Below are 111,920 nucleotides of genomic sequence, written 5' to 3'. Positions count from 1 at the left end.
AGCTGCGGATCCTCGACGCGCTCAACCTCGACGTCGCACCGGGGGAGATCGTCGGCCTGTACGGCGTCGAAGGCAACGGCCAGGCCACCCTCGGTGATCTGCTGTCCGGGCTGGTGGTGCCCGACTCCGGCACCGTCGAGATCGGCGGCGAGCCGGTCGAGCTCGACCGGGCCGGCGCGCTGCACACCGCCGGACTCGGCATCGTGCCCGAGGACCGGCACCGCTCAGGCGTGGTGCTGGACATGACCATCGCCGAGAACCTGGTGATGAAGTCGCTGGCCGGGGTCTCCGGCACCGGCGGGGTGCTCAGTCGGCGGCGGATCCAGCAGATCGCCCGGCAGCGGATGACCGAGTTCAACATCATCGCCCCGTCCCCGGACACCCCGGTGCGCAGCCTCTCCGGCGGCAATCAGCAGCGGGTGGTGCTGGCCCGGGAGCTGTCCGCCGGACCCAAGGTGCTGATCGCCGCCCAGCCCACCCACGGGCTGGACGTCGGCGCGATCGAAGACATGTACGTGCGGCTGCGGCAGGCCGCCGCGGAAGGGGTGGCGGTTTTGCTGATCTCCACCGAACTCGAAGAGGTGATGGCCCTGTCCGACCGGGTGGCGGTGATCTCCTCGGGTCGGATCGTCGGGGTGCTCGACCCCGCCGAGGCCACCGCGGAACGCCTCGGGATGCTGGTCGGCGGGGTGAGCCACTGATGGCCACCTTGACCGGCCCGGACCCGGCCGGCCGGCGGCTGCTGGCCCGGCTCACCCCCGGCCCCGGCGGCTGGCAGGTCACCGCGGCGACGGTGGTCACGGTCGCCGTCGCCCTCGGCCTGTCCGCGTTGCTGATCGCGGTCACCGGCGGCTCACCGAGCGCCTCAGTGCAGGCGCTCTACCAGGGCAGCATGGCCAGCCCGCGAGCATGGAGCAACTCGCTGCTCTACGTCGCGCCGCTGCTGCTGGTCGCGGTCGGCGCCTGCGTCAGCGCCCGGTCCGGCTTCTTCAACATCGGCCAGGAGGGCCAGGTGCTGATCGGGGCGCTGGCCGGCGCCTGGGTCGGCCTGCGACTTGCCCTGCCCGGGCCGCTGCTGCTGGTCGTCGTGCTGCTGGCGGCCCTGCTCGCGGCCGGCGGCTGGGCCGGGCTGAGCGCGCTGATGTACCGCTTCCGAGGGGTCAACGTGGTGGTCAGCACGCTGCTGATGACCTTCCTGGCCCAGCAGTTGGTGGCGTTCGCGGTCAACACCCCGTGGCTGCTGCAGGAGTCGCGACTGGGCACCGGGGTGGTCTCGCCGCAGTCCAACCCGCTGCCGGAGAACGCCCGGCTCGCCTCCCTCGGCGAGTACCCGAACCTGCAGGTCAACGGTGGTTTGATCCTGGCCGTCCTGATCGCGGTGGCGATCAGCCTGGCGATGACCCGGACCCGGTGGGGGTTCCGGCTCAAGATGCTCGGACTCAACCCGGTCACCGCCCAGCACGCCGGGGTCCGGGTCGGCGCCCTCGGCGGGATGGCGCTGGCCATCTCGGGAGCCTTCGCCGGGCTGGCCGGCGCGCTGCTGCTGACCAGCCCGATCGGCAGCCACCGACTGCAGCCGGGGATGTCGTTGAACCTCGGATGGGACGGCCTGCTGGTCGCCCTGGTCGCCCGGAACAATCCGCTGCTGGCCATCCCGGTGGCGGTGCTGTTCGGCGTGCTGCGCGCCGGAGCCAGCTTCCTGGCCGCCACCGGGGTGCCGTCGTTCCTGGTCGACGTGGTCAAGGCGCTGCTGGTGCTGGCGTTCGTGGCGCCGCCGGCGGTGATCGCCCTGCTGCGCCGGCGGCGGGCCGGCGGTGAGCCGGCCGGCACCCCGCCGCCGACCGGTGGCCTGCCGACCCCGACCCCGTCGACGGGAGAGCCGGCGGCAGCCGGCACCGAGGTGCCGGCGATCGACGTCCCGGAGGCGTCCGGTAGCGACAAGACCGGTAGCGACAAGACCGGTAACGGGTCGACCGGTAGCGAGAAGACCACCATGGAAGGCAGGCCGGCATGAGCGCCGCCGACAACATCGCCACCATTCTGTCCAGTGGGGCGCGGCTGACCATCCCGTTGGCCTTCGCCGCCTGCGGCGAGTACGTGGCGCAGCGCGCCGGCACGCTGAACATCTCGGTCGAGGGCATGATGCTCGGCGCGGCGTTCGGCTCGATCGCGGTGGCCAGCGCCACCGGCAGCGCCACCATCGGGCTGGCCGCCGGCGCGCTCGTCGGCGTGCTGGTCGCCGTGCTGCACGCCAACCTGTCGCACCGGGCCCAGATCAACACGTTCGTCGTCGGTCTGGTGCTCAACGCGCTGGTGCTCGGCCTGACCAGCTACCTGATCACCATCAGCAGCTTCACCGGGCACCAGGTGTGGCGGGTGGACATCCCGGTGCTGCGCGACATCCCGATCATCGGACCGATGCTGTTCGTGCAGCGCTGGCCGGCGTACCTGCTGCTGATCGCGATACCGCTCACCTGGTGGCTGGTGGAACGCAGCCGGTGGGGCCTGGAGCTACGGGCGGTCGGGGAGAACCCGCAGGCCGCCGACGTCAGCGGGATCCGGGTCAACCACCGGCGCCGGCAGGCGCTGCTGTTCTGTGGTCTGCTCGCCGGGCTCGGCGGCGCCTACCTGGCGGTCGGCGAGGTCGGCTCGTTCAACCAGAACATGACCGCCGGCCGTGGCTACCTGGTGATCGCCGCGGTGATCTTCGGTGCCTGGCGGCTCGGTCGGACCATGGTCGGCTGCGCGGTGTTCGGCCTCGCCGACGCGATGCGGCTGGCGCTGCCGGCGCTCGGGGTGACCATCAACTCGCAGTTGCTCATCGCCGCGCCGTACCTGCTGGCGCTGCTGGCCATGCTGGTCTTCGCCACCCAGCACCGGGAACCGAGAGCGCTGGCCAAACCGTTCCAGCGCGGCACCACCTGACCCCGGCCCGGTACGGGCCGGAATCCGGGGCCCGGGTGCGGTGGCGGTCTGCGGCCCCGGGTCGGCGCGGTGGCGGCGGTTCGCCGTCACCGCGCCGGGGTAGAGGACCGGCATGATCCGACCGACCGCCGCCCCGCCGCAGGGCGAGCGCTCCGCCGCGCAGCGGCAGGGCGAGCGCCACTCAGCCCGACCGCGAGCCGATCGCCGGCACCGATGACCGGGTCGACCTGGCCGCTGGCACCGAGCATCGCGGCGCTCGCGGTCGCCCTGCTGGTCATCGTCTTCGCCGGCAAGTCCCTGGCGGCGACGGCCGACACCCTCGCCGACCGGACCGGGATGGGCGAGGCCGTCGCCGGAGCACTGCTGCTCGGCGCGGTCACCTCGCTGCCCGGCATCGCCACCACCGCGATCGGTGCCTGGCAGGGCGACGCCCAGTTCGCAATCGCCAACCCGATCGGCGGCATCGCCGTACAGACGGTCTGGCTGGCCATCGCCGATCTGCTCTACCGGCGGTCGAACATCGAACACGCGGCCGCCTCGCTGGAGAACATCATGCAGGCGCTGGTGCTGGTGGCGCTGCTCTGCCTGCCGATCGTCGCCTACGCCACGCCCGGCCTGACTCTCGGCTGGGTGCATCCGGCAAGCCTGCTGATTCCGGTCCTCTACCTGTACGGACTGCACCTGGTCCGCCGGCTGCGACAGAACCCGATGTGGCGGGCCGAGCAGACCTCGGACACCCGGCAGGACGTCCCGGACGACCCCGACGGCGACGCCGACGGCGACGCCGACGGTGCGCCCAGCACCCGCCGGCTGTGGTGGCGGCTGGCCGCGCTCGCCGCCGTCGTCGGCGGCACCGGCTACCTCATCGGGCAGGGCGGCCTGGGGGTGATCGCGGCGACCGGACTGCCCAGCGGCTTCGTCGGGTTCACCGTCACCACCGCGATCACGTCGTTGCCGGAACTGGTCACCCTGATCGCGGCGGTCCGGATCGGAGCGTTGACCCTGGGGATCGGCAACATTCTCGGCGGCAACGCGTTCGACTCACTGATGATCTTCCTCGCCGACGCGGCGTACCGGCCGGGGTCGGTCTACACCGACGCGGCCTCCGCCGGTCTGCTCCTCGCCGGGTCGACCACGCTGCTCACTGTGACTCTCGCCGCCGGCCTGATCATGCGCGAACGCCGGGGGGTCGGCTTCGAGGGCGTCGCCATCCCGGTGGTCTACCTGGTCACGGTGGTGCTGCTGCTGGTCCGCGCCGCCTGACCGTTGTCCTGGCGGGGTCAGTCCCGGCGGCGCAACGCCGGGTCGGTGAGTGCCGGCGGCCGGTAGCCGGCGTCGGCCGGGTTGACGTTGTGTCCTGGCGGCACCAGCTCGTCGATGCGGTCCAGCACTGCGGCGGGCAGCCCGGTCAGCTCCCCGGCACCGAGCTGACTGCGCAGCTGGGGCAGCGTGCGCGGGCCGATGATGGCGCTGGTCACCGCCGGGTGGCTCAGCACGAAACCGAGGGCCAGCTCGATCAGGCTCAGCCCGGCCTGCGCGGCCAGCTTCTCCAGCTCGCCGACGATGTCGAGTTTGTGCTGCCGGGCGGCCGCGTCGCGGAAGTCGAAGTGGTCGGCGTTGCGTCCGGCCCGTGAGTCGGCGGGGACCTCGGCGGAGCGGTACTTGCCGGTCAGCCAGCCGCCGTTGAGCGGGCTGAAGGCGAGCACCCCGAGCCGGTGCCGCCGGCAGGTCGGCAGCACCCCGGCCTCCACCCCCCGCGCCATGATCGAGTACGGCAGCTGTTCGGTGGTGAACCGTTCCCGCTGCCGTCGCTGGGCGACCCACTGCGCCTCGACGATCTCCTCGGCGGGGAACGCCGAGGAGCCGACCATCAGCACCTTGCCCTCGCGGATCAGATCGGACAGCGCACCGAGGGTCTCGTCGATGTCGGTGCCCGGGTCGGGCCGGTGCACCTGGTAGAGGTCGATCCGGTCGGTGCCGAGCCGGCGCAGACTCGCTTCGACCGCCTGCCGGATCCAACGCCGTGAGTTGCCGCGTCGGTTGCGGTCGTCCCCCATCGGCTCGTGGAACTTGGTGGCCAGCACGACGTCATCGCGCCGCCCACGCAGCGCCCGGCCGAGGATCCGCTCGGACTCGCCGTGCGCGTACACGTCGGCGGTGTCCACGACGTTGATCCCGGCGTCGAGCGCTTCCCCGACGATCCGCCGGCATTCCTGCTCATCGCTGTTGCCCCAGGCACCGAACATCATCGCGCCGAGGCAGAGCGTGCTCACCTCGACGCCGGTGCCGCCAAGTCTGCGGTACTGCATCAGGACCTCCCGCCGCCAGCCTGTCACCCGACCACCGACGGCGGCACCGTTGCCGCGGCTCGAAGGCCGATCGCCGGGTTTGTGTCCCCGGCACATGGATCCCGGCTAGCGTGCCGAATAGCCTGGTAGACGCGCTGCAACAGACATTTCGGCAATTGGAGGTTCCCGTGGCGACCGGCCTTACCCACGCCCGATGGACGCACGTGGCACTGCCCACCGGCGACCTCGACAAGGCCATCTCGTTCTACACCTCGCTCACCCCGCTGGTGGTGGTGGAGCGCTTCGCCGACGCCGACGGCGAGAGCGTCTGGCTCTCCAACGACAAGCAGGTCGAGACGCCGTTCGTGCTGGTGCTGGTCTCGTTCAACAAGGACAAGGGCGGCCAGCTCGGGCTGCTGCACCCGTTCGCGCACATCGGCATCGAGGTGCCGAACCGGTCCGACGTCGACGAGATCGCCGAACGCGCCCGTGAGCTGGGCTGCCTGCACTGGGAGCCGCGGCAGATGCCGCCGCCGGTCGGCTACATCTGCGCGTTGAAGGACCCGGACGGCAACGTCATCGAGATCTCCCACGACCAGCAGGTGTTCGACACCGTACGGCGGCTGTGGGGGAGCTGACCGGCGGACGCACCCGCGACGCGGTGCGGCGGTACCTGGCCGCGCTCAACGCGCGGGATGCCGACGCGGTCGCCGGCTGCGTCAGTCCCGGGTTCGTCAACGAGCACACCGCGGCGCTGGGCCGCACCGTCACCGGCCGGGCCGCGTACCGCGCCCGGCTGGACGGCTTTCTCGCCGAGTTCGCCGACCTGCACTACGAGGTCGAGGACCTGCTGGTCGAGGGCGACCGGGCGGCGGTGGCGTACCGGATGTCGTTCCGGCTGGTGTCGGCCGGCCGCGCGCCGGTCCGCATCCGGGGCATGTTCCGCTTCCAGGTGGACGCCGACGGGCTGATCGCCCGCCGGGTCGACTACTGGGACAGCGCCGAGGTGCACCGACAGATCGCCGCCGCTAGCTGATTCCTATCGGCTGGCTGATTCCTGCCGACTGGCTGGTCCCGTCGGCCGGCTTATCCCGCCGGTGGCGTAGGGCTCGGTAGAGTGGCGCCGTGGTGGTCACGGGTCGGGCGGCGGGTGAGGCGAGCGAGGTGACCGGCGACGGGCCGGCCATCCAGACGGTGCAGCGCGCCGCGACGATCCTGCGGGCGTTCACCGTGGAACGGCCCCGGCTCACTCTGGCCGAGTTGACCGCCGACCTGGCGATCAGCCGGGCCACCGCACACCGGTACGCGCGGGCGCTGCGCGCCGCCAATCTGCTGCGGTTCGACGTCGCCACCGCCACCTACACGTTGGGGCCGCAGATCCTGGCGATGGAGGCGGCGGCCCGCGCCGCGCTGCCGATCGTCACCGTCGCCGAGCCCTACCTCGACCGGCTGACCCGCGACACCAACCAGACCTCGGTGCTGAGCATCTGGAACGGCGAGGCGCCGACGGTGGTCCGGTGCATGGACAACACCAGCGGGGACGTGCGGCTCAGCGTGCGTACCGGCTCGCCGTTGGAGCTGACCCGTTCGGCCCAGGGCCGGGTGTTCTGCGCGTACCTGCCGCCCGCCGAGAACCCGGTGGTGGCCCGGCAGCTGCGGCTGTCCGCCGCGCTGCGGGAGGTGGTCGCGCAGGTCCGCCGCGACGGCGTCGCGGTCAACTCACCGGAGGATTTCGGGGTACGGGTGATCGCCGCCCCGGTGTTCGAACGTACCCAGGTGGTCGCCGCGCTCGCGGTGCTCGGCACCAGCGTGGCGTTGGCCGGTACGGCACAGGCCGAGGCGGCGGATCATCTGCGGCAGGTCGCGGGGGAGCTGTCCGAGACGTTGGGGGCGATCGCCGGTTAACGCCGGCTAATCCGCCCGTTGCCACCCTGCTGGTGGCTGGTCCGCCCGTTGCCACCCTGCTGGTGGCCGTTGCGCCCGGGATCGCCCGGCGGCTGGTGGCCGTTGCCGGCGACGCTGCCCAGTTCGGCGGTGACCACGGCGGCGGCGCGCTGCAGGGCGGCGGCCAGCGGACTGTCGGTGCCCTCCGGCACCGACGTGGTGGTGCCGACGATCGCCATCGCGGCGATCAGCGTCTGGCCCCGGAAGATCGGCGCGGCGATGCTGCGTACCCCGTTGACCGACGGGGTGTTGGCGGAGATGCCGGTGCGGCGGATCTTGTCGACCTCGTGGCGCAGCTCGGCCGAGGCCGCCAAATCGGCGGCCAGCCCGGGGACGTCCTCCGCCGGCAGGAACGCGCAGAACACCCGGCCCTGGGCGGACTCGGTGCGTGACAGTCGGGACCCGGTGCGGACGCTGACCCGGATCACCCGGTCGGTGTTGTCGTCGGCGCGTACCACCACCGCCGTGTCGCCGTCCCAGACGCTGAGCACCACGGTCTCGTCGACCTCGCGGACCAGCTGCTGCATGTGTGGCCCGGCGATGCTGATCACCGGCATGGCGGCGCGGGCGGCGGCGGACAGGGTGAGGATCTGCGGGCCGAGGGAGTAGAGGCCCTCGCGTTCGTCGTAGCGCAGCAGGTTGCTCTCCCGCAGCGCCTTGGTGTAGCGGTGCGCGGTGGCCTTGCTGGTGCCGAGGCTGGCGGTGAGCTCGTTGAGGCTCAGCCGGGGACGGGCGGCGGTGAACGCGTTGAGGATCACCGCGGCACGCTGCACGGTCTGGATCGCCGGGGTGCTCGGTTCGGCGAGCACCGGGGGGCTCACCTCGGCGGGAGAGCTGTCGTCCGCCATCTGGCTTCCTTATCTGGCTTCCTGGTCGGAAGCGGCGGGGCGTGCGCACCGGACGGGGGTAGGTGCGGGCGGCCGGAACGCGTACGGAAAGTGAGACAGCATCATGCCATACGGTACCCTGCGCTGTCGATGGTGCCGGTGTGCCGTACCGCGATGTCCGCATATATACCGGCGAACATCCGCAGATCGGCCAGCGCGTACCGGTCCCGTCGGGGATCGGCGGGATCGGCGCCGCGACCGGGCGGTCCCAGCCGTACCGTCGGCACGCCCCGACCGCGCAGCACCACCCCGTCGGTCGAACCGGTCCAGCCGAGGACCGGCGGTGGCTGTTCACCGTACGCCGCCGTCCATGCGTCGTACGCGTGCCGGGCGATCGGCGCGTCCGGTGCCGTCGCCGCAGCCGGGTGGACCAGTTGCCCGTCCACCGAGACCGGGCAGTCGGCCAGCGGGGTGCCGGCGGTCGCGGCGGTGACGACGGCCTGCACCTCGTCGCGGATCCGCGCCGGATCGTCACCGGGCACCGTCACCAGGTACAGGTGCAGGTCAAGCCGGCCCGGCAGCAGATCCGGCTTGGCCGGCTGGCCGGCGCGTACCGCGCCGATGCCGACCTCCGCGCCGACCGCAGCGGTCGGATCGGCCCGGGCAGCCAGGTGCCGCCGCCGGAAGGCCTCCAACGCCTCGATCACCACGCCGAGATGGGTGATCAGGCCGCCGGGCGGCACCGCGTGCTCGCGGGCCAGCACCGGATGGAACTGGCCGGTCAGCCGTACCCGCAGGTACAGGGCGCCCGGTTCGGCGGTCAGCACGCCCGGCGGACTGGTCTTGGCCAGCACCGCCGCCGCCGGTGGCGGGTACCGGTCCAGGTACCGGGCCACACCGCCGGGCTGCTGCCGGGTCACGGCGCCGGCATTCGCGTTCGGATGCAAGGCATCGGGATCCGCCGGCGGATGCGACAGGTGGTACCGGTGGGTCCCGGCGGCGGCCAGCAGCAGGGTCAGCCGGTGCGGCCGGTCGGCCGCCCGCAGCGCCTCGGCGGCGGCGACGAAACCGACCAGCGCGGTCGCGGCGGCGGCTCGGGCGACCCCGAGACCGAAGCCGTCTACCAGGGCATCGCCGTTCGGTCCGAGCGAGCGGCGCAGTCCACCCGCCGGACCGGACGAGCCGGTCACCGGCTCGTCGAACTCAGGGTCACCGGTAAGGGAGGTGTCGAGGTGGGAGCAGATCAGCAGCTCCGGTGCGTCGCCGTGGCCGGCGCTGACCACGAGGTTGGCGCTGCGCGGCAGCTCGGTGGTGGCCGGCAGCCGGTCGACCCGCCAGGCCAGCTCCGGCCAGCGGGCGCTGCCCCAGCCGGCCAGTCGTTCGGCGGTGGCCAACTCCTGCCCGTACGGGCTCGGCCCGGCGGCCAGCACCGTCAGGGCGTCGACGATCCGGTTCTCGCTCATCGCCTCATCCCATCACTCCCGTGACAGTTATCCAAGATGACGTCTCGCATGTTGACATAGCCAGGGTGGGGTCTCTAGCGTGACGTCACATCAACGACGCCGCTGTCCAACCAGATAACCGCAGGTCGCAGAGGCGCGAGACGCGAGCAGGACGGCGAAAGGCCCCACTGATGCGGGAGGACCGATGACCTACGTGGTCACCGACGAATGCGTGGACGTACAGGACCGCTCCTGCGTCGAGGAATGCCCCGTGGACTGCATCTACGAGGGCGACCGGATGATGTACATCAACCCCGACGAGTGCGTCGAGTGCGGCCGGTGCGAACCGGTCTGCCCGGTCACCTCGATCTTCCACCTGGAGGACCTGCCGGCCGACCAGGCACACTTCGGCCCGATCAACGCCGAGTTCTTCAGCGAGCTCGGTGCCCCCGGCGGCGCCCGCAAGATCGGCCGGGTCGGTCGCGACCACCCGGCCGTCGCCGGGAGCACCGGCTCATGACCGCCGAACACGACGTCGACCTGGCCATCATCGGCGCCGGCCCGGCCGGCCTGTACGCCGCCTACTACGCCGGCTTCCGTGGGATGACCGTGGCGATCATCGACTCGCTGCCCGAACCGGGCGGACAGATCGCTGCCCTCTACCCGGAAAAGGACATCTACGATATCGCCGGCCTGCCGGCGATCAAAGGTCAACAGCTCGTCGACGACCTACTCACCCAGGCCGCCACCGCCAAACCCACCTTCCTGCTGGGCGAGAGCGCCGTGGAGCTGACCAACGCCACCGACCACGTGCTGATCGGCACCGACACCGGCAGCCGGGTACGCGCCAAGGCGGTCCTGCTGACCGCCGGGATCGGCACCTTCACCCCGCGTGAGCTGCCGGTCGGCAGCGACTACCTCGGCCGTGGGCTGCGCTACTTCGTGCCCCGGCTGGAGGAACTCGCCGGACAGCAGGTCGTCGTGGTCGGCGGCGGCGACTCCGCCGTCGACTGGGCGCTCGCCCTGGAGCCGTACGCCGCCAGCGTCACCCTGGTGCACCGCCGGCCGCAGTTCCGCGCCCACGAACGCAGCGTCGAGCAACTGCACGCCTCAAGCGTGCGGGTGGTCACCCCGTACGAGGTCAGCGGCGTCGCCGGCGACCCACAGCTCACCTCGGTCACGATCAGCGAGGTACGCGGCGACGGCCGCGAGGAGCTGCCCGCCCAGGCGGTGGTGGCGGCCCTCGGCTTCATCGCCGACCTCGGCCCGATGCGGCAGTGGGGGCTGGAGATGACCAAACGGCACATCACCGTCGACCGGTCGATGCGGACCAACCTGCCCCGGGTCTACGCCGCCGGTGACGTCACCGACTACCCCGGCAAGGTCCGGCTGATCTCGGTCGGCTTCGGTGAGGCCGCCGCCGCCGTCAACAACCTGGCACCGCTGGTCAACCCGGCGCTGAGCACCGTACCCGGCCACTCCTCGGACGCCACGTGAGCGCCCCCGGCCTGCAACTGCTCGCCACCCGGCGCGGTCTGGCCCGGATCTGCGGCGACGGCACCGTCGAACTGCTCGACCTGCCGTACCGCGACGTCGCCGAGCTGCTGCGGGCCGGCGGAGGTCTGGCCCCGGCCGCCACCGCGCCGGCCCGCGACCGGCTGCCACTGGACAGCGTCACCGCCGAGCTGGTCGCCCCGCTGGGCAGCACCCGGGCGGTGTGGGGAGTCGGCCTCAACTACCACTGCAAGGCGCGGGCCGCCGGCCGGGCCGTCCCCACCGAACCGGTGCTCTACCTCAAGTCGGCCAGCGCCGGATCCGGCCCGGACGCCACCGTGGCGCTGCCCAGCTCGATCAGTACCCAGCCTGACTACGAAGGCGAGATCGCGCTGGTCATCGGGGCCCGGATGCACCGTACGCCGGCCGAGCATGCCTGGTCGCACGTCGCCGCGATCACCGCCGCAAACGACCTGACCGCCCGGGACGTGATGGCCGCCTCGGCCAACCCGACGCTGGCCAAGAGCTTCCCCGGCTTCGGCGCGCTGGGCACGTCGGTGCTGGACATCGCCGCCGTCGCCGACCGCGACGCCATCGAAGTGCGGACCACCGTCAACGGCGAGGTACGCCAGCAGGCCACCAGCGCCGACCTGATCTTCCCGGTGCCGCAGCTGCTCGCCTGGATCACCAAGTACGTGATCCTCGAACCGGGCGACGTGGTGCTCACCGGCACCCCGGCCGGCACCGGCCAGGACCGGGGCTGCTTCCTGCGCCCCGGCGACCTGGTCGAGGTCTCCGTCGGCGGGGTACTGCCGCTGCGTACCCGGTTCTGCGCCGAAACCCCCGACGGCGAAATCTCCGACGACGAGCCTGCCGCAACCTCCGACGGCGCCCCCGACGCGGTGGCCCCGTCTCTCCTTCGCACAGAAAGTCCGCTGACCGATGACTGAGAATGCTCCCCGGTACGACCTGGTGCTGGCCGGTGGTGAGGTCTTCGACTCCGCCACCGGCGCCAGCCAGGTCGTCGACGTCGCGGTGACCGGCGACCGGATCGCCCGGATCGCCCCCGGCCTGGCCGCCGACGCCCGCGAGGTGGTCGACTGCGCCGGCCGGTACGTGCTGCCCGGCCTGGTCGAGGGGCACACCCACATCTTCGCCGAGGTGTCCAAGGTCGGTGCCCCGCCGGACGAGGCGCACCTGCACCGGGGCGTCGTCGCCGCCTGCGACGCCGGCACCGTCGGTGCCTCCACCTTCGCCGCCTTCGAGCGGTACGTCGCAGCCCCGGCGAAGCTGCGGCTGGTCAACTTCCTCAACGTCAGCGTGCTCGGGCTGATCGATTTCCGGTTCGGCGAGCTGATGAACCCGGACACCCTGGTCCCCGAGGACGCCCTCGCGGTCGCCGCCGCCAACCCGCACCGGGTCCGCGGCTTCAAGATCCGGCTCTCCGAGGACGTCGTCGGGCACAACTGGCGACCGCTGCTCAAGCGTTCGCTGGAGCTGTCCGCCGACGCCGGCCTGCCGCTGATGATCCACATCGGGGAGACCCCGGAGCCGCTGCCGGCCGTGCTGGAGATGCTGCGCCCCGGCGACGTCGTCGCGCACTGCTACACCGGCAAGCCGTACGGCATCCTGGCCGACGGCACCGTGCTGCCCGAGGTGTACGCCGCCCGTGAGCGTGGCGTGCTGTTCGAGTCGGCGCACGGCAAGAGCAACCTCAGCTTCAAGGTGGCCGAACCGGCGATCGCGCAGGGCTTCTACCCGGACGTGATCACCTCGGACACCTCGGCCCGCAACTGGCGCGGCCCGGTGTTCGACCTGGTCACCAGCATGGCCAAGCTGCGCGCGCTGGGCATGAGCATGGAGCAGATCGTGCCCCGGGTGACCAGCGCCCCGGCCCGGCTGACCGGCCTGGACGCCGAAGGCTACGGCAGCCTCGTCGAAGGCGGCCCGGCGCACGTCACCGTGCTCGCCGACGCCGACGAGGCGGTGCTGCCCGACGCGGCCGGCAACCAGATCACCGCCCCCCGGCTGGAACCGGAAGTGGTGCTGCTCGCCGGCGAGCGGGTGCCGACCGTACCGTGGCGCGGCCTGCCCACCGACCAGGCCGGTGCCGCCGGCCGGGCCAGCTGAGGACCGACCCGATGCGCACCGGGGTGCACACCGGCCGGGCCGCGCTGCGCGAGCGGCTGCGGCGCGGCCGGCGGGTGGTCGGCACGTTTCTCAAACTGCCCGGCACCGACGCGGTCGAGCTGGCCGCCCAGGCCGGCCTCGACTTCGTCGTGGTCGACCTGGAGCACTCCGGGTTGGACGAGCGGACCGCCGCCGGGCAGTTGCGGCACGCCGCGCTGCTCGGCCTGCCGGCCCTGGTACGGCTGGCAGCGGTCGACCCGGCGCAGGTGAACCGGCTGCTGGAGGCCGGAGCTGCCGGGGTGCAGCTGTCCACCGTCCGCGCCCGCGCGCAGCTCGACGCACTGCAGGCCGCCGTCCGGTACGCGCCGACCGGCCGGCGCAGCATCAGCCTCGCCCACCCGGCCGCCGGCTACGGGTCCGCCGGCCTGGACGCCTACCTGGCCGCCGAGACAGCCGACCCGCCGCTGCTGGTCGCCCAGATCGAGACCGCCGACACCGACGACCCGCTGCCTGACCTGCTTGCCAGCCCGGACGGCAGCCCCAGCGTCGACGTGGCGTTCGCCGGCACCACCGACCTGGCGGTCAGCCTCGGCCTGGCCACCACCGACGACCAGGCACCGCTGCTGCGCCGGGTCGGTGAGATCGCCGACGCAGCCCGCGCCGCCGGGGTCACCCTGGGCGGGTGGGCGCCGGGCCGGTCCGACGAGATCCTGCGCCGGTACGGCCTCGCCAGTGCCAACTATCTGGTCGCCGGCTCCGACCTGCAGCTGCTCGGTGCCGGCCTGCGCCAACTCGCCACTGACAATTGAGCCAGCCCTCGAAGGGAGCCCGGACGTGCTGAACCCGCAGCTCTACCGCACCTCGGTCAACTGGGACGAGATCCCCGCCACCGACGTGCGCCCCGGCGTGCGACGCAAGGTGTACGCCACCGACGAGGTGGTCCTCGCCTGGCACGAACTCGCCGTCGGCATGGCGCTCAACCCGCACACCCACGACGACTTCGACCAGCTGGTGATGATCCTCGGCGGGCGGTGCAACTACTACGTCGACGGCGTACCGCACGACATGGGTCCCGGGTCGATGCTGCTGATTCCGCGCGGCGCCGAGCACTACATCGAGCCGACCGAGGGCCCGTGCATCAACCTGGACGTGTTCGCCCCGCCGCGCGCAGACTTCCTCGCGCACGCCTGGCGTCCCGCCGCCGCTCAGGGGTGAGCCGATGACTGACATCGTGGTGGTGGGCAGCCTCAACGTCGACGTGGTGGTGCCCCTCGACGAGCTGCCCGCCGCCGGGCAGACGGTGCTCAGCGCCGCCGACCATTCCCGGGCCGGCGGCGGCAAGGGCGCCAACCAGGCGGTGGCCGCCGCCCGACTGGGCCGGTCGGTGGCGATGGTCGGCGCGGTCGGCGACGACCCGGAAGGGCAGTGGCTGACCGGGCTGCTGGCCGCCGAAGGCGTCGACACCTCGGCGGTGCTGCGCGCACCCCGCCCCACCGGGCAGGCGATCGTGCTGGTCACCGCCGACGGCGACAGCACCATCGCGGTCAGCTCCGGGGCCAACATGTGGCTCGCCCCGGAGCACCTGCGGCCGTACGCCGACCTGATCGGTGACGCTGCGGCCGTACTGCTGCAGCAGGAGGTCGACGCGGCGGTGGTGGCCGCGGTGGTGGCCGCCGCCCGGGGTCTGGTGGTGGTCAACCCGGCACCGGCCCGGCCGATCGACGCGGAAACCCTGGCCCGGGTCGACGTGCTGGTGCCCAACCGGGGGGAGTTGGCCGCGCTGGCCGGCGCGACGGTGCCGGCCGGTACCGGGCCGTCGGAGGGCGTCGACTCGCTCGCCGCGATGGCCCGGTCGCTGGGCACCCGGGGACCGGTGGTGGTCACCCTCGGCGCCGACGGTGCCCTGGTGGTGACCGCCGACCGGGAGCATCTGGTGCCGGCCGAGCCGGTCGTCGCGGCGGACGCCACCGGTGCCGGGGACACGTTCTGCGCGGCGCTGGCCGACGCGCTGCTCGACGGCGCGGCGATCGACGACGCGGCCCGGTGGGCGAGCCGGGCGGCGGCGGTGACGGTGACCCGGCCCGGCGCGATGGCCAGTGCCCCGCGCCGGGCCGAGGTGCTCGCCGTCGGATAGGTGGCCAGCCCCGGTCGGTCGTCGGTAGCCGGCCGGCGCCGGTGACTGCCGTGGGGCGGACGACACAGCGCGACGATGGCCGCCGCGACGACGGTGACGAGGATCGTCGGGGCGAGGAGCAGGAGTCCTTCGTCGCCCGGGACCGTCCACGACCAGATCGGTCCCTCACTCAGAGTGAACCCCTGGTCGACGATGGTCAGATAGTCCTGCACGACGGAGTTGATTATCGGGGCGGAGGTGCCGGCGGCGATGATGGCCAGCAGCGCGAGGACGCCGCTGGCCTGCGGGTGCTGCTCGGTACGGCGACTCGCCCAACCGGTGAGGAACCACCCGAGGACCATGCCGGCCAGCCCGCCGGCGGCGAATCCGACCGGCATCCCGGCGGGCTCGATCCGGCGTACCGAGACCTCGAACCAACCGCCGCCTTCCGGCTCCAGTGCCTGGTAGACGTTGCCGAAGGTCAGCAGCCAGCCGTCCTTGGTCGCGGTCAGGAACTCGGCGGTACGCTGATCGGCGTGTCCCGAGTAGACGAGCGGGCCGAGCCGCCAACCGTCGGCGGCCAGCCGGTCGGCTACCTCGGCGTCGTACGCGCGCAGGTCAGGGACCGGGTCGGCGTGGTCGACCTGGTACCGGACCTGACCGAACTGGGCCTCGCCGTTGCCATTGACGAAGACCCGGTCGTGCCGTTGCAGCGGTGGATCCTCGACGTCGGGGGTGACCAGTTCGGCGATGGCGGTCATCTCCGCCGTGCTGGGCAGCGGCCGGTCGGTTTCGCCGAAGGCCCGGGCGGTCAGCGACGCGGCCACGAAGCCGCTGAGGATCGCGACGACGATGGCGACGGGGACCACGAGGCGGTTGCCCGGTCGGCCCAGCCGGGCCCGGGGGGCGTGCCGGAGCACATTGAGGACCTCGCGGGTGCTCGGTCGCCGACGGCCGGTGGCCTCGGCGATCATCAACATCGTGTCGAGCAGTTCGGCCCGGCGGGGCCCCGGCGGGTAGGCGCGGGCGAGTAGCCGGTAGCGCCGGTACCGCGCGGCCGTGGCCGGGCTCAACCGAACGTCACCGTGGCCGGCCCGGCCGGTGGGCGCAGCGCGTCCAGCAGCCGGTTCGCGGTCGCCACCTTGCGGCTCAGCCGCTGCGTCTCGGCGGCCAACGCGGCACCGCCGGAGTCGGTGAGTCGGTAGTAGCGGCGCAGCCGTCCGTCGACCGCCTCCTCCCGGTCGACCGCCACCAGGCCCTCGGCGGCCAGCCGGTCCAGCGCGGCGTAGAGGGTCGCCGCCAGCAGCCGTGTCTCACCCCCGGACAGCTTGGTGACCTGTTGAATCACTCCGTATCCGTGTCGCGGCTGGTCGACCAGCGCGGCCAGGATCCAGAACGTCGGCTCTCTCATCGGACGTGTCACGCGGTTGAATATACAAATGATTTGACTATCGTGCCAGTCGGTCGACCGGGACGAGCGCGTGCCGCCGGCCCACCACCCACAGGGTCAGGGCGAAACAGCTCAGCGCCACCCCGGCCAGCGACACCGCCGTCCAGCCGCCAGCCGACCAGAGCATCGCGGCAGCAGCCGAGCCGGCGGCACCACCGACGAAGTTGGCCGTCACGTACGCCGTGTTCAGCCGGCTGCGCGCCTCGTGTGAGACGGCCATGACCCGCAACTGGTTGAGGATTCCGGCCGCCTGCAACGCCGCGTCGAGCGCGACTACCACGACGATCACCAGCAGGACGCTGCGTCCGGCGAAGATCGCCGTGACGAACGAGGCGAGCACCGCGACCCAGGCCGCGCCGGTGGCGGGCAGCGACCAGCCCAGGTCGTGCAGCCGACCGCTGCGCTGTGCGGCGACCGCGCCGGCCAGACCGGCGAGGCCGAACAGCCCGATCACCGACACCGGATAGTCGAACGGCGGGCCACTGAGCAGGAACGTCAACGCCGTCCAGAACATGGTGAACGCGGCGAAGCCGGTCGCGGACAGCACCAACGTCCACCGGACGGAGCGGTCGCGGGCGACCACAGCGGCGACGGACGCGATCAGCGCCGGGTACGGCAGCCGGGTCTTCGGCGCCAGCGACGGAATCGCCCGGTACATCACCACGGCGAAGCCGACCGCCGCCACCGCCGCCAGCAGGAAAATCGCCCGCCAGCCGGCGATGCCGGCGACCAGCCCGCTGATGGTCCGCGAGGCGAGAATGCCGGTCAGGATTCCGGCGACAACCGTACCGACCGCGCTGCCGTGCCGGCTGTCGTCGGCGAGATCGCTGGCGAGCGGGGTGAGCAACTGCCCGGAGACCGTGGCCACCCCGAGCACGGTGATCGCCACGAGCAGTACGCCGAACGAGGGCGCGAGCGCACACGCCACCAGGGCGCCCGCCGCGCAGAGCATCAGCACCGGTACCAGCCGGCGTCGGTCGAGGATGTCGCCCAGCGGCACCAGGAACAGGATCCCGGCGGCGTAGCCGATCTGGGTGGCGGTGACCAGCAGACCGGCGGTCGCGGTGGTGACGTCGAGGTCGGCGGCGATGAGGTCGAGCAGCGGTTGCGCCCAGTAGAGGTTGGCGACGGCGGCACCGGCGGCCACCGCGAACAGGAAGGTCAGCCCTCGGCGCATGGCGCACCCCGGTCGGCGTCGGAACAGATCACGCCCGACGGTACGCCACGGCCAGCTCAGACCAGCGTCACCGGGTTGGTGAGGGCAGCCGGCCGCCCGTCGGGGTGGCGCACCTCGACTCGGACGAACGCCGACTCCGTGGCGTCGGTGCGCCACCGGAGGCTGCCGGCACCGTCGGCGGACAGCACGACGCGGTACGCCGTACCCCGGTCGGTGTGGGCGCTGACCGTGCCGGACGGCACGCCACGGACCTCGACCTCGACGGTGGCCGTGGCACCGCCGGTGTCGAGCCGCTCACCGATGTCGGCCCGGCGGTCGCCGGCCGACACGGTCACCGACAGGTCGACATTGGTCGATCCGGCGATCCAGCTGTGACCGGCGGCGATCCCGGCCAGTAGCGCGTCCACAGTGCGCCCGGCGGCGCGGACCACGGTGTGCGGGACGCCGATCTGACCGGCGAGGTGGGTGTCGCTGTTGCCGATCGCCGGCCGCCAACCGCCAGCGCCGACACCGGCGGCGGGTCTATGGGCCCAGTCGACCAGGCTGGCGGCCCAGTCGGCCAGCGCCGCCTCGTTGTCGGCGTTCCACGGCAGGTCCGACGCCCACTGTCCGTTCCAGACCTCGACGGCGTCGAACCCCTGGTACGGGTATTCGAACGTGCCCGACGGGTACGGCGCGTAGGGGTGCGCCACCACGCACAGTCCACCGGCCCGGTGCACGTCGTCGAGCTGTCGGCCGATCCGGTCGTCGCCGTCGCTGTTGTCGTTGCCGTACCGCCAGTCGACGAGGTGCCCGGGTGGCAGGCCGAGGGCCAGCCAGTGCCCGGTACGGGTGACGACCTCCTGGCCGCAGATCACCAGCAGGCCGTCGGCGCGGTCGACCCAGTCGGCGTACCCGTCGGTCGTGTTGTGCTCGGTGACGGCGACGAAGTCGAGCCCGGCCGCGCGGGCGGCGGCGGTCAGCTGGGCCGGGGCCAGCTCACCGCCGGTCGACCGCACCGAGTGCAGGTGGCAGTCGCCCCGGTACCACCTGGCTGACGCTCGCGGTGCTGACGCTCGACTCATCTCGGCGATCCTTCCAGGCAGCCGCATGACATCCACGGTAGTGTGGATGTCATGGCGGCGGTACATGAGGAAGTACCGTTCAGCGAGTTCCTGCATCGGCCCGGCGCCGCTGCGGAACGGCTGAACGAGGTCCGTACGTTGCGGCTGCGTCGTCGCGATGCGGACGACCTGGCCCTTGTCCGCGCTGACCAGGTTGAACGAGAGGCCGTCGTCGTCGACTTCACCGCCCGTCTGCTGGCGGGCCTGGTTCGTTCCGGGGCGGTGGAGGCGGTCCGGCGGGTCCTCGAGGAGGCGCTGCCCTGGGTGACGTTCCTCCCGGAGTCAGATGTCGACGAGCTGCTCTCGGAGCTGATCACCGTGGCGCAGGGAGCGGCTTCGCTGGAAAATCTGTCTCCGATCGCCACCCTGCTCGGGCAGTGGCGGCACACGGCGGAGATCTACAGCGACCCGGCGTTGCTGGAGATCATCAACCGGGAACCGGAAGGCGACCTGGGCGTGGTCGACCCACCCGAAGAGCGGCAATGAGCCCCAAACGGGGCGACCGGGCAGCGCCTCCAGCTGTCGGAACCGAGTACGAGTTGCGCTTCGGCACGTCGTCGGCTGCCGACGGCTGGGAGGCGTTGGCCCGGCAGGCTGCGGCGAACCTCCGGCGGGCGTACGACACCATCCGGGCGCAACCGCGTGCCCGGCAGCCAACCGAGCGCCACCACCGGCTGAAGGGCTCCCTGGCAACCGGCAGTTGGAAGGGACAGGTCTACGAGCGGTGGCAGTACGAGGTCACCGGCGGCGGCCGGATCTGGTACCTGGTGGACGATGACCGGCGTACTGCCTGGATAACCTACGCAGGCACCGGCCATCCGCGAGAAACGGACTGACCTTGACCCCGGTCTGGGAGCCCGGAGAGTGATGTCTCGTTCATCCTGTAGTGGTCAGATCTGGGCGGGGAAGTCGGCCTTGCGGATCATGCAGTGCACGCCCTTGACCGCGTCGACGACCTGGCTGACCTCGAAGTCGGCGGCGGCGCTCAGGTAGGCCAGGGCGGTGTCGCGGGGCATGCCCTGGGTGCGGGCCAGGAAGTCGACCGCGGCCCGGACCGCCCGGCGCATCGCCTCGTTGAGGTCGGCGTCCAGGCCTACCGGGATCCAGTGGGTGTCGGTCTCGGCCAGCGGGGCCTCCCCGGCACCGACCAGCGCGGTGGCCTGCGCCGCCGGGATGACGCTCAGCCGCAGAGCGGCCCGCAGCGGCGCCTCCAGGGCGGTCAAGGCAACCTCGCCGTCGCCCTGGGCGTAGTGCGGGTCACCGGCGTAGAAGCCGGCACCGGGCAGTTGCACCGGCAGGTAGAGGCTGGAGCCGACCTGCAGTTCGTTGATGTCCAGGTTGCCGCCGTGCCCGCCGGGCGGCACCGAGTGCACCATCTCGTCGGTGTCGACGGCGACGCCCATCAGGCCGAGGAACGGCGCCAGCGGGAACCGGGCGGCCCGGCCGGCACCGAACGGCAGTACGCCGTACAGCCGGCCGCCGCTGGAGACGACCTCGGTGAAGTGGCAGACGCTGCCGTACTCGCGGGGGTCGCTGTCCGGCCCGGTGTCGACCGGGGTGAGCGGGAACTCACCGGGCAGCGCGCCGTAGCCGTGCCGGCTGCTGACGAAGCCGTACGGGGCCCGGATCGCCAGGTCGAGCACGTCGACCCGGAGCAGGTCGCCGGGCTGTGCGCCGTCGACGGTGATCGGGCCGGTGACCACGTGCGGGCCGTCGTCGTCGTAGTCGTGGGCGACGTCCGAGGCGGCCAGGTCGCGGGCGTCGGTCAGGACGCCGTCGGCGGGTACGTCGTACTGCTTGAGGTAGCCGACCGGGTCGCGGCCCTGGTCTTCGAGGATGCCTTCGTGGCTGAGGGTGTCGATGGTCACGGTCTCACCGGAACGGACCCGCAGCACCGGGGCGTGGCTGCGGTTGGGCAGCCGGCCCCACAGGCAGGTCTCGGGCGTGGTCGGCAGGTAGTGGGCGCCGGCGATCGGTCCCTGGTGCGGCTGGAGCATCGGTTCCTCCGGAAGGGGTACCCGGCCGGCGGGCGCAGGGCGCGCGGCGGTGCGTGCCGCTGGTGGGCCGGGGTGACGGGTGGATGACCGGATCGTTTCCGGCGAACCCGCAGAAACGTGTTGCTGTCCTGTTAACAGTGAGTAACCCGATCACGGAAAATGCCCTGCTCTTGACAGGTGGAGGGCTCTGATAGCAGCATCGGAGTGCGAGACACTGTCTCGCATGACGTAGCACCGCCGAGGCGGGCGGACGGGACGAAAGAGGGCGGTGGGGTGATGACGCAGCAGACGCCGGTGCGACCGCTCGGCGGAGCCGACGGTGGCGCGCTGATCGACGAGGACTGGGAGGCGATGCGCTTCCGGGTGCACCGCTCGGCGTACCGCGACCCGGGTGTGTTCCGCGACGAGATCGCCAAGATCTGGGGCCACACCTGGCTGTACCTCGGCCACGAGACCGAGATCCCCAACGCCGGCGACTTCAAGACCCGTACCCTCGGCGGCCGTCCGCTGATCTTCTGCCGCGACTCCGCCGGCGAGGTCAAGGTCTTCCTCAACGCCTGCACCCACCGCGGCACCATCCTGTGCCGGCACAACGAGGGCAACACCAAGTTCTTCCAGTGCTTCTACCACGCCTGGGCGTTCAGCAACTCCGGTGACCTGGCCGCGCTGCCCGGCGACGAGAGCTACCCCGACGACCCGGGATTCCGCGAGTCGATGCGGCTGCGCCAAGTGCCCCGGCTGCAGATCCACGAGGGCTTCGTCTTCGTCGCGTTCGACCCCGACGTGCCTGACCTGCTCACCCACCTCGGCCCGGCCGCGCACTACATGTCGCTGACCGCCAAGATCGGCGCGCACGGCATGCAGACCCTGCCCGGCGTGCAGCTCTACAGCGTCAAGGGCAACTGGAAACTCGCCGTCGAGAACGCCATGGACGGCTACCACTTCGCGCCGACCCACAACACCTTCGTCGGCTACCTGCGGGAGACCGGCTTCGCGGTCACCGACGACGACCAGTACGCCTACGACCTCGGCGGCGGCCACGGGCTGCTGGTGCTCACCGGCCACAACGGCCGGATCGGCATGGTCTGGGAGCCACGCTTCGGCGATGAGGAGAAGGCCCGTACCGTCGCCAAGCGCAACGAGATGATCGCCCGACTCGGGCCGGAGCTGGCCGCCGAGATCGCCGACGCCAGCCGGATCCTCTTCGTCTTCCCCAACCTGCTGCTGTTCGACCTGGAGGCGTTGACCATCCGCCAGCTCGAACCGGTCGCCGCCGACCGTACCGACGTGCGGGCCTGGCAGTTCGTCGAGACCGGTGAGCCGGAATCGGTGCGCGCGCTGCGGATCAAGACCATGGTCAGCTTCGTCGGCCCCGGCGGCCTGGCCACCCCGGACGACATCGAGGCGTACGAGGCGGTGCAGCGCGGCATCGTCGCCACCGCCGACTCGGCCGACCCGGCCCACGACTGGTCCGACATGTCCCGGGGCATGGCCAACGAGAAGCAGGGCAACCAGGGCCGCTCCATCGACGAGGGCGCGATGCGCAGCTTCTGGCGGCACTGGGCCGACCGGGTCGGGGCGGCCACCGCCGTCGCCGGTGACCCGCCCGCTGACCCCGGCGCGCCCGGCCCCTCCACCGTCTTCGCCGCCGGATCCGCAGCCACCGCCGGATCCGCCGCGCCCACCACCAGCGGGAAGGAGTGACCCGATGTCCGCGACGACCAGTGGAGCAGTGCTCAACGTGGGGGCCCGTGAGGTGACCCGCGCCGACGTGGAGGACTTCCTCTACCGGGAGGCGCAGCTGCTCGACGAGTGGCGCCTCGACGAGTGGTTCACCATGTTCGAGCCGGACGGCCGGATGGAGGTGCCGACCACCGACTGGGCCGGCTGGGACGCCACCACCGCCGGGTTCTTCGTCTGCGACGACTACGACCTGATCCGGGCCCGGGTGAAGCGGCTCAAGAGCCGCAAGGCGCACGCCGAGAACCCGCACTCGCGTACCCACCGGATGGTCACCAACGTGATCCTGCTGGAGGCCGGCGCGGAGACTGTGTGGATCAGCGCCAACTTCCTCATCCACCGCTACCGCGACGGCGGCGCCTACACCTACGTGGGCCGTTACGAGCACGTGCTCAAGGTCGACGACGACGGCCTGCGCTTCCGGGTCCGCCGCTCCATCCCGGTGATGGAGTCGATGGACCCCGGCGCCCGGCTCAGCTTCATCCTGTAGAAGGGACCGCCGTCGTGATCACCCACATGCTGGCGTTCAAGTTCCGCGACGACCTGCCGCCCGGCGTCGCCGAGTCGGTCCTCGCCGAGCTGGACACCTTCCCGGCGAAGTACCCGGCGATGCGCAACTGGCGCAGCGGGGTCAACGTCAGCACCCGCGACACCACCATGACGCACGGCTTCGTCGTGGAGTTCGCCACCGAGCAGGACCTGCTCGACTACCTGCACAGCGAGTCGCACGAGCGGTTCGTCCGGGAACGCTGGCGCCCGGTCGTCGAACGCCAGGTCATCGTCAGCCTCCCCACCGCCGGGGACGCGTAACTCACCATGAAGGGGTCGCAGATGTCCACCGAGGCCGCCACCCGCCGTCGCGGGCCCTACGGCATGGAGTACGCCCGGATCGAGGTGCCGGATCTGGCCGCCTCCATCGAGTTCCTGCAGTACCACGTCGGCCTGCAGTTGGAGCAGCACGACGATGAGTACGCGTTCCTGCGCGCCGACATCGAACACCACAGCATCGAGCTGATCGCCGCGCCGCACCGTACCGAGTCGTGGACCACCGCGGTCGGGTTCAGCGTCGAGTCCGACGAGGTCCTCGACGACCTGCGGGAGCGGGTCGTCGCCGCCGGCCACGAGGTGCTCGAACTGCACGAGCGGATGAAGGGCCTGTGCCAGCGCGGATTCGCCGTACGCGACCCCAACGGGCTGATCGTCGAACTGTTCACCGAGTTCGTCGAGTACGCCGAACCGCCGTTGATCGAGCTGCGTCCGGTCGACCTGGTACACCCGTTCCTGGCCACCGACAAGTACGAGGAGTCGCTCGACTTCTACACCAAGGTGCTGGGCTTCCTGCCCAGTGACTACGTCGGCGACGTGACCGTCTTCCTGCGCTGCGAGGACCGCTACCACCACAGCCTGGCGCTGCAGCGCAACAAGGAGTTCTACGCCGCGCATCTGTGCTTCAAGATGAAGAGCTTCGACCACGTGATGCGCGGCCGGGCGCGGGCCCAGTACAAGAAGGTGCCGATCGCCTCCGATCTGGTCAACCACTCGGCGTCGACGTCCATCGCGTTCTACATGCACGACCCGAAGCACGGGCCGCGTTACGAGCTGTGCGACCGGCACCGGGTGTTCACCCCGGAGGAGCACGCCACGCACCGGGCCCGGCGGATGGCCGTCGACCCGCGAAACATCGACGTGTGGCGCCCGGCCGCCGACGACTGGGGTCGTTTCTGATCATCATCGTACGAAAAGGTGAACGACCCTCGGGAATCCTCCCCGGGGGTCGTTTTCTCGTGGTTCGACGGCATCTGGTTGTTGATCAATTCGACCGTTGGAATTTCTGCACAGCTAAGGAATCTGCACGAGTTTCTGCTCCATCCTGGACTATCTGTCCGGATCAGTGGAAGACGGCCCCGGTGGGATGAATCAGAGCCAGCTTGGCGCCGCGCTGCGGGTGTCCAAGTCGCTCATCGCGGGATTCGAGTCGGGGCGGCACATCCCGCAGGCCGACACCGCCACCAACCTGGACCGGGTGTTCGGCACCGATGACAAGTTCGCCAAGTTGTCGGCGGAGGCGCGGGAGGACCGGTACCCGTGGATGCGTCCGTGGGTCGAGCACGAGCGACGGGCGCTGCTGCTGCGCAGCTACGAGCCGCTGCTCATCCCCGGACTGCTTCAGACCGAGGGCTACATGCGGGCGGTGTTGGCGACCTCCACGATGAACGACGGGCGCGTCGACGAACTGGTGCGCACCCGGCTGGAGCGGCAGGCCGCGACGCTGGGCCGGGACAACCCGGTGGTGATCTCGGCGATCGTCAACGAGTTTGCCCTCAGCCGTGGCCCCCGCGAGGTGATGACGAAGCAACTGGGCCACCTGGTGGACCTCGGCCATCGGCCGGCGGTCAAAATCCGGGTGCTGCCGGACGACGCCGGGTTGCACCTCGGTCTCGGTGGCGCGTTCGTGATCGCCAGCCTGCCGGACGGTCGGCGCTGTGGCTACCTGGACAACCAGTTGAAGGGCACCGTGGTGTCCAGCCATGGCGATGTGACCGAGCTGGAACTAGTTTGGGAATCCGTGGACGGACTCGCGCTGCCGGTGGTGCAGTCCCGGGATCTGATGCTGAGGATGATCGATGAGCGCAAGTGAACCGCGCTGGCGGAAGTCCAGCCGATCGGCCAACGGCGGAAACAGCTGCGTCGAGGTGGCCGACAACCTTTCCGGTCGGGTCCTGGTGCGCGACACCAAGGACCGTGCCGGCGGTACGTTGACCTTCGGCCCGGCCGCCTGGTCGGCGTTCGTCGCGTCGATTAAGGACACCAGCGCCACCCCCTGACCCGCTTCCCTTCCCGTAACGCCCTCGGAACCCCGGCCACCCGTACGAGGTGACGCTGACGCACGTCAAGTTTGCGAGATGAGGTGTCTCAGCGTCACCTCGATGCGGCGTCGCCACTTTGGCGTCCGGACTTGAGGTGCTCCCGATGCCCCGCTCAGCCACTGCTCCGGACGAAGCCTGCCACCGAGGCCGGCAGTTGGTCCTGCGGCATGTTCTCGTAGCCGGGACGGGCGAAGTCGAACAGAAGCACGACACGGTCGCTGGTGCCGTAGTTCCACGCCTCGTGGGTGACGGTGTCGTCGAAGACGAAGGTCTCACCTTCGCGCCACTGCCGGGTTTCGTCGCCTACCCGGAGCGCGCAGCCCTCCGGCACGACCAGCCCGAGATGCGCGCGGTAGACGGTCGTCACCCATCCCTGATGCGGCTTGATGTGGGTATTAGGAGCCATCCGAGAGAACCCGGCGGTCGTCAGGTGAGGGACGTTCGCCAACGCTGAGGCGGTGTCCGGGCATGCTTCGAGCGCGTCCTCGATCCGTTCCCCGAAGGCGACAAGTCCGTAGACGCTCCAGCCCTCTCCGTACATCTCGCGTTGGACCCACGGCTGATAGGTATCGCTCGGGAGCGCAAGGCATTCGTCAGGCGTGTGGCATCGATTCGTCGAACAGCCGGACCAGTGGCCAGATGCTGTCCTCGCCGACGCCGAGCATGGCCAGCGTGATGCCGTCGCCCGCGCCGTGGCCGGGGTAGTGTCGCAGCAGCGCGCTGACGCCGAAGTTCACGCCCACCTTTCCGTAGTAGCGGACCCGGCCGTCGGCGTCGGCTCTGAACTCCAGCCCGTACCCGGTCGCCAGGTAGCCCTCCGCCTGCGCGTACGGGACGAGCATCGCGGCGGTCGACTCCGGCCCCAGTAGCCGGCCCTCGACCAGCGCCCGGTGGAACGCGGTCAGGTCGCCGACCGTCGTGTACGCGCCGCCGGCCGGGTCGCCGACCGGCGGGTGCGAGAAGATGTTGCGCCGCCAGCCGGTGATCGTGCCGTCGGCGTCGCGGATCGCCTCCACGCCTTCGGCGACGTCCGGTGCGACGACGTCCATGCGCAGGAACGCCGACCGGCTCATGCCGGCAGGCTCGAAGACGTTGGCGCGCACGTACTCGCGGTAGGAGCCGCCGGCGGCCCGCTCGACCATGAGGCCGAGCAGGATGTACCCGACGTTGCAGTACCGGCAGCCCTCGCCCGGCGCGAACCTCGGCGGTTTGTCGACGAAGTGCGGCAGGTGGTGGGCGGTCTCGGTGAACGCGTACGTCGGCTCGTCGACGAACAGGTCCTCGTACCGTTCACCGTCCGACTCGTCGGCGTCGTCGGCGATCCCGGACGTGTGGGTGAGCAGGTGGTACGGGGTGACGTCCGGCGAGATCGTGGTACCGGTGAGCCCGAGGTACTCGACCGCCGAGGTCTCCAGCGTGAACGCGCCGCGCTCGATCTGCTGGAGTACGGCGACGGCGGTGAACAGCTTCGTGACCGACGCGGTGTCGAACCTGGTGTCCAGGGTGCACGGTGTACGGCAGGCCCGGTTGGCGTAGCCGTACGCGCCGGCCAGCAGCCGTTGGTCTCCCAACGTCACCAGGACCGAGCCGGTGAACTCGTCATTCGCGGCGCGTTCGCCGAGTGCGGCGGAGAACAGTGCGAGGTCGGGCACGGTGGTGAGCATCGCAGTCGGGAGAACGGTGCCGCCACCGATTTGCCGGCGGGCGGGCGCCACGGCGTACGGCGGTCTGCTCAGCCGGTTTCGGTGGTGAGGGTGAGCAGGTTCCCGCGTACCTTTTCGAGCAGCTCGACCAGCGTCGCTCGCTGATCGTTCGCCATTCCGGCGGTCGCGGTTTCGGCGAGGGTGCGCCAGGCCGCTTCGATCTGCGAAACGCCGGTCCGGCCCTTGTCGGTCAGCACGATCCGGGTGAGGCGCCGGTCGCCCGGTACGGATTCCCGGACGAACCAGCCGCCGTGTTCGAGACGACTGAGGCTGCGGGTCACCGTCGGCTGCTCCACGCCGAGCCGGGCGGCGACCTCGGAGACCGTCAGGCCGTCGGGCTCCTGCCCGAGAATCCACAGTAGGACGTCCTGCCCCGGGTGCAGCGCGAGCCCGGCCAGTACGTCAGCCTGCGCGCTCCGGTACAGCTTGGCCACCTTGACCAGGGCTTTGTTGGTCGCCAGGACGTCCGAGAGTTCCACCTGGAGAGTGTACGAGTTGACGAACGACTCGATCCTGATTCATAGTCGGCTAACCTATAGTCGGCTATGGAGTGGTGATGGAAACCGGTCTGTTGAACAAGGTCGCCCTGGTCACCGGCGCTTCCGGCGCCATAGGCAGGGCCGCCGCCCGGCATCTGGCCGCCGAAGGCGCCGCCGTGGCGGTGTCCTGGCACACCAACCGCGCCGCCGCGATGGAGGTCGTCGACGCCATCGCGCAGGCAGGCGGCGACGCCTGCGCCGTACGCCTGGACCACGGCGACCTCGCCACCGTGCAGAGCGTCGTCGAGGAGGTCGCCATGCGTCTCGGGCCGATATCCGTGCTGATCGCCAACGCCGTACAGTGGCCCGCTTTCGACGCCGATGAAATCGGCGGCCTCACCACGTCATTGGCCGTCAACACGGTCGGCCCCGTGGCGCTGATCGACGCGGCCCTGCCGGCGATGCGCGCCGCCGGCTGGGGACGCATCGTCGCCGTGTCGACCGACATCGTCGAGCAACCCATGGCCGGACCGCTCGCCTACGCCACGGCGAAGGGAGCGCTCGAGACCGCCGCGCGTGTGCTCGCCGTCCGGGAAGCCCGGCACGGCATCCTGACGAACGTCGTCCGTCCCGGATTCACCCTCACCGAAAAGGCCTTGAACGCCCCCTTCCTGGGCCCGGAGGCGGTCGCGGCCGAGTCGGAGAAGACCCCGACCGGCCGCATCTGCACCCCCGACGACGTAGCCACGGCGATCACCTACCTGGCCTCGGCAGCCAACGGACACGTCAACGGTCAGATCCTGTCCCTGGCGGGCGGCCGCGAACTTGTGCGCTGACCCGCCCGTACGGATCCCAGGAGTCTTTCGCCGAGCTCGGGGGCCCGTTGACCTCGTCTCCGCCCTGTCCGATCTGGCCAACCGTGGATACAGGCGGTGTCATAGGGCTAACTTGTTGTCCATGACGGTGTTGCCGCTGGTGCTGATCTCCGCCGAGGATCTTGAATCGCTGGAGGCCACCATCGAACTGCTCTCCGACCCGACCGCCATGGCGCGGATAGCGGAGGCAGACGACGCTCTCGTCAGGGGAGAGAGCACCAGCGCCGAGGAGATGGCACTACTCATGGCGCAACGGCGGGCTCGTGAACAGGCCGAATGAGGAGACGGACCCCGACGACAAGCACCGCGAGGTACATGTCCTCGACGTAGATCACCGCCGGGACGCGTACCGTCGCTGAACTTCACAGCGGCGTGCTCGACCACCGTGCGGCAGGAATCAGGATGGCGTCACGCCGCGTCGGTGTCCAGGCTCGGTACGTCCAGCCCGGCGTCGCGGAGCGCGTCGGCCCGCTCGTCGCGGGTCGACTCCTCCCGGGCCAGCAGCGCCGCGTACTCGGCGATCACCGCCGGGTCGGGGACCGCGCCGACCCGGTCCAGGAACCGGGCGGTCTGGGTGGTCGCGTCGGCGTGGGCGTGCGCGGCCCGGGCCGCCCGCATCACCACCTGGTCATCGTCGGTCCTTGCCCCGTCGGCCACGTTGGCTCCCCTCCGGTCGGCGCCGACCGTGCCGGTACCCCGTCCGGCGGCGATCATGCCCCGGGTGACGCGATCCCACCTCCTGGGTGAGGCGAATCCGCAGGTGACCGCCGGGTTGCGGAAAGGGGAACGTCTCCTGCCGCCCGCCCCGCGCCCCGCCGGTGTCTCGGCAAATGTCGGACGGTGACGATACGGTAGCGAAGATCGATCGCTACCCGCGATCGATCGTTCACTGGAGGAGACGCGATGACCAAAGCTCCCCATCCACCAGTTCCCCATCCACCATCCGCCCATCCGCCCGACGTGCTGCCGGTGGCCGCCGAGTCTGCGGCGTCGGCCGGTCCGAGCGTCGTGGCCGACGCCCCGGCCGGGACCGCCATCGTCGATCCGACCGCCGCCGCCGGCTACATCACCCGGATCTGCTTCAAGACCGGCCCACCCCGACGGATCGGCGTCGAACTCGAATGGACCGTTCACTACCGAGACCACCCCACCAGACCGCTCGACCCCGCCGACCTCGCGACTGCCCTCGGTGACCACGCCCCGCGGACACTACGCCCCACCAGCCCGCACGACCCGCTTCCACAGGGCGGACTGGTGACGGTCGAACCCGGCGGGCAGGTGGAGATCTCCACCCCGCCGACAGAATCCCTCACCACATTGCACCGGGCCGCGTCGGCCGACGTCGTCGCGCTGACCCGCCGACTCGACCGGGCCGGCCTGCTGCTCGGCCGGACCGGATGCGATCCGTACCGGCCGCCCCGGCAGATCCTGCGCAACCGCCGCTACACGGCGATGGCGGCGGCTTTCGCCCGGCAGGGTCAGGCCGGTGCCGACATGATGTGCGGCACCGCTGGCCTGCAGGTCTGCCTGGACACCGGCAGCGAACGGCAGCTCTCCCTCCGTTGGTCGGCCGCGCACCTGCTCGGTCCGCCGCTGCTCGCCCTGTTCGCCAACTCGCCGTCGCGGGCCGGCCGGCGCACCGGCTGGGTGTCGAGCCGGATGGCGACCTGGCTGACCCTCGACCCGGTCCGCACCGCCGCACCGGCCGATCCGACCGCCAACATGCGGCCGTCCGATCCGGTCGCCGACTGGACCCGGCGGGTGCTGGACACGCCACCGCTGTTCGTCGACGAGCCCACCGGCTGGCGGCTGCCGGGGCCGGCGACCTTCGGCGAATGGATCCTCACCGGCACGCCCCGACCGCCGACCTACGCCGACCTCGACCTGCATCTGAGCACCATGTTCCCGCCGGTCCGCCCGCGTGGCTACCTGGAGCTGCGCTACCTCGACGCGCAGCCGGACGGCGAGTGGATCGTCCCGGCGGCGGTGCTGGCCGCGCTGTTCGCCCGCGACGAGACCCTGCGGACCGCGACGTCGACGGTGATGGACGCGGCCGACCGCTGGCTGCCCGCCGCCCGCGACGGGCTCGCCGATCCGGTTGTCGCGTCGGCCGCCCACTCGCTGGCCGAGCTGGCCTGCGAACGCCTGACCGACACCGGCCTGCCCGACGAGACGACCAGCACCGTGGTACGCGCCCTGCGCCGACGGCTGCACCAGCGAACCCACCCCTGGGGAGGAACCAGGTGACCGAGACAGCCCACGACCCCACCGCGTCCGACCTGCGTACCGCACTCGCCGCCGACCTCGACCGGGCCCGGCGGCGCAGCCGCGCCCTGACCGACCCGGTCGACGACGACGACCTCGTCCGCCAGCACTCCCGGCTGATGTCGCCGCTGGTCTGGGACCTGGCGCACATCGGCAACCAGGAGGAGCTCTGGCTGGTCCGCGACGTCGGCGGCCGGGAACCGGTCCGTGCCGACATCGACCACCTCTACGACGCGTTCAAACACGCCCGCGCCGACCGTCCGGCATTGCCGCTGCTGGACCCGGCCGAGGCGCGTGCGTACACCCGTACCGTCCGGGACAAGGTCCTCGACCTGCTCGACACGGTGACGTTCGACGGCCGCCGACTGGTCGAGCAGGGCTTCGCCTTCGGCATGATCGTGCAGCACGAGCAGCAGCACGACGAGACGATGCTCGCCACCCACCAGCTGCGGGCCGGCCCGCCGGTGCTCACCGGCGCACCGACGCCGTCGGCGACGGCCGAAGGCGTCGACGGTGAGGCGCTGATCCCCGGCGGACCGTTCACCATGGGCACCTCCACCGAGCCGTGGGCGCTGGACAACGAACGCCCGGCGCACACCGTCGACGTGCCGGCCTTCTTCATCGACCGCGCGCCGGTCAGCAACGCCCAGTACCAGCAGTTCATCGACGACGGCGGCTACCACGATGAGCGGTGGTGGAGCGCCGAGGGCTGGGCCCACCGGCTGCAGGCCCGGCTCAGCGGGCCGGCGCACTGGCACGGCGACGGCAGCTACACCCGGTTCGGCCGGCGGTCGGCGATCGTGCCCGACGAGCCGGTGGTGCACGTCGGCTGGTACGAGGCGCAGGCGTACGCCAGCTGGGCCGGCCGCCGGCTGCCCACCGAGGCCGAATGGGAGAAAGCCGCCCGGTTCGACCCGGTGACCGGCCGGTCCCGCCGCTACCCGTGGGGCGACGACGACCCCGGCCCCGAGCACGCCAACCTGGGCCAGCTGCACCTGCACCCGGCACCGGTCGGCGCCTACCCGGCCGGCGCGTCACCGGCCGGGGTGCACCAGCTGATCGGCGACGTGTGGGAGTGGACCGACACCTGGTTCACCGGCTACCCCGGCTTCGCGGCGTTCCCGTACCGCGAATACTCGGAGGTCTTCTTCGGCCGCGACTACCGGGTGCTGCGCGGCGGCTCGTTCGGTACCGACCGCGCCGCCTGCCGGGGCACCTTCCGCAACTGGGACTACCCGATCCGGCGGCAGATCTTCAGCGGTTTCCGTACCGCCCGTGACCCGCACCCCGGCGAGACCGCCTAGTGTGCCGCCACCAGCTCTACCTGGGCCCGCCGGTCAGCCTGACGCAGCTGCTGGTCGAGCCGCCGTACGGCCTGTACCGCCAGTCCTGGGCACCCCGGGACATGCGCGGCGGCGGCACGGTCAACGTCGACGGTTTCGGCGTCGGCTGGTACACCCCGACCGGTCCGGTCCGCTACCGGCGGGCCGGGCCGATCTGGGCCGATCCCGGCCTGGTCGAGCTGGGCCGGGCCACCGCCGCCGGCGCGGTGCTGGCCGCGGTCCGCTCGGCGACTCCCGGGATGCCGTTCGGCGAGACGGCCTGCGCGCCGTTCACCGACGGGCGCTGGCTGTTCAGCCACAACGGGGTGGTGGCCGGCTGGCCGGACAGCGTCGCCGCGCTGGCCGCCGCCCTGCCGGTGACCGACCTGCTCACCCTCGACGCGCCGACCGACTCGGCGCTGCTGTGGGCGCTGCTGCGGCACCGGCTGCGGTCCGGCGCCGACCCGGGTACGGCGATCACCGACACCGTCACCGGCGTCCTGGCCGCCGCCCCGGCGTCCCGGCTCAACCTGCTGCTCACCGACGGCGAACGGGCCTGGGCCAGCGCCGTCGGCCATTCCCTGTCCGTCCTCGCCGGGCCGGAGCGGCTGACCATCGCCTCCGAACCATCCGACGACGACCCGGCCTGGCACCCGGTCGCCGACCGCCGGCTCGTCGTCGCCGACCGGCACACCTACACCGTGGAGGATCTGTGCGGATCGACATCGAGCTGACCGACGCCGACCAGCGGCACGCGCTGCGGACCGACGCCCGCGCCGGACTCACCGCCGACCCGAAATGGCTGCCCCCGAAGTGGTTCTACGACAAACACGGCAGCGAACTGTTCGAACGCATCACCGCCCTGCCGGAGTACTACCCGACCCGGGCCGAGCGGGCCGCGTTGGCCGCCCACGCCGACGACATCGCCGCCGTCACCCGGGCCCGGACCCTGGTCGAGCTCGGCTCCGGTTCGTCGGAGAAGACCCGGCTGCTGCTCGACGCGCTGCGTCGGCAGGGCAGCCTCGACCTGTTCGTGCCGTTGGACGTCTCCGAGGCGGCGCTGCGTGACGCCGCCACCGCCATCGACCGGGACTACCCGGGTCTGCCGGTGCACGCGATCGTCGGCGACTTCACCCGCCACCTCGGGCGGATCCCGGCCGGCAACGACCGGCTCGTCGCATTCCTCGGCGGCACCATCGGCAACCTGGTGCCGGACGAACGGGCCGAGTTCCTGGCCGCGTTGCGCGGGGTGCTCGGCACCGGCGGCTGGCTGCTGCTCGGCACCGATCTGGTCAAGGACCCGGCCACCCTGGTCGCCGCCTACGACGACGCCCAAGGGGTGACCGGGGAGTTCAACCGCAACGTGCTGCGCGTGCTGAACCAGCAGCTCGGTGCCGACTTCGACCCGGCGGCGTTTCGGCACGTCGCACTGTGGGACACCGACCGGGAGTGGATCGAGATGCGGCTGCGCGCCGACCGGGACACGCAGGTTTACGTGGCCGATCTCGACCTGCCGGTGAGCTTCACCGCCGGCGAGGAGATCCGGACCGAGGTGTCGGCGAAGTTCCGCCGGGCCGGGGTGACCGCCGAGCTGGCCGCCGCCGGATTCGAGCTGACCCACTGGTGGACCGACCCGGCCGGCCGGTTCGCGATCAGCCTGTCCCGTAGTCGGTGACCCGGCGCAGGAACTGCCGGGTACGCGGGTGCTCGGGCGCACCGAGCACCCGCTGCGGCGGCCCCTGCTCGCAGATGACGCCGTCGGCCAGGAAGCAGACCCGGTCGGCGACCTCCCGGGCGAAGCCCATCTCGTGGGTGGCGATCAGCATCGTCATCCCGTCACCCTTCAGCTCCCGGATCAGGGCCAGCACCTCGCCGACGAGTTCCGGGTCCAGCGCCGAGGTGACCTCGTCGAGCAGCAGCAGCCGGGGCGCGTTGACCAGGGTCCGGGCGATCGCCGCCCGCTGCTGCTGGCCGCCGGAGAGCCGGTCCGGGTACTGCCTCGCCTGATCGGCCAACCCGACCCGGTCCAGCAGCTCCATCGCCCGCCGCTCGGCCTGCGCCCGCCCGGTTCGGTGCACCCTGCGCGGCGCCAGCGTGACGTTGTCCAGCACGGTCAGATGCGGGAAGAGGTTGTACGACTGGAACACCAGCCCGATCCGCTGCCGCACCTGGTCCGGGTCGACCCGTGGGTCGGTGATGTCCCGACCGTCCAGGTGGATCGTGCCGTCGTCGACGGTCTCCAGCAGATTGACGCACCGCAGCAGGGTCGACTTGCCGGAGCCGCTGCCGCCGATCAGCGCTACCACCTCGTGTTCGGCGATGTCGAGGGTGAGGTCGCGCAGCACGACCCGGTCGCCGAAGACCTTGCGGACCCCGGCACAGGCCAGCACCGGTGGTACGCCCACCGGTGGCTCGCCGGGCCGGGCCGGATCCGCCGCCGGCGTCACGCCGCGCCGGCCCAGGTCTGCCGCCGGGCGGCCCGCATGGTCACCCAGTCGGTCACCGCCACCAGCGGGATCGCCATCAGGATGAACAGCACCCCGGCCACCACGTACGGGGTGAAGTTGTAACTGGTGGCAGTCTCGATCTGGGCGGCGCGGATCGCGTCGACCGGGCCGGCCAGGGAGATCAGCCCGACGTCCTTCTGCAGCGCCACCAGGTCGTTGAGCAGCGGCGGCGCGACCCGCCGGACCGCCTGCGGCAGCACCACGTGCCGCATTGTCTGCGCGTGGCTGAGCCCCAGCGACCGGGCGGCGGCCCGCTGCGCCGGGTGCACCGATTCGATACCGGCCCGGAACACCTCCGCCAGGTAGGCGCCGTAGGTGACGACCAGCGCGCAGCCGCCGAGCACCAGCACCGACGGGGTACCGGCGAGCCGCAGCCCCGGCACCCCGAAGGTGAACAGGTACAACACGATGATCAGCGGGGCACCCCGGAACACGTACGTGTAGGAGGTCGCGGCGGCCCGAAGTGGAAAGAACACCGCCGGGCGCAGGGTCCGGGCCAGCGCGATCGCCAACCCCAGCGCCAGCGCCCCGGCGGCGCAGAACACCAGCAGCCGTACGTTGAGCCAGAGTCCGCGTAGCACCGCCGGCAGCGCCTGCACCGCGACGGCCGGGTCGAAGAACGACTGCTGGACCCGCGGCCAGCCGGGGGAGTTCGCGACCGCTGCCACCAGCAGAGCACCGAGCACGGCGGTGGAACCGGCGGCGATCAGCACCGACCGGACGCTCTGCCGACGGCGGTACGCGTCCCGCCGCCGCTGCAGCTCACTGGGCTGATAGCCGTCGGCGCTGCCGGCCGCCGCTGCGGTGGACCCGCGCACCGTCAGGACAGGACCGGCGCGCCGGCCACGTCGGCCAGCCACTCGGCCTGCAGACTGTCCAGGGTGCCGTTGCCGCGCAGTTCGTCGACGGCGGCGCTGACGCAGCCGGTCAACGGCGATCCCTTGTCGAGCACCAGGCCGAACTGCTCCGGCTGGCCGGACGGCTGCGCCAGCTGCCCGACGATCGTCGCGTCGTCGATCTCGGCGGCGGTCACGTAGAACGCGGTCGGCAGGTCCAGCACCAGCGCGTCGATGCTGCCGTTGCGCAGCGCCGCCTTGGCGTCGTCGTTGTTGTTGAACACCGCCGGCTCGGCCGTCGGGACAACCACCTCGGTGATCGCCCGGAAGCTTGTCGTCCCGACCTGGGCACCGAGCTTGACGTCCCGCAGGTCGGCCAGGGTCGTCGCGGCGGCGGCCGGCGTCCCGTCCAGCGCGATCACCGCCTGGCTGACGTCGTAGTACGGGCTGGAGAAGTCGACGGCGGCGCGGCGCTCCTCGGTGATGGAAAACTGGTTGATGTCGACGTCGAAGTTTTTCGGCCCGGGGGCGATGGCGTTGTTGAACGGCACCCGTACCCAACTCACCTTGTCCGGTTCGTAGCCGAGCTGGTTGGCGACCGCGTACGCCACCGCGCTTTCGAACCCGGCGCCGCTCTCCGGAGCGTCGTCGACGAACCACGGCGGGTACGCCGGCTGGTCGGTGCCGACCGTCAACGTCCCGGGCACGATGGTGTCCAACCACTGTGGGTTGCACGCGTCCGGCGTCGGCGGGTCGACCGGCGGGTCCTCCGGCTGCGGCGAGCAGCCGGCGACAGCCACCAGGACCGACACCGTACCCAGTAGACCCACCCTCCGACGGGACATGCTCATGAGGCTCCTTGACGATCGGGCCGCGGTGCTCTCGCCGGGCCGGCCGAATTACATTCGATCAGCCGCCGGCCCGGCGATCAATGGTTGTCGCCCGCACCGGGTGGTACCTGGGTACCACCGGCGGAGGGAACTGCGGTTCGATGGCGGTGACCCCGGCCAGCCGTAGCGTCATCTGCATGATCGAAGTGCACGAGCTGACCAAGATGTTCGGCGCCACGGCAGCGGTGGAGGGAGTCTCCTTCCGGCTCGACCCCGGCGTCGTCACCGGCTTCATCGGACCGAACGGCGCCGGCAAGTCCACCACGATGCGGATGATGGTCGGTCTGGACCGGCCCACCTCCGGCCACTGCCACATCGACGGCCGCCCCTACCGCGAACTCGACGCCCCGCTGCGGATGGTCGGCGCGCACATCGACGCCGAGTCGATCTATCCGGCCCGCAGTGCCCGGAACCATCTGCGGGTGCTCGCCCACACCCACGGCATCCCCGACCGCCGCGTCGACGAGGTACTTGAACTGGTCGGGCTGGCGAACGTGGCGAACAAGCGGGTACGCGGCTTCTCCCTCGGCATGCGTCAGCGACTCGGTCTCGCCTCGGCCCTGCTCGGCGACCCGGCCGCTCTGCTGCTGGACGAGCCGGTCAACGGTCTCGACCCGGACGGCATCATCTGGATCCGGTCGCTGTTGCGGTCGTTCGCCAGCGAAGGCCGGGCGGTCCTGGTCTCCAGCCACCTGATGGGCGAGCTGGCGCAGACCGCGGACCGGCTGATCGTGCTCGGCCGCGGGCGGGTGCTCGCCGACGCCACCGTCGACGACCTGATCTCCCGCTACGCGACCCAGTCGACCCGGGTACGCACGGACCGGTCGGAGGACCTGGGGACCGTGCTGCGCACCAGGGGTGCGGTCGTCCTGCAACGGCCGGACGGCACCCTGGAGATCACCGGGATGGCCGCGCGCGAGATCGCCATGCTGGCCAACCGTCACGACATCCTGCTGTACGAGAACACCACCGTCCCCGCCTCGCTGGAGGACGCCTACCTGGCCCTCACCCAGGGCCATGCCCGCCACACCGCAGAGGGAGCACTGGCATGAACGACACCATCCGCACCGTTGCATCGAGCACCGGGAGCCCGCAGGTCCGGCTGAGCCTGTCACGTCTGGCCGCGGCGGAGTGGACCAAGCTCCGTACTCTCCGGTCGGTGGCGGTCGCCGCGCTCTGCGCGGTCGGGCTGGGCCTGGCCGGCGGGCTTCTGCAACTGCTCTCCTACGGACCGGCGAGTGAGATCGGGAGTCTGAACGCCACGCGGGCCCTGACCGACTCGATGGGTATGGCCAGAGCCGGCCTGCAGATCGGTGTCGTGGTTCTCGCGGTCCTCGCGGTCGGCTCCGAGTACGCGACCGGCGCGATCCGGACCACCCTGATCGCCGCGCCCCGGCGGCTTGCCGTGATGGCCGCGAAGGCCGCCGTCGTCGCTGTCGCTGCGGCCCTGCTGGCGGCCATCGTGCTGACCATTGTGTTCATGGCCGCTGTCCCGCTGCTGCGCGGCGTCGGGTTCTCCGCGATACCGTTCGGACCCGGTGTCGCGGTGCTCGGCACGGAGGTCGGATACTGCGTCATCGTGGCCCTGTTCGCCTTTGCCGTGACCCTCGCGTTCCGCAGCACCGCGCTCGGAGTCAGCCTCGCGCTGGGCGTCGTCCTGTTGTTGCCGATCATGCTGGCTCTGCTGAACGCCATGCTGCAGATCGACCTGACCGGCCTGGCGTTCCCGCAGGCGGTGTCGGGCGTGATGACCGACCCGGTCTCCACCGATCTGCCGGTCGTGCTGGCCTGGCTGGGCGTTCCCGCTGTGTTCGGCGGCGCTGCCCTGGTCCGCAGGGACGCCTGACGGTGTCCACCGGCTCCGAGGCAGCATCGCGTCCGTCGTCCCCGGCGGGCGCGATGCGCGCGTTCTGGGCACGCCACTCCTGGCTGGGGATCTGGCCCGTCGTGCTGTTCTGTCTGGCGCTCGGCTTCGACACCGGTATCGGGTTCCGCCTGCCGCAGACCTGGGACTGGTGGGCGATCGGGGTCAACACGCTGGTGGCCCTGTCGTTGCTGGCCTGGCGGTCGCGGCCGTGGTGGGTGCTGCTGGTGGTGGTGGCGGGCGACCTGGTGAGCGAGTCGGCCCAGCTGATTCCGTTCATGGTCGTGTCGTACTCACTGGCCGTCTACCGCTCGACCCGCGCCGGGATCATCGGCGGGGTGGTCACCGTCGTGGTCATGGCCGGGGAGAACGTCGTGCGCAACGGGTACGCCGCGTTGCAGCCCGTCGCGCTTCCCCTGATCGCCGCCGCGGTGGGCTCGGTGCTGGTCGGAGTGAACGTCGCCACCCGCCGTCGCTACCTGCACGCACTGCTCGACCGGGCGACCCGGCTCGCCCGGGAGAAGGAGCAGGAGGGTCAGTTGGCGGCGGGCCGGGAACGGGCTCGGATCGCCCGCGACATGCACGACATCGTCGCGCACAACCTCACCATGATGGTACGGCTGGCTGACGGAGCCACGGCCGTGGCCGATTCCGATCCACAACGGTCGCGCGCAGCGGTGGAGCGGCTCGCCAACCTTGGCCGGGAGGCGATGAAGGACATGCGCCGGCTGCTCGGTGTCCTGCGCGACGGCGGCCTGGACACCCCGGGCGACCTGGAGACCCTGGTCGAGACGTTCCGGATCGCCGGCCTGCCGGTGACACTGCGCCGCCGGGGGTCCGATGTCGAGTCGGCCGGTCTGCAACGCGTGGTGTTCCGGGTGGTCCAGGAGTCGCTGACGAACGCCCTGCGGTACGCCGAGCAGCCGACCGAGGTCCGCGTCGACCTCGACTACTCCGCCGATCCGATCCGGGTCGAGATCACCGACGACGGTCGGGGCAGCGCCCCAGCGCCCTCGGTCGGCAGCGAGCAGGGGTTGATCGCCCTGGCCGAGAGGGTCGCGCTCTACGGCGGTACGGTCGAGACCGGTCGCCAGCCGATCGGCTGGGCCGTGCGGGTCACCCTGCCCCACCCGAGCAAGAACCCCGATGAGCAAGAACCCCGATGAGCAAGGACGTCGATGAGTGAGACGACGCTGCTGCTCGTGGACGACCAGGAGCTCGTGCGCGAGGGCATGGCGATGGTTCTCGGCGCGGCATCGGGCCTGCGCGTCGTCGGGGAGGCCGGCGACGGGCGGGCCGGCGCGCTGCTGGCCCGCGACCGGCAACCGGATGTGGTGCTGATGGATGTGCGGATGCCGATCATGGACGGCATCGAGGCGACTTCCGACATCGTGACGCACTGCCCGGCGACCAAGGTTCTCATCCTGACCACGTTCGACCTCGACGAGTACGCGTTCGACGGGCTCCGCGCGGGTGCCAGCGGCTTCCTGCTCAAGGACGTGCCGTCGGCGGAGCTGGTCGCGGCGGTCCGTACGGTGGCCGCAGGCGAGGCGGTGGTCTCGCCCCGGATCACCCGCTCTCTGCTCGACCACTACCGGGACCCTCGCCGACCGGCGCCACAGCAGGCGCGACTACTCGACGAGCTGACTGGCCGGGAGCGGGAGGTCCTGGTGGCCATCGGCCGCGGCCTGTCGAATCCGGAGATCGCCGGCGAGCTGTTCCTGTCCGAGTCGACGGTCAAGACCCACGTGGGCCGGGTCCTGGCCAAGCTCGGGGCGCGGGACCGGGTGCACGCGGTGATCTGGGCGCATCGGCACGGCCTCGTCTGAGCCCGACCGGCCAGCCAGTCGATCAGGCGGCCAGCCAGCCGATCAGGCGGCACTCACCGGTGCGGGTTGATCACCGGTAACCCGGCGGCCTGCCAGGCGGCGAAACCGCCGGTCAGGTCGGTGGCCCGGGGCAGGCCGAGATTCTGGAGTGAAGCGGCCGCCAACGAGGAGGCGTACCCCTCCTGACAGAAGATGATCGGCCACAGTTGCGGATCGTCGGCGAGGTCGATCCGGGCCGCGCTTCGTGGGTCGAGCCGCCATTCCAGGACGTTGCGTTCGATCACGAGCGCGTCGGGGATCTCCCCGAACTCCGCGCGTTGGGCGGCCGGCCGGATATCGACCAGCACCGCCCGACCGTCCCGCTGGGCGTGCCGGGCAGCCACCGGGTCGACCCGGTCCAGCCGTTCGCGTACCTGGTCGAGCAGCCGGTCGATGCCGGGTCCGGGCTGCTCGGGCGTAGCGGCCGTCAGGTGGTCGGCGCGGTGCTCGGTGGTGGCCATGCTGCTCCTTGTCGCCGGCACCGCCCGCTTGTCGTGGCGGCGAACAACTCCCTCTTGTTCCTATCAGAGTGGCGCTGGCAGCCGCCCGTCGACCAGCTCCGCGACGGCGGTGTCGCCCAGATGCAGCGGGGCCGCCGCTATCCCCGCCGCGCGCGCCGCCGACCAGTACGCCGCCGCCAGCTCCGGGTCCACCAGACCATGCACCAGCGGCAGCTCCGGCCGGTCCGCCTGCAGCAGCGACTCCAGCTGACAGGACGCCACCATGTCCGGCAACGCGCCGCGTGCCGCGTACCCGGCGACCGCCGCCGCCGGCAGACCGGCGGGCAGGACCCGCCGCACCGGGCCGCAGGAGAGCAGCCCGCCACCGACCACCAGCACGTCGCCGTCGCGGCGCATCCGCCGCAGCGCGTCGGCCGTTTTCACGCAGTGCGGGAACGAGTCGTCGACCAGCACCGTCCCCGGGCGCAGCCGGTCCACGTCGACGATCTCGGTGGCGCTGCTCACCGCCGCGACGATGGTCGCCGCCGCGTACACCTGTGTCGCGGCCGTCGGCGTCGAATCGGCCCAGACCAGCTCACCCTGGTAGCCGAGACGCCGCAACCGGTCCGGGTAGTCGGCCAGTCGGCGGCGGCTGGCCGGCAGGTCGGCCAGCACGATCCGGGGTGGCTGCGGCCCGCCCTGGCTCAGCAGCAGCTCCAGCGCCGACCGGCCGATCGAGCCCAGTCCGACCACGGCGAGCGGGCCGGTGGCGAGATCACGCCCGGCGGCGTCGAGCGCAGCCAGCGTGGTCAGCACCACCGACGTGGCGGTCGCGGCGTGCCCGGTCGTCACCCGTACCGCCGAATTCACCTGCCGCAGGACGTCGAAGCCGTAGCCGGTGACCGATGGCAGCATGCCGGCCAGCGACACGCACCGGGCACCTGCCTGGGCGGCGAGCGAGACCGCGGCAGCCGTCACCGGCGCCAGGCCGGGGCCGAGTTCGTCGGCGAACAGCGGCAGGCAGACGAACCCGGAGCGGCCGAACGGCGTGACCAGCTCCTCCAACAGACGGGGTGCCCCGGCCGGGAACAGCAGCTCGCGGATCTGTTCACGGGGCAGCGCCGCCGCCGGTATCCCGGCCAGCGCCGCCAACTGGGCCGGTGCCGGAAGGTAGCCGACGATCGCCGCGTCCAGCACGGTGCCGACAGTGGCGACCCGCCCGGTGCCGGTCGCAGTGGCGACCCGCCCGGTGCCGGCTGCCCCGGCGCAGACCAGGTCGGCTTCGATCGCAGTGACAAGACTGGCGAAGCGGTCGGCGTCCAGCGCTGCCGACGCGGCCCGGACGGTGACCCGTAGCCCGGCTTCGACCGGTCGGACGGTCAGCAGCACGTCGGTGCCGACCGGCGGCGGTTCCAGTTCGCTGTCGCCGTCGTCCCAGTGCAGCGTCAACCCACCCGGTGCGCCGTCACCGGTCGGTCCGATCCCGGTGAAGTCGAGGGAGCTGAAGATGAACTGCGCCCCGGCCAGCATCGCCGTCGGCCGGCTGTCAGCGGACTCGGCCGAAATCAGCTCCCCTTCGGCGCCGTGCCGGCGGGCCGTGGCGACCTCGCCGGCCACCTGGGCCAGATCGTCGTCGAATGCCCGCCCGGCACCGGTCAGCCGCAGCGGCAGCAGCACCGCGCACGGTCCGAAGAGCCGATGCAGGTCCGGTAGCGGGTGATCCCGGCCGGTCACGGTCAGACCGATCACCAGGTCGTCCTGGCCGGTCAGCCGGGCCAACCCCCGGCGGTACGCGGTGAGCACCGGCGCGTACCCGCTGCTGCCTGCGGCGGCGGCCAGCCGGCCCAGCGCGGCGGACACCGCACCGTCCAAGGTAAACCCTGCGGTGTGCGTCCGCCCGGTGACGTCGGTCGCTGCGGCACCGGTCGAGGCGCGCAGCGTCGGCGGCCGGTACGGCTGCCCGAACCGTTCCCGCCACCAGCGGTCTGCCTGCGGATCCGGATCATCCTGCCGCTGCCGCTGCCGCTGCCAGGCCACGTAGGCACGGAACGTCGTGCGCAGCGGCGCGCCGTCTACCGGCGCTCCGGCCGCCAGCGCGTCGTGCAGAGCCAGCAGTTCCCGCCCGAGCAGCGCCGCGCTGTACCCGTCGCCGATCAGATGGTGGGCGTGCACCAGCAGGACATGCTCGTCCGGCCCGACGGTCAGCACCAGTAGCCGCAGCAACGGCCAGGCCCACGGCTCCAACGTCCGCTGACGCTCCCGCGCGACCCGGTCGTCGACCAGGTCGGCGACCCGACTGTCGAGCTGGTCGGCCGACTCGATGGTCTCGAACAGCACCGGCAGCCGCAGCGTCGCCGGCAACTCCTGCTGCACCGGTGGCCGGGCCCCGGCCGGAAACACGGTACGCAGCATCGGATGCCGGGCCACGGTGACGTCGACCGCCTGCTGGAAGCGGCGCCGGTCCAGCCGACCGGACAGCCGCAGCCGGGCCAGCCAGGTCGAGCTGCTGCCGGGCGCGACGGCCTCGGCGAGCAGGAAGCCACGCTGGGCGGGGGCGAGTGGAAACGGCCGTGGGTCGTAGCCGACCGTCGGTACGTCCGCAGCGGCCGCATCCGGGCCCGGTACGTCCGCAGCCGCCGTGTTCGCTGTCGGAACCCTGGTGGCGGCTGCGTCGATCGCCGCAGCCAGGCCGGCCAGGGTGCGGTGGTCGTAGATGACCGTCGGGCGGGGCAAGGCCGGGAAGTGTTCCCGCAGCCGGGCGAAGACGTCGAGGGCCACGATGGAGTTGCCACCGATGGCGAAGAAGTCGTCGTCGCGGTGTACGGCGGGCAACCCGAGCACGGTCTGCCACACCTGCGCCAACCGCCGCTCCGTGCCGGTGCGCGGTGCCTCGCCAACGACAGGCGGCGGGGCGTCGTCGGCCGGGTCTGCATCCTCGCTCGGCAGCCCGGTGAATGCCAGTCGGTCAACCTTGCCGGTGGTCGTCGTCGGCAGCTCCCGTACCAGGTGGATCCGGGCCGGAACCCACTGCGGCGGCAGCCGGTCGGTGAGGTGCCGGCGCAGGTCGGCGGCGTCCGTCGCGGCGTCCGCGCTCGGGTCCGTCAGCTGCGCGTACGCGACGAGCCGGGGATAGGGCTCGGTCTGGAGCAGCACCACCGCCGTGGCGACCGCCGGGTGGTTGCCCAGCGCCGCTTCGATCTCTGCCGGCTCGATCCGGTGGCCGTGCAGCTTTACCTGGTCGTCGAGCCGGCCGAGGAATTCCAGATCCCCGGTGGGTCCGACGCGGACCCGGTCGCCGCTGCGGTACCAGCGCCGGCCGTCGCGGTGGACGAACGCCGCCTCGGTCTGCGCCGCATCGTCCAGGTAGCCGTTGGTCAACCCGGGTCCGCTGATCTGCAGCTCACCGGCGGTTCCCGGCGGGCAGGGCCGCCCGTCGGCGTCGACCACGGCCAGCGTCGTGCCGGCCACCGGCCGGCCGATCGGCACCCGCCGCAGGCCGTCGGCCGGCCGCCGGTCGATCAGGAACCAGGCGGCGTTGATGGTCGCCTCGGTCGGCCCGTACAGGTTGGTGATCCGGTGCCCGGGGCCGAACAGGTCGAACCAGCTCCGCACCTGCCCGGGAGGCAGCGTTTCGCCGCCGACGTGGATCCAGCGCAGCGCCGACAGGTCCGGTCGCCCGCCCGAGGTGGTACGCCGCTGCGCCGCCGCCAGCAGCTGACCCCACAGGGTCGGCACCGAGCTCCAGACGGTGATTCGGTCGTGTTCGACCCGGCGCAGCATCTCGTCGGGGTCGCGCAGCACCTGCGGGGCGAGTACGACGACCGTCGCCCCGACCAGCAGCGGCGCCAGCAGTTGCCGGACCGAGGCGTCGAAGCACAACGACGAGGTCTGCGCCAGCCGGTCACCGCTGTGGTAGCCGAACGTGTCGACCGCCCAGTGTAGATAGTTGGCAGTCGAGCGGTGACTGACCGGCACGCCCTTGGGTCGGCCGGTCGACCCGGAGGTGAAAATTACGTACGCCGTACCGTCCGGGTCGGCAGCGGCCGCGCCGTCTGTGACCGGGGCGACAGCGGTCCCGTTGACGATGATCGTGTCGATGTCGACCGTGACCAGCCCGGCCAGCGCATCGGCCAACGTCGTCGACTCGGTGTCGTGCAACAGCACCTGTGCGCCGCTTCGCCGCAGCTGATCGCGGTGGCGGACCGCCGGGTGGGCGACGTCCAACGGCACCCAGCCGGCGCCGGCGCGCAGCACCCCGACGATGGCGGCGACGGCGGCGGGTCCGCGCGCGGCCAGCAATCCGACCAGATCACCGACTTGTACGCCGTGATGGCGCAGCGCGGCGGCGACCCGGTCGGCGGCGGCGTCCAACTGTCGGTACGTCATCCGCAGCTCGCCCGCCTCGACTGCGACGGCGTCGGCGTGCCGGCGGCACACCTGCCCGATTCGCTCCACCACCGACGGCAGTACCCCCAAAGTGGACTCCGTAAAGGGCGGGTCGGTCTGGTTGGCCAGGTCAGCCAGTTCAGCGAGGAAATCGGCGGCCAGCCCGGCGACCATGGCCCGGTCCAGCGACGCCACCGGATGGTTCCAGGCGAACCGCAGCCGCTCGCCGTCGGGCCAGCAGAGCAGCCCCAGCCGGGTGCCGGCCGACGCGGTGCCGGCGGCGACCGGCGACACCCGTACCGGCAGGTCGGCGTCGGACATGACCGGGAAACGGGCGAAGCTGAAACTGGCCGGGCTGGTGGTGACCGGCCGGCCGCCGCCAGCCGGGTCGTCGGGTCGCGGCGTCGCCCGCGCCAGGTCGACCGCGTCGACCGTGCCGTGCCGCTGCGCGACCAGCCAGGCGGCCAGGACCCGCCGCGCGAGGTCGACCGCCGGCTCGGCCGGGTCGACGTCGACCGTCACCGGCAGGGTGTCGGCGAACGGCCCGACTACCCGGTCGACGCCGGGCAGCCGGGCGTCGCGGCCGGCCCGCGCCACCGACACGGTGACGGTGCGCTGCCCGCTGGATCGGGCCAGGCAGCGGGCGTACCCGGCGAGCAGCAGGTGGAACAGCGACACCTGCGCGGCGGCGGCCACCCTGGTCAGCGCGGCCACCGTCGGCGGGTCGACGCTGACCTGATGGGCCGCGTACGGCGGCGCGGGCGGTGCGGCCGGGTCGCGCCACGGCAGCCGCAGCCCGGTCGGCCACGACGCCAGGGTCTCCCGCCAGAAGGCCAGGTCTTCCGCGCGTGCCGGGGCGGCGACGGCCAGGTGGTCGCGGAACGTCGCCGGCACCGCCGGCAGCTGCGGTACGCGGCCGGCGGCCAGCGCGCCGTACACCTGCCACAGCTCCTCGCTGAGCACACTCAGGCTGGCCCCGTCCCCGGCGGCGTGGTGCAGCACCAGCAGCAGCTGGGCGTCGGTGGGACCGGTCCGGATCAGGGCGGCGCGCAGCGGCGGCCGGCAGGTCAGGTCGATGGGCTCGTTGCACAGCCGTTCGGTCAGCGCGTCGACGTCACCGGCGCCGTCATCCTGTCCATCGCTGTCGCCCTGGCCGTCGTCGTGGACGGCGTACCAGTCGGTCAGCGGCGTCGGCGGGCCGATCAGCTGGCGGGGCGGCGCGGTGCCGTCGTCGGTCCACCGCATCCGCAGCATCGGGTGCCGGTACGTCAGGTGTTCCAGGGCCTGCCCGAGCAGGTCGGCGTCGAGCGGCCCGGTGACGGCGTGCCGGACGAACCCGTACGCGGCCACCTGTGGGTAGAGCCGGTGCAGGGTGTGGAACGCCAACTGCACCCCGGACAGCGCGAACGGTTCCGCGTTGTCGTCCCCGGTGACGGCGGTCGGAGCAACAGCCGGCGGCGGATCCGCTAGCCGGTCGACGAGCGCGGCGATGGTGCCGTGCTCGAACAGCAGCATGGTCGGCAGCGGCCGGCCGAGTTCGCCTTCGAGAGTCTTGACCAGGTCGATGGCGGTGAGTGAGTCCAGGCCGAGGGAGAGAAACGGCGTCTCGTCGTCGATCCGCGCCGGGTCGCAGTCCAGCGCGTCGGCGAGCAGCCGCCGCAGCACGTCCCTGATCTCGCCCGGGGTGTGGGGCTGCCGACCCGCGTCACCACTCCGTGCGGCCGGCTGCTGCGGCACGGCGGCAGCCGGAGCGGTCGGCGCAGCGACGCTCGCGGCAGCCACCGGGACCGCGCTCGCGGCGGTCAGCCGGGCGACGACCAGGTGGGCGCCGGGCCGGCGCAGCGCCGACCGCAGCGCCGGCAGGGCGTCGTCGAACGGCAGCGCCGGCAGGCCCCGGGCGGCCAGCCGCGCCGCGAGCCCCGGATGGGCGGCCATCCCCGCGTCGGCCAGGGCCGAGAACCCGACGGTACGCAGCGGCCGGCCGGCAGCCCGCTCGACGGCGGCGTACGTGTCCAGGAAGGCGTTGGCGGCGGCGTAGTCGCCGACCGCCCCGGCGAGTCCGGGCAGCAGCGCGCTGACCGAGGTGAACGCCACCACGGTCGCCGGGCGTCGACCGTACCGGCGCAGCGCCTGGACCAGCAGGTGACCGCCGCGTACCTTCGGCGCCAGCACGGCCTGCAGCTGCGCCACGGACCTCGACCGCAGCGGGCCGGGCCGGACCACCCCGGCGGCGTGGAACACCCCGGCGAGGTCGGGCAGCCCGGCGATCAGCGCGTCGACGTCGGCGGCGTCGGTGATGTCGCAGCGGCGGTAGTCGACCTGCGCGCCGAGGGTTCGCAGCCGGTTCACCAGACCGTCCGGCGCGGCGTCGGCGCGGCCGGCGAGCACGATCCGGCGGTGTCCGCGTGCGGCCAGGTCCGCGGCGAGCGCGGCGCCGACACCGCCGGTGCCACCGACAATCAGCTGTACGCCGTCGGCGTCGACCGAGTCCGTGGTGTCCTCGCCGATCGGCGAGGTGGGTACGAGCCGCCGACCCAGCCGCTGCCCGCCCCGCCACGCCACCGGACGCGACTCCACCGGCCGCGACTCGACCGCCGCCGGGTCTGGCTGTGCCCCCACGGTCGCCAGCTCGGTGGCCAGCGCGACGATCCGGGCCGGTACGTCATCGGTCGCTGACAGGTCTACTCCGGACGCCGTGCTGTCCGGGTGTTCGTCGGCGAGCGCCGCCGTCAACCCGGTGACCAGGCTCTGCATCGGGTCCGGTCGTTCACCGGTCGCCCCGGTGCTGACCGCGTCCTGGGTGACCACCAGCAGCCGGAACCCTCGTTCGGGCAGCGCGGCGACCAGTCCGGTCACACCGCGCAGTGTGGCGTCGACGGCCGCGTCCAGCCCGGCCACGCCGCCGTCGATGTCGAACGCGTCGCCGCTGGCCAGGTACACGACGAGGTCGGCGTCACCGATCCCGTTGGCAAGCTCGATGCCGTCGGCGGCCAGCCGGTCCCGTAGCCCGTCCGCCAGCGGGCAGCCGAGGGCCGCACCCGGCCCGGTCAGGTGCACCGAGCCGGGGGAGCGGCCAGCCAGCAGCGGCAGCGGCGACCAGCACACCTGATGGACCAGCCCGTCCCGGTCCTTCGCCGCCTCCGGCAGCCAGTGCCGGCGCCGCTGGAACGGGTACGTCGGCACGGCGACCCGCCGCCGACCATCGGAGAGCCGGACCCGGTCCACGGCGACCCCGCGCTGCCACAGCGCCCCGACCAGCCCGGTCAGCCCGCCGTCGGCGTCGGTCGGCGGCACCGACAGCACCTCGACCCGGTCCGCCGACTGTGGCGACGCGTCGCGTACCGCCCGGGTCAGCCGGTCCGGGTCGGCACCGAGCAGCACGTCGTAGCCCTGGTCGAGCAGCGCCCGCAGCTGGTCGGCGTCGTCGCCGGTGACGGCGTCGGGCATTACCCCCCAGTCGGCGAGCCGCCGGCAGACCGCAGTCGGCCCGGTCTCGCCGTCGGTCTCGTCGCCAGGCCACACCACGGCGGTGCGCGGCCGGCGTACCACCTCGGTGGCCGGGCCGGACGCGGCGGCGGCCAACGCGGCGGCGAGCCCGGCGGTGCTGTCGGCGACGACGGCGACCCGGTGCGGCCGGTCGTCCCGGGCGGTGTTCACGGTGGCGCATACGTCGTCGGGGTGCAGCTGCGGGTGCGCGTCGAGGTAGGCGGCGAGGTCCCGCAGCGACTGCCGCAACGCGGCCTCGGTCGCCGCCGAGCAGGTCAACAGGTACGGCCCGGCGCTGGCTGCCCCGGCAGCCTGCTCTGTTGCCGGCGCGGCCTGCCGCGGTGCTGTCGCCGGCATGGCTTCCTGCAGGATCGCGTGCGCGTTGGTGCCACCGAAGCCGAACGCGTCGACCCCGGCGGTCAGCGGAGCGTCGTCGCCGGCCGTCCAGTCCCAGTCGGTCGCCTTGGTGACCACCTCGAAGCCGGCGGCGGGCAGGTCCAGCCGGGGCGACGGGGCGTCGACATGCAGCGACGGCGGCAGTTGCCGGTGCCGCAGCGCCAGCACCACCTTGACCAGGGCCGGCATCCCGGCGGCGTTGAGCAGGTGACCGAGGTTCGACTTGACCGAGCCGATCAGCCGGGGCCGGCCGTCCGGGCGCGGCGGGAAGGCGTACGCCAGCGACCGCACCTCGACCGGGTCACCGAGCTCCGTACCCGTCCCGTGTGCCTCCACATAGGAGACCATGGCCGGGTCGACGCCGCTGTCCCGGTACGCCTGGACGATCACGTCCCGTTGGCGTAACGGGTTCGGGGCCAGCAGACTCAACGAGCGGCCGTCGTTGTTGACGGCGGTCCCGCGTACCAGGGCAAGAAGCTCGGCCCCGGCGGCGCGGGCGTCGTCGACGCGGGCCAGGACCAGCGCGGCCCCGCCCTCGCCGGGCACGAACCCGTCGGCGTCGGCGGCGAAGACCCGGCATCGGCCGGTGGCCGACAGCGCCCCGGCGGCGGCGAGCAGCCGGTGTCCGGTCGGCGTCAGGTTCAGGTTGACCCCGCCGACGACGGCCAGGTCACATTCGCGTTCCCGCAGGCTGCGTACTGCCAGGTGCAGCGCGACCAGCGCCGACGAGCAGGCGGTGTCGACCGCGATCGCCGGCCCGGTCAGGTCGAGGGCCTGCGCGACGCGGGCCGGGATCAGGTTGCGCAGGTTGCCGACCAGCGCGGCCGGCTGCGTCGCATCCTCCGGTTGCGCGCGCAGCAGTTCGGCGTAGCCGCTCTCGCCGACCGCCGCGAACACCCCGACCCGGCGGCCGTGCCGACGCGGCCCGGCGTACCCGGCACGTTCCAACGCCTCGTGCGCCAACTCCAGGAAGATCCGGGCGTGCGGATCGGTGTGGTCGGCGTCGGTGTCGGACATGCCGAAGAAGCCGGCGTCGAAGCCGGTTGGGTCGTCCAAGAACGCCCCCCAGCGGGCGGTGTCGCCCTCGGCCGGCCGCCACCGCTGCGCCGGGATCTCGCCGACACTGTCCCGCCCGTCGAGCAACTGCCGCCAGAACTCGTCCGGGCTGTCCGCGTCGGGGAACCGGCAGGCCATCCCGATGATCGCCACCCCATCCGCCGGCCCGGCAGCCGCAGCGGCGGCTGGCCCGCCTGTCGGCCCGGCCGCTGGACCGCTCGCCGGCCCGGCCGGTTCCACCCTCCCGTCCGCTACCGGGGTGAGCAGATGGTCGGCCAGTGCCGCCACCGTCGCCCGTTCCCGCAGCTCGGCCGGGTCGAGTTCGCGGCCGAACGCGTCCTCCAAGCCGGCCAGCACCTCCATCGCCTGCAGCGACGAACCGCCCAGCGTGGTGAACCGGTCGTGCGGCCCGATCTCGTCGGCGGGCCGGCGCAGCACCCGCGCCCACACCGCCCGCACGACCCGCTCCACCTCGTCGCGGCTCCCACCACCGGCAACAGCGCTCATCGTCGGTGCGATCGCCGACGTCGGCGGAGTCGTTGCCGCCCAGCGCTGCTCGACGGCGGCGAAGTCACCGGCGGCGTACCGCTGGCGCAGCCGGGGCCGACGCAGCTTGCCGCTGGTGGTACGGGGGAACGCCCCGGCCGGCACCGGCAGCACCCGCACCTGGTCGTGGCCGGTCGCCGTCACGATCCGGGCCGCCACCTGCGCCAGCACCGCAGCGGCGTCGGCCGGCGGCCGGGCCCACTGCACGAACACCACGATCCGCTCGGCACCGCTGTCGTGGTCGGTGCAGCCGATCACCGCGACCCGCCCCGCCGGCAGCCCGGCCGTGCCGGCGACGACCTCCTCCAGGTCGGCGGCGTGGAAGGTACGGCCGTTGACGAACACGACGTCCTTGGCCCGGCCGGTCACGCAGAGCCGGCCGTCGTCGCGCAAGAATCCCAGATCACCGGTACGCAGCCACCCGTCGACGAACACCTCGGCGGTGGCAGCCGGGTCACGGTGGTAGCCGGCGGCCACGTTCGGGCCACGTACCTCGATCCGGCCGACCCGGCCGTCACCGGAGGCGCTGCCGGCGTCGTCGACGATGCGCACCTGGCAGCCGGGCACCGGCGGCCCGACGTCCATGAACTCCACCGCGTCTGTGTCACCCGCGCCAGCCGGCTGCACCGTGCCGGCCGCGAGCGCCGCTCGGTCCACCCGTACCGGCGCGGCGGTTTCGCCCAGCGGCGGGACCGTGACGGCGAGGGTCGCCTCGGCCAGCCCGTACACCGGTTGCAGTGCGGCCGGGTCGAGCCCGGCGGGCCGGGTCCGTTCGACGAACGCCCGCCAGACCACCGGCGAGATCGGCTCCGCGCCGACCATCATCAGCCGTACGGTACTCAGGTCCAGCCCGGCCAGGGCCTCGGCCGGCACCCGCCGGACGGCCAGGGCGAGGGCGAAGTTGGCCGCCGACAGCAGGGTGGCCCGGTGTCGATCCGCGACGCTGAACCACAGCAGCGGCCGTTTCGCGAACGTCAGCGGGCCGATCCGCACCTGCCGCAGCCGGGCGGCCAGCGGTGCCAGGTGGGTGCCGATCAACCCCATGTCGTGGAAGTACGGCATCCAGCTCACCGAGACGTCGTCGCTGGTCAGCGCAGCGGCCTGGCCGATCTGCCGCAGGTTGGCCAGCACGTTGCGGTGCCGCAGCTCGACGCCGCGTGGGGTGCCGGTGCTGCCGGAGGAGAACTGCAGGAACGCGGGACTGTCGGGGTCGGGTGTCGGCAGCCGGTGCCGGGTCGACCCTGTGCGTAGGCCGGCGATGTGCAGTGCCGGCGCGTCGGCCGCTTGCGCAACCGGGGCGCAGGCGTGGTCGACTATCACCGGTACGCCGCCGAGCAGGTCACGCACGCCGGCCACCCGGGTCGGTTCCGCAGGCAGCGGTACGGGCACCAGCCCGGCCGCCAGCGCGCCCCAGAACATCGGCTGGAAGTCGTCACCGGCATCGGCCAGCAGGATCACCGGTGTGCCGGCCGCAATCCCGGCCTCGTGCAGCCCACCGGCGACCTTCAGCGCCTCGTCGCGCAGCTGTCGGTGTGTGACGACGTGCTCGGTCCCGTCGCCGCGTACGTGCGTGATCGTCTGATCGGGGGCGGTGTCGGCGGCTGCGATCAGCACATCGAGCAGGTGTTTCTCGCCGTTCGGCCCGTCCGTGATCAGCACGGCCAGACCCTAGCCGAGCCGGTCGACACCCCACCTGGGCCGACCGGCCGGAACGCGGCGGATCCCGGGTGCCGGATACGGACCGCCGTCGAGCGTCAGCCGCGTGCGAGCCAGTGGGTCACGTCGTCGGTGAGGACCACCTCGTACGGCAGAGCCCGCAGGTCGCCGGCGCTCACGTCCAGACCACGGGAGCGTGCGAGGTCAGCCAGCCACGACCATGGATGCTCCTCGGCGGTCTCGTCGTCGTCGGGGAGCACGACGGTCAACACGGACCGGGTGACGCTCTCCCGCGCCTCGTCCGGGGCGTCGCCGACCGGCTCGGCACCTGCAGGCGTGTCGCCCGCCGACCGGCGGCTGAATGTGAAGCCGCGGTCCTGGTGCAGCAACACCCTCCGACCGTCGTCCAGCAGGACGAACTCGCCGACGGAGAAGCTCTGCGTGTCCGCTGCATCGGCCCGCTGTGGTCGGAGGTCGCAGATGGCACCGACGCCGACGACGCGGCCGGGCCCGACCGGAGGTAGGTCCACCTGGTCGTCGACGGCCCCCGGGTACGCCTGCCAACCGCTTCCCGCTCCGTTCACTTGCCGTACCTCCTGACGCTGTTGGCTCGCCTCCCGCGATTTCGTCCACTGGTTCCAGAAGATCCTCTGGTCGGAACCACACCAGCGTACGGTCGATGTGTTCGAGCAGGTCACCCTCGTATTCGCGGGCGGCGTCTGCGGCTGCGACAGCACATCGAGTAGGTGCTTCTCGCCGCTCGGCCCGCTCGTGTACGGCCCGGACCCTCGCCGAGCCGGTTGACACCTCACCTGGTCTGGTCGGCGGAACGCGGTGGGCTGGCCGGTAGTGGTCGTCGCTACTGTTCGGCTGGATCCGGGAACAGCTCCTCAAGCATGAATTGAACCTTGGGGGCGATCGGTCGTCCTGGATACACGGACTCGACCAGGTCAAGTCCTTGCGCCGTTGTAGTGAACCCGCAAAGCCGATACAAGATGGCTATGTCGTCAATGTCCTGTTCTCTTGCTGCCAGGAGTTTCATGGCGAGGAGATACTCAGGTGAGGCGACGTCGACGCGAAGGGAGTCGTTTTCGAACACCTGGCGTGCTTGTGGATCCGATCCAGGGAGGAACCCTTTGACGGCATCGTTGAGCCAGTCGTCGGGAAGATCGTTTCTGGCTGCCACGGCAGCGGCCGCCAGGTGCACTCCGGTTTTTGGGGCGAAGATGGCATCGATGTCCCGGGTCGCCCGGCGAGCGTCGTAGGCGAGAGCCATCGCCGCACCACCGACCAGGAAGACCTCCGCGCGGATGCCCTGGTTGCGCAGCTCTGTGGAGAGCTCGTTGAACAGATGCAGAATCTGGCTGCGATCGAGAAGGCTCATACTCGCACTAACGCCGATTCTGTGATGAACACACCGCGCTTGCGGAATGCCAGCGGTGACTCGACGATTGCGGTGGCATGCCAGGACTTGAGTCCCGATACGAACCACCAGGGCTTTGCGTACCGCTTCTGGTCGAAGGCCCAGGCCGGTGGCCGCCAGCCATCCCGGCGGGCGAGATGTTCGGCCAATCCAGCGAGAGCGGCGTCCACCCGAACGTCGCCAGTTTCGGGCGGCACCGTTGCGAACAGCTCCGCTCCAGCGGCAACACCATCCGTGGACAGTGCTCGCTGGTAGTCGTCAAGGAGCTGAAGGAGACAGCGGAAGGCGTGCTGAGGACCGCCGCCGCCTGCCAGTTCGGCGGCGGCATTGCGGGCGGCATCTGCTGCGGTCCAGAGCGTCACACTCAGAGCTTACGACGCCGCGCTGCACGCCGCCTCAGGGCGCGGGACTTCGCCGAGGAGCATGACGTGGCGAGGTGAGTCGGGTCCAACTGCGGTCGAAACGCAGGGCGGCGAGCCTGGTGACGGTCTCCGGCGGGAAGTCGGGCCAGGTCCGCAGGGTCTCGTGGCGTCGGTTCAGCCGGCGGTCGAGGAAGCGTTGGGTACGGACGAGCCCGTCGGCCGCCTCGGCCGGCGTCAACGCGCCATCTCTGGCCGCTGCGGCGTACTCGTCGAGGTCGAGCACCCGGTATGGATGGTCGGGTGGTCCGACGATGACATCGATCCATAGGTCGTCGACGACGATCTCGGTGTCGGTGCCTGACACCCGGACCAGGTCGCAGTACCACCACCCTTGCTGCGCCGGTGGAAAGATCACCGGCTGGTTGATCTGGAACCCGTCATCGAGCAGTACGTAGCTGCGCTGCTCGTGGTGCCGTCCGTTGAGCCGGAAGCCCCAGTCGTAGACGATGACGTCGTCGAGCCGCCGTCCCGCTGCGCGTATCTCGCCGTTGCGCACCACCGTGACCGGCGCGAGTCCGTCGATGCTGGTGTCGTCGTCCATGCGTGGCATGGTGCCCCAGAAAGCTTGCCATCCGGTACGGAGTTTCCGAAGAGCTGGGTGCCATTCGTCGGTGGAGGGCCGTGGAAATTCCACGAAGGTGGCGCGTGCGAGTTGTCGACAGACCGTTGAATTGATCTTTCCGATCTGCGTTACTTGTGTGCACCGTGGACACGGGCCGCGACGGGAGGGCGTCCAGTTGACCGGACGGCGGGACAGTTTCATCAGGAGGCGCAGGGCGGCCGGCTTCAGCCAGGAAGGGCTGGCCGAGCGCCTGCAGGTCGATCGCACCACCGTTGCCCGGTGGGAGCGGGGTAAGGCCGAGCCGCAACCGTACACCCGAGCACGACTCGCGGAAGCGCTCGGCACCTCGGTCGATCAACTCGATGCCCTGCTCGCCGGGGAGCCGGAAAACCGATCTCTGGACATCGACGATTGGGGCGGTACCGTTACATCGGGGGACGACAATGGAGGTGATCTTACGGACCGGCGTGCGTTCACGATCAATGCCGCTCTGGCGGGCCTGGGCATCGCCAGCCCGCTGCGAGACTGGGTCACCGCGCCCGATGTACCGCAGCACCTGAGCATGGAGCACCTGCAGCAGGTGTCGGCCACCATCGCGGGCCTTGAGCGGGCCGACGCGGCGGCCGGTGGCGGCAGGCTCTGCGACATCGCCATCGCCATGCACCGGCGGCTGACCCGCTGGGATAGGGAGGCCACCTATCCCCGGCAGGTCGGCGATGCGGTGCAGAGCAATCTCGGCGATCTGGAGGCCTGGATCGGCTGGCTCGCGCTGGACGCGGAGCGGCGTGCCGAGTCGCGCCGCTACCTGCAGGAGGCGATCGTCCGCGCCCGGCTGCGCGACGATCCGCACCTTGAGGTCCACGCCATGGTGGTCATGGCGATGCTGGTCAGGGAGGTGCGGCCGGTCGAGTCTGTGCAGATCGCCGAGGCAGCCCGACGCATCTCCGGCCCGTGGGCGACCCCTCGACTGACCAGCCTGCTGCACCTGCGGACCACGCACGCGTCCGCGCTGATGGGCGACGGCATCGAGTCCAGCCGAGCCCTGGCCAGGGCAAAGACCGCGTACGACCGTGGCCCCAGCGACGACGACCCGCTCTACATCAGGTTCGTCAACGACAACGAGGTCAATGCGGTGGAGGCGCTGTCGCAGATGGCGCTCGGTCGCCCCGAGCGGGCGGTTCCCTGCCTGCAAGCCCGGTTGGCGCACCACGATCCGGTCTATCGGCGGAACCAGATTCTCGGCAAGGTCAGCCTGGCGATCGCGCTGCACCAGCAGGGCGACTCCACCGCAGCAGGCACCGTCGCGCTGGACGCGCTGCCGGAGATCGCCGAGCTGAAGTCCGGGCGTGGCCGCAAGCGGCTCGCTGGGTTGCGGGCCGACCTTGGTCAGGTGGCTGACCAGGTGCCAGCGGCACGGGACTTCGTCGAGGCGTACGACGTGGCGAAGATGGCGGCCTGACGAGTCGCCCGACCCGCCGGTGCCGGCGGGCTGGGCCAGGCTCTGGCCGCCGGCGTCGGCTTGGCTGAGGCTGGGAGACTGGGCGGTATGTCGACTGTGATCGTGCCCGCCGGGTTGAGCATGGGTCCGCGCTACCGGTACGTTCGACCGCCGGACCCGACGCCGGAGTGCTACGAGGTGCACCTCGGCGACGACCTGGTCGAGTTGACCGAGACCGAGGCGGCGGTGTGGGCGGCGGCGTTCCTCTACCCGGACCGGCACGCCAAGCTGTCGGTCAACCGGGAGTCGCTGGTGCGGATGCTGGAGACCGCACCGAAGCCGGAGCCGCAGGCCGCCCGGTACGTCGACGACCTGATCGCTCGGGGTCTGCTGGTCGAGTTCGACCCGGACGGCGACCTGCGGCCGGTGTTCAGCCGGCACAAGCTGCTGCCGCTGGCCCAGGGCCTCGGCTCCACACCGGACGCCCCTCACCAGCACCGCATCGGCATCGGCGACCAACCCCTCGTCGCCGTGTCGAGCGATGTGTATGCCCAGTGGTCGTTCTCGTTCCTGCATCCCGACCTGTGGACCGCGTGCGCCTTCTACGCCGATGACTCCGAGCACGTCGCTGCTGGCGGGGAGCCACTCAACCTGACAGCCGAGTCCTTGGCGCGTGAGGTGGCGGAAGTGCTGCCCTTGATGATCTCGGCGGCCTGCGCCGCGTTGGATCCGATCGTGGCGTCATGAGGTACCGCCGGCAGGCACATCAGCGCTCGACACCGGACCGCTCGTTCGCGTCGCGTTTCAAGCACGAGGTGGCCAAGGAAGGCAGCGGGACGCTGGTCCAGCAACTCGGTGCCGGGCTGGGCGCACTGATCGGGCTTGCCGCCACCCGATGGGGGTTGCCGCCCGCGCCGGTCGCCATCGCTGGTGCCTTCATCGGTCATGCTCTCGGTGCTGTCGGCAAGGGGTTCGTCAACACGGTGTTGGACCGGCGACGTGAGGCTCGGGCGGGCGACGGCACGACCTCGGGCGGCTCCGGCGCTGGTGGTGGCGGTGCGAGACCGTTGAGCAGCGTCCGCCGCCGCTATCCCGGCCACCGGAGCCGGGGCGGCGGCGACCGTACGATCACCATCGGCGGCCCGGCGAGCCGGGGCGGCGGTGGTGGGGCCGGCGGAAGCACCGGCTCCTACCTGCAACAGCTGCGTCGGCTGCTGGACGAGATTGAGACGCAGCAGGTGAAGCTGGCGAACGTCGCGAACGCGATGCGGGCGAGTCAGCTCGGCGTGGCACAACTGCTCGCCGGCGGCCGGCAGGACCGTACGCAGGAGATCTACACCTGGTCGGAGCTGTCCCGCGCCAACGTCGAGGAAGCAGCGATCCTGACTCACCAAGCAGTCAAGAGCCTGAATGCGTACCTGTCGAATCTGTAGCCTGGTCAGCGTTGACCGACATTGATTGTCGGGTCGGGGATGCAGGCCGAGTCTGATGCCACAGGTGCATCAAGATGCATCTGTGGCATCACCTCACCGGGAGCGATGGGGTGCCGGAGACCCGGCAGGACGCGTGGGATGTTCAGCGGGCAGTTGGTGCTGGCGCACTCATCTGGTCGCGGCGAAGTTGCAGCGCCGGGTGGCGTGACGGGGCGAAACCCATCGACTGGTACAGGTTGCCGCTGCCCGCCGTGGCGTTCAGATCGACGACGCTGACCGTGGTGTCCGTGGCAAACCAGTCCAGCAGGGCCCGCACACAGTCACGGGCGTAGCCGCGGCCACGATGGGCCGGCTCAGTGCACACGTTGAACAGGTGGCCGCGCAGCCCGCCCGGGTTGCCGGGGGAGGGGGCGTGCCGGTCGCACAGGCCGACGGCGTTGCTGACGATGCCGTGCTGTGGGTCGTCGACCACGAACGCCGCGAACATCTCAGGGTCGCCGAGCGACCGGGTGAACCAGTCGAGGGCCGCTGACCGCCACTCGGCCGTCTCGTCGCCGACCGGTGCGCCCATGTCCTGCAGCATGACCGCCCGGAGCCGCACCAGGGCGGGAGCGTCGGCCGGTGTCGCGCGGCGTACGAGTGGCCGGGCCGGCAACTGCGTCGATGGTTGCGCTGGATCTTGCATCGGCGCAGCCTATCGTCGGCCGCCGAACTGGGCATCGGCAGCACGAGGGAACCGTCATTGTCGTCAAACCGCCGGGTTGACGACAATGACGGTTCCCTCGTGGTCAGCAACTAGCACGCCTACCCCGGGTACGCCTCGGACCACACCTTCCGCCTGCAGGGCGAGGATGGCCTGGCGGACGACCGACGTCGCGACCCGGTGCTGTTCCCGTAACTGGTCGGTGGGCGGCAGTCGATCGCCGGGAGGCAGTTGACCGGACTCGACCTGCGCCCGGATGTCGTCCGCGACCTGTTTCCACTGCGGCGCTACGGTCACTGGCCCTCCTGGCGACAGCCGGCAGTGGGCACGCCAGCGCTACGAGCCGGCGGCGTCGTCGCGGTCGGCGACAAACACACCAAGCCCGTGTACGCCCTGCACGATGCCCTGCATCTGCAACATGAGGATGGCGCGGCGGACCACTGTGGTGGACACGTTGTGCTGTTCGCGTAGCTGCGCCGTTGACGGCAGCTGATCACCTGGGCCCAGCTCGCCGGACTCGATCTGCGAGCGGAGATGATCAACGAGCTGTTCCCACTTGGGCTTCACGGGCATTTTGGACTCCCAGGTCTGCCCCGCCATTGGATCACAGCCCAGCTATGTACGACAAGACACAGCTACTACAGCAAAGCTCTGTGCGACCAGATGTACAAAGTTGGCCTCGGTGTCTTGCTTGGTGCATCCGGGTGTGCAAAGCTCCCATTGACCGGTTCCCAGGTCTGCAAACCCGGAGCTGGTTCCCCGCAAGGAGCCTGGTCGGCCGGCAACCCCCGCCGGCTGACCAGGTGCGCCCTCTCCACGCCTGAACGGGAGGCACCGACCGGTGATATCCGACCCCCGACCCGCCACCACGCTGCCCGACCGCCAACGACAGCACCCCGAGATCCGACCCGACGGACAGCCGGTGACCGCCTCCGCCAGCGGCGCCGTCTACACGGCGTACGCCCGCGACCGGGTCGTCGCGGCGCAACAGGCCGTCGACACGCACATCACATCGGCGTACAACGGGTGTTGTCTGGGCTGCGGACGGCCCGGCCCCTGCGCCGACCTGGCCGCCGCCGAGATGACCCTGGCCCGCTACCACCGGCTGCCGTTCCGTCGGCCCGGCGCGACCCTGCTCGACCCGACCCGGACCACCGACGCCGACCCGGCGCGGTTCACCTGGTGGCGGAGGTCGGCATGACCGACGCACCAGTTGAGCGGACCGACACCGCTGACGGGCAGGCGTTACAGGTGGCCGCCGACATGATCGACGTGCTGCGGACCGTCGCCCTGGCAATGGAGACCACCGTCACCCACGCCGAGGAGCAGCTCGACGGCACCCGGCACCCGGACGCGCGACTCGCCACCGACCGCTACCAGACCGCACTGCACGAAGCGTGGGAGGCGTACGGTGAAGTGTTCGATGCGGTCAGCGCCGGCCGCCCGCAGCTGCCGGGTGGCCGGCCGGTCGCGGTAGCGTCCATTCTGTACGGCCTGCGGACCGCTCGCCAGCACGCTGCGCACGCCGCCGCCCAGCTGCCTGACCTGCGGCAACGGCTCACATATGCCGCTGACCGGCTGCACCGCAGCGAACACCCGCACGCCCAGACGACCGCCGACCGGCTGGCCGTCGCGCTGAGCCGACTGCGTGACGTCGAGGTCAGTCTGAGCGTCGGCACCGGCGCGGTGGACCGCTACGTCGACGCCCTCGACACCGGTGCCGATCCGCCGGCTGCCCGGACGGCCCGGCTGGCTGCGGTGCGGCCGATAGCCAGCCCCAACGGGGACGCCCTTGCCATCGGCACTCGGATGGCGGCGACGGTAGTGGCCGCCAACCGTTGGCACCTGCGGTTCCGGACCCGCTGGCAGGTGTTCCGCCAGACATTGTGGAACAACGTGAAGCGGGAGATCCGCCTGTGACGACCAAGAAGCCGGTAACGACCAACCAGCCGGTGGCGGCGCTGACATATCTGATGGCCGGGCAGGTGCACGCCCACGACCGCTGGGTGCAGCGGTTCACCGAAGCCGACCGCCAGCATTATCTTGACCTGCTCAGCGCGTTGTTCGTGCTCTGCGCCGACCGGCGGTTCCGCCGCGACGACCACGGCGCGGTGATCCGGTTCGTGGCCAGCGTCCGGGAACGCTTCGACCCCGACCGCACCATGGTCGACCCGGTCATCGCGGAGAACCTGCTGCTTGCCGCGCTCGGCCGTCACGAGACGCTGCCGGCCACCGCCGAGAACATCACCGTACAGACGTTGCTCACCGTCGCCCTGGTCAGCGACGAGCAGCCCAGCCCGGCCGGCTACGACGCGCTGCTACGCGAGGTCGACGCCATGGTCACCACCGCGTCGCCGCCCGGCTAGGCATCCGCCTCGACCGTCGATCCCTGATGGACCAACTCCGGAATATGCTGTGCCTTCGGCGACTGGAGGGGACGCGACGATGACCGGGAACAGCCCACCACACACGCTGCTGCTGCGGACCGCCGGTCGGTCCGATCTGGATCCGGCGCGGCTGCTCGACGTCTTCGCCGCTCAGCGGCGGCGGCTCTGCGACGATCTGCGGAGTCTGAGCCCCGAACAGTGGTCCGCGCCGAGCCGCTGCCCCGGATGGTCGGTGCAGGACACCGTCCGGCACCTGGGCGACGTCACCGGCGCGGTCGCCGCCGGCCCGGGTGACCGGATGTTCGACGTGACGGCCGGTTTCGACCCCCGGACCACCCCTCGCCAATGGCTGGCGGCGTCGGCCGGTGAGTCACCGGCGGACACCCTCGACCGGCTCGCCACGACGACGGAGAAGGCATTCGCCGTGGCCCGGGACCGGCTGGCCCGCGACGACCGGTTCGACGTCGTCCTGCCGTACGGGCCGATGGACTGGACGGTGCAGGCGCTGCACGTGCTGTGGGACTCGTGGCTGCACGAACGCGACATCTTCCTGCCGCTGGGCGTCGACCGCCCGGCCGACCCCGAGGCGACCAGCTATGCGACCGCGTACGGGCTGCTCATCGCGGCGGCCGTGGCGCAGAAGTTCGGTGCCCAGGTACGCCAGCGTCTCGAACTTGGCGGCGACGGCGGTGGCGTATTCGAGCTAAACTCCGACGAATCGGTGACGCTGACCGCGACGCTCACCGCGACCCGGGCGGCGACCGCCGGCCCGCCGGCCGCCGAGGTGACCGACGCACTGGCCGGCCGCGGCTCGGCTTCGGTGCTCGACGGTGTGCCCGACGGGTCGCGTACCGCTCTGACCGTCCTCGCCACCTTCTTCACCACCCCGGCCGAGGAGACCACGGTCTGACGGTGGCACAGGCGCCTACGGGGTGACGACGATCCGGGCGCCGGCCGACCCGTCGGACTGGGCCTGCCAGGCGTCGGTCACCTCGTCAAGCGGCCGCACCTGGTGGTCGACGGTCAACCGGCCGGCGTGGGCGTGGCCGGCGATCGCGGCGACCGCCGCCGCCCGCTGCTGCCCGGTCAGCTCGTTGTTGGTGTAGCCGAGCACCCGCAGCGAGCCGCCGCGCAGCGTGGCCGAGTCGATCGGAGCGGTTGCCCCGGCCGAGCTGCCCAGGTTGACCAGCCGGCCACCGAGCCGCAGCACCTGCAACGCCGCTGCCGCCGGCACCCCGAACAGTGGGTCGAGGACCAGGTCGACCGGGCCGCCGGCGGCCTCCCGCAGCCGGTCGGCGAGCCCGGGTACGTCGTCGTCGGCGCGCAGCGGCACCACCGCGTCGGCACCGAGGGCCCGTAGCCGCTCGGCGGCGGTGGCCGACCGGGCGGCGGCGGTGATCCGGCGGGCCCCGGCCAGCCGGGCGATCTGCACCCCGGCCTGCCCGACGGTGCCGCTGGCCCCGAGGATCAGCACGTCCTCCCCGAGGCGCAGCCCACCCCGCAGGGTCAGCGCCGACCAGGCGGCGACCGCCGAGTAGCCGAGCGCGGCGATCAGCCGGTGGTCCACCCCGTCGGGCAGCGGCACCAGGTCGGCGACGGCCACGGCGGCGTACTCGGCGAGGCCGCCGTCGCCGGGTGCCATCCCGGCGCGGGTCGGGAACCACACCCCGGAGCCGTCGGCGAGGGTGCCGACGCCCTGCACCCCGGGCACGTACGGCAGGGCCGGCGGGCCCAGGTAGGAGCTGCCGGAGGCGCAGAGCAGGTCCAGCGGGGTGATCGGTGCGGCGCTGACCCGGACCAGCACCTGCCCGGCGGCCGGCGTCGGCCGGGGCCGGCGCTGCACGACCGGTGGTTCGCCGTACCCGGTGAGCACGGCCGCCGATATCAGGTCCGTCGTGGCCATCAGGTGGCGATGTCCGGGTACGGCAACGAGAAGTGGGCCAGCCGCAGTCCGTACTGCTTCTGGTAGGCCAACGGCTCGTCGTGGTCGCGTTCGAACATGGCGATGAACAGGGTCAACGTCAGGAACGGGTGCGCGCCCAGCTCGAACAGCCGGACGTGGTCGTGGCTGGCCAGCGCGTCGCGTTCGTCGTCGGTGAAGCGCAGCCAGGTGCTGGCCTCGCCGGTGTGGCAGTTCAGTACGGAGTTCGCCCGCTCCGTCTCCCACCAGGTGACGAATTCGGCTGGCTCGGACCGGTAGCGCTCGACCAGCTCCGGGTCCCGGTCGACGGTGTAGAGGAACTTGTCCACAAGGTACTTGCTCATGCCGGCGCTCCGTTCGGGTACCAGGTGAAGTAGGCCTCCATGGTGTGGAACAGGTCGAGGGTGTCGACGTGGTGCGCCTTCGCACCGGCTCCGGCGACGCCCATCATCAGCATGAAGTCCATGAAGCCGTGGGTGGCGTTGCCGGGGGAGTGCAGGCTGTCGAGCGTCACCTCGGCGAGGCAGCCGTCCAGGTCACCGTTGGCGATCCACTCCACCGCCCGCTGGTCGAACTCCGGGTCCGGGCCGTGCGGGCCGAACTGGCGGGGCCCGCCCAGCTCCAGCGACAGGTGCCCGGTGCCGATGATCGCCACCCGCAGGTGACTCGGCCACGATTCGACGATGTCCCGGATCGCCGCGCCGAGCTGCACGAAGCGTTTCGGCTGCGGCAGCGGCGGGGCGAAGATGTTGGTGTAGATCGGCACGATCGGCAGGTCGGCCTCGGGCCGCAGGGTGATGATCGGGCAGGTGATGCTGTGGTCGATCCGCAGCTCGTTGCTGAACGCCAGGTCGAACCCGGCGTCCAGGCCGGCCCGCAGCAGATGGCCCGACAGGTCCTCCTGGCCTTTGAGTAGCATCCGGGGCAGGCCGAACTCGCGTTCCTCGTTGTACCAGTTGGCGTCGTAGAACGGTGCCTTGCCGACCAGGAACTGCGGCATGTTGTCCAGCCACAGCTGGTGGAAGTGGTCGGAGCCGACCATCACCAGCACGTCCGGGTTGGCCTTGGTGAGGGTCTCCCGGAACGCGAGGATCTTGCGTTGCCACTCGTCGGCGAAGGGTGGCCGGTCCTCCCCGGTGGCGGTGGTGGCCCGGTAGTAGAACGGGTGGTGGGTGGAGGCGATGACCGCGACGATGCTGGCCATGGCCGCTCCTTCCAAGAGTGGGGATCAGGAGGTGGCAGGGGGGACGTAGCGGGCGTTGCGGTCGACGGTGCGGTAGATGTCCATGCCGAGCGGGTTGCGGCGTTCCTCGGCGAGGTGGCCGAGCAGCCCGGCGGTGCGGGCCAGCAGGGCGAAGCCGCGCAGCAGGTCGACCGGCAGGTCCAGGTCGGCGAGCGCGGCACCGCACACCCCGGCGCCGTTGAGCGGCAGGGTACGGCCGAGCACCTGCGGGTGGACCCGGCCGATCGCCTCGAACAGCCGCAGGTGCGGCCCGCGCAGCCCTTCGTCGTCCGCGATGCGGATCAACACCGGGGTACGCGGGTCGACGTCCTTGTGCACCGGGTGGCCGAGGCCGGGCAGCAGCCGCTTGGCGGCGCGGGCGTCGCGTACCGCCGCCAGGGCGACCTCGTCCCAGCCGGCGTCGTCGTCGGGGTGGGTGTCGAGCCCGGCGAGGACGTCGGCGAGGAACCGGCCGCAGTCCTCGGTGACGCCGAGGAAGCGGGAGCCGCCGCCGAGCAGCCCGGCGGCGATGGCACCCTGCAGCGACTCGGGGGCGCTGAGGTACGTCAGCCGGGCGGCGATCGCCGTCGGAGTGAAGCCGTGGTCGGCCAGCGCGACGAGGACCGCTTCGAGGACCCGGACTTGCCCGGGGGTGGGTCGGCGGCCGGCGACCAGCCAGTACGCGAGCTCACCGAAGCCGACCTTGCCCATCAGGTCCTCGGCGAGGTTTTGGCCGAGCAGCCGGATCGTGGTCCGGTCGGAGGTGCCGATCGAGGTCGGGAAGCTCAGCTGCTCGTCAGCCATGCGCGGATCTCCTCACCGTGTTCGTCGAGTGCGGGCGGCGGCGCGGCGTAGCGTGCCGGGGTCTGCGACAGGGTGATCGGGTGCCGGATGCCGGGCACGGCCGCCGCGCCGTCGCCGACGGTGACCACCGGGTCGAGGCCGAGGCGCTGGGCGAGCGCCACTCCGCCGTCGATGGTGTTGATCGGTGCGCACGGCACCCCGGCGGCGAGCAGTTCGTCGAACCATTCGTCGCGGGTGCGTTTCATCAGCTGCTCGACCAGCAGCGGGCGTAGCGCCTCCCGGTTGGCGGTGCGGTCCTGGTTGCGGCCGAACCGGGGGTCGTCGACCAGCTCCGGTACGCCGAGCACCTCGCACAGTTTGCGGAACTGCCCGTCGTTGCCGGCGATGACGATGAGTTCGCCGTCGGCGACCGGCAGCGGCTCGTACGGGAACAGGCTCGGGTGGGCGTTGCCCATCCGGAACGGCACCACGCCGCCGGCGACGTACCCGCTGCTGTGGTTTACCAGCCCGGACAGTGCCGATGACAGCAGGTTGACTTCGACGTGCTGGCCGGTGCCGGTGGTGTCGCGGTGGTGCAGCGCGGCGAGGATGCCGATGCTGGCGTGCAGCCCGGACATCACGTCGAAGACGCTGATCCCGGCCCGGTACGGCGACCCGTCGGGGTCGCCGGTGAGGCTCATCAGCCCGGAGACGGCCTGCACCATCAGGTCGTAGCCGGGGTAGGCGGCGCCGGCACCGGTGCCGAATCCGCTGATCGACGCATAGATGATCTTGGCGTTGCGCTCGGCGACGCTGTCGTAGTCCAGGCCGAACCGGCGCAGCCCGCCGGGCCGGAAGTTCTCGATCATGACGTCGGCCCGGTCGGCGAGCCGGCGGGCGACGTCGAGGTCGTCGGAGTCCTTCAGGTCCAGGGCGATGGACCGTTTGTTGCGGTTGATCCCCAGGTAGTACGTGGAGACGCCGTCGCGGGTCGGCGGCATCCAGGTACGCGTGTCGTCGCCGCCCGGCCCCTCGACCTTGATCACTTCGGCGCCGAGGTCGGCGAGCAGCATGGTGGCGTACGGGCCGGCGAGGATCCGGGAGAAGTCGGCGACGAGCAGCCCGTGCAGCGGCCCGGTGCCGCCGGCTGGTCGCGCGTCGGCCCCCGGCGGGTGGTGCTCGGTCATCTTCTGGTCGCCTCCCTCATGCCCGTACAGCGGACGATCGTCCGAGAATCGAGTCTCGGTCGCGGGCCCAGGCGTGTCAACCCGCACCGACAAGCTCTCAGCAAACTTCCTGTTCAAGCTACTCAAGGTTGGGGTGAAACAAGTTTGAAATCTTCTCTTGACGTCGCTCGTGACCCGGAACACACTGGCAGGAATCGTGATTGACCGTCTAGCGGACAGTGGTCCGAAAACCTGTGGAGCGGATGGGAGAGGCGCTGATGAGCACAGACGCGCAGCGGAGCGCGGCGGCCGGCCGGCCGGTGGTCTTCCGCAACGGCCTGGTGCTGACCATGGACGACAGCCACACGGTGCTGCCCCGCGCCGACGTGCTGATCGTCGGCGACCGGATCGCCGAGGTCGGCGAGGCGCTCGCCGTACCGGACGGGACGCTGGAGATCGACGCGGCCGGCGGCATCGTCATGCCCGGCATGATCGACACCCACCGGCACATGTGGCAGACCGCGATGCGCGGGTACGGGGCCGACTGGACGCTGACCCAGTACTTCGTCTGGTACTACCTCGAATCCGGCAAACTCTTCCGACCCGAGGACGTGTACGCCGGCAACCTGCTCGCCGCGATCGAGGCCATCGACGCCGGGGTCACCACCACCGTCGACTGGTCACACGGGCTGCAGACCCCGCAGCACGCCGACGCCGCCGTGGACGCCCTGGAAGCCGTCCCCGGCCGGTTCGTCCTGGCCTACGGCAACCTGCAGCAGGGTCCCTGGGAGTGGGCGACCAGCCCCGACTTCCGCGACTTCGTCACCCGCCGCATCCACGGCCGGGGCGACATGCTCGGCTTCCAGATGGCCTTCGACGTCACCGGCGACCCGACCTTCCCGGAGAAGGCCGCCTTCGAGGTGGCCCGGGAGCTCGGCGTGCCGGTCACCACCCACGCCGGCGTCTGGGGTGCCACCAACGACGACGGCATCCGGCTGATGCACGAGAACGGCTTCATGACCGAGTCGACCGTCTACGTGCACGCCGCCACCCTCAACCGCGACTCGTACAACCGGATCGCCGCCACCGGCGGATCGGCCTCGGTCTCCACCGAGAGCGAGCAGAGCGCCGGCCAGGGCTACCCACCCACCTGGCAGCTGCGCCAGCACGACATCCCGGTGTCGCTGTCGATGGACACCAGCGTCTGGTGGAGCGGCGACCTGTTCTCCGCGATGCGCGCCACGCTCAGCGCCGACCGCTCCCGCGAACACCTCGAGGCGCACGGCCGGCAGGAGACCGTCACCCACTGCCACCTGCGGGCCGAGCAGGTCGTCGACTGGGCAACCCGGGGCGGGGCGCGGGCGCTCGGCATGGACAGCCTGGTCGGTGCGCTCACCCCGGGCCGCAAGGCCGACGTGGTGCTGATCAAGAACGAGGCCTCGCCGGTGATGTTCCCGGTCCTGCACCCGTACGGCCATGTCGCGTTCCAGGCCCAGCGCGGCGACGTGCACAGCGTGGTGATCGACGGCCGGTTGGTCAAGCACGAGCACCGCCTCGTCGACGTCGACCTGGCCGCCGCCCGAGCCGCCGTGACGCGCACCATTGAGCACCTCACCGCCGAGATGGGCGACGACGCCTGGACCAAGGGGATGAACCCGGACATCCCAGAGACCAAGGTGCTGGACAACCCGTACACCTACACCCAGTGGGACGCCGGCAGCGCCCAATGGAAGCATTGACCGTCTGACGGGCCCCGGCGGGTCGACCGCCCGCCGGGGCGGACCGCCGATCACCACCGAGAGAGGGCCGCCGTGGCGCGCGAGGCCGGAGCAGACTTCATCGAGGCGTTGGCCCGTGGCCTCGACGTGCTGCGCTGCTTTCCGCCGGGCCGCCCCACCATGACGCTGAGTGAGATCGCGGCGGCCACCGGGCTGGCCCGTCCGACCGTACGGCGGATCCTGCTCACCCTCGACGAGCTCGGGTACGTGCGCAGCAGCCCGGACCGGGGGTTCTCGCTCACCCCACGGGTGCTCGAACTCGGCATGACCTACGTCAACGCGTTGAGCATCTGGGACGTGGCCCGCCCGCACATGCAGCGGCTGGTCGGGCAGACCGGCGAGTCGACGTCAATGGCGCAGCTCGACGGCAGCGACATCGTCTACGTCACCCGGGTCGCCGTACCCAAGATCGTCACCCTTGCGGTGACCATCGGCACCCGGTTCCCGGCGGTCGCCACCTCGATGGGAAAGGTGCTGCTCGCCGCGCTCGAACCGGACGAGCTGACCGCCGCGCTGGCCCAACCCGGTCGGTCCGGCATCACCCCGCGTTGGCGGCCCGACCGCGCCGAGCTCGACCGGGTGCTGCGCGAGGTCCGGGCCCGCGGCTGGGCCGCCGCCGACCAGGATCTGGCCGCCGGCATCCGGTCGGTGGCGACCGGGGTACGCGACGGTGACGGCCGGGTCGTCGCGGCGGTGAACGTGACCGTGCACGCCGCCGAGACGTCGATGGAGAAGCTGACCGGCGAGCACCTCCCGCGCCTGCTGAGCACCGCCGCCGAGATCAGCCACGACTGGGCGCGACTCGGCGCGGTGCCGATGACCACCGTACGGCAGCAGTCGGATCCGGAGCCGGCCAGCAGATGACCAGCAGGTGCGCCGCTTCATCATCCTTGGGTGATTTTTCCGCTTTCATGAGTTAATTCGGCAAACATCGCTCTTGCCACAAAAAGCACTGATAGAACTGTCCGTACCTGTCAGGGTTCGGAGAGTGGGTGCGCAGCGGATGACCAGTTCCGAGCTGGCCACGACGGGCGTGCCGGGGCGCGCGGCCAATGCGGCCGGCACCGCTACCACCGCTCCGGTCCGGGAGAAGCCGCCGGGGGCGGCCGAGGGCGCGGCTCGGGGGCCGGCCCGGCCGGTCATCATCGGCGGCCGGGGGCACGGCACGTTCCGGCGGGACATCGAAGGGCTGCGTGCGGTCGCGGTACTGCTCGTCGTGCTCTACCACGCGGGCGTCCCGCTGTTCGGCGGCGGCTACGTCGGCGTTGACGTCTTCTACGTCATCTCCGGGTTCGTGGTCACCTCGGTGCTGCTGCGCGAGTACGCCACCGACGGCACCATCTCCATCCTCGGCTTCTACGCCCGGCGCGCCCGGCGGCTGCTGCCCGCCGCCGTCCTGGTGCTGCTCACCACCCTGATCGCCGCCTGGTGGTGGCTGCCGCTGCAACTGCAGTGGATCGCCACCCAGGCGATCGCGAGCGCCGCGTACTGCGTGAACTTCCTGCTGGCCCGCAACAGCGTCGACTACCTGGACACGATGCGCCGGGAGTCGCCACTGGAGCACTACTGGTCGCTGGCGGTGGAGGAGCAGTTCTACCTGTGCTGGCCGCTGCTGCTGCTCGCGCTGCTCGGCCTGCCCCGACTGCTGCGCTGGCGGCAGGCCAGGTCCTGGTGGCGTCCGGGCGATCTGCGGCTGGTGTCCGCTGTCGTGGCCGGCGTCGCCGTGCTCTCCTTCACGCTCTGCGTCTGGCTGACCGCCACATCGCCCGGGTACGCGTACTTCGGCTCCCCGGCGCGGGCCTGGCAGTTGCTGGCCGGCGTGCTGATCGCCCTCGGAGCCGGCGCCGCGTCGCGGCTCCCGGCCCGGCTCGCCGCCGCCATGGCCTGGACCGGGTTGGCCGCCGTGCTGGCGGCGGCCCTGCTGTTCGACAGCACCACCCCGTTCCCGGGCTACCCGGCGCTGCTGCCGGTGGCCGGTGCGGCGCTGGTGATCGCCGCCGGCTGCGCGCCACACAGCGGTGGGGCCGGCGGGCTGCTCGCGCTACGTCCGATGCAGTGGATCGGCCGGCTGTCGTACTCGTGGTACCTGTGGCACTGGCCGTTCCTGGTGATCGGCGCGGCCCTGCTCGGCGGGCACGGCACGATCTGGCAGAACCTGGGCCTGGTCGGCGGTGCGTTGGTCGCCGCCGCCGGCACGTACCTGCTCGTCGAGGCCCCGTTGCGGCGGCGCCGGCGCACGGTCCGGCCGTGGCGCACGATCGGCCTGGCCGCCGTGGCGTCCGCCGCCGTCGTCGCGGTGGCGGTGCCGGCGCTGGCGACGAAACCGACGCTGGTGGGGCCGGGCCGGCCGGTCGACACCGCGGCCACGCTGGCCGCCTCGACCGACGTCGAGCGTGACCTGGCCCGGTTGGTCGCCGCAAGCGCCGAGGCCGGCCCGGTGCCGGCCAACCTGACCCCGCCGCTGCCCGAGGTGACCACCGACATTCCGGCCGTGTTCCACGACGGCTGCGTCGTGCTGCGGATCACCGACACCGGCACCGACCACCCGTGCGAGTACGGCGACCCGGCCGCGCGGCAGACGATGGTGCTGTTCGGCGACTCGCACGCGGGCAGCTGGTTCCCGGCGGTGCGCCGGCTGGCCGACGAGCGCGGCTGGCGACTGGTCGTCATGGTCAAGGGGTTCTGCAGCGCCGCGTCGGTGCGCTTCCACCTGGACTCGGTCAACCGGCCGTACGACGAGTGCGTCCAGTGGCGGGAGCAGGCCCTGCGACGGATCGGCGAGTTGCGACCCGCGATCGTGATCACCTCGTCGACCAACTACACCTTCGGTGACCCGGTCGGCGGTTACCCCGACCGCGATCAGGTCTGGACCGACGGCTGGGCCCGGACTATCGACACGATCAGGTCCACCGGCAGCGAGGTGGTGCTGATCGGTGACGTACCGTGGCTGCCGGCGACCGTGGTCGACTGCCTGGCGCTGCACCTGACCGACGCGCGGACCTGTCACGGTGCGGTGTCCGACGTGGTGCTGGAGCCCCGTCGACGGCAGATGATCGCCGACGCCGTGCGAGTCCAGGGTGCCAGGGTCGTTGACCCGACCCCGTGGTTCTGCACGTCGACGGTCTGCCCGGCGCTGGTCGGCAACGTGGTCACATTGCGCGACGGCAACCACATCTCGGCCACCTACTCGCGGTTGCTGTGGCGGGCGTTGGACGAGCGGATCGGGCTGCTGGGCGCCTAGTGGACACCGTGACCGGTCGTGGCCCGGGTGACGACGCGCGTACGGCGGCGACGAGCTGGCTGCTGGCCGCCACCCTGATCCCTACCGCCAGCGCGGTGCTGGCCTGCGTGGATCCCCGGCTGCGGCACTGGTTCCTGATCCCGGTCACCGTCTGCGGCGTACTGATCGGCGTCGACGCCTTCGAGTGGCTGCTGCGCCGGCGCGACGTGTTCGACCCGCAGGCGATCCTCGGCCTGTTCGGCGTCCACTTCTACTACCTCGCGCCGGTGCTGCACGTCCTGGTGGACTACTGGCCCGCGCTGCTGCACCCGTCGGCGTCCGGTTGGCGATCAGCGCTGGGCGCGATGGCGCTGCTGAACATGGCCGGGCTGGCCGTCTACCGGCTGGTCCTGTCGCTGCCCGGCCGTGGTCCGCGTCGGTCCGCGCCCCGGCTCGACCCGGCGCGCTACCAGTCGGTCGCCCTGGTCGCCGTCGTCATCGGTGTCCTGGCGTTCGGCGTCGAGGTGGTGCTGCTCGGCGGACCGGGCGGCTTCCTCACCGCGATGACCCAGGACCGCGAGGCGTTCGCCGGGCTGGGTTGGCTGCTGCTGATCAGCGAGTCCTTCCCGCTGCTGCTGTTCTGCCTGGTCCTGGTGCGCTGGCGACAGCTGCTGCGCCGCCGCGTCGACCTGGTGTTGCTGCTGCTGGTCGGCCTGGTCGCGGTCCAGTTCCTGGTAGGCGGTTTGCGGGGCAGCCGGTCGGCGGTGCTGTGGCCGCTGGTGCTCGGCCTGGTCCTGGTGCACCTGCTGGTGCGGCCGATCAGCCGCAAGGCGTTCGTCGCCTCGGCGGCGGCCGTGGTGATGTTCGTGTACGCGTACGGGCTCTACAAGGGCGCCGGGGTGGAGGTCGTCGACATCGCCAAGGGCACCCGTACCGTCGAGGAGGTCTCCGCGGAGACCGGCCGTGACCTGCCGACGGTGCTGCTGGCCGATCTGGGTCGGGCGGACGTTCAGGCGCTGCTGCTGGACCGGCAGCGCGCTGGTGCCGCCGGCTGGAGCTACGGGAGCACCTACGTCGCCGCGCCGCTACTGCTGGTGCCGGGCAGCGTGGGCGCCGAGCAGGTGCGGAGCAAGTCGGCGGTCGGCACCGACGTGCTGTACGGGCCGGGCGTGTACGACTCCGGCCTGCGGTCGCAACGGGTCTTCGGCGTCACCGGCGAGGCGATCCTCAACTTCGGTCCGGCCGGCGGCCTGCTGTCGTTCGTGTTCCTCGGACTGTTCCTGCGGTTCGCCACCCGGTACTACGCGCAGGCGAGGCGTCGTGACGCCCTCGCGGCGAAGCTGCTCTGCCTGCCACTGTGCGCGATCACGGTCATCCTGGTCACCGCCGACCTGGACAACATCCTGGCCTTCTATCTCGGTGAGGCGCTGCCGCTGGCGCTCGTGGTGCTCTGCGCGATCGCGCGCCGGTCACGGCCGGCCGTCGGTCATCGTCAATACCGACAATCGGTGCCTAACGCGCTGCTAGTCTCAAATCATCTCAAATAACCGAAGGGGTACACCAGTGGACGACATGCATGTCGTGATCATGGCGGGCGGCAAAGGGGTACGGCTGCGGCCGTACACCACGGCGCTGCCCAAGCCACTGGTGCCGATCGGCGAGCACTTCGCGATCCTCGACGTGGTCCTGCACCAGCTGGCCGTCTGCGGATTCCGGACCGTGACCATGGCGATCAACCACCACGGCTCGCTGATCCGGGCGTTCGTCGGCGACGGCTCGCGGCACGGACTGTCGGTCGACTACGCGCAGGAGCGGACTCCGCTGTCCACCGTCGGACCACTGTTCACGATGCGCGACCGGCTGCCAGAGCGGTTCCTGGTGATGAACGGCGACATCCTGACCAACCTCAACTACGCCGACCTGCTGCGGGCCCACACCGATTCGGGCGCCCCGGTGACCGTGGCGACCTTCCGGCGCAAGGTGAAGGTCGACTTCGGTGTCCTCGCCGTCGAGGGGGACAAGGTCGTCGAGTTCAACGAGAAACCCACCCTGGACTACCGGGTCAGCATGGGCGTGTACGGGCTCAGCAGGCAGACGATCGCGGCGTACCCGAGCGGCATCGCGTTCGGTTTCGACCAGCTGATGATCGACCTGATCAACCAGGGCAACCCGCCCGCCGCCTACGACTTCGACGGCTACTGGCTGGACATCGGTCGGCCCGAGGACTACGACGAGGCGAATCGCAGCTTCGAGACGTTGAAACCGATCCTGCTGCCGGCCGCGCTGCGGGAGCCCGCATGAACGCGCGCCCGGACCGGACAGACCTCGATCTCCGACAAGGAGCGACAATGGTGAATCGAATCGGCATCGTGGGCATGGGCTACGTCGGGCTGACCCTGGCAGCCGGCCTGGCCCGCAACGGATTCGAGGTGCACGGCGTCGACAGCGAGCCGCGCGTCCGGGAGGCGCTGTCGGCCGGCCGGGTCCACCTGTACGAGCCGGGCCTGACCGAGGCGCTGCGGGACACCCTCGGCCGCAACCTGTTCGTCCATCCGACCCTTCCGCCGGATCTCGACGCAGCGGTCATCTGCGTGTCGACCCCGGTCCGCGACGGCACCTCGACCCCGGTCCGCGACGGCACCCGGCAGCCGGACCTGACCAACGTCGCGGCCGCCGCCACCGAGATCGCCCGGCGCTGCGGACCGCAGACCCTGGTCGTGGTCCGCAGCACCGTGCCGGTCGGCACCAGCCGGCGGGTCGTCCTGCCGGCGTTGACCGCAGCCTGGGGCCGGGCCCGGCTGGTGATGGCACCGGAACGGACCATCCAGGGGCAGGCGCTGCGCGAGCTGACCGAACTGCCCCAGGTGGTCGGTGGTCTCGACGACGACAGCCGCCGCGCCGGGGTGGCCCTGTTCGGCCGGCTCGCCCGGCAGGTGGTCCCGGTCTCCAGCCTGGAAACCGCCGAGCTGGTGAAGCTGGCCAACAACTGCCACACCGACCTGATCTACGCGTACGGCAACGAGATCGCCCTGCTCGCCGGGGCGCACGGGGTGGACCCGTTGGAGGTCGTCCGGGCCGCCAACCACGACTACCCGCGACCCGACCTGGCCCGCCCCGGCTTCGTCGGCGGGAGCTGCCTGTCCAAGGACCCGTACCTGTTCGGTGCCAGCGCACCGGCGCACACCCCACTGCTCGTCGCCGCTGCCCGGCAACGCAACGAGCAGTTGCCGGTGCAGGTGGCGGAGACCGTCATCGGGCGGCTGCGGCAACTGCGCGGCGCGACCGCCGGAGCGACCCTCGCCGTCCTCGGCTGGGCGTACAAGGGCTGGCCGCCGACCGACGACATGCGCGGCGCGGCGATCGTGGCGATGCTGCCGGCATTCGACCGGGCCGGGCTACGGGTGCTCGGCCACGACCCGCTGGTGGCCGACGAGGTCATCCGGGCCCACGGCGGCGAGCCGGTCAGCCTCGACAAGGCGTTCAGCGAGGCCGACGCGGTGCTGGTGCTCAACGACCACCCCGACTACCGGGGGCTGCCGGTGGGGACGCTGCTGCCCGGCACCGCCGTCCGGTTCGTCTATGACTCGTGGCGGATCCTCGACGAGGAGTCGGTGCGGGCCGCCGGGGTGCACTACGAGAGCCTGGGCTACCGGCCGGCCGGGGAGCTGGTGTGATGCGCGCGCTGGTCCTCGGCGGTGCCGGGTTCATCGGCCTGCACCTGGTGCGCCGGCTGGTCGCCGACGGTCACGCGGTCACCGTGGTCGACGACTTCTCCCGGGGCCGCGACGACGCCGAACTCGCTCAGGTCTGCGCCGACCCGGCGGTCGAGGTGGTCGCCGGTGACCTCACCCGGGCCGCGACCTGGGCGGCGCTGCCCCGTCACTGGGACCAGGTCTACCTGCTGGCCGCCGTGGTCGGGGTGCGCAACGTCGAGGCCGACCCGGCCCGGGTGGTCCGGATCAACGCGCTCGTCGCGCTGCACCTGATGGACTGGATCGACGCCGCCGACCGGGTCTTCTTCAGCTCCACCAGTGAGGTGTACGCCGGCGCGGTCGACGCCGGAGTGGCCGCCGTACCGACCGGTGAGGACGTCCCGGCGATGGTGGCCGACGTGACGGCACCCCGCTTCGCGTACGCCACCAGCAAGCTGCTGGGCGAGGCGGCCGTGCTGCACGGGTCCCGCGCGGTCGGCGCACACGCCGTGGTGGGTCGATTCCACAACGTGTACGGGCCCCGGATGGGCACCGACCACGTGGTACCGGAGATGTCGCTGCGGGCGCTCCGCGGCGAGGACCCGTTCCGGGTGCCGGGCGCCGACCAGTACCGCGCCTTCTGCTACGTCGACGACGCCGTCGAGGCGGTGGTCCGGCTGATGGCCACCCCCGACGCCGCCGGCCGGATCGTGCACATCGGCGACGACACGGAGCAGACCAACATCGCCGATTTGGCGAAGCTGGTGCTGCGTACCGCCGGCAGCCACGCGACTCTGCGGCCCGAACCCGCGCCGGCCGGCTCGGTGCACCGGCGCTGCCCGGACCTGGGCCGGCTGCGCCGGCTCACCGGCTACCAGCCGGCGGTCGCGCTGGAAGAGGGCGTCGGGCGGACCTTCGCCTGGTACCGCGACCACGGCCGACCGACCGGTGCCGAAGATCCGACGCCGTCAGATGCGCCGGACCGAACCGAAGGGCGGGTGCCGTCATGGCGGTGAGTCTGCGTCGCCGGATCCTCGATGTGGTCGACGACCGTGTCGACCCCCGGATCATCGCCGGGCTCGGCGGTATCGCGCTGTCGCTGCGGTCCCGCTCGCGTTGCGTCGTGCGGTACGAGGAGGACACCTGGATTCACCGGTACCGGGGCGGGACGGTGGTCAACACCGAGCTGGGCGGGCTGTCCGCCGAGCGGGAGGACCTGGTGGTCCGGGACACCTTCCTGCACGGCTACCACCCGCGTCCCGGTGACACCGTCGTCGACATCGGCGCCGGTGTCGGCACCGAGGTCCGGTTGTTCTCGCGAGTGGTCGGTCAGCGGGGCCGGGTACTCAGCATCGAGGCGCACCCGCGTACCTTCCGCTGCCTGCGTCGCACCGTCGAGCTCAACCGGCTGTCCAACGTGACGCTGCTGGAGTGCGCGGTGGTCGGCGAGGCCGGCCCGGTGCGCATCGACGAGGACGCGCTCAGCCACATCCGCAACGGGATCAGCCAGGAGGGCACCGGCGGGATCGAGGTCACCGGCCGCCGGCTGGACGAGATCCTGCGGACCTGCGGGGTCGACCGGGTCGACCTGCTCAAGATGAACATCGAGGGTGCCGAGCTGAGCGTGCTGGAGGGGGCCCGCGACGTGCTCGACGTGGTCGACAACCTCGTCGTGTCCTGCCACGACTTCAAGGCCGAGGGCCCGGCCGACGCGTGGATGCGCACCTTCGCGCCGGTCAAGGCGCTGCTGCGCGACGCCGGGTACACGATCACCACCCGACCGGCCGACCCCCGGCCGTGGATCCCGTACTACGTGTACGCCTCCCGGGGCAGGCACTGATGCGGCTGTTCTACATCGGCGGGATCGGCCGCAGCGGCAGCACCCTGGTCGAGCGGGTGCTCAACGAAATGCCCGGGGTGTGCGGGCTGGGCGAGGTCGCGCAGGTCTGGGACAACGGGGTACGGGACAACCGGCTCTGCGGGTGCGGTGCGGCGTTCCGAGACTGTCCGCTGTGGAGCAGGATCGGCGAGTACGCCTTCGGCGGCTGGGACAACGTCGACCTCGCCCGGATCGCCCGGTTGCGCGCCGTCGTCGGCCGGACCCGGCACGTCGGGCTGCTCGCCGCCCCGTGGCTCGGCGAGCGGCGTCGGGCCCGGGTGATCGAGTACGTCGACTACCACGCGCGCATCTACGCCGCGGCGGCGGCGGTGACCGGGGCCCGGGTCGTCGTCGACTCGTCCAAGGACACCGCGTTGGCGTACGGCCTGCGCTGGGCCGGACCGGCCGATCTGCGGATCCTGCACCTGGTGCGGGATCCGAGGGGGGTGGCGTACTCCTGGATGCGCCGGGTGCACGACCCGGAGTCCGGCACCGACGTCGCGGTGCCCCGGTTCCCGGCGGCCCGGTGCGCGCTGACCTGGAGCGGGCACAACGCCGCGTACGACCTGCTGGGCCGGCTGGGCCGGCGGCGGCACGGCGCGGTCGCCGGGCGGCTGGTGCACCGGATGCGGTACGAGGAGTTCCTCGCCGATCCACTGGGTGCGGCCGGGACGCTGAGCCGGCTCGCCGGTCTGCCGCAGACCGGGTTGGATCTGTCCTACCTGTCCGGCGGAGAGGCGGAGCTGGGCGAGTTGCACAGCGTCTCCGGCAACCGGATGCGGTTCACCACCGGCCGCCTGACGTTGCGGGTCGACGACGCGTGGCGTACCGGCCTGCCGGTCGCTGCCCGCCGGACCGTCACCGGACTGTGTGCGCCGCTGCTACGCCGGTACGGCTTCCACCGCCCGCCGCCGCCTGACCCGTCAGCGCCAGAGCCGTCAGCGCCAGAGACCGAGGCGGTCGGATCCGAGGCGGTCGGATCCGAGGCACATCACCGACTGAAAGTGTAGATACCGCCCTGAACAAGGGTGTTTCCGACGGGTGCCTGTGGAGGAACGATGCGAGTGGTGGTGACCATCGAGGCGCGGTTCGCCCGTACCCCGGACGGCGCGATCTGGGCCCGGACCGGGCAGGACCACCAGTTCTGGAGCGGGTACCTGGCGGCGTTCGACGAGGTCCGGGTCGTCGCCCGGGTACAAGACGCGGCCGAGCCGGCCGCCGAGGCGAAACGGGTCGACGGACCCGGCGTCGAGGTCTGGCCGGTGCCGTACTACCTCGGGCCGTACCGCTACCTCGCCCACCGGGCGGCGATCGGCCGGGCCGTGCGCGAGTCCGCCGGCCCGCAGGACGCGGTGATCCTGCGGGCGCCGTCGCCGATCGGCACGCTCCTGGCCACCGCCCGGGACCGCCGTCGCCTGCCGTACGCGATGGAGGTGGTCGGTGATCCGTACGACCTGTTCGCCCCCGGCGTGGTGGACCACCCGCTGCGGCCCGTCCTGCGGCGGCTGTACGTCGACCGGCTGCGCCGGCAGTGCCGCCGCGCTATCGGCGCCGCCTACGTAACCGACCGTTTCCTGCAGGACAGGTACCCGACCTCGGCGGGCGCGGTGAGCGTCGCGGTGTCCGATGTCGACCTCACTCCGGCCGCGTACGTCGACACCGCCCGGACCATCGGACGGACCGGGACCGTCGCACCGACCCGGCAGCCGGCCACCCTGATCTCCGTCGGCTCGCTCGAACAGCGGTACAAGGGCATCGACACCCTCATCGCCGCGCTCGCCACCCTGACCGCCGACGGCCGGGCGGTCCGGCTGGTCCACGTCGGCGACGGACGGCACCGCGCCGAGCTGGCCGACCTCGCCCGCCGGTACGGCGTCGCCGACCGGACCGTATTCACCGGCGCGCTGCCCGGCGGCGACGCCGTCCGCCGGCAACTCGACGCCGCAGACCTGTTCGTCATGCCGTCCCGCACCGAAGGGCTGCCCCGGGCGCTGATCGAAGCGATGGCGCGGGCACTGCCCGCGATCGGTTCACCCGTCGGCGGCATTCCCGAGCTGCTGCCACCCGGGTTCCTGGTCCCACCGGACGACCCGGGCCGGTGGGCCGGCGCCGTCGCGGCGCTACTGGACCGCCCGGAGCTGATGGCCGCCGCGTCCGCCCGCAACCTCACCCGGGCCCGGGACTTCTCGGCCGATGTGCTCACCGCCCGGCGGACCGCCTACTACCAGGCCGTCGCCGAGGCGACCGCCGAGCGCACCGGTGACCGCACCGGAGGACGTACCGGGGGCCGCGCCGGTGAACCCAGCCGAGCCACCCAGAGGAGCTACGCGTGACCCGCCCAACTGCCATTCCAGCCGAAGCTCCACCACAGGCGGGATCGCACCGCCCGGCCGGCGGATCCGTGCACGTCGTCCACGTCATCGGCACGCTGGACCGCGGCGGCGCGGAGACGCTCTCGCTCGACATGTGCCGGGCCGTCCCGGCCACCGAGGTGCGCCAGACGTTCATCACCATGGGCGGACGGGCAGGCAGCCTGGCACCGCAGTTCCGGGCCGCCGGGGCGGCGGTCGTCCAGGTCCCGCAGCGCCCAGCCGTCACCTTCCCGCTGCGGCTGCGGCGCTGCCTGCGCCGGCGGCGGCCCGACGTCGTCGTGTCGCACATCAGCCTGTTCAGCGCGGTGGTGCTGGCGGTGGCCGCCGCGACGGGCGTGCCGGTGCGCATCGCCCGGATGTGGAGCGAAGGGGACGGCCGCCGCGACACCGTCGCCCGCCGGCTGCTGCGCGCCGTCCTGCGCCGGCTGCTGCATGTGGTCGCCACCGACATCGTCGCGGTCAGCGACGCGGCGATGGCGTACGCCGGCCGTCAAGTCGGCATGCCCGGCTGCCGGATCCTCTACAACAGTGTCGACGCGACCCGGGTCGTCGGCGGCGACCGGGCATCGGCCCGCCGACGGTGGGGCATCCCACCCGAGGCCATGGTCATCGGCTACATCGGCCGGGCCGCGCCGGAGAAGAACCGGCCGTTCCTGGTCGACGTGCACCGTGCGGTCCAGGCCCGGACCGACGCCCTGGCTGGTACGGCACCGCCGGTCGGTACGGCGTCGCCGGATACCCGGCTGCTCATCGTCGGGCCGTGCGGGGTCGACGACGTGGTGTCGGCCCACCCGGACGTGCCGGACGACCCGACGGTGATCCTCGGCGGAGAAGTGGACGAGATCGCCCCGGTGCTCGCCGCCGCCGACGTGTTCGTGCTGCCCTCCCACTGGGAGGGGTTGCCCGGCGTGGTGCTCGAAGCGCTCGCCGCCGGGCTGCCCGTCGTCGCCACCGATCTGCCCTGCCTGCGTGAGGCGTCCCGGTACGTCGACGGCCTCACCCTCGTCGACCTTTCGGCCGGCGCGCACCGGTGGGCCGAGGCGGTGCTGCGCAGCGCCCGGAACGGCCCGGCCGACCGCGACCGGATCCGGGAGAGCTTCGCGACCTCACCGTTCCAGACCCGGCACGCCGCGGCACAGTGGCGGTCGCTGTGGCGGGCCGAGGCGCGGTGACCCGCGACCGGCGGTCCACCCTGGCCCTGCTGGCCGGCTCCAGCGCCGTCCAGATGAGCAGCAACATGGTGGCGGCGCTGCTGGCCGCCAGCGTGCTCGGCCCGCACGGCCGCGGTCTGATGGTGCTGGGCGTGTCCACCGCCGGCATCGTCCCGCTGCTCGCCGGCCTCGGCACCGGACCCCAGCTGCGGGCGGCGTATCCGGCGGCGGGCGGCGGTGCCCGGCGACGCGACCTGGTCGCCAGCTACACCTGGTGGTCAGTGGCGGCCACGGTCAGCGCCGCCGTTCTCGCCGTCGCGGTGTCGGTGCTGTCCGCGCCGCTGATCGACCCGGCGCTCGCCGACCCCCGCTACCTGCTCGCCCTGTCGGTGCTGACCTGCGGGTACGTCGCCCACACCCAGCTACCCGACGGCTGGTACGCGGCCGGTCTGTTCCGGTCCGGCAGTCTCTGGGCGATGGCGACCACGCTCGGCGGCGGGCTCGGCCTGCTCGTCGCGGTCGCCGTCGCGCCGAACGTCTGGGCGTTGCTGCTCGGGCAGGGGACCGGCATGCTGTCGGCGGCCACCGCGCAGGTCGTCGCGCTGCGGGCCACCGGGCTGCTCTGCTTCCAGGCGCCGACCCGACGCGAACTGTCCCGACTGCTCGGCCGGGGCTGCCGGGCACTCGGCCTCACCCTCGGGCTGGCCCTGGCGCTGCGGCTGGACCGCTACGTACTCGGCGCGCTCACCGGGGCGGCGGCGGTCGGCGTCTACTCGGTGGCGTCCACCCTCGGCCAGGTGCCGAGGATGGTGCCGAACGCGATCGGCCAGCTCGTCAACCGGGACGCGGCCGTCGCGTCCGGACCGTTGCGCCCGGTCCGCACGGTCGCGGCGACCGCCGGCGTGGTGACCGCCGTCGGCGCGGTGACCGGGCTGCTGGGCTGGCTGGTGGTCATCCCGCTGCTCGGCCCCGGGTTCGCCGCCGCCGGACCGCTGCTGGTGGTGCTGCTGGTCGCCGAGGTCGCGTTCGTGCCGTACGCGGTGGCGAGCCGGGCGCTGCTCGGCGCCGGCCGGATGGGCGCGGTCGGTGCGTTCGGCCTGGCCTGGAGCGCGGCGGCGTTGGTGCTGTTCCTGCTGGCCGTCCAACTGTGGGGTGCGGCGGGTGCGGCGGTCGCCTGCGTCGCCGTGTACGCCGGCATCTCGGCGTCGTCCTGGCTGCTGCTGACCCGTTGGACCGTCCGCCGGCAGGGACCCGACCGGCCCCGCCTTGCGGACTCCGACGACCCGCGCCCCGGAGGAGCCGACGACCCGCGCCCTGAGGCAGCCGGTGACGCCCAACCACGACCTGCGCCGCTCAGCAGGGTGTGACCCACCGACCAGTGATGGAGTGATGTCGATGCTTCCCTACGGGCGTCCCTGTCTGGACGAGTCCGACGCCGAAGCGGTCGCCGCCGCCGTACGTACCGAGTGGCTGACCGCCGGCCCGACCGTCCGCCGGTTCGAGAGCGAGCTGGGCGGCTACCTCGGCGGGGTGGGCTGCGTCAGCGTCAGCTCCGGCACCGCCGCGCTGCACGCCGCGTACGGTGCCGTCGGCCTGCACCCCGGCGACGAGGTGGTCACCACGCCGTTGACCTTCGTCGCGACGGCCGCGACCGCCGCGCTGCACGGCGCCCGGGTGGTCTTCGCCGACGTCGAGGACGCCACCGGCAACCTGGACCCGGCCGCCGTACAGGCCGCGGTGACCTCCCGGACCCGGGTGGTCACCGCCGTCGACTACGCCGGCCATCCCGCCGAGTACGGGCAGCTGCGCAAGGTCGCCGCCGACGCGGGGGCGCTGCTGTTCGACGACGCGGCGCACGCGATCGGGTCGACGTACCGTGGGGTGCCGGTCGGCGGGCTCGCCGACCTGACGACCTTTTCGTTCTTCCCGACCAAGAACCTCACCACCGGCGAGGGCGGCGCGGTGACCGGCACCGATCCGGACCTGCTGGACCGGGTACGCCGGTTCGCCAACCATGGCATGGTCCGCGACCCGCAGCAGCTGCGGTACGGCGACGAGGGCGGCTGGCACCAGGAGGTGCACAGCTTCGGCCTCAACTACCGGCTCTCCGACGTCCTCTGCGGGCTCGGGCTCAACCAGCTGACCCGGCTGCCCCGGTTCAAGGCCGACCGGGCCAGGCTGGCGGCCCGCTACCACGAACTGCTCGCCGATCTGCCGGGTCTGCGGCTGCCCGAGCGGCGGCCCTGGGTCGACCCGGTCTGGCATCTCTACCCGGTACGCGTACTCGCTGGTCGCCGACGTGAGGTCTACGACCGGATGCGGGCGGCGGGCATCGGTGTCCAGGTCAACTACCTGCCGGTCTACCGGCATCCGGTGTTCGCCGATCTCGGCTACCGGCCGGGGCAGTGCCCGACGGCGGAGGCGTACTACGCCGAGGAGCTGTCCCTGCCGATCCACCCCGACCTGACCGACGCCGACCAGGACCGGGTGGTCGACGCCCTACGGACGATCCTGAAGTGACCGGGACGATGCTGGGCTGACTGAGACGATGCTGGGCTGACCGGGACGATGCCGGGCTGGATTCGTGGGTGGCGGGGCGTCCCGGCCGGTGGACGGTGCCGGCCGGGACGCCGGTCACTAACCGACGCGGACCAGCTGCCACTGCTGGTTGGCGCCGCCCCAGTCGTCGTACTGGACGATGTTGCCGCCGTCGGCGGTCGACGCGCCCTGGACTTCGAGGGCCTTGTTGCTGTGCCGGCTGATCAGTCGGACGTAGCCACTTGAGTCGGCGAGGCGCCACTGCTGGTTGGTGCCGTTGTGGTCGGTCCACTGGACGATGGCCGCGCCGTTGGCGGTGGACCACTCGTAGACGTCGAGGACCTTGCCGGAGTGGCGGGACCTCAGCCGGTAGTAGCCGCCGCCGGAGTCGACGAACTGCCACTGCTGGTTGGCGCCGTCGTTGCGGGTCCACTGGGTGATCCGACCCCCGTCCTCGGTGGACAGGCCGTAGACGTCGAGGGCCTTGCCGCTGTTGCGGTTGACCAGCACGTACCAGGCGTTCGGGTCGACCGGGCCGGTGCCGGGGTCGCCGCCGCCGGCGGAGTTGAGGGCGTTGAGTACGGCGTCGTAGGCGGGTTTCTTGTTGCCGTTGCCGTCGAACAGCAGGGGGTTGGCGCCGGTGCGCCAGGAGTCGGGGTCGAGGACGCCCCAGACGGTGATGCCGGTGCAGCGGGCGACGGCGAGGCAGGCGCGGGTGACCTGGCCGTACATGTTGGCCTGGTTTCCGCCCTGTTGGATGTCGAGTTCGGTGATCTGGACGTCGACGCCGAGGTCGGCGAAGCGTTGGATGTTCTGCTGGTAGGTGGGGTCGAGGCTGGTGCCGAGGTGGGACTGCAGGCCGACGCAGTCGATGGGGACGCCGCGGGCTTTGAAGTCGCGGACCATGTTGTAGATGGCGGTGGACTTGGCGTTGATGCCGTCGGTGTTGTAGTCGTTGTAGCAGAGTTTGGCGTTGGGGTCGGCGGCGCGGGCGGTGCGGAAGGCGACCTCGATCCAGTCGTTGCCGGTGCGTTGCAGGTTGGAGTCGCGGCGTCCGCCGCTGCCGCCGTCGGCGAAGGCTTCGTTGACGACGTCCCAGGAGTGGATCTGGCCGCGCCAGTGGCCGGCGACCCGGTTGATGTGGTTGATCATGGCGTTGCGTAGGGCGCTGCCGGACATGTTCTGGGCCCACTGGGGTTGTTGGGCGTGCCAGACGAGGGTGTGGCCGCGGACGGTCATGCCGCGGGCGCGGGCGTGGGCGATGAGTTGGTCGCCGGCGGTGAAGTTGAACTGGTTCTGGTTGGGTTCGGTGTGGTACCACTTCATTTCGTTCTCGGCCACGATGGAGTTGAACTCGCGGTTGAGGACGGTGGCGTGGGGTTGGCGGTTCAGCATGAACGAGTTGGTGGCGGCGCCGAAGTAGCGGCCGCTCTCGGCGGCGGCGGCACCCAACGTCGACGCCGCGCTGGCCGGGCTGGCCACCGCGACCGCGCCGAGGAGCATCGCGGCGACGGCTGCCAACGACAGCAGCATCCGTCTGGGCAGGCGGGGCCGCCGGACGGCCGGAGGCACGGCACGCCTGCCGGTGCTATTGGGGCTGGGACGGACCAGTGGTGTCACGATGGCTCCCGGGTGCGACGGTGACCTTCTAGGTCGATATGGACATGGTGTTAGCGCTACCGACTGCTCACCGCGTGAGCGACCTGGACGACGGCCACTCGACATTGAGAGCGCTAACATCGATGTGCGTAACATTGCCAGATTGTTTCGCCGCCTTCAAGGGGCACGCTGGTGCGCTACCGGGCCGTACCGGCGAAGTCCTGCTGACCGAGCACCGCGAGCAGCCGGATCTTCTCCTCGGCCTCGCTGCCCGGCCGAGGCGTCAGCACCAGCAACGCCTGCCCCTGGTCCTCGGTGAACAGCGCCTGACAGTCCACCTCGATGTCGCCGACCTCGGGATGCACCAGCGTCTTGTGGTCGGCGAACCGGCGGGCCACCTCGTGCCGCTGCCACAGGTCACGGAACTCACCAGACCCGGCCAGCAACGCCCGCACCAACTCGCCAGCGCGTGACCGCGGACCCGCCGCACCGTACGCCACCCGCAACGCAGCGACCAGGCTCCGGCCCTGCCGGTCATGATCCTCCGCTGGATACACCGACCGGGCGGTCGGGTCGGTGAACCAGCGGTAGACGTCACTGCGGGCCAGCCCGGTGCGGGTCGCCGGATCACCGAAGATCGACACCGCCAGGCGGTTCGCCACCAGCACCTCGCTCAGCGACGACAGGATCAGCGCCGGAGTGTCCGCCATCCGGTCCAGCACCCGCAGCAGGGCCGGGGCGACATGCCCGTCCTCAGGCGTGCGACGCGGCACGTTGTGGCCGGCCAACCGGTACAGGTGGTCGCGTTCCTCGGCGGTCAGCCGCAGCGTACGGGCGAGCGCGGCGAGCATCTGCTCCGACGGCTGCGGCCCGCGCCGCTGCTCCAGCCGTACGTAGTAGTCGACCGACATCCCGGTCAGCGCCGCTACCTCCTCGCGCCGTAACCCGGGCGTACGCCGACGAGGGCCCGACACCAGGCCGACGTCGGCGGGACGCAGCGCCGCACGACGGCGGCGGAGAAAATCGGCCAGGCCGGTACGGTCCATGTCCCCATCCTGCGACCGCAGGGCCCGGCCCAACCAGGGATCGCCGGTCCCCCGATCACCGGGTCTCTGCCGCCCGGCGCAGGCGACGCCGAACGTAGTGGGCATGAACCCATCTGGAAACACCATCTTCGTGCCCGGTGGCACATCCGGAATCGGACTCGCCCTGGCCGAGCGGCTGCAGGCCAACGGAAACACCGTGATAATCGGCGGCCGCCGCACCGACCTGCTCGACCAACTCGCCGCCGAGCACGGCTTCGGCACCGTACCCATCGACGTCACCGACCCGGCGTCCATCGCGCAGGCCGCCGCCTCCGTCGTCGGCCGCTACCCGGAGCTGAACGTCCTGGTCGCCATGGCCGGCATCATGCGGCGCGAGGACTGGACGGACCTGGCCTTCCTCGCCGACGCCGAGGAGATCGTCACCACCAACCTGCTCGGCCCGATCCGGCTGATCGCCGCGTTCACCGGGCACCTGCAGACCAGGCCCGATGCCACGATCATGACGGTCTCCTCCGGGCTGGCGCACGTCCCGCTGCGCGTCACCCCGACGTACAACGCCACCAAGGCGGCGATCCACCTGCTCAGCGAAACGCTGCGCCTGCAGTTGGCGCCGATCGGCGTACGGGTGACGGAGCTGGTCCCGCCCGCCGTGCGGACCGGGCTGCTGCCGGGCCAGCAGACGTCGGAGTTCGCGATGCCGCTCGACGAGTACGCCGACGAGGTGATGGCTCTGATCAAGGCCGACCCGCATGCTCACGAGATCCTCGTCGAGCGAGTGAAGTTCCTTCGGTACGCCGAGGTACGCGGCGACTACGACCAGGTCGTGGCCACCCTCAACGCCGCCGACCCGCACGCCCGCTGACCTGCCCGACCAGGCCGATCACCTGCCCGACAGAAAGGAAACCCATGCCCTACGCCAACCTCAAGGTTCCCGCCGACACGCTGACCCCGGAGTCGAAGAAGAAGCTGCAGGACGCCGTCACCGACGCCTTCGTGACCGTGTACGGCGAACGCGCCCGGCCAACCACGCTGGTGATCCTCGAAGAGGTCACCGACGGTGGTTGGAGCCTGGGCGGCACCATCCTCAACGCCGACCTGCTCGGCCGCAGCTGAGCTGGTCGGAGCAGATCGAGGACAGCTACTGCGGCTGGCGGGGATAGCCAGGCGGTTCGTGGGTAGGCCGCGAGGAAACCGGCGGGTCCCATCCGCGTACGGGCACGTTGTACGGGCGCATTCGGGAGGTCGACGTGAAACTCGGGAACAAGGTTCTGGACGAGGCCAGGGACAAGGCGCGGGAGCATGCCGGCTCGGCGCGGGACGTCTCTGCGGCACAGGCAAGGAGTTGGCACCACCGCGATCTCACCCATGAGACCGGTGCCCCGGACGTTGCGGGAGATCTGGTCGCCTTTCCGGTGAACGGCACCGATCCCCGGCTGTACTACCCGGGCGACGACCATCACGTGCACGAGCTTGCCTACTACCAGGGCGGTTGGCACCACCGTGACATCACCGCCGCTGCGGGCACCCGGGTGGTCAGGAGAGGGCGGTTGGCCGGGTTCGCGATGAACGGGACGGAGCCGCGGGTCTACCACGATGACTACGACGACCATGTGCACGAGCTCGCGTACCACGATGGCCGTTGGCATGATCGCGATCTGACCGCCGAGGCCGGCGCGCCGGCGAGCTCCATCGCAGCCATCGCAGCGTTCCAGGCGACCAGCACGGATCCACGGGTCTACTACATGAACTACGACGGGCATGTGGGCGAGTTCTCCCACTGGCAACAGCGCTGGCACCATCGCGATCTGACCGCAGATGTCGGTGCCCCGGAGGCGGCCCTGTTCGCACTCGTCGCGTTCACCGCAGGCGGTGCCGACTCCCGGGTCTACCACCTGGACCGCGACGGGCACGTGCACGAGTTGTCGTACTGGCAGGGGCGCTGGCACCACCGAGATCTCGTCCGTGACATCGGCGCCCCGGCTGCGGACGGCAATCTGCTGGCTGGCTTCACCGTGGGCGGCCCTGATTCGCGGATCTACTACATGGACACGTCGGAGCACGTGCGCGAACTGTCGTACTGGCAGGGCCGCTGGCACCACCGCGATCTCACCGAAGATGTGGGAGCTGTCCGTCCGGAGTCCGCCGGACTGGCCGGCTTTCCGATGGGCAGCGGTGGCGACGCGCGGGTCTACTCGAAGGGCACATACACCGGACACATCTACGAGTACGCCTTCTACGACGGCGGCTGGCACTACCAGGACGTCACCGACAGCGCAGACGCTCCCACCTGGGGCGGCGGTGGCACGATCGAGGCGTTCCTCGTGGCCGGCTCCGATCCGCGCGTCTACTACTACGACAACACCAAGGTCAACGAGCTCGCCAGCTTCGTCGACGCGCCAAGCGAACCGCCGGGCCCACAGACCAGGACCGTGCGACTGCAGCGGCAGATCATCTGGGAGGGCTTTGTGCCGTATCTCGGCCAGTTCCCGGCCTTCGGCGTCGTGTCACCGGGGCGACTCGTCGGGATAGAGGTTCCCCGGATCGGGCTGGTGGACCGGACGGTTCTCTTCGTCAAGGCCGGTCGTTCGACAGCGGAGTGCAACAACCCCGCCGCGGTGGTGGCACTGGACGAGGGGCAGTCGGCCACCCCGGATCAGATCCAGGACATCTTCGGCCAGTCTCAACCACGATTCTCGAGCGGGCAGCCGCTCAGCTTCCTCGCGTGCGTCGGGACCGCCGGTGACCTGCCAGACTGGCTGGACATCGAAATAACCGTACGGTTCGACTGATCCGATTCGGGGTGCGCCGAGGGCCGGACCCCGTACCCGGGGTCCGGCCCTCGCGCTGAGCTTGGGGTGTTTCTGGTCAGCTGTTCCAGTGCTGGGCGACGAGTTCGGCGGCCTGGGTCTCCCACTGGGCGTAGTGGTCCGGGTACGCCGACACCTGGACGGTCTGGGCGGCCTGGGTCAGCGGCATGTCCTGCCAGCCGTCGACGGCCTTGAGCCCGTTCAGGAACGCGGTGGTGGAGTACTCGACGTCGGTGATCTGCTCGACGGTGCCCCAGCCGGAGGAGGGACGCTGCTGGAACAGGCCCTGCGAGTCGTGGTCGTTGCGGTCACCGAGGTGGCCGAGGTTCTCCAGCTTGGACTCCTGCAGGGCGGTGGCGATGGCGACCACGGCGGCCCGCTCGTCCATGCCGGCCTTCTTGGTGGCGGCGATGATGCCCTTGACGTTGTCGGTCTGCTCGCCGGACAGGGTGATGCGGGACTGCTCGCCCTGCACGCCGTGCGGGGTGAGCGTGCCGGTGTCGACGCCGCTGCTGGCGGCGGCGGCGGACACGGGTGCGGCCAGGGCGGTGGGGGCGTGGTCGGCGGCCAGGGCGGGGGCGGCGATCGCGCCGCCGGCGAGGGTGAGCCCGGCGATGCCGAGGGCGGTGGTGCGCAGGCTGGTACGCAGGGTACGGGTGATGATCGTGGTCATGGGGGGTCCACCTTCCGTTTGCCGAGGGGGCGCACCCGTCACGGGCGGGCGGGTGCGCGGTAAACGGTCATCCGGGTGGTACGGGATCGGGCGCGGGTGCGCTGCTGCGCGCCGTGACCATGTACAACCACGCCGGCCCGCCGCCGATTCCCGACCGGGCCCACCCGCCGGGCCGCCCGGCCGGCGCTTAACGGCTACGGGCCTGTGGGGCCCATGCCTGGTGGCCGGCGGCCTGAGCCCGGCGGCTGCGGGCTGGAGTGGGTGGCGCGACCATGCACAACGACGCTGGGCGGCGGATCATTCCGGGCGACCAGCCGGCCAACGACTTGCTCGGGCGACCGGCTCCCGGATACCCCGAGATGCTTTCCCGGTTTGATGCCACAGGTGCATCAAGATGCACCTGTGGCATCAAACCGGGGCGGCGCTCCCGTGCTGCCGGCCAGCGGCGCCGACACGTCGGCACCCCCGGTGTGGTCGGCTGGTCCGTTAAAGTGGTTTCAACCTTGGTGCCAGCCTCGGCGGGCCGGTGCCGGGCCCACCTTGCAAGACGCAGCGGCCTTCGGCGAGCCAACGCGTGACCCCACCCGTCACCAGCAGTGGAGAGGCTCCACCATGCCGGCAGATCGCCGAAGCCGCAGCGCCCGTGACTCCGCCAGATCGTCCGCCCGGCCGGCCACCCGGGCAGCCCCGCCGGGGACGCCGTTGGCTCGTCGCCTGGCTCCGCTGGTGATCGCATTCGCGCTGGGCGCACTACTCGCTGCGCCGATCGGAGCCGTGACCGCAGGCGACTCCACTGACACAGGTGACTCCGCACCGGCCGACGACCGGGTCGCACAACTGCAGGCGCAGGAGGAGGAGCGGAACGCTGCCCAGATCGTGGAGCTGACCTCACTTGCCCGCCGTACGCAGGAGAGCCTCTTGCCAGTGCTCGACGGGCTGGCCGGTGCGGTGCCGGCGGGCCAACCGCCCGGTCCGGCAGCTCCCCAGTCAGACGTCGAGGGGTGGCGGGGCATCACCAGGAACGTGGTCGAGGACTTCGCCAACCCGCCGTCCGGTGGCACCGACGTCAACATCGCCCGTTCCGGTCTGGCTGCGGCAGTACGGGCGCTCGACGCCGCGGTCGACACATACGCGGCGGCGCTGGCCCTACCAGAGGATGCCCGTGGAACTCTGCTGGAGCTCGCCGGCCGTCAGCGGGACATCGCGGTCACCACCTGGTCGGTTGCCGCGACGCAACTTGACGTCCTCAACGTTGACGCCGGCAACGGGCACACCCACGTCTTCCTTCCAGCCGCGCCGGGGCAGGGCGCGCTGACCGCCGACGGCGTGCCGGAAGGGAAGTAGCGCCGCTGACCTGCGGTGGAGCGTCTGGAGCGGGCGACGAGAATCGAACTCGCGTAATCAGTTTGGAAGATCGCCCACCTCGGGCGTGATCTTGCTGGTCGTCCTGCTCACGGTGCCGGCGCTGGTGTCCGCTCGCGCCCGCCGGTGACCGCCTACGGCACCCGGTTATGGCACGCGGATGGCACGGCGGCCAAGGCGCGGCCGGCCGGCGTCGTACGGGTTCCCGCCCCGGCCTTCGGGCCGGGGCGGCTTGCCGTGCCGGCGGCGCTCTGCGACCTGGACTACGTTGCCCGGTGGCAAGCCGCGAAGCGGCGCGGCAGCCGATCGCCCTAACCTCGACGGCGGCCGACCACCCCTGCGATCGTCACGGCTCCGGTGGGGCCTCGTCGGCCGGTTGGTCGGCGGGTCGGACCTCGATGTGTGTCCAGACGACGCCAGGTACCAGGAAGCGGCCGTTGGCGTTGGCGGCGGCGACCATCTCGAATGTCCAGCGGTTGTTCTGGCAGATCATCGGTCCGATGACGGTCCAGCCGGAACCGAGCCGCTGGGCGTCTGTCAGGGCCTGAAACACGGCATCGGCTGGGGCTGCCTCGTCGAGCGGGGTCGTGAACCTGATCGAGAACTGGCCCGGATCTTTGTGGTAGCGCTCGATAGCTTGAACCTCGATGGTCCTGCCGATGGCGGCCTGTACCCGCTGAAGGATGCGCTGGGCTGAACGCTCATGCTTGCCGGTGACCACCAGATGCCACGTGAGCCGTACGGCTTCCACAGCAGGGGACTGTACGACGTCACGCGCTGCTGCAGATGCTGTGGTCCTGGTGTTCGCCCGCCGTGCCGGCCGATGCCGGCCGGAGGCCGCCAGCAGGCCGAGCACGGCGGGCGTGCCGCGCTCGCGCGGCACCTTGATCCAGAAGAGAGCGTCTCGGCAGTTGGTGTAGCATAGCGATCGCATCTCTGCCAGGACCGTGAGCTCACACTTATAAGAGCTCCTAACACGATCTTGGGGTTGTCTGTTTCGTGAGGCGGCGCCAGCAGATCAGAGCGCATCCGAGGCTGACGAGAGCGTCGTGGAGGTCGAGGTGGCGTTCCCAGCGGATGGCCAGTCTGCGGAACTGGTGGAGCAGGGCGATGCCCTGTTCCACCACGTAGCGCAGCTTGCCCAGGCCCTTGATGCGCTTGTGGCCGCGTTGCGGGATGATCGGCTCGGTGCCCCGGTGGCGGCAGGCGGCGCGGAACCCGGCGCTGTCGTAGCCCTTGTCGGCGAGCAGGACGGGGAACCGTCGTCGTGGTCGACCAGGGCGGCCGGCGATCGGTGGTACCGCGTCGAGCAGGTCCACGGCCTTGCTGATGTCGGGGATGTTGGCGCCGGTGGTGAGTACCGCGAGTGGGGTGCCCGCTCCGTCGGTGATCACATGGTGCTTGCTGCCGGGTTTGCCGCGGTTGACCGGGGATGGGCCGGTGCCGTCGCCCCCTTTTTCGCGTCGATGTGTCCGCCGTCGATGATCGCTCTGGACCAGTCGATGCGGCCGTGGGCGTTGAGTTCGGAGAGCAGGAGTTGGTGGAGCCGGTCGAACACGCCGGCGTCGGTCCAGCGGCGTAGCCTGCGCCAGCAGGTCATGCCGGAGCCGAAGCCCAGTTCCTGGGGCAGGTCCTCCCAGCCGATCCCGGTGTGGAGGACGAACAGGATGCCTTGCAGGCAGAGTCGGTCGGGTACCGGTCGTGGTCCGGGTGATCGTTGTGGCCACGGCGGCAGTAGCGGCTCGATCAACTCCCACAGGTCGTCATCGATGATCCACGGCTTGGTCACGCCGTGTGGAACGAACCAGATCCACTGCCGTCACGCTAGCCACCGTCGATCAACAAGATCGTGTTAGGAGCTCTAAGCCGTGCGTCGCGTCCCCGCCCGCCCGGGGTTGGGCGGAACGCTCGAGGCTCTGTCCCTGTCAGCGCTCGTCTGTATGCCGCGTCCGGTAACCCAGCGAGCAACTGTCCGGTTACGTCTGGACATCAGGCTTTCCCTGATCAAGGATGTCCGCAGACGTTCTTCCGGCTCGCATCAGGACAGGTGGACTGCGGACCTTGAGATTCCAGACAAGTGATCCCGACATCGCAACGATCTTTCGGCGCATCGAGCGGAAGACGATCGACTTGCAGCCTGATTTCCAGCGCGGCGAGGTCTGGAGCACCGCCAAGAAGCAGAGACTCATCGATACCATTCTTCGCCGTTGGCATGTGCCGCCCATACATCTGGTCGCCAAGGGCGAGGGCAAGTTCGACGTTCTGGACGGGCAACAGCGCCTCACTGCAATCCGAGACTTCATGCAGGGACTATTTGCGGTAGATGGCTTTATCGAACCCATTGACGCAGGCTTCGCAGTCCTGGATGGCCGACGGTTCGCGCAACTCCCTAGAGGTGTACAGGATGAGTTTGAATCATTTGCGATACGAGTATTCGAGCTTCATGATTACACGCCAGAAGAGCCTCATGAACTCTTCTTCCGTCTGAATCAACCAATGACCCTGACCGAGGCGGAAAAGCGGAACGCCTTCGTGGGTGCCGCTAGAAACCAGGTGAAAGAACTGGTGGAGTGGGCCGGAACGAGAGGAATGTCGGCGCAGCGCCTTGGATTTTCGAATGCGCGTATGGCATATGATGATTTGCTCGCCCGATTTCTGCTCACCCTGGAACAGGGCCGCCTTACCGAGAAGGTGACAGCGCTCAGAATCACTACCCGCTATAGAGATAAGGGTGCGTTTTCTGAGCCGATAATGAGCCTCGCAACCCAAGCGCTTGACTACTTCCTTCAGCTCGAACTTCTAGACCGTGCCGAGCGCCGGCTGAAATGGAACAAAGCCACCGTTCATACCTGGCTTTGTCTCGTAGCAAAACTACTGAAGGAGGGCCTTCTCTTGGAGCTAGGTCCAGCGCTGTATCAAACAATCGAACAGGTAGAGAGCTGGCGGGGAACGCGGTTGCATGGCCGAAGTATGTATAACGTTCCGCTAGCCGTCTTCCATGATCGGGCGACGGCCCGCGTGGCTGATGTCTCGTCCGTAGTACTGCGCGATCTTACCGCTTGGATGGTGCTCTATCGTGCCGAGCCGGGAATCATTCGAAAGCGGTCATTTATTGCGCCAGTCGAGGATGCGTGGCAAATTGTTGACCAGGCGGGCGATGATGCCGGTCGAGAACTAGCATCATTTAGCGGCGTCGTGCGCTGGGGTGACTCGGGATGGTTCTGAGGTTCATAGAACGGCGGCAGCAGATCGAAAGTCTTGCAAGGCGCAATTATACTACTCGCCTCACCGTCGGCACCTTCGTCACCACCGCCGGCCTGCCCCAAAGCCTCATCTTTTCACCAGGCATCAGCATCGTGTCCGGCGGAAACGGCGCAGGAAAGTCGACGCTCCTCGGTGCCGTTTGGAGATGCCTGGCTGGACAAGAACCGCAAGAAGGTTCAACGATCCCGAACGTGCCTCCATGGCTATGCCAGCTGAAGATCGCAGGAACCCATGCCGACGTTCCGTTCGAGGCAGAACTCGACGTTGGGTCACAAACAACATCCTCGACGTTCCCATCGTCTGTCTTCTATGTTGATCCTGCGGCGGAGACCGAGGATGTGCTGAGGCACTTCAGATCAGATCCACAATCCTTCGATCTGCTTGAGGGGGTTGAGCCAGCGTCTTTTGACGGCAGCCAGCTCCAAGCCCTTGCATATATTCTTCGCCGAGAGTATTCAGAGTTCCTCGTCTATGAGGTGACGGCATTCAGTGTAGACGACACTCCGTTGCCCTACTTTGAAGTCGCTTCGATGGGTAAGCGATACGCATTGCAGCAGATGGGGCGAGGGGAACTAGTTGCAGCTTACCTTTTATGGAGGTTGCAAGAACTTCCACCTGGAGCCGTTGTATTGCTAGAGGAGCCGGAAAGCCATCTTGCGGCGTTCTCTCAAGAGAAGCTAGTAGATGCGATCGTCTCGATCGTAGTCAAACGCGACCTCTGTCTAGTCGTCTCTAGTCACTCCCCAGGCTTCTTCCAAAAGCTACCCGCCGAGCATGTTGTACTAGTTTCATCGTTGCCTTCCCCGTCCATTCGCTGTGGACTACCGGCCGCAGAAGTGGCTAATCATCTCGGTGTCCAACCCCGTACCGCTGCGGTGGTTCTAGTTGAGGACCAGGTCGCAGCTGAGTTCTTGCATGCAATCCTGTCGTCATTAGATCGCGATGCGCTCCGGTATCTTGATGTCAGAGCCGTGGCGAGTGGGCAATCAGGTGTGAAGCGCATCGTCAGCGATATTTCCAGTAGCGCCGCTGATCAGGTTCGAATCCTTGGAGTTCTTGACGGCGACCAACGTCCTCGAGGTGGGCAAGCATCTGAAGGATTGATCGGTTACCTAGTAGGCGATTCAGCGCCCGAGGTCCTACTGCGACAAACCATCAACCGGTGGCGTTCAGGCGAGTTTGACGACTGGGATTCTCCGCTGCCAGGTGGGAGCGATGGTCTAAAGTTGTGTCTTGAGCGGCTTGATGGGCGAGATCTGCACGACTGGATATTTGAGCTGGCGGACGAGTTCGGAGGGCTTCGTCCAGTAATTCGTGCGATAACAGATTTAGTTCTTCGAGAACCATTTCTGAAGAATCAGTGTGAGGAGATGGTCAATTGGCTGCGGTCGCAAGGAAGGCTTCCTCACTGACGAAATCCTCTCGCGCTGCGGCAAACCGTAGCCCTCGAGTCACCATGGAAACTGTCATCCGGGTACCCGGCGGGCTGGGGTGGCCATTTCAGTGCGACTCTAAAGTCATACATAAACTCCCATCGGTTAGGATCTCAACGGAATTGAGTCACGAGAGGTGATTATGGTTGATGCTGATAAGGCGAAGCAGGTTGCTACCCGTTCTGCCATCGAGGTGGGCGCGGTCGGACTCGGCCTCGCCATAGCAGGGCCAGCTGGCGCGTTGATTGCGGGAGCCATCAAACCAGTGGTGGAGTTGGTATCGATCCGGGAGCGACGTGGTCTTCGGAATGCGGAGATCCTGGCTGAGGTGGCCATGGAGGTAACTGGACTTTCGGCCGAAGAATTTACGGCATGGGCGAGCGCCAGGGATGACCGAACGATGCTTTTCACTAGCGCTGTACAAGCTGCCTACAGTTCGATGGCTAAGAATAAGGTCGATGCGCTATCTCGAGTTCTCCGTAATACCTTGGGAGACGACGATAAGCTGGATCTTGCCATCGTCATTGTGGCTGCATTGGAGGACTTGGAGCCGGCGCATGTGAGGGTTTTATCTGCGATGGTTAATGACGATCCAGTCCGCCTCACTTCTGAGAGGTTCGTCGATGATGCTTGGCCACTGTCTGGACTCAAGGTCAGATTTCCGTCTTTTGCTGCCGGCCTTGCGCCAATAATGGCGGGCCTCGAGCGTCACGGTATTGTGAATGGCGGTGGACTTGCGGCAACGGCGCCTGATGGTAGTTCGGACCCCGTCTGGTCCGTGACGGAATTCGGTAAAATCTGCTTTGAGTACTTGAGTGGTCCAATGCCGGCTTAGTTGGTCACGCCGTAATGCGCTACTAAGGGGGCGATCAAAGCGATTCCGTCGACGCTTGCTTCTAGGTGGCGTTTTCGTTGAGGTGCGTCCCCGAGTGCCGAGTCGTTTACTTGCTGTTATTCGGAATATGCAAATGGCCCATTCTGAAGACTGCGCTATTCAACGCGGGCCATCGTTGCTGGCTGGCGTAGTGTGCATGCATGCTGCTGAGCAACGGGACCGTCGCCGGTCTGAGACATAACTCAGGCGGTGGGTGCCTGCGACTCGCTGCGGATTGCCTTGCAACTATACAGAAACCGCTTACAGTGTCTGCGGCCGGTCAGACCTACCGCTGCGAACGGCGGTTGTCGACAGACGTTCTGCGGCGGCGTGGATTGCCTGTTGGGGTCCTGGGCGGCTGGGAAGCCAGACTGTGGATGCGGGCCGGATGGTGGCGGCCATGGCGGCGAGTTGGTCTGGCGTGGTGGGGTGGGGTAGCGCGTCGAGCTGCGCACAGGCGTCTACGGTCGTGCGGTAGCGGTGTTGGTTGGCGGGGGTGTCTTGCCAGTGTGGGGAGTTGCGCCATTCGTGGACGCGGGTGAGGAGCTCGGCGGCTGCGGCGCGGATGGCGGCGGCGTGGGTGGCGAGGCGTTCGGGGTCCGGGTGCGTCTCCGGGGTGGGGTCGTCTCGCATGCCGTGATGGTACCGGCGCGGGGACTGCGAGTGATCTTGCGTCCGCTGGTCCTGGTCCTGCCGCCGTTCAGTGTTACGGCTGCTCTGCCTGCGGTGTCCACTCTGGGGCGAGGATGGAGTAGAGCAGGGAATCTCGCCATGCGCCGTTGGTGTGGACGTGGTCGCGGAGGCGGCCTTCGTACGTCATCCCAAGCCGCTTCACGACGGTGATGGAGGCGGCGTTGTCGGGGCCGATCGCGGCGGTGATCCGGTGTAACCCGAGTGGCCCGAAGCCGTAGGCGATGAGGGTGCGGGCGGTGTCGGTGGCGTAGCCGTGGCCCCAGTGGTCGGCGTGGATGGCGTACCCAAGTTTCGCGGCCTGCACGCCGCTGAGCCCGAGGCGGCCGAACCCGATCATCCGGTCCTGCTTGTCGACGACGGCTAGGTAGTACTCGGTGCGTGGCTGGTGCTGAGCTCGGCTGATCGCGCCGTCGATCATCGCGGCGGTCTGGTCCTGGTCGCGGGCGTCGAAGGACAGCCAGCGGGTGACGCGTTCGTCTCCGACGATCCCAACCGCGTCGGGGATGTCACTGGTGCGGAAGTCGCGAAGGTCGACGAGTCGGCCGGTGAGGTGGATCGGGTCCATGCCGCTGATGGTGCCTTACCGGGGGAGGGCGTTGGCGGGGGTGTGGGTGAAGTGTTCGATGCCGTCGACCAGGTCGCGGGCGTCGGTGGCGTATCCGGAGCGGGTGATGGCCTGGTGCACGCGGCGGACGGAGTGGATGATGCCGTTGATGCGCTGCTCGGCGGGCAGGTCCAGCACGGGCGCGATGGCGTCGGCGGCGGCGTCGAGGTCCCGGCCGGCGACGCGGGCAATCGCGAGGTCGGCATGGCTGCCGGCCTGGTCGCCGAAGGCCCATGCGGGGTCGTGGGGGTCGGCGTAGGCGGCGACGGCCTGGGCGGCGTACTCCTCGGCGGTGGCGGCTTCCTCGGGTAGCCAAGCGAGGGCGTCGGCTGCGTAGTAGAGGGTGCGCGGGTGGGAGAAGGTGCAGATGCCACCCATCTCGTCCATCTCGTCGGGTTGGACGCGTGTCCACGCTTGTTCGGCTTCGGTGATGGCGGCCTTGGCCTGTTCGGCGTTGCCGAGGGCGGCGTACGCGCGGGCGGCGCTGATCGGAAGCCATACGGAGGTGGTGCCGCCGGTCTGCTGGGCGTAGTGGGTGCCGGTGTTGGCGTAGCGGACGGCTTCGGCGTATCGGCCGGCCCAGTAGGCGACCAACGATTGGAGGCCGCGGAGCCAGGCTTGCAGTCCGGGGTGTCCGGCCTGGTCGGCGCAGAGCACGGCGGTACGGGCTTGCAGCATCGCTGAGTGCGGGTCGGCCAGGTCGTGGGAGACCTTGGCGAGTAGGCCGCTGGTGATGCCGGCGAGGAAGTGCAGATCCCGTGATTGGGCCGGGGGTTGGCGGCGTTCCAGGAGCGTGAACAGGGTGTCCTGTGTCTCGGTGAGGTCGCCGATGATGTGGTTGACGGGCTGTTGCGGGTAGGCCAGGGCGAGGCGTTGGACGTCTTCGGCGAGGCTGGTGATGGCGGCGGGGGTGGTGGCTTCGGCGGCGAGCAGGGCGTAGCGGCGGGCGCGTTCGGCGGCCATGGCGAGCAGGTTCCTTTCGGTTCCGGTGCCGGGCAGCAGCGGCTGAGGGGTGGTCGGGGTGCGCTGCGCGGGCGGTACGGGGTGGTTGCCGGTCCAGGGGCGTTGGAGTTCGTCGACGGGTCGGCCGAACATGGCTTGTAGGGCGCGACGGGTGGCGGGGTTGGCGCCGGTGAGGTCGCGTTCGCCTCGGGCGAGGCGGGCGAGGTGGCGGGCGCTGATCACGGCGTGTGGGTCGTGGCGGGTGAACTCGTCGGCGAGTTCTTCGTAGGTGCGGTCGCTGTGCTGGATGAGGTACTCCAGCACGGTTCGGGGTTCGCGCCGTGGCGGTGCCATCCGGTGTGCCTTCCTGGACGGTGGGGCTCTGCTGTCAAGGCTGGTCCGGTGGATGTCCGGACGGCAAGACAGGTCCTGATGCGGTCCTGTTGAGGTCCGTCTGATGTGCCGGGCCGGGTCCTCGATCTGTCCTGTTAGACCGGTACACGATTCTTGTCGTGAACCGGCTACGGATTGCTACGCCTGATGACGTGAGGCTATCTCGGACGGGAGCGGGTGCGGTCTGCCCGACCGGCGGCGGGCTGTTGATCGCGCCTCGGCTGGTGGGTGTCGGCGCGGCGGCGTTCGCCGGGGGCCGGGTCCCGATCGTGCGCTGCCAGTCCGACACGGGCACACCCGACCCTGCACCGTCCGGGTCGGCCGGGTCGGGGTGTCCGGCGTGTGAAGGGCGGGGCTGGAAGCTGGCTTCTCCGCGTCGGGCGCTGCGGGCTCCGGGCGATCCGCACCGGTTGCAGCGGCGAACCTGTCCGGACTGCGGCGGGCAAGGCACGACCGGCGGCGGCACACCTGGGAGCGCTCCGGCCACCAGGTGATCGAGACAGGGCGCCGGGCCGGGTGCCGGGTAGGCGGTTCCTTGCCCGACCGGCAGAACGACACGGGCTGCCGGGGACTGCCGATCCCCGCCCGGCTCGGCGCCCATCCAATCCAACCGGGGGAGACGGGTCGATGGTGAATCCGGAGGTCGGCGACGTGGTGCACATCGCCGGTCAAGCGTCAGTGCAGTTCGCCGGTAGCCGGGCGGTGATTCTGCGGGTGACGGCGGTGTGCCGGAAACCGACGTACGAGGGCTGGTGCTGGCTGACCGGGTACGTCCTGGACCGGCACGGCGACGCGGTCGAGCGGCGTGAGGTGTTCGTCCAGCGGGACGGGCTGCGCCTGCTGTCCGGCCGGCGACCGGCGAAACAGGCGAGGAGACCGGCGGCGGGACCGCCACCGGTGGTGGCGAGGATGGAGGCAAACCGTGGCGTTCGATATCCGGGTCAAGCTCGGCGACACGATCCGGCTACAACCCAGGGATCGGTACCGGCCGGCGGACGGCCCGGTCGTGATGCGGCTGACCGGCGTACGGCTGATCACGAACCGGCCGGAGAGTGACGAGTGGATCTGGCTGGAGGGCGTGAAGCTCAACGGTGACGGCTCGTGGGGTGATCACGCGTTGGTGATGGCGCGGGCGGCGCTGTTGGCACCTGGGCCGCGCTGACCGATGGTGCGACCGGCGTCGGTCCGTGACCAGCTTCGGGCGGCGCAACTCCTGCTTGACCGGCACGCCGGACCTGGCCGTGATGGTCGGTGTCGGGGGTGCGGCGTGTTGGGCTGCGACCGGCGGCGGGCCGCGTTGCGGGTGTTCGGTCGGTATGGTTACCTGCCGCGACGATGGCCGAACGGCCGGACGTGAGGCACCCGGCGGTGATGGACAGATCATCGCCTACCTGGATAGCCTCTTGACAAGCTGAGTTGTCGTCTTGGGGGTGGGTTGGGTGCCGATCGAAGTCGCGCAACCCAAGTACGTGGTGATCGTCAACGCGATGCAGCAACGCATCGGCGACGGCACCTACCCGCCCGGTGCGATGCTTCCGAGTGAAACCGAGCTGGTACGGGAGTTCGGCGCGTCTCGGCCGGTCGTCGTGCGGGCGCTGGACATGTTGCGTCAGGACGGCTGGATCGAGTCCCGTCAGGGCAAGGGTCGGTTCGTCATCGGCCGTCCCGGCGGTGCGTCGACCAGAGCGGCCCGTGAGCGGTACGCCGTACTCGACCAGCCGGAACCGGCCGGCTCGACCGTCCTGGCGGCTGAGGTCATCCCTGCGCCACCTCGGGCGGCGTCCGCACTCGACATCGAACCGGGAACGCCGGTCGTCGCGCGTCGTCGACTGGTCACGGTCGACGACCTGGGGCCGGTGGAGCTGGCCACCGCGTACCTTCCCGTTGATCTCGCTGCGGGTACGGACGTGGGCGGAACGGCTTCGCTGTCCGATGGGCTGCTGCGGCACCTGTCGGCCCGTAAGGGCGTCAAGTTCGATCACGTCGCCGAGCGGATCTCGGCCCGGCTGCCTCGCGACGACGAAGCATCCCTGTTGAAGGTCGGCCCGACCGATCCGGTGGTAACCGCGCTGCTGTCCATCTGCGACCGCACGGCAACCCCACTGCTCGCGGTCGACGTGCTGTTTCCCGCTTCCCGTCACGACCTGGAAGACGTCTACCCGCTCGACTGACCACAGTCGAGCGTGAGGCGTCGTGCTTACTGGATCACTTGACAAGTCGAGTTGGCGGAGCTACCTTCGATCTACTTAACAAGTCAACTTGCCGGCTTGTTGGGTCGGTTTCTCTTCCCCTCGGAGGTATCTGCTGTGGTTCCTGCGTCGATCAAGGTCCCGGTCCCGTTCGAGTACGTGTTCCCCGCCGGTGCGCTGTTCCTCGGCGTCGACGCTCAGGTCGACTTCGACCGGCGTGGCGAGGCGGACAACCAGGCGCGGGACAAGGAGACCGGTGAGCGGGTCTGGGTGGTCCGGGTGCTGGACCTGGACGCTGAGGCGGGCAAGTTCGGTCGGTCCACTGAGGTCAAGGTGAAGATCGTTGCCGGGCAGCGTCCGGTGCCGCCGCCGTCGACCGTGCCGGGGTATCCGCCGGCGGTGGAGTTCGACGGGTTGACCCTGACCCCGTACGTGGATTCGCACCGGTGTCGGGCGTCGGGTCAGTGCCGGGCGCGGATGGCGTACTCGCTGCGGGCCACCGGTATGCAGCCGGCCTCGGCCCTCGCTCCCGCCGCTGCCTGACCGCTCCCTCTTCCACGCGGGGCGGGCCGTTTCCCCGCCAAGAGTCCCGGCCCGTCCCGCGTTCCCAACCCTTCAACCCCTCGTGAAAGGGGGCCGGGCTGTGACGCCCATGCTAATGAACCTCGACCCGGACACGCCGCGCCGCCGTGAGGTCTGGCGGCACTGCGAGATCTGCGACGACCTGGCCGCGATGCCGCCGCACACGTTCATCTGCGACGCCTGCGCGCTCGTCGTCTTCCTCGACCAGCCGGCGGGCGGTGATGACCGTGGCTGACGGAACGCAGTCGTTCGCCGCTGAGCTGGCGGCGCTGCTCAACAGTCGGCCGACCTGGCAGGCGTCCGCTGAGGAGCGGGCTGCCTGGTACGACCGGAAGGCCGACCTGTTCGGCCGTGCTGCCGCTGAGTCGTCGTCGCCGGATGTCGCCGGTGAGGCGTCCGACCTGGCCGAGATCGCCCGTGAACAGGCGAACCGGATCCGCCGGGGGTGGTCGGCGTGAGGTGGCGTCGTCGTCTGCTCGCTGGTGTGTTGTGGTCCTGGCTGGCGGTGGCCCGCCGGGTCGTGGGGCTGCGGGATCTGCCGGCGTTGGTGGATGAGATCCGCTGTCCGCGTTGCGGGCGGTGGGTGCGTCCACGTCGGTTCGATCTGCTGCACATGGCGTGCCGTACCTGCATGGCGACCCTGGGCCGTCCGGTCCGCTGGTCGGGGCGGTGACGACGTCATGCCGTTGATCAACATCATTCCGGGGGAGAAGGTCCCGGTCGCGCCGATGAACGTGCGGCTGCCGTCGTGGCGGATGCCGGGCTGGCTGCTCCTGCTGTGGTGGCTGGCCCGTGGCCTGGTCCGGCTGACGGTCCTCGCGGTCCGCTACTGGTGGATCTCCGGCCCGACCGTCGCGGTCGCGTGGGTCCATCTGGAGTACGGGCCGCTCGTCCTGGCCGCCGTCGTCACCGGCCTCGCCGGATTGTGCGCGGTGTGGTGGCGGCTGCATCCGGGGTCGTGGTGGCGGTTCGGCTGGTACCCGCTCGTGGGGCGGTGGCGTCGGTTGTGGGTGTACCGGCGGCGTTGGGTCGCGGTCACCGCCACCTGCGGGCTGGCGGTGATCTTCGACGGGGTCCGCTACGTGCCCCGTCTGGTCCGGGTCGTGTCGGACCGGTTCGGGGACACGGTGACGGTGCGGATGCTGCCTGGTCAGGTGCCGGATGACTGGGCGCGTAACGCGGACCGGTTGGCGCACGGCTTCCACCAACGCGAAGCACGGGCATCCGCCTGTGTGCGGCCGGATCTGGTGGCGGTGCGGTTCACCCGCCGGGATCCCCTCGCCGGGGTGGTGGCGCCGCTGCCGGTCCCGGCCGAACCCGACCTTGCCGCCCTCCCTCTCGGCGTTCAGGAGGGCGGGGAGCCGTATCGGCTGCGGCTGGCCGGTTCGCATGTGCTGGTGGCGGGGGCGACGAACTCCGGCAAGGGGTCGGTGATCTGGTCGCTGATCTCCGCGTTGGCGGGCGGCGTCCGTTCCGGCCTGGTTGAGCTGTGGGTGTTCGACCCGAAGGGCGGCATGGAACTGGCGGCGGGGCTGCCGTTGTTCGCCCGGTTCTGCTACCAGGACCCGGACACCATGGCCGGTGTCCTGGAAGAGGCCGTGAAACGGATGCGGCTGCGGGCGGACCGGCTGCGTGGGGTGACCCGTCAGCACACGCCGAGTCGGGATGAGCCGTTGATCGTGGTGGTCGTCGACGAGTTGGCGGCGTTGACCGCCTATCTGACGGACCGCAAGGTCCGCGACCGCATCAAAGAGGCCCTGGGTTTGCTGTTGTCGCAGGGCCGGGCGGTGGGTGTGCATGTGGTGGCGGCGTTGCAGGACCCGCGTAAGGACGTGCTGCCGTTTCGGGATCTGTTCCCGACGCGGATCGCGTTGCGGATGACCGAGCCGGAGCAGGCTGACATGGTCCTCGGCGACGGTGCCCGCGATCGGGGTGCGGTGTGTGACCGGGTTCCGGAGACGCTGCCGGGGGTGGGCTATGTCGTCCTCGACGGTGTCAGGGAACCCGTGCGGGTCCGGTTCGCCTACCTGTCCGACGACGACATTCGCGGCCTGGGCCGGATGTACCGGCATCTCGACGACACCGACACCGGTGGCGACGTGCCGGGGGTGGTGGCGTGATGGCGTCGACCAGCGGGCCGACCCGCGCGGAGCGGGCGGAAGGCGTCGTCCTGGTGCTGATCCTGCTCGTCGTCGGTGGCCTGGCGGGGGCGGCGTCGTTCACCCACGTCCACGACTGGACGATGGACAACTCCCCGGCGGGTACGGGGGAGTGGTTCGGCTGGGCCAACGCCGCGATCTCCGAACTGATCCCCCTCGCTGCGTTGTTGACGATCCGGCGGCGGCGTCGTACGGGTGGACCGGTCGGCTATCCGATGTTCCTGCTCGTCTGCGCGGTCTGCCTGTCCCTTGCCGCACAACTCGCTGTCGCCAAACCGGGTATCTCGGGCTGGTTGCTGTCGGCGGTGCCGGCGTTGGCGTTCCTGGGCCTGTCGAAGCTCGTCCTGTCCACCAAACCCACCACCCCCGCCCCGGTCCCGGCCGGTGTTGACCAGCCGGACAACCAGCGGCCGGCGGCTGCCGTTGTCCAGCCGGGCCATCCCTCGGCTGCTGCTGTCGACCAGGTCGACACCGACCACGCTGCCCCGGTACGGCCGCAACCGGCGGTGCCCGTTCGGACCGCTGTTGTGCCGGTCGCGGCGGGTGTCTTCCCCACCCGTAACGGTGCCCCGGCTGGTCAGGTGCTGTCGTGAACGGCCGGCGGATGCTCCTCGGGTCGTGGCGGTCGTACGTGTTTCAGGTCGCGGGGATCGCTTGCGCCAATCGTGGCGAAGTTCTTCCGGGCATCGAGCAGGCTCAGCCCTCGGTTGGGGCCGCCGCGTACCCGAGCCGCGTCGTGTTCGTCCTGGCCGTCGTCCTCCCAGAAGCACACCGGACAGATCTCGTAGCTACCACGCTCAGCCAACGTCAGGTAGCCACAGCACGGACACGCGTGCGGGCCGTGCTCTGGACCTCGGAACACGTTGACGAACGGTCCCTGATCAGTCGTCATGCCCGGCAGCGTGCCATGCCGGTCTCCCGATCGGAGTCCGACCGATGACCCTTCCAACCCCTGACATCGAGGCGCAACCGCGTCCGGGGTCGCGGGCGGCCCGGATGCTTCAACCCCTCGCGAAGGACGCGCTGCGGCAGCTGGCCGAGCAGCATCAGGTGTGCGTGCGGCCAGTGGTGCTGCGTCGCACCGACACCGTGACCGGCCGAACCGACGTCGTCGAAGTGCCCTGCGGGGCGACCCTCGCCGCGAAGTGCAAGCCGTGCGCGGAACGCGGCCGACGGCTACGCATCCAGCAGATCCGGGAAGGCTGGCACCTGGCCGACGAACCGGCCGTCCGCCCCGACAAGCCGGGTGAGGACGTCCTGTCGCTGGTCCGGCTGCGGGCGCACCTCGAATTCGAACGTCACGCCCTGGCCTACGAACCGATGGACCCGGACGCGCGGGCGGCGCAGGTCGCCGACATCGATGCTGCGATCGTCGAGGTCGATGAGGCGTTGGCGGAATCGAACCTGCGCGGCCGGTTGACCCCGACCGAGCGGGATAAGCGGCCTCGGCGTCGCCGGTCGACCCGCCGCCGCCAGGACAGCCCCGATCTGCCCCGGCTGCCCGTCGACCCGCGTACGGTCGGCCGGGCCTACACCGGCCGGCAGGGTAAAACGTATCGGCCGTCGATGCTGCTCACGCTCACCCTCGACAGTCACGGCCCGGTGCACTCGCACTTTCGGCGCGGCGGCTACGTGGTGCCGTGCGAGTGCGGGCAACGCCACCAACCACACGATCCGTTGCTGAGCACGCCGGTGGACTCGGACAGCTACGACTATCGGCGGGCCGCGTTGGACTCGATCCACTTCGCCCGCGTGCTGGACCGGTGGTGGCAGAACCTGCGCCGGGCGGCGGGCTGGAACGTCCAGTACGCCGGGGCCGTCGAGCTGCAACGCCGACTCGCCCCACACGCGCACTTCGCCATTCGAGGGACGCTGCCGCGCAAGCTGTTGAAGCAGATCGCGGCCGCCACGTATCACCAGGTGTGGTGGCCACGCTTCGACCAGCCCGTCTACCGGGTCGACACACCACCGCTGTGGGATACCGACCGGCAGGCGTACGTCGACCCGAAAACCCGCGAGCCGCTACCCACCTGGGCCGAGGCACTCGACGAGCTGGAGGAACCCGGCACCCCACCCGCCTACGTCGCCCGGCTGGGTCGGATCGACGCGCGCGGCATCGACCAGGGCACCAAGGACGCGGAACGCTCCATCCGCTACGTCACGAAGTACGTCACCAAGGACCTGACCGACCAGGCCCGACCACGCTCCGACCCCCAGAAGGCGCACTTCGACCGACTCCACGCCGAACTCTCCGTACTCCCGTGCTCGCCGACCTGCGCCAACTGGCTGCTCTACGGCGTCCAACCCGACAAGGCCAAACCCGGCCTCACCCCCGGCCGCTGCACCGGCAAGGTCCACCAACGAGCGACCCTCGGCTTCACCGGCCGGCGGGTGCTGGTCTCCCGGCAATGGTCCGGCAAGACCCTGGCCGACCACCGCGCCGACAACCGGGCCTGGGTCCGCGCCATCCTCGCCGGCAACCTCGCCGACACCGACGACCAGGCCGACACCGACAACGGCCAGCCGGACGGGCAGGCCGACAACCCGGACCGCTACCGGTTCGAACTCGCCCGACCCGACGACCCCGACGTCCCACCCCTGCAACACCGCATCCTGCGCGCCGTCTCCGAACGCATCCGCTGGCGCACCACCCTCACCAACGCCCGACAACGCGCCACCGGCGCTGTTTCGGCAACGACTCGACCCCTGACCCTCGCAGCTTGATCGTGAACGGGAGGACATGGATGGCAGACGGGCTGTTGACCCCTGATGAGGTCGCCGCTCGCCTCCGGGCAACGCCGCGATTCGTGCGCCGGCTGGTCGCTGACCGCCGGATCGCGTACGTGAAGGTGGGCCGCCTGGTCCGCTTCGAGGAATCTGCGGTGGCCGCGTACGTCGAACGCAACCGGATCGCGCCGCTGACCCGCGCGAACCTGCGTCACTACCTGGGTGAGGTGGCCTGATGGCGAACAAGCCTGGCCGGCGTCGGTTCGGCAGCATCCGGAAGTTGCCGTCAGGGCGGTACCAGGCCCGGTACTTCGGCCCGGACGGCGTCGAGCGGAAGGCGCCCGACACGTTCCCGACCGAGCCACAGGCGGCGAAGTGGCTGACCGTCGTCGAGTCGGAGATCATCCGTGGCGAGTGGAACGCGCCGGAAGCGGGTCAGATCACGCTCAGCGAGTACGGCTCGCGCTGGATCGCGCAACGTCGACTCCAGCCGCGTACGCGGGAGAACTACGAGGATCTGTTCCGGCTGTACGTCCGGCCGTACCTCGGCGCTCTCGTACTCGGCACGATCAAGCCGGCGACCATCCGGGACTGGCGTGCCCGGCTGCTCGGCAACGGCGTCTCCGAGCCGCAAGCGGTCAAGGCGTACTCACTGCTGCGGGCCGTGCTCAACACGGCGATGAAGGAAGACGAGCTGATCCGGCAGAACCCCTGCCGGATCCCCGGCTATGACCGCTATCACACGCCTGAGCGGCCGGTGGCGACCGTCGCCCAGGTCGTCGCGCTCGCGGAAGCGATGCCGGCCCGGTACTCGGCGTTGATCATCGTCGCCGCGTTCTCGGGGCTGCGTTGGGGCGAGCTGGCCGCGTTGCGCCGGTGCGACGTCGACACCGACGCGGGCACGATCCGCGTACCGCGCAAGCTCGCCGTGCTGCGTAGCGGCGGGTTGGTGTTCGGCCCGCCGAAGTCGCAAGCCGGCAACCGGGTCGTGGCGCTGCCGGCGGCTGCCCGGTCGGCGCTCGTCGACCACCTGGCCGCGTTCGTCGACGACGACCCGGAAACGCTGGTGTTCACCGGCGACAAGGGCGCGGTGCTGCGTTCCGGCAACTTCCGCCGTGCGGTCCGGTGGTCGGCGGCACTGGCGGCAGCCGGTCTGCCGGCCGACTTCCACTTTCACGACCTGCGGCACACCGGCAACAACCTGGCTGCGGCGACGGGTGCGAGCACCCGTGACCTGATGTCCCGGATGGGGCACGCCAGCATGCGGGCGGCGCTGATCTACCAGCACGCCAACAGCGAGCGGGACCGGGAGATCGCGGCCGGCATGGATCGGGTGATCGCCGCCGGGCTGCCGCGTCCCGCTGACCGTGAGGAGAGCACTCCGGACGGCACGGCTGACGGCCCGGCTGGGGCCAATGGCACGCGGATGGCACGCAAGATCGACAAGGGCTGACCGGGGGAGTGGTCACCGGCCAGAGAAACCGCCGGTGACCTGCGGCGGAGCTGATGGAGCGGGCGACGAGAATCGAACTCGCGTAATCAGTTTGGAAGACTGAGGCTCTACCATTGAGCTACGCCCGCGTGCGCCCCGGCGGGCAGGGCGCGCCGTCTAGCGTACAAGTTGTCGCGGGTCTGCCGCACGGGGGTCCCGCCGGCCGGCGCGGCGGGTTGATCCGACAGCCGGCGGGATACCGGGCGGCGCGGCGGATTGCCGACGGCATAGACTGACCGGTGCCACGGGGTGTGGCGCAGCTTGGTAGCGCACTCGCTTTGGGAGCGAGGGGCCGTGGGTTCAAATCCCGCCACCCCGACTGTCAACCGCCGGCTCGGCACCGGGCGAGAACGATCCGGCCTGCCGGCAGGCCTACACTCGATGGGCTGTGCCATGCCACGCGGCGGGGGTGGCTGCCCCGGGCGAGTGCCCGGAGCCGACAGCGACGACCGGACAAAGACTGACATGCATCAAGGAGTACGCCTGTGAAGAGCACCGTCGAGACCTTGAGCCCGACTCGGGTCCGGCTCGCCATCGAGGTGCCGTTCGTCGAGCTCGAACCGAGCCTGCGGAAGGCGTACCGGGAGATCGCCCAGCAGGTCACCATCCCCGGCTTCCGTAAGGGAAAGGTGCCGGCGGCCGTGATCGACCAGCGGATCGGCCGGGGCGCGGTGCTCAACGAGGCCGTCCAGGAGGCGATCCCGCAGAACATCCTGGCCGCCGTCCGCGAGCACGAGGTGAAGACGCTCGGCCGGCCGGAGGTGGAGATCACCGACTTCACCGACGGTGAGGCGCTGAAGTTCACCGCGGAGATGGACGTACGTCCGCAGCTGAGCCTGCCGGATCTCAGCACCATCGAGGTCACCGTCGACGAACTGCAGATCGACGAGAAGGAAATCGAGGACCAGATCGGCGGGCTGCGTGAGCGGTTCGCCACCCTCAAGACGGTCGAGCGTCCGGCCCAGGAGGGCGACTACGTCCAGATCGATCTGGCCGCGACCGTCGACGGCGAGGAGGTGCCGGGCGGTTCGGCGTCCAACCTCTCCCACGAGGTCGGCAGCAAGCAGTTGCTGCCCGGCCTGGACGAGGTGCTGGTCGGGCTGGCCGCCGGCGCGGCGACCAGCTTCGTCACCCAACTGGTAGGCGGTGACTACGCCGGCCGGGACGCGGACGTCGCGGTGACCGTGCGTACCGTCAAGGAGAAGGAGCTGCCGGAGCTGGACGACGCGTTCGCCCAGCTGGCCAGCGAGTTCGACACCCTGGAGGAGCTGCGCAACGACCTGCGGCAGAAGGTCGAGCGGGTCAAGCGGGTCGAGCAGATCTACGCCGCCCGGGACAAGGCCCTCGACCAGTTGGTCGAGGCGGCTGACGTGCCGGCACCCGATGGCGTGGTCCGCGAGGAGGTCGAGCACCGCAAGCAGGCGATGACCGACCAGCTGGAGCGGATCGGGGCCTCCTGGGAGGACTACCTCGGCTCCGAGGAGAAGTCCGAGTCCGACATCGACGCGGAGCTGGCCGAGGCGGCCGGCAAGGCGGTCAAGATCCAACTGCTGCTGGACACCCTCGCCGACGCCGAGGACGTCCAGGTCTCCGACGACGAGTTCGGCCACGAGATCGTGCACCGCGCCCAGCGGGCCGGGATGGCGCCTCAGCAGTACTACGACCAGCTGGCCCGGTCGGGTGTGGCGGGGGCGGTCTACGGCGACGTCCGCCGGGGCAAGGCACTCGGCCTGGTGATGGAGCGGATCACGATGAAGGACGCGGCCGGCAACCCGATCAGCATGGACGCCATCCGGGAAGCCAACGAAGCCGAGCACAACCACGAGCACTGAGCGTGACCGACTGCGGGCTGTCGGCCGGGATGCACACGCCCGGCCGATGGCCCGTTCGTCGTAGCGGACCACCCGCCTGCTCAACCGGGGTGACCGCTGCACCACGTGTCGCGGCCCCCTGCGCTGTGAGCGAACAGCACCCTGAGAACGGCGCCCGGCCCGTTCGCAACGGTTAATGTCGGGCTTAACGACGCACGGAGAGCGAAGGGCTGCCATGACCGATCTGCACATCCCAGCTATGCCCATCCGGGTGAGCGAGGCCCGCGGCGGTGACTCACTCAGTGGCAACCTCGACGACACGGTCTTCAACCGGCTGCTCAAGGAACGGATCATCTTCCTGGGCAGCGAGGTGACCGACCAGGTGGCCAACCGGATCTGCGCCCAGTTGCTGCTGCTGGCCGCCGAGGACCCGGACCGGGACATCAACCTGTACATCAACTCGCCGGGCGGGTCGGTCTACTCGGGCATGGCGATCTACGACACCATGCAGTACGTCAGCAACGACGTGGCCACCATCGCGATGGGTATGGCCGCGTCCATGGGCCAGTTGCTGCTCTGCGCTGGTGCGCCGGGCAAGCGGTACGCCCTGCCACACGCGCGGATCATGATGCACCAGCCGTCCGGCGGGATGGGCGGTACCGCCTCCGACATCGCCATCCAGGCCGAGCAGATGCTCTACACCAAGCGGATGTTCCAGGAGCGGGTGGCGTTTCACACCGGGCAGGAGCCGGCACAGATCGAGGCGGACTCGGACCGTGACCGCTGGTTCACTGCCGCCGAGGCGCTCGACTACGGTTTCATCGACCGGGTGATCACTGGAGCCACGCAGGTCCCGACCGGCGCTGGCACCCGCAACTGAGGAAGGCGACGATGACTGACCTGACCATGCCGCCCGGGTTCGCTCCGGTGCACAACCGGTACGTCCTGCCGTCGTTCGTGGAGCGCACCTCGTACGGGATCAAGGAGTCGAACCCGTACAACAAGCTCTTCGAGGACCGGATCATCTTCCTCGGGGTGCAGGTGGACGATGCGTCGGCCAACGACGTGATGGCCCAGCTGCTCACCCTCGAGGGCACGGACCCGGACCGGGACATCATCATGTACATCAACTCGCCGGGTGGCTCGTTCACCGCCATGACGGCGATCTACGACACGATGCAGTACGTCCGGCCGGACATCATGACGGTCTGCCTGGGGCAGGCGGCCAGCGCGGCCGCGGTGCTGCTCGCCGCCGGCACCCCCGGCAAGCGGATGGCGTTGCCGAACTCGCGCATCATCATTCACCAGCCGGCCACCGAGGGCGGGTACGGGCAGGGTTCGGACATCGAGATCCAGGCCCGCGAGATCCTCCGGATGCGGACCCAGCTGGAGGAGATGTTGTCCCGGCACTGCAACCAGGCGGTCGAGAAGGTCCGTAAGGACATCGACCGCGACAAGATCATGACGGCGGAGGAGTCCCGCGACTACGGCCTGGTCGACACCATCCTGACCAGCCGGAAGAAGGGTGTGCTGGCCGCCAGCTCGGCCAGCTGACGACGCACGGTCAGAGGTCGGCCAGGCAGTGAGTAGACTGGCCGACCTCTGACACACCCGATTTTGGGGGTCGGAGTTTGCCCCGCCAGCGGGTAACGTCGAGATGCACCGTCTGACGGAGTTGACCGGCGGCAGGTGCTCGACACTGACGAGGCAGACCGTCCTTAGGCCAGGGCCGGCGAGACCGGCCGAGAGCGCAGGGAGAACGTAGGTGGCACGGATCGGCGACGGCGGCGACCTACTCAAGTGCTCCTTCTGCGGCAAGTCGCAGAAGCAGGTCAAGAAGCTCATCGCGGGCCCAGGGGTCTACATCTGCGATGAGTGCATCGATCTCTGCAACGAGATCATCGAGGAGGAGCTGGCCGAGTCCGGCGAGGTGAAGTGGGAAGAGCTTCCCAAGCCGATGGAGATCTGCCAGTTCCTGGACTCGTACGTGGTCGGCCAGGACCACGCCAAGAAGGCGCTCGCGGTCGCGGTCTACAACCACTACAAGCGGATCCAGGCGGACGCCGCCGGCGCGCCCGGGTCCAACGACGCCGTCGAGGTCGCCAAGTCGAACATCCTGCTGATCGGGCCCACCGGTTGCGGCAAGACTCACCTCGCGCAGACCCTCGCCCGGATGCTCAACGTGCCGTTCGCCATCGCGGACGCGACCGCGCTGACCGAGGCCGGCTACGTCGGCGAGGACGTCGAGAACATCCTGCTCAAGCTGATCCAGGCGGCCGACTACGACATCAAGCGGGCCGAGACCGGGATCATCTACATCGACGAGGTCGACAAGATCGCCCGTAAGTCGGAGAACCCGTCGATCACCCGGGACGTCTCCGGTGAGGGCGTCCAGCAGGCCCTGCTGAAGATCCTCGAAGGTACGGTGGCCAACGTGCCGCCCCAGGGCGGGCGCAAACACCCGCACCAGGAGTTCATCCAGATCGACACCACCAACGTGCTGTTCATCTGCGGCGGTGCGTTCGCCGGCCTGGACCAGATCATCGAGTCACGCACCGGGCAGGGCGGCACCGGCTTCGGGGCCCGGCTCCGGGCAGTGTCCGAGCGGTCCACCGACGACATCCTCACCCAGGTCATGCCGGAAGACATGCTGAAGTTCGGGCTGATCCCGGAGTTCATCGGCCGGCTCCCGGTGATCACCAATGTCCGCAGCCTGGACCGCGAGGCCCTGGTCCGGATCCTGACCCAGCCCCGCAACGCCCTGGTCCGCCAGTACCAACGTCTATTCGAGTTGGACAACGTGGAACTGGAGTTCGATCCCGGTGCGTTGGAGGCCATCGCGGATCAGGCGATGCTTCGCGGCACCGGTGCCCGCGGCCTGCGGGCGATCATGGAGGAGGTGCTGCTCTCCGTGATGTACGAGGTGCCGAGCAACCCGGACGCAGCCCGGGTGCTGATCACCCGCGAGGCCGTACTGGAGAACGTCAACCCGACGATCGTGCCGCGGGAGTTCACCGGCCGGCGTCGGCGCGACCGCGAGGAGAAGTCGGCCTAGCCGCAACACAACCAGGGAGCACCGCCCGTGCGTGTCGCTGTCTGCCAGCTGAA

The 111,920-nt window shown here is 70.7% G+C and carries 113 protein-coding genes and 3 tRNA genes (2 of these 116 running past the window's edge); 77 read left to right on the top strand and 39 right to left on the bottom strand.

Annotated features, from left to right (window positions below; translation table 11 throughout):
* The 4 genes from ACN27J_RS12315 to ACN27J_RS12300 all read left to right on the top strand — a co-directional run.
* Positions 1-701 carry the 3' end of an ABC transporter ATP-binding protein gene (locus ACN27J_RS12315; protein ID WP_421366124.1) on the top strand. It extends 943 nt beyond the left edge of the window, so 701 of the gene's 1,644 nt are visible here — the last part of the coding sequence; its start codon lies beyond the left edge, outside the window; the stop codon is at positions 699-701.
* On the top strand, positions 701-2,014 hold the full coding sequence (locus ACN27J_RS12310) for an ABC transporter permease (RefSeq protein WP_421366122.1): 1,314 nt from the start codon (positions 701-703) through the stop codon (positions 2,012-2,014). Before ACN27J_RS12315 ends, ACN27J_RS12310 begins: the two co-directional genes overlap by 1 nt.
* Positions 2,011-2,925, top strand: a complete 915-nt coding sequence (locus ACN27J_RS12305; protein ID WP_278170807.1) for an ABC transporter permease — start codon at positions 2,011-2,013, stop codon at positions 2,923-2,925. Before ACN27J_RS12310 ends, ACN27J_RS12305 begins: the two co-directional genes overlap by 4 nt.
* A gap of 213 nt (positions 2,926-3,138) precedes the next feature.
* Complete coding sequence (locus ACN27J_RS12300) at positions 3,139-4,188, top strand: sodium:calcium antiporter (RefSeq protein ID WP_421366120.1); 1,050 nt, start codon at positions 3,139-3,141, stop codon at positions 4,186-4,188.
* 17 nt (positions 4,189-4,205) lie between these two features.
* On the opposite strand, the gene ACN27J_RS12295 is transcribed toward ACN27J_RS12300, so the two are convergent.
* Positions 4,206-5,234 (bottom strand): aldo/keto reductase, encoded by a 1,029-nt coding sequence (locus ACN27J_RS12295; RefSeq protein WP_421366118.1) that lies wholly within the window; start codon positions 5,232-5,234, stop codon positions 4,206-4,208.
* A 167-nt stretch (positions 5,235-5,401) separates the two neighbouring features.
* Between ACN27J_RS12295 and ACN27J_RS12290 the strand changes: the two genes are divergently transcribed.
* From ACN27J_RS12290 to ACN27J_RS12280, 3 genes are all read left to right on the top strand, one after another.
* A complete protein-coding gene (locus tag ACN27J_RS12290) occupies positions 5,402-5,851 on the top strand; it encodes a VOC family protein (protein ID WP_421366116.1) in 450 nt (149 codons plus the stop codon).
* Positions 5,839-6,249: an ester cyclase gene (locus tag ACN27J_RS12285; protein WP_421366114.1), complete on the top strand. Its 411-nt coding sequence runs from the start codon at positions 5,839-5,841 to the stop codon at positions 6,247-6,249. Before ACN27J_RS12290 ends, ACN27J_RS12285 begins: the two co-directional genes overlap by 13 nt.
* Positions 6,250-6,338: 89 nt before the next feature.
* A complete protein-coding gene (locus tag ACN27J_RS12280) occupies positions 6,339-7,118 on the top strand; it encodes an IclR family transcriptional regulator (RefSeq protein WP_421366111.1) in 780 nt (259 codons plus the stop codon).
* Here ACN27J_RS12280 and ACN27J_RS12275 read toward each other — a convergent pair.
* Positions 7,115-8,005, bottom strand: coding sequence for an IclR family transcriptional regulator (locus ACN27J_RS12275; RefSeq protein ID WP_421366109.1), 891 nt, complete (start codon positions 8,003-8,005; stop codon positions 7,115-7,117). The genes ACN27J_RS12280 and ACN27J_RS12275 overlap by 4 nt on opposite strands.
* A 101-nt stretch (positions 8,006-8,106) precedes the next feature.
* Positions 8,107-9,447 carry a hypothetical protein gene (locus ACN27J_RS12270; RefSeq protein WP_421366107.1) on the bottom strand — a complete coding sequence of 447 codons (1,341 nt, stop codon included), beginning with the start codon at positions 9,445-9,447 and terminating at the stop codon, positions 8,107-8,109.
* Between the two features lie 184 nt (positions 9,448-9,631).
* On the opposite strand from ACN27J_RS12270, the gene fdxA reads away from it, so the two are divergent.
* From fdxA to ACN27J_RS12230, 8 genes are read left to right on the top strand one after another with little or no spacing between them, the layout of a single operon-like run.
* A complete protein-coding gene (gene fdxA, locus ACN27J_RS12265; RefSeq protein WP_421366105.1) occupies positions 9,632-9,946 on the top strand; it encodes a ferredoxin in 315 nt (104 codons plus the stop codon).
* Positions 9,943-10,923 carry an NAD(P)/FAD-dependent oxidoreductase gene (locus ACN27J_RS12260; protein ID WP_421366103.1) on the top strand — a complete coding sequence of 327 codons (981 nt, stop codon included), beginning with the start codon at positions 9,943-9,945 and terminating at the stop codon, positions 10,921-10,923. The genes fdxA and ACN27J_RS12260 overlap by 4 nt, the downstream gene beginning before the upstream one ends.
* Complete coding sequence (locus ACN27J_RS12255) at positions 10,920-11,870, top strand: fumarylacetoacetate hydrolase family protein (RefSeq protein WP_421366100.1); 951 nt, start codon at positions 10,920-10,922, stop codon at positions 11,868-11,870. Before ACN27J_RS12260 ends, ACN27J_RS12255 begins: the two co-directional genes overlap by 4 nt.
* A complete protein-coding gene (locus ACN27J_RS12250) occupies positions 11,863-13,050 on the top strand; it encodes a hypothetical protein (protein ID WP_421366099.1) in 1,188 nt (395 codons plus the stop codon). The genes ACN27J_RS12255 and ACN27J_RS12250 overlap by 8 nt, the downstream gene beginning before the upstream one ends.
* A gap of 11 nt (positions 13,051-13,061) precedes the next feature.
* Complete coding sequence (locus ACN27J_RS12245) at positions 13,062-13,859, top strand: HpcH/HpaI aldolase family protein (protein ID WP_421366096.1); 798 nt, start codon at positions 13,062-13,064, stop codon at positions 13,857-13,859.
* Positions 13,860-13,884: 25 nt separating this feature from the next.
* Positions 13,885-14,265 carry a cupin domain-containing protein gene (locus ACN27J_RS12240; protein ID WP_421366094.1) on the top strand — a complete coding sequence of 127 codons (381 nt, stop codon included), beginning with the start codon at positions 13,885-13,887 and terminating at the stop codon, positions 14,263-14,265.
* A 4-nt stretch (positions 14,266-14,269) separates the two neighbouring features.
* On the top strand, positions 14,270-15,184 hold the full coding sequence (locus ACN27J_RS12235; RefSeq protein WP_421366092.1) for a ribokinase: 915 nt from the start codon (positions 14,270-14,272) through the stop codon (positions 15,182-15,184).
* Between the two features lie 50 nt (positions 15,185-15,234).
* Positions 15,235-16,197, top strand: coding sequence for a hypothetical protein (locus ACN27J_RS12230; protein WP_421366090.1), 963 nt, complete (start codon positions 15,235-15,237; stop codon positions 16,195-16,197).
* Positions 16,198-16,232: 35 nt separating this feature from the next.
* Here ACN27J_RS12230 and ACN27J_RS12225 read toward each other — a convergent pair whose 3' ends face one another.
* The 3 genes from ACN27J_RS12225 to ACN27J_RS12215 are packed head-to-tail and all read right to left on the bottom strand — an operon-like array spanning position 16,233 to position 18,854.
* Entirely contained in the window at positions 16,233-16,574 is a 342-nt protein-coding gene (locus ACN27J_RS12225; RefSeq protein ID WP_421372212.1) for a PadR family transcriptional regulator, read from the bottom strand.
* A gap of 37 nt (positions 16,575-16,611) precedes the next feature.
* The gene (locus ACN27J_RS12220) at positions 16,612-17,790 is read right to left on the bottom strand and encodes an MFS transporter (protein ID WP_421366087.1); all 1,179 of its coding nucleotides are present in this window, start codon (positions 17,788-17,790) and stop codon (positions 16,612-16,614) included.
* Between the two features lie 56 nt (positions 17,791-17,846).
* Positions 17,847-18,854 carry a CehA/McbA family metallohydrolase gene (locus ACN27J_RS12215; protein WP_421366085.1) on the bottom strand — a complete coding sequence of 336 codons (1,008 nt, stop codon included), beginning with the start codon at positions 18,852-18,854 and terminating at the stop codon, positions 17,847-17,849.
* 51 nt (positions 18,855-18,905) lie between these two features.
* On the opposite strand from ACN27J_RS12215, the gene ACN27J_RS12210 reads away from it, so the two are divergent.
* Both ACN27J_RS12210 and ACN27J_RS12205 read left to right on the top strand, forming a co-directional pair.
* Positions 18,906-19,379: a hypothetical protein gene (locus ACN27J_RS12210; protein ID WP_421366084.1), complete on the top strand. Its 474-nt coding sequence runs from the start codon at positions 18,906-18,908 to the stop codon at positions 19,377-19,379.
* The gene (locus ACN27J_RS12205; RefSeq protein WP_421366082.1) at positions 19,376-19,729 is read left to right on the top strand and encodes a hypothetical protein; all 354 of its coding nucleotides are present in this window, start codon (positions 19,376-19,378) and stop codon (positions 19,727-19,729) included. The genes ACN27J_RS12210 and ACN27J_RS12205 overlap by 4 nt, the downstream gene beginning before the upstream one ends.
* A gap of 54 nt (positions 19,730-19,783) precedes the next feature.
* Here the strand turns inward: ACN27J_RS12205 and ACN27J_RS12200 are convergent, their stop codons facing one another.
* Positions 19,784-20,890: an acetamidase/formamidase family protein gene (locus ACN27J_RS12200; protein WP_421366080.1), complete on the bottom strand. Its 1,107-nt coding sequence runs from the start codon at positions 20,888-20,890 to the stop codon at positions 19,784-19,786.
* Between the two features lie 276 nt (positions 20,891-21,166).
* On the opposite strand from ACN27J_RS12200, the gene ACN27J_RS12195 reads away from it, so the two are divergent.
* The 6 genes from ACN27J_RS12195 (at position 21,167) to ACN27J_RS12170 (ending at position 25,455) form a co-directional block, all read left to right on the top strand.
* Positions 21,167-22,594: an aromatic ring-hydroxylating oxygenase subunit alpha gene (locus ACN27J_RS12195; protein ID WP_421366078.1), complete on the top strand. Its 1,428-nt coding sequence runs from the start codon at positions 21,167-21,169 to the stop codon at positions 22,592-22,594.
* Between the two features lie 4 nt (positions 22,595-22,598).
* Entirely contained in the window at positions 22,599-23,120 is a 522-nt protein-coding gene (locus ACN27J_RS12190) for an aromatic-ring-hydroxylating dioxygenase subunit beta (RefSeq protein WP_421366076.1), read from the top strand.
* A gap of 14 nt (positions 23,121-23,134) precedes the next feature.
* A complete protein-coding gene (locus ACN27J_RS12185) occupies positions 23,135-23,440 on the top strand; it encodes a Dabb family protein (protein WP_421366074.1) in 306 nt (101 codons plus the stop codon).
* 21 nt (positions 23,441-23,461) lie between these two features.
* Positions 23,462-24,355: a VOC family protein gene (locus ACN27J_RS12180; protein WP_416567890.1), complete on the top strand. Its 894-nt coding sequence runs from the start codon at positions 23,462-23,464 to the stop codon at positions 24,353-24,355.
* A 187-nt stretch (positions 24,356-24,542) separates the two neighbouring features.
* Entirely contained in the window at positions 24,543-25,268 is a 726-nt protein-coding gene (locus ACN27J_RS12175) for a helix-turn-helix domain-containing protein (protein WP_421366072.1), read from the top strand.
* Positions 25,255-25,455 (top strand): DUF397 domain-containing protein, encoded by a 201-nt coding sequence (locus ACN27J_RS12170; RefSeq protein ID WP_421366070.1) that lies wholly within the window; start codon positions 25,255-25,257, stop codon positions 25,453-25,455. Before ACN27J_RS12175 ends, ACN27J_RS12170 begins: the two co-directional genes overlap by 14 nt.
* A gap of 154 nt (positions 25,456-25,609) precedes the next feature.
* On the opposite strand, the gene ACN27J_RS12165 is transcribed toward ACN27J_RS12170, so the two are convergent.
* The 3 genes from ACN27J_RS12165 to ACN27J_RS12155 form a co-directional block, all read right to left on the bottom strand.
* Positions 25,610-26,038: an aspartyl/asparaginyl beta-hydroxylase domain-containing protein gene (locus ACN27J_RS12165; RefSeq protein ID WP_421366068.1), complete on the bottom strand. Its 429-nt coding sequence runs from the start codon at positions 26,036-26,038 to the stop codon at positions 25,610-25,612.
* 52 nt (positions 26,039-26,090) lie between these two features.
* On the bottom strand, positions 26,091-27,149 hold the full coding sequence (locus tag ACN27J_RS12160; protein ID WP_421366066.1) for a serine hydrolase domain-containing protein: 1,059 nt from the start codon (positions 27,147-27,149) through the stop codon (positions 26,091-26,093).
* Positions 27,150-27,229: 80 nt separating this feature from the next.
* Complete coding sequence (locus ACN27J_RS12155; protein WP_421366064.1) at positions 27,230-27,679, bottom strand: MarR family winged helix-turn-helix transcriptional regulator; 450 nt, start codon at positions 27,677-27,679, stop codon at positions 27,230-27,232.
* Between the two features lie 77 nt (positions 27,680-27,756).
* On the opposite strand from ACN27J_RS12155, the gene ACN27J_RS12150 reads away from it, so the two are divergent.
* Entirely contained in the window at positions 27,757-28,515 is a 759-nt protein-coding gene (locus tag ACN27J_RS12150; RefSeq protein ID WP_421366062.1) for an SDR family NAD(P)-dependent oxidoreductase, read from the top strand.
* Between the two features lie 121 nt (positions 28,516-28,636).
* Positions 28,637-28,834: a hypothetical protein gene (locus ACN27J_RS12145; RefSeq protein WP_421366060.1), complete on the top strand. Its 198-nt coding sequence runs from the start codon at positions 28,637-28,639 to the stop codon at positions 28,832-28,834.
* A 128-nt stretch (positions 28,835-28,962) separates the two neighbouring features.
* Here the strand turns inward: ACN27J_RS12145 and ACN27J_RS12140 are convergent, their stop codons facing one another.
* Positions 28,963-29,211, bottom strand: coding sequence for a hypothetical protein (locus tag ACN27J_RS12140; RefSeq protein ID WP_421366058.1), 249 nt, complete (start codon positions 29,209-29,211; stop codon positions 28,963-28,965).
* A gap of 246 nt (positions 29,212-29,457) precedes the next feature.
* On the opposite strand from ACN27J_RS12140, the gene ACN27J_RS12135 reads away from it, so the two are divergent.
* Genes ACN27J_RS12135 through egtD form a run of 4 tightly spaced genes read left to right on the top strand, consistent with a single transcriptional unit; the run spans position 29,458 to position 33,816 of the window.
* Entirely contained in the window at positions 29,458-30,801 is a 1,344-nt protein-coding gene (locus tag ACN27J_RS12135; protein WP_421366056.1) for a glutamate-cysteine ligase family protein, read from the top strand.
* A complete protein-coding gene (gene egtB / locus ACN27J_RS12130; protein WP_421366054.1) occupies positions 30,798-32,123 on the top strand; it encodes an ergothioneine biosynthesis protein EgtB in 1,326 nt (441 codons plus the stop codon). The genes ACN27J_RS12135 and egtB overlap by 4 nt, the downstream gene beginning before the upstream one ends.
* Complete coding sequence (egtC, locus tag ACN27J_RS12125) at positions 32,123-32,875, top strand: ergothioneine biosynthesis protein EgtC (RefSeq protein WP_421366052.1); 753 nt, start codon at positions 32,123-32,125, stop codon at positions 32,873-32,875. Before egtB ends, egtC begins: the two co-directional genes overlap by 1 nt.
* The gene (gene egtD, locus ACN27J_RS12120; RefSeq protein WP_421366050.1) at positions 32,854-33,816 is read left to right on the top strand and encodes an L-histidine N(alpha)-methyltransferase; all 963 of its coding nucleotides are present in this window, start codon (positions 32,854-32,856) and stop codon (positions 33,814-33,816) included. The genes egtC and egtD overlap by 22 nt, the downstream gene beginning before the upstream one ends.
* Here the strand turns inward: egtD and ACN27J_RS12115 are convergent.
* From ACN27J_RS12115 to ACN27J_RS12105, 3 genes are read right to left on the bottom strand one after another with little or no spacing between them, the layout of a single operon-like run.
* On the bottom strand, positions 33,794-34,588 hold the full coding sequence (locus ACN27J_RS12115) for an amino acid ABC transporter ATP-binding protein (protein ID WP_421366048.1): 795 nt from the start codon (positions 34,586-34,588) through the stop codon (positions 33,794-33,796). The genes egtD and ACN27J_RS12115 overlap by 23 nt on opposite strands.
* Positions 34,585-35,466 (bottom strand): amino acid ABC transporter permease, encoded by an 882-nt coding sequence (locus tag ACN27J_RS12110; RefSeq protein ID WP_421366045.1) that lies wholly within the window; start codon positions 35,464-35,466, stop codon positions 34,585-34,587. Before ACN27J_RS12110 ends, ACN27J_RS12115 begins: the two co-directional genes overlap by 4 nt.
* Before the next feature lie 2 nt (positions 35,467-35,468).
* On the bottom strand, positions 35,469-36,329 hold the full coding sequence (locus ACN27J_RS12105; RefSeq protein ID WP_421366043.1) for an ABC transporter substrate-binding protein: 861 nt from the start codon (positions 36,327-36,329) through the stop codon (positions 35,469-35,471).
* 182 nt (positions 36,330-36,511) lie between these two features.
* Between ACN27J_RS12105 and ACN27J_RS12100 the strand changes: the two genes are divergently transcribed.
* The 4 genes from ACN27J_RS12100 to ACN27J_RS12085 are packed head-to-tail and all read left to right on the top strand — an operon-like array spanning position 36,512 to position 40,067.
* On the top strand, positions 36,512-37,426 hold the full coding sequence (locus ACN27J_RS12100; RefSeq protein ID WP_421366041.1) for an ATP-binding cassette domain-containing protein: 915 nt from the start codon (positions 36,512-36,514) through the stop codon (positions 37,424-37,426).
* Positions 37,423-38,220, top strand: coding sequence for a hypothetical protein (locus tag ACN27J_RS12095; protein ID WP_278170752.1), 798 nt, complete (start codon positions 37,423-37,425; stop codon positions 38,218-38,220). Before ACN27J_RS12100 ends, ACN27J_RS12095 begins: the two co-directional genes overlap by 4 nt.
* Positions 38,221-38,273: 53 nt before the next feature.
* Positions 38,274-39,404 carry a sensor histidine kinase gene (locus tag ACN27J_RS12090; RefSeq protein WP_421366039.1) on the top strand — a complete coding sequence of 377 codons (1,131 nt, stop codon included), beginning with the start codon at positions 38,274-38,276 and terminating at the stop codon, positions 39,402-39,404.
* Positions 39,405-39,416: 12 nt separating this feature from the next.
* The gene (locus ACN27J_RS12085; RefSeq protein ID WP_421366036.1) at positions 39,417-40,067 is read left to right on the top strand and encodes a response regulator; all 651 of its coding nucleotides are present in this window, start codon (positions 39,417-39,419) and stop codon (positions 40,065-40,067) included.
* A gap of 53 nt (positions 40,068-40,120) precedes the next feature.
* Here ACN27J_RS12085 and ACN27J_RS12080 read toward each other — a convergent pair whose 3' ends face one another.
* From ACN27J_RS12080 to ACN27J_RS12055, 6 genes are all read right to left on the bottom strand, one after another.
* Positions 40,121-40,567 (bottom strand): rhodanese-like domain-containing protein, encoded by a 447-nt coding sequence (locus ACN27J_RS12080; RefSeq protein WP_421366035.1) that lies wholly within the window; start codon positions 40,565-40,567, stop codon positions 40,121-40,123.
* Between the two features lie 63 nt (positions 40,568-40,630).
* Positions 40,631-52,075 (bottom strand): amino acid adenylation domain-containing protein, encoded by an 11,445-nt coding sequence (locus tag ACN27J_RS12075; RefSeq protein WP_421366032.1) that lies wholly within the window; start codon positions 52,073-52,075, stop codon positions 40,631-40,633.
* A 95-nt stretch (positions 52,076-52,170) separates the two neighbouring features.
* The gene (locus ACN27J_RS12070) at positions 52,171-52,656 is read right to left on the bottom strand and encodes a hypothetical protein (protein WP_421366030.1); all 486 of its coding nucleotides are present in this window, start codon (positions 52,654-52,656) and stop codon (positions 52,171-52,173) included.
* Between the two features lie 275 nt (positions 52,657-52,931).
* Entirely contained in the window at positions 52,932-53,456 is a 525-nt protein-coding gene (locus ACN27J_RS12065; RefSeq protein ID WP_278113932.1) for a DUF6036 family nucleotidyltransferase, read from the bottom strand.
* Positions 53,453-53,857 (bottom strand): hypothetical protein, encoded by a 405-nt coding sequence (locus tag ACN27J_RS12060; protein ID WP_421366029.1) that lies wholly within the window; start codon positions 53,855-53,857, stop codon positions 53,453-53,455. Before ACN27J_RS12060 ends, ACN27J_RS12065 begins: the two co-directional genes overlap by 4 nt.
* Before the next feature lie 34 nt (positions 53,858-53,891).
* Positions 53,892-54,458 carry a DUF402 domain-containing protein gene (locus tag ACN27J_RS12055; RefSeq protein WP_421366027.1) on the bottom strand — a complete coding sequence of 189 codons (567 nt, stop codon included), beginning with the start codon at positions 54,456-54,458 and terminating at the stop codon, positions 53,892-53,894.
* Here ACN27J_RS12055 and ACN27J_RS12050 point away from each other — a divergent pair.
* The 3 genes from ACN27J_RS12050 to ACN27J_RS12040 all read left to right on the top strand — a co-directional run bounded on the left by ACN27J_RS12050 (position 54,439) and on the right by ACN27J_RS12040 (position 57,350).
* Positions 54,439-55,938, top strand: a complete 1,500-nt coding sequence (locus ACN27J_RS12050) for a helix-turn-helix transcriptional regulator (protein ID WP_421366025.1) — start codon at positions 54,439-54,441, stop codon at positions 55,936-55,938. The genes ACN27J_RS12055 and ACN27J_RS12050 overlap by 20 nt on opposite strands.
* Before the next feature lie 87 nt (positions 55,939-56,025).
* Positions 56,026-56,664 carry a hypothetical protein gene (locus ACN27J_RS12045; protein ID WP_281551063.1) on the top strand — a complete coding sequence of 213 codons (639 nt, stop codon included), beginning with the start codon at positions 56,026-56,028 and terminating at the stop codon, positions 56,662-56,664.
* Positions 56,661-57,350 (top strand): hypothetical protein, encoded by a 690-nt coding sequence (locus ACN27J_RS12040; protein ID WP_421366023.1) that lies wholly within the window; start codon positions 56,661-56,663, stop codon positions 57,348-57,350. The genes ACN27J_RS12045 and ACN27J_RS12040 overlap by 4 nt, the downstream gene beginning before the upstream one ends.
* A 142-nt stretch (positions 57,351-57,492) precedes the next feature.
* Here ACN27J_RS12040 and ACN27J_RS12035 read toward each other — a convergent pair whose 3' ends face one another.
* From ACN27J_RS12035 to ACN27J_RS12025, 3 genes are all read right to left on the bottom strand, one after another.
* The gene (locus ACN27J_RS12035; RefSeq protein WP_421366021.1) at positions 57,493-58,035 is read right to left on the bottom strand and encodes a GNAT family N-acetyltransferase; all 543 of its coding nucleotides are present in this window, start codon (positions 58,033-58,035) and stop codon (positions 57,493-57,495) included.
* 63 nt (positions 58,036-58,098) lie between these two features.
* A complete protein-coding gene (locus tag ACN27J_RS12030; protein WP_421366020.1) occupies positions 58,099-58,350 on the bottom strand; it encodes a winged helix-turn-helix domain-containing protein in 252 nt (83 codons plus the stop codon).
* Between the two features lie 39 nt (positions 58,351-58,389).
* Entirely contained in the window at positions 58,390-58,626 is a 237-nt protein-coding gene (locus ACN27J_RS12025) for a winged helix-turn-helix domain-containing protein (RefSeq protein WP_421366018.1), read from the bottom strand.
* A gap of 268 nt (positions 58,627-58,894) precedes the next feature.
* Here ACN27J_RS12025 and ACN27J_RS12020 point away from each other — a divergent pair, with 268 nt between their 5' ends.
* The 4 genes from ACN27J_RS12020 to ACN27J_RS12005 all read left to right on the top strand — a co-directional run bounded on the left by ACN27J_RS12020 (position 58,895) and on the right by ACN27J_RS12005 (position 61,350).
* Positions 58,895-59,254, top strand: coding sequence for a hypothetical protein (locus ACN27J_RS12020; protein WP_421366016.1), 360 nt, complete (start codon positions 58,895-58,897; stop codon positions 59,252-59,254).
* Positions 59,251-59,973, top strand: a complete 723-nt coding sequence (locus tag ACN27J_RS12015) for a hypothetical protein (RefSeq protein WP_421366015.1) — start codon at positions 59,251-59,253, stop codon at positions 59,971-59,973. Before ACN27J_RS12020 ends, ACN27J_RS12015 begins: the two co-directional genes overlap by 4 nt.
* Positions 59,970-60,419, top strand: coding sequence for a hypothetical protein (locus ACN27J_RS12010; protein WP_421366014.1), 450 nt, complete (start codon positions 59,970-59,972; stop codon positions 60,417-60,419). Before ACN27J_RS12015 ends, ACN27J_RS12010 begins: the two co-directional genes overlap by 4 nt.
* 79 nt (positions 60,420-60,498) lie before the next feature.
* The gene (locus ACN27J_RS12005) at positions 60,499-61,350 is read left to right on the top strand and encodes a maleylpyruvate isomerase family mycothiol-dependent enzyme (RefSeq protein ID WP_421366013.1); all 852 of its coding nucleotides are present in this window, start codon (positions 60,499-60,501) and stop codon (positions 61,348-61,350) included.
* A 15-nt stretch (positions 61,351-61,365) separates the two neighbouring features.
* Here the strand turns inward: ACN27J_RS12005 and ACN27J_RS12000 are convergent, their stop codons facing one another.
* The 5 genes from ACN27J_RS12000 to ACN27J_RS11980 are packed head-to-tail and all read right to left on the bottom strand — an operon-like array spanning position 61,366 to position 65,553.
* Positions 61,366-62,343 (bottom strand): quinone oxidoreductase family protein, encoded by a 978-nt coding sequence (locus ACN27J_RS12000; RefSeq protein ID WP_421366012.1) that lies wholly within the window; start codon positions 62,341-62,343, stop codon positions 61,366-61,368.
* The gene (locus ACN27J_RS11995; RefSeq protein ID WP_421366010.1) at positions 62,343-62,705 is read right to left on the bottom strand and encodes a hypothetical protein; all 363 of its coding nucleotides are present in this window, start codon (positions 62,703-62,705) and stop codon (positions 62,343-62,345) included. Before ACN27J_RS11995 ends, ACN27J_RS12000 begins: the two co-directional genes overlap by 1 nt.
* Positions 62,702-63,565, bottom strand: a complete 864-nt coding sequence (locus tag ACN27J_RS11990; RefSeq protein WP_421366008.1) for an extradiol ring-cleavage dioxygenase — start codon at positions 63,563-63,565, stop codon at positions 62,702-62,704. The genes ACN27J_RS11995 and ACN27J_RS11990 overlap by 4 nt, the downstream gene beginning before the upstream one ends.
* A 24-nt stretch (positions 63,566-63,589) precedes the next feature.
* Entirely contained in the window at positions 63,590-64,387 is a 798-nt protein-coding gene (locus ACN27J_RS11985; RefSeq protein ID WP_421366006.1) for a citryl-CoA lyase, read from the bottom strand.
* Positions 64,369-65,553: a CaiB/BaiF CoA transferase family protein gene (locus ACN27J_RS11980; protein WP_421366004.1), complete on the bottom strand. Its 1,185-nt coding sequence runs from the start codon at positions 65,551-65,553 to the stop codon at positions 64,369-64,371. The genes ACN27J_RS11985 and ACN27J_RS11980 overlap by 19 nt, the downstream gene beginning before the upstream one ends.
* A 257-nt stretch (positions 65,554-65,810) precedes the next feature.
* On the opposite strand from ACN27J_RS11980, the gene ACN27J_RS11975 reads away from it, so the two are divergent.
* The 13 genes from ACN27J_RS11975 (at position 65,811) to ACN27J_RS11915 (ending at position 82,144) form a co-directional block, all read left to right on the top strand.
* On the top strand, positions 65,811-67,271 hold the full coding sequence (locus ACN27J_RS11975; RefSeq protein ID WP_421366003.1) for an amidohydrolase family protein: 1,461 nt from the start codon (positions 65,811-65,813) through the stop codon (positions 67,269-67,271).
* 72 nt (positions 67,272-67,343) lie between these two features.
* On the top strand, positions 67,344-68,174 hold the full coding sequence (locus ACN27J_RS11970) for an IclR family transcriptional regulator domain-containing protein (RefSeq protein ID WP_421366001.1): 831 nt from the start codon (positions 67,344-67,346) through the stop codon (positions 68,172-68,174).
* Positions 68,175-68,313: 139 nt separating this feature from the next.
* Entirely contained in the window at positions 68,314-70,551 is a 2,238-nt protein-coding gene (locus ACN27J_RS11965; protein ID WP_421365999.1) for an acyltransferase family protein, read from the top strand.
* A gap of 8 nt (positions 70,552-70,559) precedes the next feature.
* The gene (locus tag ACN27J_RS11960; protein ID WP_421365998.1) at positions 70,560-72,077 is read left to right on the top strand and encodes a hypothetical protein; all 1,518 of its coding nucleotides are present in this window, start codon (positions 70,560-70,562) and stop codon (positions 72,075-72,077) included.
* Positions 72,078-72,102: 25 nt separating this feature from the next.
* Positions 72,103-72,831: a sugar phosphate nucleotidyltransferase gene (locus ACN27J_RS11955; RefSeq protein WP_421372211.1), complete on the top strand. Its 729-nt coding sequence runs from the start codon at positions 72,103-72,105 to the stop codon at positions 72,829-72,831.
* 47 nt (positions 72,832-72,878) lie between these two features.
* Positions 72,879-74,204, top strand: a complete 1,326-nt coding sequence (locus ACN27J_RS11950) for a nucleotide sugar dehydrogenase (protein ID WP_421365996.1) — start codon at positions 72,879-72,881, stop codon at positions 74,202-74,204.
* Positions 74,204-75,238, top strand: coding sequence for an NAD-dependent epimerase/dehydratase family protein (locus ACN27J_RS11945; RefSeq protein ID WP_421365994.1), 1,035 nt, complete (start codon positions 74,204-74,206; stop codon positions 75,236-75,238). The genes ACN27J_RS11950 and ACN27J_RS11945 overlap by 1 nt, the downstream gene beginning before the upstream one ends.
* Positions 75,229-76,062 (top strand): FkbM family methyltransferase, encoded by an 834-nt coding sequence (locus ACN27J_RS11940; RefSeq protein ID WP_421365992.1) that lies wholly within the window; start codon positions 75,229-75,231, stop codon positions 76,060-76,062. The genes ACN27J_RS11945 and ACN27J_RS11940 overlap by 10 nt, the downstream gene beginning before the upstream one ends.
* Positions 76,062-77,111: a sulfotransferase gene (locus tag ACN27J_RS11935; RefSeq protein ID WP_421365990.1), complete on the top strand. Its 1,050-nt coding sequence runs from the start codon at positions 76,062-76,064 to the stop codon at positions 77,109-77,111. Before ACN27J_RS11940 ends, ACN27J_RS11935 begins: the two co-directional genes overlap by 1 nt.
* Before the next feature lie 48 nt (positions 77,112-77,159).
* Positions 77,160-78,434 carry a glycosyltransferase gene (locus tag ACN27J_RS11930; protein WP_421365988.1) on the top strand — a complete coding sequence of 425 codons (1,275 nt, stop codon included), beginning with the start codon at positions 77,160-77,162 and terminating at the stop codon, positions 78,432-78,434.
* Entirely contained in the window at positions 78,431-79,645 is a 1,215-nt protein-coding gene (locus ACN27J_RS11925) for a glycosyltransferase family 4 protein (RefSeq protein WP_421365986.1), read from the top strand. The genes ACN27J_RS11930 and ACN27J_RS11925 overlap by 4 nt, the downstream gene beginning before the upstream one ends.
* Complete coding sequence (locus ACN27J_RS11920; protein ID WP_421365984.1) at positions 79,642-80,991, top strand: lipopolysaccharide biosynthesis protein; 1,350 nt, start codon at positions 79,642-79,644, stop codon at positions 80,989-80,991. The genes ACN27J_RS11925 and ACN27J_RS11920 overlap by 4 nt, the downstream gene beginning before the upstream one ends.
* A 28-nt stretch (positions 80,992-81,019) precedes the next feature.
* Entirely contained in the window at positions 81,020-82,144 is a 1,125-nt protein-coding gene (locus ACN27J_RS11915; RefSeq protein WP_421372210.1) for a DegT/DnrJ/EryC1/StrS family aminotransferase, read from the top strand.
* Between the two features lie 117 nt (positions 82,145-82,261).
* Here ACN27J_RS11915 and ACN27J_RS11910 read toward each other — a convergent pair whose 3' ends face one another.
* Both ACN27J_RS11910 and ACN27J_RS11905 read right to left on the bottom strand, forming a co-directional pair.
* A complete protein-coding gene (locus tag ACN27J_RS11910) occupies positions 82,262-83,695 on the bottom strand; it encodes an endo-1,4-beta-xylanase (protein WP_421365983.1) in 1,434 nt (477 codons plus the stop codon).
* Between the two features lie 263 nt (positions 83,696-83,958).
* Entirely contained in the window at positions 83,959-84,807 is an 849-nt protein-coding gene (locus ACN27J_RS11905) for a helix-turn-helix transcriptional regulator (protein WP_421365981.1), read from the bottom strand.
* A gap of 103 nt (positions 84,808-84,910) precedes the next feature.
* On the opposite strand from ACN27J_RS11905, the gene ACN27J_RS11900 reads away from it, so the two are divergent.
* The 3 genes from ACN27J_RS11900 (at position 84,911) to ACN27J_RS11890 (ending at position 87,596) form a co-directional block, all read left to right on the top strand.
* Positions 84,911-85,669: an SDR family oxidoreductase gene (locus ACN27J_RS11900; protein WP_421365979.1), complete on the top strand. Its 759-nt coding sequence runs from the start codon at positions 84,911-84,913 to the stop codon at positions 85,667-85,669.
* Between the two features lie 44 nt (positions 85,670-85,713).
* Positions 85,714-85,920, top strand: a complete 207-nt coding sequence (locus tag ACN27J_RS11895) for a tautomerase family protein (RefSeq protein WP_421365977.1) — start codon at positions 85,714-85,716, stop codon at positions 85,918-85,920.
* A 134-nt stretch (positions 85,921-86,054) separates the two neighbouring features.
* Positions 86,055-87,596: a hypothetical protein gene (locus ACN27J_RS11890; protein ID WP_421365975.1), complete on the top strand. Its 1,542-nt coding sequence runs from the start codon at positions 86,055-86,057 to the stop codon at positions 87,594-87,596.
* Between the two features lie 76 nt (positions 87,597-87,672).
* On the opposite strand, the gene ACN27J_RS11885 is transcribed toward ACN27J_RS11890, so the two are convergent.
* Positions 87,673-88,263 carry a hypothetical protein gene (locus tag ACN27J_RS11885; RefSeq protein ID WP_421372209.1) on the bottom strand — a complete coding sequence of 197 codons (591 nt, stop codon included), beginning with the start codon at positions 88,261-88,263 and terminating at the stop codon, positions 87,673-87,675.
* A gap of 750 nt (positions 88,264-89,013) precedes the next feature.
* On the opposite strand from ACN27J_RS11885, the gene ACN27J_RS11880 reads away from it, so the two are divergent.
* Complete coding sequence (locus ACN27J_RS11880) at positions 89,014-89,631, top strand: hypothetical protein (protein ID WP_421365973.1); 618 nt, start codon at positions 89,014-89,016, stop codon at positions 89,629-89,631.
* Between the two features lie 25 nt (positions 89,632-89,656).
* Here the strand turns inward: ACN27J_RS11880 and ACN27J_RS11875 are convergent.
* From ACN27J_RS11875 to ACN27J_RS11865, 3 genes are all read right to left on the bottom strand, one after another.
* Positions 89,657-89,767, bottom strand: a tRNA-Gly gene (locus ACN27J_RS11875).
* A gap of 228 nt (positions 89,768-89,995) precedes the next feature.
* Complete coding sequence (locus ACN27J_RS11870) at positions 89,996-90,400, bottom strand: hypothetical protein (protein WP_421365971.1); 405 nt, start codon at positions 90,398-90,400, stop codon at positions 89,996-89,998.
* 220 nt (positions 90,401-90,620) lie between these two features.
* A protein-coding gene (locus ACN27J_RS11865) for an IS5 family transposase (protein ID WP_421365969.1) occupies positions 90,621-91,438 on the bottom strand; the annotation gives its coding sequence in 2 pieces (ribosomal slippage) (positions 90,621-91,108 and positions 91,108-91,438; 819 coding nt in all).
* Between the two features lie 272 nt (positions 91,439-91,710).
* On the opposite strand from ACN27J_RS11865, the gene ACN27J_RS11860 reads away from it, so the two are divergent.
* The 3 genes from ACN27J_RS11860 (at position 91,711) to ACN27J_RS11850 (ending at position 95,181) form a co-directional block, all read left to right on the top strand.
* Positions 91,711-92,874 (top strand): DUF262 domain-containing protein, encoded by a 1,164-nt coding sequence (locus tag ACN27J_RS11860; protein WP_421365967.1) that lies wholly within the window; start codon positions 91,711-91,713, stop codon positions 92,872-92,874.
* Entirely contained in the window at positions 92,865-94,325 is a 1,461-nt protein-coding gene (locus ACN27J_RS11855; RefSeq protein WP_421365965.1) for an AAA family ATPase, read from the top strand. Before ACN27J_RS11860 ends, ACN27J_RS11855 begins: the two co-directional genes overlap by 10 nt.
* 163 nt (positions 94,326-94,488) lie before the next feature.
* Positions 94,489-95,181 carry a hypothetical protein gene (locus ACN27J_RS11850; RefSeq protein ID WP_421365963.1) on the top strand — a complete coding sequence of 231 codons (693 nt, stop codon included), beginning with the start codon at positions 94,489-94,491 and terminating at the stop codon, positions 95,179-95,181.
* Positions 95,182-95,481: 300 nt separating this feature from the next.
* Here ACN27J_RS11850 and ACN27J_RS11845 read toward each other — a convergent pair whose 3' ends face one another.
* The 3 genes from ACN27J_RS11845 to ACN27J_RS11835 form a co-directional block, all read right to left on the bottom strand.
* The gene (locus tag ACN27J_RS11845; protein WP_421365961.1) at positions 95,482-95,853 is read right to left on the bottom strand and encodes a hypothetical protein; all 372 of its coding nucleotides are present in this window, start codon (positions 95,851-95,853) and stop codon (positions 95,482-95,484) included.
* Between the two features lie 73 nt (positions 95,854-95,926).
* Positions 95,927-96,478, bottom strand: a complete 552-nt coding sequence (locus ACN27J_RS11840) for a GNAT family N-acetyltransferase (protein ID WP_282228688.1) — start codon at positions 96,476-96,478, stop codon at positions 95,927-95,929.
* 15 nt (positions 96,479-96,493) lie between these two features.
* Positions 96,494-97,813, bottom strand: coding sequence for a hypothetical protein (locus ACN27J_RS11835; protein ID WP_421365959.1), 1,320 nt, complete (start codon positions 97,811-97,813; stop codon positions 96,494-96,496).
* A 961-nt stretch (positions 97,814-98,774) separates the two neighbouring features.
* Between ACN27J_RS11835 and ACN27J_RS11830 the strand changes: the two genes are divergently transcribed.
* From ACN27J_RS11830 to ACN27J_RS11795, 8 genes are all read left to right on the top strand, one after another.
* Complete coding sequence (locus tag ACN27J_RS11830; protein WP_421365958.1) at positions 98,775-99,014, top strand: hypothetical protein; 240 nt, start codon at positions 98,775-98,777, stop codon at positions 99,012-99,014.
* A gap of 277 nt (positions 99,015-99,291) precedes the next feature.
* Positions 99,292-100,023 carry a GntR family transcriptional regulator gene (locus tag ACN27J_RS11825; RefSeq protein ID WP_421365956.1) on the top strand — a complete coding sequence of 244 codons (732 nt, stop codon included), beginning with the start codon at positions 99,292-99,294 and terminating at the stop codon, positions 100,021-100,023.
* Positions 100,024-100,158: 135 nt separating this feature from the next.
* Positions 100,159-100,584 carry a hypothetical protein gene (locus ACN27J_RS11820; RefSeq protein WP_421365954.1) on the top strand — a complete coding sequence of 142 codons (426 nt, stop codon included), beginning with the start codon at positions 100,159-100,161 and terminating at the stop codon, positions 100,582-100,584.
* A 100-nt stretch (positions 100,585-100,684) separates the two neighbouring features.
* A complete protein-coding gene (locus tag ACN27J_RS11815; protein ID WP_421365952.1) occupies positions 100,685-100,858 on the top strand; it encodes a hypothetical protein in 174 nt (57 codons plus the stop codon).
* Positions 100,851-101,081, top strand: a complete 231-nt coding sequence (locus ACN27J_RS11810) for a hypothetical protein (protein WP_421365950.1) — start codon at positions 100,851-100,853, stop codon at positions 101,079-101,081. Before ACN27J_RS11815 ends, ACN27J_RS11810 begins: the two co-directional genes overlap by 8 nt.
* A complete protein-coding gene (locus ACN27J_RS11805) occupies positions 101,078-101,296 on the top strand; it encodes a hypothetical protein (RefSeq protein WP_421365949.1) in 219 nt (72 codons plus the stop codon). Before ACN27J_RS11810 ends, ACN27J_RS11805 begins: the two co-directional genes overlap by 4 nt.
* Positions 101,297-101,303: 7 nt before the next feature.
* A complete protein-coding gene (locus ACN27J_RS11800; protein WP_421365947.1) occupies positions 101,304-102,743 on the top strand; it encodes an FtsK/SpoIIIE domain-containing protein in 1,440 nt (479 codons plus the stop codon).
* Positions 102,743-103,375: a DUF2637 domain-containing protein gene (locus ACN27J_RS11795; protein ID WP_421365946.1), complete on the top strand. Its 633-nt coding sequence runs from the start codon at positions 102,743-102,745 to the stop codon at positions 103,373-103,375. The genes ACN27J_RS11800 and ACN27J_RS11795 overlap by 1 nt, the downstream gene beginning before the upstream one ends.
* Here ACN27J_RS11795 and ACN27J_RS11790 read toward each other — a convergent pair.
* Positions 103,360-103,674 carry a CPCC family cysteine-rich protein gene (locus ACN27J_RS11790; protein ID WP_421365945.1) on the bottom strand — a complete coding sequence of 105 codons (315 nt, stop codon included), beginning with the start codon at positions 103,672-103,674 and terminating at the stop codon, positions 103,360-103,362. The genes ACN27J_RS11795 and ACN27J_RS11790 overlap by 16 nt on opposite strands.
* Before the next feature lie 44 nt (positions 103,675-103,718).
* On the opposite strand from ACN27J_RS11790, the gene ACN27J_RS11785 reads away from it, so the two are divergent.
* The 3 genes from ACN27J_RS11785 to ACN27J_RS11775 are packed head-to-tail and all read left to right on the top strand — an operon-like array spanning position 103,719 to position 106,962.
* Positions 103,719-105,506: a replication initiator gene (locus tag ACN27J_RS11785; RefSeq protein WP_421365943.1), complete on the top strand. Its 1,788-nt coding sequence runs from the start codon at positions 103,719-103,721 to the stop codon at positions 105,504-105,506.
* Between the two features lie 20 nt (positions 105,507-105,526).
* Positions 105,527-105,745 carry a helix-turn-helix domain-containing protein gene (locus tag ACN27J_RS11780; protein WP_416614769.1) on the top strand — a complete coding sequence of 73 codons (219 nt, stop codon included), beginning with the start codon at positions 105,527-105,529 and terminating at the stop codon, positions 105,743-105,745.
* A complete protein-coding gene (locus tag ACN27J_RS11775) occupies positions 105,745-106,962 on the top strand; it encodes a tyrosine-type recombinase/integrase (RefSeq protein ID WP_421365940.1) in 1,218 nt (405 codons plus the stop codon). The genes ACN27J_RS11780 and ACN27J_RS11775 overlap by 1 nt, the downstream gene beginning before the upstream one ends.
* A gap of 54 nt (positions 106,963-107,016) precedes the next feature.
* Here ACN27J_RS11775 and ACN27J_RS11770 read toward each other — a convergent pair.
* Positions 107,017-107,090, bottom strand: a tRNA-Gly gene (locus ACN27J_RS11770).
* Positions 107,091-107,246: 156 nt separating this feature from the next.
* On the opposite strand from ACN27J_RS11770, the gene ACN27J_RS11765 reads away from it, so the two are divergent.
* From ACN27J_RS11765 to ACN27J_RS11740, 6 genes are all read left to right on the top strand, one after another.
* Positions 107,247-107,320 (top strand) — tRNA-Pro (locus ACN27J_RS11765).
* A gap of 166 nt (positions 107,321-107,486) precedes the next feature.
* The gene (gene tig / locus ACN27J_RS11760) at positions 107,487-108,833 is read left to right on the top strand and encodes a trigger factor (protein ID WP_421365937.1); all 1,347 of its coding nucleotides are present in this window, start codon (positions 107,487-107,489) and stop codon (positions 108,831-108,833) included.
* A gap of 214 nt (positions 108,834-109,047) precedes the next feature.
* Positions 109,048-109,692, top strand: coding sequence for a ClpP family protease (locus tag ACN27J_RS11755; protein ID WP_123603015.1), 645 nt, complete (start codon positions 109,048-109,050; stop codon positions 109,690-109,692).
* An 11-nt stretch (positions 109,693-109,703) separates the two neighbouring features.
* Entirely contained in the window at positions 109,704-110,366 is a 663-nt protein-coding gene (locus ACN27J_RS11750; protein WP_123603014.1) for an ATP-dependent Clp protease proteolytic subunit, read from the top strand.
* Positions 110,367-110,577: 211 nt separating this feature from the next.
* Positions 110,578-111,867, top strand: a complete 1,290-nt coding sequence (clpX, locus tag ACN27J_RS11745; protein ID WP_421365933.1) for an ATP-dependent Clp protease ATP-binding subunit ClpX — start codon at positions 110,578-110,580, stop codon at positions 111,865-111,867.
* Positions 111,868-111,894: 27 nt separating this feature from the next.
* Positions 111,895-111,920 carry the start of a carbon-nitrogen hydrolase family protein gene (locus ACN27J_RS11740; protein ID WP_421365931.1) on the top strand. 772 nt of this gene lie beyond the right edge of the window, so only the first 26 of its 798 coding nucleotides appear in the window; it begins with the start codon at positions 111,895-111,897; its stop codon lies beyond the right edge, outside the window.

Origin of the sequence: Solwaraspora sp. WMMB762 (assembly GCF_049179115.1) — a bacterium.
In the GTDB taxonomy this organism is placed as follows: domain Bacteria; phylum Actinomycetota; class Actinomycetes; order Mycobacteriales; family Micromonosporaceae; genus Micromonospora_E.
Note: the sequence above shows the minus strand (reverse complement) of the source record. Positions and strands in the feature narration are given on the sequence as shown.

Coding starts and splice junctions, on each gene's coding strand:
- ACN27J_RS11795 (WP_421365946.1), top strand. CDS start 102,743: ATGGCGTCGACCAGCGGGCCGACCCGCGCGGAGCGGGCGGAAGGCGTC.
- ACN27J_RS12055 (WP_421366027.1), bottom strand. CDS start 54,458: ATGGACGACGACACCAGCATCGACGGACTCGCGCCGGTCACGGTGGTG.
- ACN27J_RS11985 (WP_421366006.1), bottom strand. CDS start 64,387: ATGGCTGACGAGCAGCTGAGCTTCCCGACCTCGATCGGCACCTCCGAC.
- ACN27J_RS12150 (WP_421366062.1), top strand. CDS start 27,757: ATGGAAACCGGTCTGTTGAACAAGGTCGCCCTGGTCACCGGCGCTTCC.
- ACN27J_RS11980 (WP_421366004.1), bottom strand. CDS start 65,553: ATGACCGAGCACCACCCGCCGGGGGCCGACGCGCGACCAGCCGGCGGC.
- ACN27J_RS11990 (WP_421366008.1), bottom strand. CDS start 63,565: ATGGCCAGCATCGTCGCGGTCATCGCCTCCACCCACCACCCGTTCTAC.
- ACN27J_RS12090 (WP_421366039.1), top strand. CDS start 38,274: ATGCGCGCGTTCTGGGCACGCCACTCCTGGCTGGGGATCTGGCCCGTC.
- ACN27J_RS12270 (WP_421366107.1), bottom strand. CDS start 9,447: ATGAGCGAGAACCGGATCGTCGACGCCCTGACGGTGCTGGCCGCCGGG.
- ACN27J_RS12050 (WP_421366025.1), top strand. CDS start 54,439: ATGCTGGTGTCGTCGTCCATGCGTGGCATGGTGCCCCAGAAAGCTTGC.
- ACN27J_RS12135 (WP_421366056.1), top strand. CDS start 29,458: ATGACCAAAGCTCCCCATCCACCAGTTCCCCATCCACCATCCGCCCAT.
- ACN27J_RS11905 (WP_421365981.1), bottom strand. CDS start 84,807: ATGGACCGTACCGGCCTGGCCGATTTTCTCCGCCGCCGTCGTGCGGCG.
- ACN27J_RS11800 (WP_421365947.1), top strand. CDS start 101,304: ATGCCGTTGATCAACATCATTCCGGGGGAGAAGGTCCCGGTCGCGCCG.
- ACN27J_RS12035 (WP_421366021.1), bottom strand. CDS start 58,035: ATGCAAGATCCAGCGCAACCATCGACGCAGTTGCCGGCCCGGCCACTC.
- ACN27J_RS12005 (WP_421366013.1), top strand. CDS start 60,499: ATGACCGGGAACAGCCCACCACACACGCTGCTGCTGCGGACCGCCGGT.
- ACN27J_RS12045 (WP_281551063.1), top strand. CDS start 56,026: ATGTCGACTGTGATCGTGCCCGCCGGGTTGAGCATGGGTCCGCGCTAC.
- ACN27J_RS12310 (WP_421366122.1), top strand. CDS start 701: ATGGCCACCTTGACCGGCCCGGACCCGGCCGGCCGGCGGCTGCTGGCC.
- ACN27J_RS11935 (WP_421365990.1), top strand. CDS start 76,062: ATGCGGCTGTTCTACATCGGCGGGATCGGCCGCAGCGGCAGCACCCTG.
- ACN27J_RS11900 (WP_421365979.1), top strand. CDS start 84,911: ATGAACCCATCTGGAAACACCATCTTCGTGCCCGGTGGCACATCCGGA.
- ACN27J_RS11845 (WP_421365961.1), bottom strand. CDS start 95,853: ATGCGAGACGACCCCACCCCGGAGACGCACCCGGACCCCGAACGCCTC.
- ACN27J_RS11955 (WP_421372211.1), top strand. CDS start 72,103: ATGCATGTCGTGATCATGGCGGGCGGCAAAGGGGTACGGCTGCGGCCG.
- ACN27J_RS12040 (WP_421366023.1), top strand. CDS start 56,661: ATGAGGTACCGCCGGCAGGCACATCAGCGCTCGACACCGGACCGCTCG.
- ACN27J_RS11840 (WP_282228688.1), bottom strand. CDS start 96,478: ATGGACCCGATCCACCTCACCGGCCGACTCGTCGACCTTCGCGACTTC.
- ACN27J_RS11975 (WP_421366003.1), top strand. CDS start 65,811: ATGAGCACAGACGCGCAGCGGAGCGCGGCGGCCGGCCGGCCGGTGGTC.
- ACN27J_RS12145 (WP_421366060.1), top strand. CDS start 28,637: ATGACGGTGTTGCCGCTGGTGCTGATCTCCGCCGAGGATCTTGAATCG.
- ACN27J_RS11835 (WP_421365959.1), bottom strand. CDS start 97,813: ATGGCACCGCCACGGCGCGAACCCCGAACCGTGCTGGAGTACCTCATC.
- ACN27J_RS12065 (WP_278113932.1), bottom strand. CDS start 53,456: ATGAGCCTTCTCGATCGCAGCCAGATTCTGCATCTGTTCAACGAGCTC.
- ACN27J_RS12165 (WP_421366068.1), bottom strand. CDS start 26,038: ATGTACGGAGAGGGCTGGAGCGTCTACGGACTTGTCGCCTTCGGGGAA.
- ACN27J_RS12190 (WP_421366076.1), top strand. CDS start 22,599: ATGTCCGCGACGACCAGTGGAGCAGTGCTCAACGTGGGGGCCCGTGAG.
- ACN27J_RS11855 (WP_421365965.1), top strand. CDS start 92,865: ATGGTTCTGAGGTTCATAGAACGGCGGCAGCAGATCGAAAGTCTTGCA.
- ACN27J_RS12300 (WP_421366120.1), top strand. CDS start 3,139: ATGACCGGGTCGACCTGGCCGCTGGCACCGAGCATCGCGGCGCTCGCG.
- ACN27J_RS12215 (WP_421366085.1), bottom strand. CDS start 18,854: ATGAGTCGAGCGTCAGCACCGCGAGCGTCAGCCAGGTGGTACCGGGGC.
- ACN27J_RS12210 (WP_421366084.1), top strand. CDS start 18,906: ATGGCGGCGGTACATGAGGAAGTACCGTTCAGCGAGTTCCTGCATCGG.
- ACN27J_RS12025 (WP_421366018.1), bottom strand. CDS start 58,626: ATGCCCGTGAAGCCCAAGTGGGAACAGCTCGTTGATCATCTCCGCTCG.
- ACN27J_RS12245 (WP_421366096.1), top strand. CDS start 13,062: ATGCGCACCGGGGTGCACACCGGCCGGGCCGCGCTGCGCGAGCGGCTG.
- ACN27J_RS11780 (WP_416614769.1), top strand. CDS start 105,527: ATGGCAGACGGGCTGTTGACCCCTGATGAGGTCGCCGCTCGCCTCCGG.
- ACN27J_RS11915 (WP_421372210.1), top strand. CDS start 81,020: ATGCTTCCCTACGGGCGTCCCTGTCTGGACGAGTCCGACGCCGAAGCG.
- ACN27J_RS11995 (WP_421366010.1), bottom strand. CDS start 62,705: ATGAGCAAGTACCTTGTGGACAAGTTCCTCTACACCGTCGACCGGGAC.
- ACN27J_RS11750 (WP_123603014.1), top strand. CDS start 109,704: ATGACTGACCTGACCATGCCGCCCGGGTTCGCTCCGGTGCACAACCGG.
- ACN27J_RS12305 (WP_278170807.1), top strand. CDS start 2,011: ATGAGCGCCGCCGACAACATCGCCACCATTCTGTCCAGTGGGGCGCGG.
- ACN27J_RS12100 (WP_421366041.1), top strand. CDS start 36,512: ATGATCGAAGTGCACGAGCTGACCAAGATGTTCGGCGCCACGGCAGCG.
- ACN27J_RS12175 (WP_421366072.1), top strand. CDS start 24,543: ATGAATCAGAGCCAGCTTGGCGCCGCGCTGCGGGTGTCCAAGTCGCTC.
- ACN27J_RS11895 (WP_421365977.1), top strand. CDS start 85,714: ATGCCCTACGCCAACCTCAAGGTTCCCGCCGACACGCTGACCCCGGAG.
- ACN27J_RS12275 (WP_421366109.1), bottom strand. CDS start 8,005: ATGGCGGACGACAGCTCTCCCGCCGAGGTGAGCCCCCCGGTGCTCGCC.
- ACN27J_RS12225 (WP_421372212.1), bottom strand. CDS start 16,574: ATGAGAGAGCCGACGTTCTGGATCCTGGCCGCGCTGGTCGACCAGCCG.
- ACN27J_RS11965 (WP_421365999.1), top strand. CDS start 68,314: ATGACCAGTTCCGAGCTGGCCACGACGGGCGTGCCGGGGCGCGCGGCC.
- ACN27J_RS11910 (WP_421365983.1), bottom strand. CDS start 83,695: ATGCTGCTGTCGTTGGCAGCCGTCGCCGCGATGCTCCTCGGCGCGGTC.
- ACN27J_RS12095 (WP_278170752.1), top strand. CDS start 37,423: ATGAACGACACCATCCGCACCGTTGCATCGAGCACCGGGAGCCCGCAG.
- ACN27J_RS11790 (WP_421365945.1), bottom strand. CDS start 103,674: ATGACGACTGATCAGGGACCGTTCGTCAACGTGTTCCGAGGTCCAGAG.
- ACN27J_RS12170 (WP_421366070.1), top strand. CDS start 25,255: ATGAGCGCAAGTGAACCGCGCTGGCGGAAGTCCAGCCGATCGGCCAAC.
- ACN27J_RS12085 (WP_421366036.1), top strand. CDS start 39,417: ATGAGTGAGACGACGCTGCTGCTCGTGGACGACCAGGAGCTCGTGCGC.
- ACN27J_RS12195 (WP_421366078.1), top strand. CDS start 21,167: ATGACGCAGCAGACGCCGGTGCGACCGCTCGGCGGAGCCGACGGTGGC.
- ACN27J_RS12105 (WP_421366043.1), bottom strand. CDS start 36,329: ATGTCCCGTCGGAGGGTGGGTCTACTGGGTACGGTGTCGGTCCTGGTG.
- ACN27J_RS12000 (WP_421366012.1), bottom strand. CDS start 62,343: ATGGCCACGACGGACCTGATATCGGCGGCCGTGCTCACCGGGTACGGC.
- ACN27J_RS12220 (WP_421366087.1), bottom strand. CDS start 17,790: ATGCGCCGAGGGCTGACCTTCCTGTTCGCGGTGGCCGCCGGTGCCGCC.
- ACN27J_RS12015 (WP_421366015.1), top strand. CDS start 59,251: ATGACCGACGCACCAGTTGAGCGGACCGACACCGCTGACGGGCAGGCG.
- ACN27J_RS11775 (WP_421365940.1), top strand. CDS start 105,745: ATGGCGAACAAGCCTGGCCGGCGTCGGTTCGGCAGCATCCGGAAGTTG.
- ACN27J_RS11850 (WP_421365963.1), top strand. CDS start 94,489: ATGGTTGATGCTGATAAGGCGAAGCAGGTTGCTACCCGTTCTGCCATC.
- ACN27J_RS12250 (WP_421366099.1), top strand. CDS start 11,863: ATGACTGAGAATGCTCCCCGGTACGACCTGGTGCTGGCCGGTGGTGAG.
- ACN27J_RS12080 (WP_421366035.1), bottom strand. CDS start 40,567: ATGGCCACCACCGAGCACCGCGCCGACCACCTGACGGCCGCTACGCCC.
- ACN27J_RS11930 (WP_421365988.1), top strand. CDS start 77,160: ATGCGAGTGGTGGTGACCATCGAGGCGCGGTTCGCCCGTACCCCGGAC.
- ACN27J_RS12260 (WP_421366103.1), top strand. CDS start 9,943: ATGACCGCCGAACACGACGTCGACCTGGCCATCATCGGCGCCGGCCCG.
- ACN27J_RS11950 (WP_421365996.1), top strand. CDS start 72,879: ATGGTGAATCGAATCGGCATCGTGGGCATGGGCTACGTCGGGCTGACC.
- ACN27J_RS12200 (WP_421366080.1), bottom strand. CDS start 20,890: ATGCTCCAGCCGCACCAGGGACCGATCGCCGGCGCCCACTACCTGCCG.
- ACN27J_RS11755 (WP_123603015.1), top strand. CDS start 109,048: ATGACCGATCTGCACATCCCAGCTATGCCCATCCGGGTGAGCGAGGCC.
- ACN27J_RS12180 (WP_416567890.1), top strand. CDS start 23,462: ATGTCCACCGAGGCCGCCACCCGCCGTCGCGGGCCCTACGGCATGGAG.
- ACN27J_RS11785 (WP_421365943.1), top strand. CDS start 103,719: ATGACCCTTCCAACCCCTGACATCGAGGCGCAACCGCGTCCGGGGTCG.
- ACN27J_RS12235 (WP_421366092.1), top strand. CDS start 14,270: ATGACTGACATCGTGGTGGTGGGCAGCCTCAACGTCGACGTGGTGGTG.
- fdxA (WP_421366105.1), top strand. CDS start 9,632: ATGACCTACGTGGTCACCGACGAATGCGTGGACGTACAGGACCGCTCC.
- ACN27J_RS11945 (WP_421365994.1), top strand. CDS start 74,204: ATGCGCGCGCTGGTCCTCGGCGGTGCCGGGTTCATCGGCCTGCACCTG.
- ACN27J_RS11940 (WP_421365992.1), top strand. CDS start 75,229: ATGGCGGTGAGTCTGCGTCGCCGGATCCTCGATGTGGTCGACGACCGT.
- ACN27J_RS12205 (WP_421366082.1), top strand. CDS start 19,376: ATGAGCCCCAAACGGGGCGACCGGGCAGCGCCTCCAGCTGTCGGAACC.
- ACN27J_RS12295 (WP_421366118.1), bottom strand. CDS start 5,234: ATGCAGTACCGCAGACTTGGCGGCACCGGCGTCGAGGTGAGCACGCTC.